Here is a 111,892-nt window from a genome sequence, read left to right on the forward strand (position 1 = left end):
CGACCCTGGCACCTCGAGGGCCTCGCCGTGCGCCCCGAGCACCGGATGAACGCGCACACGGGCTTCCTCATCACGGCGCGCCGCACGGCCCACGGCACGCGTGCGCTGACCCGCGTGACCCGCCCCGCCCCGGGCTCCCGGGACGAGGAGGAGCTGAACCATCCCGACAACGAGGGCTTCGGCGGCGGCACCGGCGAGTGGACCGCGCAGGACGTGGGCGAGCGCGGCGTCGCCCCGCGCAAGATCAAGCGCGCGCTGCGGGACATCCGCCAGGGCCGGGACCGCTGACCCGCCCGCACCCCTCACCCCTCGGAAGGAGCGCCATGAAGACCTACGCGGAGATGAGCTCCGAGCTCGAGCAGCTCGCGGAGCGCAACGACCGGCTCACCGCGGCGCTGCGCGCGGCCCGCGGACAGATCCTCGAGCTCAAGGCGGATCTCGAGCGGATCGGCGACCCGCCGAACTCCTATGCGACCTTCCTGCGCCGCACCGACGGCACCACCGTCGACGTGCTGCACAACGGCCGGCGCCTGCGCGTCGCGACCTCCGCCGAGGTGGACCTCGAGGCGCTGCGCCCCGGCATGGAGCTCCGGCTGAACGAGTCCCTCGCCGCCGTCGAGACGATCACCCCCGGCGACGCCGGGAACGTCGTCGCCGTCGTCGAGCCGCTCGCCGACTCGCGGGTGCTCGTCGCCGTCGCCCCGGACGACACGCGCGTGCTGCGCCGCTCGGGCGAGCTCGAGGACGAGCTGCTGCACCCGGGGGACAGCGTGCTCGTCGACCTCAAGGCGCAGCTCGTGCTCGAGCGCATCGACCGCGCGGAGATCACCGATCTCGTCCTCGAGCAGGTCCCGGATGTCGCCTTCGAGTCGATCGGCGGGCTCTCCGGCCAGATCGAGACGATCCGCGACGCGGTCGAGCTGCCCTTCCTGCAGCAGGACCTGTACCGCACCTACGGCCTGCGACCGCCCAAGGGCGTGCTCCTCTACGGCCCTCCCGGCTGTGGCAAGACGATGATCGCGAAGGCGGTCGCGCACGAGCTCGTGCTCCGCTCCGCGGAGGTGCGCGGCGTGAGCGTCGACGAGGCGCTCGAGAACTCCGCCTTCCTCAACGTCAAGGGACCGGAGCTGCTGAACAAGTACGTGGGGGAGACCGAGCGCTCCATCCGGCTCGTCTTCGAGCGGGCCCGCGAGAAGGCGAGCGCCCACCACCCGGTCGTCATCTTCTTCGACGAGATGGAGGCGCTGTTCCGCACGCGCGGCACGGGGCTGTCGAGCGACGTCGAGACCACGATCGTGCCGCAGCTGCTCGCGGAGATCGACGGTGTCGAGGGCCTGGACAACGTGATCGTCATCGGCGCCTCCAACCGCGAGGACATGATCGACCCGGCGATCCTGCGCCCGGGCCGGCTCGACGTGAAGATCCGCGTGCAGCGACCCGACGCCGCCGCGGGGCGCGAGATCCTGGGCCTCTACCTCGACGAGGACGTCCCGCTGCGCGGTGACCGCGAGGCGCTGCTCGACGCGGCCGTCGCCCGCATCTACGACAACTCCCCGGCCTCCGCCTTCGTGCGGATCGACTACTCCGACGGCGGCGAGGCGGTGCTGCACTTCCGTGACGTGGTCTCCGGGGCGACGCTGCGCAACATCGTGGACCGCGCGAAGAAGAACGCGGTCAAGGACCAGCTCACCACGGGCGTCGCCGGGGTGAGCGAGGAGCACCTGCTGGACGCCGTGGCGGACGAGTTCTCCGAGAACGAGGACATGCCCTCCGCCGCGCACCCCGAGGAGTGGGCGCGGATCTCCGGGCACCGCGGGGCGCGCGTCGAGGCGATCGTGCCGCTCCGGCGCCCCGATGCGGGCGCCGGGCAGGACGAGGCGCAGGAGACCGGGCAGGAGGAGCGGCGATGAGCGGCGGCGGTCTCACCACCGAGCGCCCCATGGGCATCGAGACCGAGTTCGGCGTGCTCCACGTCGACCTCGAGGAGCGCACGCGCGCCGGGGCCGGCAGCGCGATCTTGCTCAGCCACCTCACGGTCGCGGCCTACGCGCTGCTCGCCCCCGCGGAGGGGGAGCGCGGGCGCCGGGTCCGCTGGGACTACGGGGACGAGTCCCCGCTGCGGGACGCGCGCGGCTTCGAGCTGCAGCGTGCCGCGGCGCACCCCACCCAGCTGACCGACGAGGTCAAGGACGCGCACCTGCCGAGCGTCGAGCTCGACGGCCCCGTCCGGGGATCCGACGTCGCCCCGGAGGGGACCGACGACGAGGTGCTCGCCTGGGCGGTGCACCGCTCGATCGGCAACTCCGTGCTGCGCAGCGGCGCCCGCTGGTACGTGGACCATGCCCATCCCGAGTACTCGGCGCCCGAGGTGCTGCGCGCCCGCGAAGCGGTGGTCGCGGACCGCGCCGGCGAGCTCGTCGCCCGCGAGGCGATGGCGATCGTCGAGCGCGCCGAGGGCATCCCCGACGTCGCGCTGTACAAGAACAACACCGACGGCAAGGGCGCCTCCTACGGCACGCACGAGAACTACCTGCTGGACCGCTCGGTGCCCTTCGAGGACGTCGTCGCGGTGCTGCTGCCCTTCCTCACCACGCGGCAGGTCCTCGTGGGCGCCGGTCGGGTGGGCCGCGGGACCCGCGGCTCCGAGCCCGGCTTCCAGATCTCCTCGCGGGCGGACTTCATGGAGGCCGAGGTGGGCCTCGAGACCACCCTGAACCGCCCGATCGTCAACACCCGCGACGAGCCCCACGCCGATGCGAGCCGCTTCCGCCGGCTCCACGTGATCATCGGGGACGCGAACCTCCTCGAGGAGTCCACCTTCCTCAAGCTCGGCACGACCTCCCTCGTGCTCGCGGCGCTCGAGGCGCAGCACCGCACCGGTGCGGCGATCCTGCCGGAGCTGCGCCTCACCGACCCGGTCGCGGCGGTCCGCGCGATCAGCCACGACCCGAGCCTGCGCACCACGGTCGAGCTCGCCGACGGCCGCTCCCTCACCGCCCTGCAGATCCAGCGGGAGATCCTCGACGCGGTCGCCGCCGTCGCCGATCGCACCGACGCGGAGACCGATCAGGTGCTCACGAGCTGGGGCGAGCTGCTCGACCTGCTCGCCGAGGACCCGATGCTCGCCGCGGACCGCGTCGAGTGGGTCGCCAAGCTGCGCCTGCTCGAGCAGTACCGGCGGCGCCACGGGGATCTCGACTGGGCGGACCCCCGCCTGCTCGCGATCGACCTGCAGTTCTCCGACCTCCGCCCCGCGCGCGGGCTGTTCGGGAAGCTCCGGGCCGCCGGGCAGGTGCGCACCCTCGTCACCGAGGAGGAGGTCGCCGAAGCGGTGACCACCCCGCCCGCGAGCACCCGCGCCCACCTGCGCGGGCAGCTCATCACCCATCATCCGGGCGCCGTGCCCTCGGCCGGCTGGGACGTCATCACCCTCGCCGGCGAGGAGGAGGGCCACCGGCTGCGCCTCGCCGATCCGCGGCTGGGATCAGCCGCCTGGTGCGAGGAGCACGGCGTCGACCCCGCCGCGGACCTCGACACGCTGCTCACCGCCCTGCACCGCGCCGTCGGCGACCGCTGACCCCGCCTCCCACCCCACCCATCCCTCCCGACGGAAGAAGGCCACCATGTCCCAGCAGAGCATCAACGCCCCGCGTCCCGGCGACGACGAGGAGAACGCCTCCGACGCCGTGACCGGCGGCCAGACCTTCGCCTCCGCGCAGGGCGCCGACGACCTCCTCGACGAGATCGACGCCGTGCTCGAGGAGAACGCCGAGACGTTCGTGCGCTCCTTCGTCCAGAAGGGCGGCGAGTGAGCCGATGAGGCGCCGCGTGGGAGGGCTGGAGACCGAGTTCGGGCTCGTGTGCGTCCGTGCGGACGGCACGCGCGCCCTCGAGCCGGAGGCCGCCGCCCGGGAGCTGTTCCGACCGGTCGTGGCCCAGGGGCGCTCCTCGAACGTCTTCCTGCGCAACGCCTCCCGGCTGTACCTCGACGTGGGCTCGCACCCCGAGTACGCGACCGCCGAGTGCGACGACTGGTGGGACCTCGTGGCCCAGGACGCCGCGGGGGAGCGGATCCTCGCCGAGCTCGTCGGCTCGGCGAACACGCGCCTGGCCGAGGACGGCCAGGACGCCCGCATCCACCTGCTCAAGAACAACGTCGACTCCCAGGGCAACGCGTTCGGCTCCCACGAGAACTACCTCGTGGACCGCCGCGGGGAGTTCACGCGGCTGCCGCGCTACCTGCTGCCCTTCCTCGTGACCCGCCAGATCGTCACCGGCGCGGGCGGCGTCGTCGTGGACCGGCCGCTCGGGGAGCCCACCGCCCCCGGCACCCCGCGCTTCGTGTTCTCACGCCGCAGCGACCACATGTGGGAGGCGGTCTCCTCGGCGACCACGCGCACCCGCCCGATCATCAACACCCGCGACGAGCCGCACGGCGACCCCACGCGGTTCCGGCGCCTCCACGTGATCGTCGGCGACTCGACGCGCAGCGAGGTCTCCACCCATCTGCGCTTCGCAACCACGGATCTCGTGCTGCGGCTCATCGAGTCCGGGCGCACGCTCCCCGAGCTCGCGCTCGCGGACGACATCGCCGCGATCCGGGTCGTCGCCCGTGACCTCACGGGCGCGGAGCCGCTCGAGCTCGCGGGTGGGGGCACCACGACCGCGCTCGAGGTGCAGCAGCGCTGGCTCGACCTCGCCTCGACCGTCGCGGAGCCCGCCGAGCTGGGGGTGCTCGAGACCTGGCAGCTGGCGCTCGACGCGGTGCGCACGGGGGACCGGTCCTGGGCCGCGCAGCACCTCGACTGGGCCATCAAGGAGCGTCTGGTCTCCCAGGTCGTCGAGAGGCGCGGCGTCGCGCTCGACGACCCGGTGATAGAGCGCCTCGATCTCGGCTACCACGACATCGACCCGAGCGGCTCGGTCTTCGCCTCGCTGCGCCGTCGCGGGCTCGCCCCGGCGGTGCTCGACGAGGAGCGGATCGCCGCGGCGGTCACGACGGCGCCCGCCAGCACGCGCGCCCACCTGCGCGGACAGGTCGTGACGGCCGCGCTCGAGCACGGGGTGGACCATGTCGTGGACTGGACCACGCTGCGGCTGACCCGCTCGGGCTCCGCGCCGGTGCAGATCCTGGACCCGTTCCAGACCCGCAGCGACGAGGTGGACGCGCTCCTGGCGCGGATCCGCGGCGGCGGTGCCCCGACCCCCGGCACCGTCTGAGCCGCATCGGCCGCCGCTTCCCAGCTTGCGCGTGAACCCTCCCGGCGCGCCCCCGTACCCTGGTCCTCGTGTCCCACCCCGGGGCCCACGATCCGAAAGGTCCTCCGTGATCCGTCGCCGCACCCTGCTGTCCACCGCCCTGGCCGCGACGGCCGCCATCGGCCTCGCCGCCTGCTCGAAGGACGACAGCGGCTCGAGCGCCTCCGACGGCGGGTCCGACGGCGGCGGCGCCGCCGCGCTCTCCGGCGTGGACGTGAGCGACGACCTCGGCTCCGAGCCGACGGTCTCCTTCACCGCGCCGCTGAGCATCGATGCCGCGGACGCCCGGGTGATCGCGGCCGGCGACGGCGCGACCCTCGCCGAGGGCGACACCGTGATCATGCGCAGCATGTACGTCGACGCGAGCACGGGGGAGACCCTCCAGTCGTGGTGGCAGGGCGCTCCCGCGGGCGGCCTGCAGGTCACCTCCGACGGCCTCGGGGCGGAGGCCTTCGCCTTCTTCCAGACGGTCACGGTGGGCTCCCGCTTCGCGATGGCCGGCTGGCAGCAGGACAGCAGCGGCAACGCCGTCTCGCTCGTCCAGGTGGGCGACGTGGACCGCGTCGTCTCCCCGCTGCGCGCCGAGGGCGCCGAGCAGAAGCCCTCGGGCTCCTACCCGAAGGTCACGCTCGGCAAGGACGGCGCCCCGGCGATCGACGGTCCCGGCTCGGGCGACGCCCCCGCGAAGACCGTCCGCGAGGTGCTCATCGAGGGCACCGGGGACACCACCCGCAAGGGCGACTACCTGACGATGCACTACACCGGCTGGGCCTGGGAGACGGGCGAGCAGTTCGACTCCTCGTGGGAGCGCGGCGCCCCGTTCAGCTTCGTGCAGGGCCAGGGGCAGGTCATCTCGGGCTGGGACGACAACCTGCTGGACCTCAAGGTCGGCAGCCAGGTCATGCTCGTGATCCCCGGTGACGAGGCCTATCCTGCCGATTCGGGGTCCGAGCTCGCGGGCCAGACCCTCATCTTCGTGGTCGACGTCCTCGACGCCGCCCACACCAACGCCTGACCACCCCCAACATCGGAGGAACGATGAACCGCAGCAAGCCCGAGATCGACGCCCCCGAGGGCCCCGCGCCCACCGAGCTCGTGATCGTCGACGAGACGGTCGGCGACGGCGAGGAGGCCGGCCGCGGCGACGTCGTCGACGTGCACTACGTCGGCGTCTCGCACTCGACCGGTGAGCAGTTCGACGCCTCCTGGGACCGCGGCGAGCCACTGCGCTTCCAGCTCGGCGTGGGCCAGGTCATCACCGGCTGGGACCAGGGCGTGCAGGGCATGAAGGTCGGCGGCCGCCGCCGCCTCGACATCCCCGCGCACCTCGCCTACGGCGACCACGGCGCGCCGCCGGTCATCGCCCCGGGCGAGACCCTCATCTTCGTGTGCGACCTGGTGGCGGTGCACAAGCGCTGAGCCCCTCCGTCCACGCGTCGGGCGGGGAGCAGCAGGGCCTGTTCGAGGCCCCTGCCCCCGCCGCGCCCGCCCCGACCGACCCGGCCCGCGACTCCGCGGGCCGGGTCGGTGGTCTGCGCACCACCGCCGGCTTCGCCCTCGCGCCGGAGCGGCCGGTCGCCTCCGTGCGGCTGATCGGGGTGCTGCCGCACCTGGACCGCCCCTTCGAGTACGCGGTCACCGCCGAGACCTCCGCCGCCGAGGCGGGCATGCGGGTCCGGGTCCGCTTCTCCGGCAAGGACACCGAGGGCATCGTCCTCGAGCGGCGGGACGCGCCGACGACGGACCGCGCGCTCGCCCCGCTCGTCCGTCTCGTCTCCGAGGACGTCGTCGTGCCGCCCGCCCTGATGCGCGTGTGCGAGGACGTCGCCGATCGCTGCGCGGGCACCGTCGGCGACGTGCTCCGGCTCGCGCTGCCGCCGCGCCACGCCCGTGCCGAGAAGCGCGATCGGGAGATGGCGGCCGCGGAGCGGGACGCCGCCGCGGCCCGCGCGTCGGCCGCGGCCGCGGAAGCGGCTGCCTCCGCTGATGCCGACACCGACACCGACACCGACACCGACACCGACACCGACACCGACACCGAGGATGCTCCCGCAGCGGACGCCGCGACGACGCCGCCCCGCCCCGGCGACCGCTACCCGGGGCTCGCGGCGCTCCTGAACCGCGCGGGCGGTGCCGAGGGGCCCGTGCCCCGCGCGAGCCTCACCCTCGACGCGGGCGACCCCTGGACCGCCGTGACCGCCGGAGCCCTCGAGGACCTCGGCCCCGACCGCGGCGCCCTCGTCATCGCCCCGGACCAGCGCGACGTGGCCCGCCTGTCCCGCGTGCTCACGGAGCGCGGCATCGACCACGAGGTCCTCGCCGGCACCGAGGGGCCGGAGAAGCGGTACCGCACCTTCCGGCGGGTGCTGCGCGGCGCGACCCGCGTGGTGCTCGGCAACCGCTCCGCGGCCTTCGCCCCCGTCCGCGATCTCGCCCTCGTGATCTGCTACGACGCCTCCGACGACCTCCTCACCGAGCCGCGCGCCCCCTATCCGCATGTGCGCACGGTGCTGCAGGCGCGTTCTGCCGAGGAGCGCTGCGCGCTGCTCTTCCTCGCCTCGAGCGAGTCCGTGCCGCTGCGCGCCCTCGAGACCGCCGGCTACCTCCGCCGGCTCGAGCCGCTGCCCGCGGCGTTGACGGCCGTGCGGCCCCGGATCACCGCGATGGACCAGTACCTGCGCGACCGCGAGGGCGCCTCCGGCCGCTCCCGGATGCCGCGTGAGGCGCTGCGGGTCATCCGCGAGGGCCTCACCCGGGGGCCCGTGCTCGTGCAGGTGCCGCGTTCGGGCTACGTCCCCGCGATCGCCTGCACCTTCTGCGGCACCCGCTGTCACTGCCCCGAGTGCTCCGCCCCGCTCTCGCTCACGGGCCGCTCCGGCCCGCTGCACTGCCGGGTCTGCGGTCGCCGGGAGGACGGCTACCGCTGCCCCGAATGCCATCGCACCGAGGTGCGGGCGATGGTCGTCGGCTCCACGCGGACCGCGGAGGAGCTCTCCCGCGCCTTCCCGTCCGCACGCCTCCAGGTCGCCGGCGGCGCCCACGGACCGCTCGAGGACGCCGACGTCGACCCCGCCGGGATCGTCGTCGCGACCCCCGGGGCGGAGCCCGCTCCCGAGGGCGGCTTCGCCGCGGGCCTCCTGCTGGACGCCGACGCGATGCTCGCCCGTGCCGCCTACGACGCGGACGTCGAGGCGGTGCGCCGCTGGCGCAACGCGATCGCCCTCGTGCGCACGGCCGAGCAGGGCGGGGAGGTGCTCGTCGTCGGCACCTCGACGCTGCCCGCGATCCGCGACCTCGTCGCCCATCGCTCCTCGGTGTTCCTGGACCGGGTGCTGGCCGACCGCGCCGAGCTGGACCTGCCGCCCGCGAGCCGGCTCGCGGAGATCGTCGGGGACCGGGACGCCTGCCGGCGCTTCCTGGAGAACGTCGAGCTCCCGGACGGCACGGACCGCTTCGGTCCCGTGGACCTCGACGGCCCGGGCCAGGCGGGCACGGCGCGCGCGGTGGTCAGGATCACCCCTTCGCGCTCGCGGGAGCTGACGACCGCGCTGCGCTCGGGCGTCGCGGGCCGCTCCGCCCGCAAGGAGCGAGGCTCGCTGCGGGTGCGGCTCGACCCGCCCGACGTCTTCTGACCCTGCCGTCCCCATAGAATCGAGCCATCATGCGTCTGCTCTTCGCCGGCACCCCCGAGGCCGCCCTCCCGTCCCTGCGCGCCCTGCTCGACTCCGCCCACGAGGTGGTCGGGGTCCTCACGCGCGCCGACGCCCCCCGCGGCCGCGGTCGCCGCCTCCACCCGAGCCCCGTCAAGGAGCTCGCCCTCGAGGCGGGCGTGCCCGTGCTCACGCCGCGCACCCTCCGCGACGCCGAGGTCCAGGAGGAGATCCGCACGCTCGCCCCGGATGCGGCGCCCGTCGTCGCCTACGGCAACCTCGTCCCCGCCGCCGCGCTCTCGATCCCCGCCCACGGCTGGGTCAACCTGCACTTCTCCCTGCTGCCCGCCTGGCGCGGAGCCGCTCCCGCGCAGCGGGCCGTGCTCTCGGGACAGCGGGAGACCGGCATGAGCGTGTTCCGACTCGAGGAGGGCCTGGACACCGGCGACGTCATCGCCTCGGCGCCCACGGCCATCGGCCCGCACGAGACGGCCGGCGAGCTGCTCGAGCGCATGTCCCACGACGGCGCGGGCCTCCTGCTGCAGGCCCTCGACGCGCTCGAGGCCGGCACGGCCTCCTTCACCGTCCAGGACCACGACGCCGCGACCCACGCCGCGAAGCTCACCACCGCGGAGGCCCGCATCGACTGGACGCGCCCCGCCGAGGAGGTCGACGCGCACGTGCGCGGCATGAGCCCGGACCCGGGCGCCTGGACCCTGCTGCGGGGGGAGCGGTTCAAGGCCCTCGGCACCGAGGAGCCCGCACCGGACCCCTCCGTCACCGCCGCTCCCGGGGAGCTCGTCGCGACCCGTCGGCAGCTGCTCGTGGGCACCGGCACCACACCGATCGCCCTGTCGGTCGTCGCCCCCGCCGGGAAGCGGGCCATGCGCGCGGCGGACTGGGCGCGGGGGGCGGGCCTCGAGCCCGGCACCAGCTTCGAGAACGAGGAGGACCGCGCATGAGCCGCGAGGACGGACAGCGCCGCTCCGGCGGCCCGGGCGGGGACCGCCACGGCGGTCAGGGCCACGGGGGTCAGGGCCGCAGCGGGAACGGCCGGGACGGACAGGGCCGTGGCGGCCAGGGCCGCGGCCGGGACCAGCACGGCCACGAGCGCTCCGGCTCCCGGGGCAGCGGCGGCCCGCGCCGCGGGTGGTCGCAGCAGCGGCCCTCCGAGCGCCGTGGTCGCACCACCGGCTCCCGGCTCGTGGCCTTCGAGGGGCTGCGCACGGTGCGCGAGGACGACGCGTACGCGAACCTCGTGCTCCCGCAGCTGCTGCGCCGACACCGCCTCCCCGGCCGGGACGCCGCCTTCACGACCGAGCTGTTCTACGGCTCCCTGCGCGCGCAGGGCCGTCTCGACGCCGTGCTCGCCGCCTGCATCGACCGCGACCTCGAGGACGTCGACCCGGACCTCCTGGACGTCATGCGGCTCGGCGCCTATCAGCTGCTGGACATGGCGGTCGCCCCGCACGCCGCGACCTCGGAGACCGTGGCGCTGGCCCGGCAGGAGGTCGGCGCGGGGGCCGCGAGCTTCGCGAACGCCGTGCTGCGACGGGTGGGGGAACGGACCCTCGAGGAGTGGCTCGAGGAGGTGGCCCCGGACCGTGCGAGCGACGAGACCGGACATCTCGCGGTGCGGCACTCGCATCCCCGCTGGGTGGTCCGTGCGCTCTCCGACGCCCTCGCCGGCCACGGCCGCGACCGGTCCGAGATCGATGCCCTGCTCGCCGCCCAGAACGCCGCCCCCGCCGTCTCCCTCGTCATGCGACCGGGTCTCACCGACCTCGACGAGCTGATCGACGAGGGCGCCTCCCGCGGGCACCTCTCCGTGTTCGGCGCGGCCTGGCCCTCGGGGGACCCGGGCGGGATGGACGTCGTCAAGCAGGGGCGCGCCGCCGTCCAGGACGAGGGCAGCCAGCTCATGGCGCTCGCCCTCGCCCTCGGCGCCGACGACCTCGTCACCGCGGACGACGCCCACTGGCTGGACCTCTGCTCAGGGCCTGGCGGCAAGACCGCGCTGCTGGGCGGCCTCACCGTGGACCACGACGCGGACCTGCTCGCCCTCGAGCTGCAGCCCCACCGCACCGAGCTCGTCGACCGCGCCGTTGCGACGCTCCGCGAGGCGGGGTGCGAGATCGAGACCCGCACCGGCGACGGCACCGCGATCGGCGCCCAGATGCCGGGCCGCTTCTCCCGCGTCCTCGCGGACGTCCCCTGCTCGGGCCTCGGCGCGCTGCGCCGCCGCCCGGAGTCGCGGTGGCGCCGCAGCCCGGGGGACATCGGCCACCTCGGCGCGCTCCAGCGGGAACTGCTGGGCTCCGCCCTCGACGCGACCGCCCCCGGCGGCGTCGTCGCCTACGTGACCTGCTCGCCGCACCTCGCGGAGACCCGGCTCGTCGTGGCGGACGTCCTGCGCCGCCGCGACGACGTCGAGCAGCTCGACGCCCGCCCCGCCGTGCGCGCCGGCATCCTGCCCGAGGAGCAGGAGACCGCCGAGCTCGGCGAGGGACCCTCCGTGCAGCTGTGGCCCCATGTGCACGGGACCGACGCCATGTTCATCGCCCTGCTGCGCAGGACCCCCTCCGAGGAAGGACCGAAGGCCTCATGAACTCCGCCTACGCGACCGACGGCCGCTACATCCACCCCAGCATCCTCAACGCCGACTTCATGAGCATCGGCGCGGAGCTCGACAAGATCTCCACCGCGGACAGCGTCCACGTCGACGTCATGGACAACCACTTCGTCCCGAACCTCACCTTCGGCGCGAGCATGGTCGAGCAGATCGTCGAGCGCAGCCCGATCCCCGTGGACGCCCACCTGATGATCGCCGACGCGGACCGCGAGGCGCCGGTCTACGCCGAGGCGGGGGCGTCCTCGGTCACCTTCCACCTCGAGGCGGCGGCGGCGCCGGTGCGACTGGCCCGTGAGCTGCGTCGCAAGAACGCGGCCGTCGGGGTGGCCCTGCGCCCGGCGACGCCGGTCGAGCCGCTGCTCGACGTCATCGGCGAGTTCGACATGCTGCTGCTCATGACGGTCGAGCCGGGCTTCGGCGGGCAGAGCTTCCTGGAGACCATGCTCCCGAAGATCCGCCGCGCGCGCCGCGCGATCAGCGAGGCGAACCTGCAGGTCTCCATCCAGGTGGACGGCGGCGTCTCGCGCGAGACGATCGAGCGCTGCGCCGAGGCGGGGGCGAACGTCTTCGTCGCCGGCTCCGCGATCTACAAGGCCCGCGACGCCGCGGAGGAGATCGCCGTGCTGCGGGAGCTCGCCGCCGGGCACTGATCCCCACGTGATCCCCCTGAGGAGTGCCTCGTCCGACGCCCGTCCGCCCTCGGCGGACGGGCGTCGTCGTCCCCGTCGGGCTGGTCTAGAGTTCCCCTGTCACGCAACGTGACGTGCTCCGGGGTCGGTGGAAGTCCGAGCCGGCGGTGACAGTCCGCGACCCGCTTCGGCGGTGGAGCCGGTGGAATTCCGGCGCCGACAGTACAGCCTGGAAGAGAGGCGCACGTCCGCACGCGGTCGGGCGCCTCCGCGCATCCGTCCTCCCGTGCCGGCACAGCTTTGTCCCCCGGAGTCACTGCATCCGACGGGAGAAAGGCACCGACATGGATCTTCTGCAGTGGCTCTTCACCGCCCGCCTCGACCTCGGGAACGGACAGTTCCTGCTCTGGCGCGAGGTGCTCGGCAACGTCTTCGGACTCCTCAGCGCCCTCGGCGGCATGCGCCGCAAGGTCTGGGCCTGGCCGATCGGCATCCTCGGCAACCTGCTCCTGCTCACGGTGTTCATGGGCACCCTCTTCGGCGATCCGCAGGCCGTGGATCTGCTGGGCCAGGCGGGTCGCCAGGTCATGTTCATCGTCACGAGCGTCTACGGCTGGGTCCGCTGGAAGCAGGCGAAGGGCTCCGGCGGCACCGCCGTCGAGCCCACCTGGGCCTCCTGGGGCACCCGCGCGCTGCTGCTCGTCGCCCTCGTCGGCGGCACGGCCGCGCTCACCCCGCTGTTCCGCGCGCTCGGCTCCTACGAGCCGGTGTGGGCGGACGCCTGGATCTTCATGGGCTCCCTGCTCGCGACCTTCGGCATGGCCAAGGGCTGGGTCGAGTTCTGGCTGATCTGGGTGGCCGTCGACGTCGTCGGCGTGCCGCTGCTGATCAGCGCGGGCTACTGGGCGAGCGCCCTCATGTACGTCTTCTACGGCGCCTTCACGCTGACCGGGTTCTTCGTGTGGTGGCGCGTGCGACGTCGCCAGGACGCCGAGGGCGGGGGAGTGACGGTCGAGACCGCGCACCTGGACCCCACCGTGGGCCGCGGCGGCCACGGCCGACGCCGCAGCAGCTGACGCTCCCTTCCTCCCGTCCCGGCGCCGCGCCCCGCACCCGCGCCGCCGCCCGGTGGGCGGGCGCGGGCGCGGGCGGGCCCCGGGGATCGGTACCCTGAACCCGTGAAGGATTTCGAGGCGCTGTACGCCGAGCTCATCGAGAAGGCCCGGACCCGACCGGAGGGCTCCGGCACCGTCCGCGAGCTGGACGGCGGCGTCCATCAGATCGGCAAGAAGATCGTGGAGGAGGCGGCGGAGGTCTGGATGGCCTGCGAGCACGAGACCGACGACGACGCCGCCCTGGAGATCAGCCAGCTGCTGTACCACGTCCAGGTCATGATGGTCGCGAAGGGCCTCACCCTCGAGGACGTCTACCGCAAGCTCTGAGCGTTGGGCCCGCAGCTCCTGCGGGCCCCGTCCGAACCGTCCCCCCCTCCGTCCCCCGACCCAGCACGCCGCCGCTCCCGGCGGCGGAGGAGCTTCCATGCTGCGCATCGCCGTGCCCAACAAGGGCGCCCTGTCCGAGCCCGCCGCCGACCTCCTGCAGGAGGCGGGGTACCGCCGTCGCGGCACCGCCAAGGAGCTCGTCGTCGTCGACCACGAGAACGACGTCGAGTTCTTCTACCTGCGCCCCCGCGACATCGCCGTGTACGTGGGCTCGGGGACCGTGGACGTGGGCATCACCGGCCAGGACATGCTCCTGGACTCCCGCACCCCGGCCCGCGAGATCCTCGACCTGGGCTTCGCCCGCTCGACCTTCCGCTTCGCCGCGCCGAGCGGCACCCGCTCGCAGGTCGCCGAGCTCGAGGGCCTGCGGATCGCCACGAGCTACGAGAACCTCGTCGAGGACCACCTCGCCGAGCACGGCGTGCACGCCGAGGTGGTCCACCTCGACGGGGCCGTCGAGTCCTCGATCCGGCTCGGCGTCGCCGACGTGATCGCGGACGTCGTCGAGACCGGCACGACCCTGCGCCAGGCGGGCCTGGAGCCCTTCGGCGACCCGATCATGACGAGCCAGGCGGTGCTCTTCTCCCGCCCGGAGCTCGAGCTCGAGGACGCCGCCGCGCGCTCCCTCGAGGTGCTCGAGCGGCGCATCCGAGGCGTGCTCGTCGCGCACCGCTATGTCATGCTCGACTATGACATCCCCACCGCGCAGCTCGAGCGGGCCGTCGCGGTCTCGCCGGGATTCCAGTCGCCCACGGTCTCCCCGCTGCACGGCGGCGAGTGGTCCGCCGTCCGCGTCATGGTGGACAAGAGCGGTGCCCATCGCATGATGGACGAGCTGTACGACGTCGGCGCGCGGGCGATCCTCGCGACGGCGATCCAGTCCTGCCGCATCTGAGGAGGCCGGGCGGTCACGATGACCGATGAGGAGCTGCCGACGATCGTCCTGCGACCCCGCCTGGTGCGGGTCGCGGGCTACGCGACGGGGCTGCTCACCCTCGCCGGCGTCGTCTTCTGGGCCCTCGTCATCCCCGGCTTCACGCCGGGCGGCCGCGCCGTGCTGATGGGCGCCGGCGTGGTCGCGCTCGCCATCTGCCATCTCGAGGCGCGGGTGCGGCTGATCGCCCGCCCGGACACGCTCGTCGTCGTCAACCACCTGCGCACCCGCACCGTGGACTGGGCGGAGGTGGTGGGCGTGAGCTTCCCGATGGGCGATCCCTGGGCCCACCTCGACCTCGCCGACGGCACCACGCTGGACACCATGGCGCTGCAGCGCGCGGACGGCCGTCGCGCCGTCGCCGCCGCACACCGGCTCGCGGCGCTCGTGCGCGAGCGCGGCGAGGCCCGCCCCGGCACCCTGGGCTGATCCGGCGCGTCACCGCCGGAGACGGTGCGGCGCCGCTCACTGCAGGGCCGCGCTCAGCCGCGGGTGATCCGCTGCGCCGCGGCGCGCCCCGCGAGGGCGCCGAAGAGGAAGGCCGCGGGATCCTCGGCGAGCGAGCGTCCCATCGTCAAGAGCCGCACCGGCATCCGCTCGAGCGCCGCCCGCAGCCCGTCACCGGGCACCTCGACGCTCCGGTGCTCGACCCCGCGCATCCGCGCCCGGTCGATGATCATCGAATCCACCTGTTCCGCGACCGACGCATGGAATGCGCTGTACTCGGGATCCGCGGGGGAGAGCAGCGGCAGCAGCGCGGGGGCGAGGGCCGCGCGGCCGAGGGTCGTCGACGCGTGATGGGACAGCCCGTGGTGGCGCTCGCGAGCGTCCCCCTCGGAGACCCGCAGCGCGGCGACGACCGTGCCGCCCAGCACATGGGCGGCATGCAGGGACTCCACCAGCTGGAGGCCCGAGAACCCCCACGGCGTGCCCGAGCCGAGCGTGCCCGGCCCCTGGACCGCGATCACGACGTCGGCGTCCAGCACGTGCCGCGCGCCCAGCAGCGCCGAGTGGACGGTCACCGCCTCGTGCTCGCCGCCGAAGGCCTGCCCGCAGCTGATGACCCCCTGCACGAGCTCCCGCTCCCGGAGCTCGGCGGCGGTGCGAGAGAACGCCGCGGGCAGGGCCGCGGCATCGGTGTGCACGTGCACGATCCGGGCGTCCGGGTCCGTCTCCCGGATTCCGGCGACCACGGCGGGCAGCGCGGAGTGGAGGTCCGTGACGACCACGGGCATGCCACCGAGGTCCTCGGCGTCCTGGAGCAACGCGTGGTGCGGGCTCGCGGGGTCGTCGATCGCGTCGAGCACCGTCTGCATCGGGGTGTAGCGGGCCTTGACCATGTGCCCGGCGGGGTCCGGCTGCGCGGCGCCGGCCGATGCAGAGGCCGCGTCGACGGCGTCCGGTCGGGCGACGACGAAGGCCTGGCCCCCGGTGCCCAGGCCGCGCCGCAGCGCGTTGGTGTTCAGGAGGACCACCTCGCCGGGGGAGGGGGCGCCCGTGAGCTCCGGGTAGGCGAGCGCCGGCACCCGCTCGCCGCCCTCGAGCTGCACCTCGCAGCGCACGACCCCCGACCAGGCGGGAAGGTTCGTGACGACGGTTCCTCGTTCCCAGCGCAGCATGCGCGCCATCCTACGGAGATCCGCAGGACGGGCCCCGGCCGACTATCCTGGACGGGTGGCTGCACGAGGTGTGGAAAGACTGCTCAACGTCATCATGACGATCGGCTCGCGCCGTCGGATCGACCGCGCGAAGCTGTTCGCCGTCATCCCCGAGTACAAGGAGGCGGTGAGCGACCAGGCGGCGGAGCGCATGTTCGAGCGCGACAAGGCAGCGATCCTCGAGCTCGGGCTCCCGCTCGTCACCGAGTCGGACGTCCTGGACGACAACACCGTCTACTACCGCATCGCCTCGCCGCGCGAGGACGCCGTGCTGGACCTCAGCACCGCGGAGTACACCGTGCTGCTCGCCGCGAGCCGGGCCTGGGACCAGGCCGCCGCCGGCGGCGCCGCCCGGCGGGTGCGGGCGAAGCTCCTGAGCCTCGGCCACGACGCCGATCCAGATCTGCTGCGACGCACGCCCCGCGGCGCCGTCGAGTCCCTCCCCGTGCTGAGCCCGCTGCTCGAGGCCGTCACCGACGGCACCCGCGTGCGCTTCTCCTACCGCGCCGCGACGGGCTCCGTCGCCGAGCGCACCGTCGAGCCCTGGGTGGTGGGCGTGCACGACGGCCACTGGTACGTCTACGGCTGGGACACCGGCCGCGAGGACGTCCGCATGTTCCGCGCGTCCCGCATCGAGTCCTTCCCCCGCGCGGCCGGTGAGGCCGCCCGCCCGCGGCCGGAGCAGGTGGACCTCGAGGAGGTCCTCTCCCGCATGCACACGGGCGACGACCGCGACCGCGCCGTGCTGCGCGCCGAGCCCTTCAAGGCGCTCGCCCTGCGCGATCGCGCGGGCGCGGATCTCGCCGCCCCCGAGCTCACCCTGCCCGAGCTGCCCCGCGCCGCCGCGCGCCGACTGCTGCTGGGCGAGATCCGCTGGACAGAGGTCACCGCGCCGCCGGAGTGGCGCCAGGAGATCCACGAGGTGCTCGCCCAGATCGCCGCCGCGCACGAGGGTCCGGCCGATCTCGCTCCCCTCGAGGCCGCCCCCGAGCGCACGGCCTCCCGGATCCGGGTCTCGAGCTCGAGCAACGACGACGTCTCGCGGCTCATCGCGGTGGCCTCCTACGTCATGCAGCGCGGCGAGGTGGAGCTCGTCGAGCTCGCCGAGGCGCTCGGGGTCACCGAGAAGCAGGTGACCGCCGATCTGCAGGTGCTCTTCCTGTGCGGCGACCTCGGCACGGGCTGGGAGGACCTCATCGAGGCGGAGTGGGAGCACGGGGTGGTGCGTGTGCGCAACGCGGAGCCGCTGCGCCGCGCCCTGCGCCTGAGCGCGGTCGAGGTCACGGCGCTGCTCGCCGGGCTCGCCGCGCTCGCGGCCACGGCGGGGGAGGCGGCCGAGGCGATCGCCTCCGCCCGCGCCACGCTGCTCGCCGCGGCGGGCCTCGACCGTCCCGCCGTCGCGGCGCCCACAGGGTTCGGGGCCCCGCCGGAGGGGGCGGACGCCCCGGGGGCCGGGGGCACGAGCACCGAGCCGCCGTCGCACGACGAGCCCCGTGAGCACCCCGAGGAGCGGACCGCCCATCGCGCCGACGCCGTGCTCGCCGCGGTGCAGTCCGCGCTGCGGGCGGCCGACGACGACCCCGCCTCCCGGCTGATGATCCGCTACTCCGCCTCCGACCGACCCGGGACGAGCGTCCGGCGCATCCGCCCGCTGCGGCTCGAGACGGACGGCGCCCGCTCCTACCTGCTCGCCGAGTGCGAGCTCGCGGGCGCGGAGCGGCGATTCCGCCTGGACAGGATCGTCGAGCTCCCCGCACCGGGGACGGAGCAGCACCCCGCGCTGCCCGGCGAGGACACCGCGGATCTGCAGGGCGTGGTGGGGAGCGACCCCGAGGGCGAGCTCGAGGGGACGTGGCTGCGGCTCGAGCCGCCGGCACGCTGGATCGCGGAGTCCTTCGAGGCCACCGCGCTGCGGGACGGCGAGGGCGCCGTGGTCTATGCCCGGCTCGACGAGCCGCTGCGCGCTCCGCTCGTGGACGCGGTCCTCGAGACCGCGGGTGCGGCGACGGTGCTCTCGCCCCCGTCGCTGAGAGACACGATCGTGACCGTGGCGCGCACCGCCATGGCACACCATTCCTAGGTCCAGGGACTACCCTGGGACCGCCCACCGAGCGGTGGGCGGAGCCCCTCCGGAGCCTCCCGGGCTGCACCCGGTCCGATGTGGGACCATGGCCCGAGCCGTGACGACCACGGCGATGTTGAAAGGTAACCCCCATGAGCTTCTTCAAGAGCCCGGTCGCGATCGTGGTGCTTCTGATCCTGGTCGTCCTGCTCTTCGGCGCCGGCAAGCTGCCGAGCCTCGCGCGCAACGTCGGCAAGTCGATGCGCATCTTCAAGAGCGAGGTCGAGGAGATGCGCGGCGACGACAGGTCCTCCGACGAGGACGACGAGGACGACCGCCCCGTGCGACGCAGCACGGAGCGCACCTCCGAGCGCGGCCGCGAGTACGACCCCCGCGACACCGCCGACGAGACGACCCCCGTCCGCGCCCCGCGCGACGAGGACGACTCGTACCGCCGCGACTGATCACCTCGTCGCCCGACGAGGTCAGGGGTCCGGGCCGGTGACGGCCCGGACCGCGACTGCCGGGAGGAAGCACGTCCGTGGCCAGTGACACCCAGGCCCAGGGGACCCCCAAGAAGGGTCGCCGCCCCAAGGATCCCGAGGGACGCATGTCCCTCGGCGAGCACCTCATCGAGCTGCGCAACCGGCTCGTGATCTCCGCGATCACGATCGTGCTGCTCTCGATCGTGGGATGGCTCGTCTATCCCTGGGTCTTCGACGCGCTCCAGCGTCCCTTCACGCAGGCAGCCGCCCAGGGCATGCAGGCGGACCTCAACTTCCAGGGCGTGGGCACGGGTCTGAACGTGCGGCTCCAGATGTCCGCGTACGTGGGCATCATCCTGTCGAGCCCCATGCTCATGCTGCAGATCTGGCTGTTCGTCATGCCCGGCCTGCACAGGAACGAGCGCAAGTACGCGATCGGCTTCTTCGGCAGCGCGATCCCGCTCTTCTTCCTGGGCTGCGTCGCCGGCTACTGGGCCGTGAACCAGCTGGTCCCCGTGATGCTGAGCTTCACACCCGTCAGCGACACCGTCACCCAGTACATCAAGTACGACGAGTACCTAGCCCTGCTCGTGAAGACCATGCTCGCCTTCGGCATCGCCTTCGTCATGCCGGTCGTGCTCGTGCTGCTGAACTTCCTCGGCGTCCTCCGCGGCAAGACCATGCTGCGCGCCTGGCGCTGGGTGATCTTCGTCTGCTTCGCCTTCACCGCGGTCATGGTGCCCACCCCGGAGCCCATCACCCTCATCGGCATGTCCCTCGCGATCTCCTCGCTCTTCTTCGCCGCCGTCGGCATCGCGCTGCTCCACGACCGTCGACACCCCCGGGTCGAGGACGAGGAGCTGGACGACGAGACCGCGAGCCGCATCGACGGTCCCTCGGGCCTCGACGACGACGGTGAGGGCCGGTGAGCCGTCTCCGGGTCGGCCTGCTCGCCAATCCCGCCGCCGCCTTCGGCGCCTCCCACCGCGTCGGTCGCCAGGTGGGCCAGCTGCTCCGGCTCGCCGGCGTGTCCGTGGTGGACCTCTCCGGCCCCACGATGCACGTCGCCCGGGCCCGCGCGCTCGAGGTGCGCGACTCGCTCACCGCGCTCGTCGTCGTGGGCGGTGACGGCACCGTCGCCCTCGGGGCGGAGATCGTCGCCGGCACCCCCGTGCGCCTCGGGATCGTCCCCGCGGGGAGCGGCAACGACATCGCCCGCGCGCTCGACCTCCCGGTGGACGATCCGGAGGCCTCGACGCGCGCCCTGCTCCATGCTCTCTCGCGCCCCGCGGTGAGCGTCGACGCGCTCGAGGTGGTCTCCGCCGGGGACCAGGTGCCCCATCACCGCTCCATCGCCCTCGGCACGGTGAACATCGGCTTCGACGCCCAGGTGAACGCGCGGGCGAACAGCTACCGCCGGGGCCGCTCGACCCGCTACACCGCGGCCGTCCTGCGCGAGCTGCTCACCCTGCACGACCGCTCCTTCTGGATCGAGGTGGACGGTGGTCCCCGCGAGGAGATCGAGACGTCCCTGCTCTCGATCTGCTCGACCGGCTGGTACGGCGGCGGCATGCACCTCGTGCCGAGCGCCCGGATGGACGACGGCGCGGCGGATCTCGTCACGCTCACCGGCGTCGGCCGGGCGACGCTGCTGCGCTTCTTCCCGCGGGTGTTCCGCGGCACCCACACGGGCGTGCCCGGCTTCGCCGTGCGCCCCGTCCACGAGGTGACCGTCGGGCTGCGCACGGGGGAGGCCCAGCGGGCCTTCGCCGACGGCGAGGCCGCCGCGCAGCTCCCGCTCACGGTCCGCGTGCTGCCCGGCGCCGTCCGACTGCTCGTGGATCCCGACGCCCTGCGCCCCGCCGAGGCCGCCGCACCGGAGGGGCCCGACCGCAAGGAGCTGGCATGACCTCCCCGTCCGAGCAGTACGCGGCCTGGGCCGCGCAGCGACGCCTCGACGCCTCCGAGCTCGGGAGGTTCACCGGCCGCTTCCCCTTCGCGCTGGACCCGTTCCAGCTCGAGGGCTGCCGGGAGCTCGAGTCCGGCCGCTCCGTTCTCGTCGCCGCGCCGACGGGCGCCGGCAAGACGGTCGTGGGGGAGTTCGCCGTGCACCTCGCGCTCGCCCAGGGCCGCAAGGTCTTCTACACGGCACCCATCAAGGCGCTCTCCAACCAGAAGCACGGCGAGCTGGCCGCATGGCTCGGCGCTGAGCGCGTGGGCCTGCTGACGGGGGACACTTCCGTGCGGCCGGACGCCGAGGTGGTCGTCATGACCACCGAGGTGCTGCGCAACATGCTCTACGCGGACTCCCCGCTGCTCGAGGGCCTCGGCTTCGTGGTCATGGACGAGGTGCACTACCTCGCCGACCGCCTCCGCGGACCGGTCTGGGAGGAGGTCATCATCCACCTCGACCGCGCCGTGCAGCTCGTGGCGCTCTCCGCGACGGTCTCCAACGCGGAGGAGTTCGGCGCCTGGCTGCAGGAGGTCCGCGGCGACACCGGGATCGTGGTCTCCGAGACGCGGCCCGTGCCGCTGTGGCAGCACGTCGTCGTCGGCGACGAGCTGTTGGACCTCTTCGTCGACGACGCCGGGGCCCCGGTCGTCTCCCACGGGCCGGGGGCGCGCGGCGACCGGCTCGTGAACCCGCAGATCCAGCAGATCGCCTCCGTCTCCCCCCCGGCCGACGGCGGCGGCCGCGGCTACGCGGGCCGTCGCGGCACGAGCGGTCGCCATCGCCCGCGCGGCAGCGGCCAGCGGCACGGCGGCGGCCGGGGTCGCGGTGCCGGTCGGGGCGGTCACGGCGACCACCGGGGGCGCGACCATCGCGGCGGTGACCACCGTGGCGGGGATCCCCGGGGCGGCGAGCGTCGCGGCGGTGATCGCGACAGGGACAGCAGGGACGGCAGGGACCATCGCGGTGGGCTCCCGCGTCCCGCGCGCCGCACCGAGGTCATCTCCATGCTCGACGACGCCGCCCTGCTCCCCGCGATCGTCTTCATCTTCTCCCGCGCCGGCTGCGAGGCCGCCGTGCGGCAGTGCGCCCAGGGGCGGCTTCGCCTGACGAGCGAGGACGAGCGGCTGCGGATCCGCCGCGTGCTCGACGAGCGGCTCTCCACGATCGGCATCGAGGACGAGGAGGTGCTGGGCATCCATGCCTTCCGCCGTGCCGCCCTCGACGGCTACGCCGCCCACCACGCCGGGATCCTGCCGCTCCTGAAGACCGTCGTCGAGGAGCTCTTCGCCGCCGGTCTGGTGAAGGTCGTCTTCGCGACGGAGACCCTCGCGCTGGGCATCAACATGCCCGCCCGCTCCGTGGTGCTCGAGAAGCTCGTGAAGTTCAACGGCGTCGAGCACGCCGATCTCACCCCGGGGGAGTACACCCAGCTGACAGGGCGCGCGGGCCGCCGCGGCATCGACACCGAGGGCCACGCGGTCGTTCTCGCTGGGCCCCACTTCGACGCCGCCGGGGTCGCCGCCCTCGCCTCCCGGCGCACCTACCCGCTGCGCTCGGCCTTCCGGCCCACCGCGAACATGGCCGTGAACCTGCTCGAGCGCTTCGACCTCTCCCGCGCCCGGGAGACCCTCGAGACGAGCTTCGCGCAGTTCCAGGCGGACCGCTCCGTCGTGGGTCTCGCACGGCGCGCCCGCGAGCTCGAGGACACCGCCGCCTCCTACCGCGAGGCGCTCGACTGCGACCGCGGGGACCTGCTGGGCTATGCCGCCCTGCGCGACCGCATCGCGGACCGCGAGAAGGTGCTCTCCCGCCACCGCGCCGAGCGGGACCGCGACCGGACCGCGGGCATCCTGAAGGGCCTGCGCCGCGGCGAGATCCTCGCGCTGCCCGGCGGGAAGCGGCGCGGCTACGCGGTGGTGCTCGAGGTCGACACCGCGGTGCTCGGCGGGCCCCAGGTGCAGCTGCTCGACACCGAGGGCCGTCGCCGCACGATCCGCCCGTCGGACCTCCCCTCCTCCCCGGCCGTCATCGACGCGATGAAGCTGCCCCGGGCGGAGACCCTCTCCGCGGCGAAGGTGCGGCGGGACACCGCCGCCGCGCTGCGCCAGCACCTCTCCGGCCACGACGACGCCCGCGCCGATGTGCGCCGGAGGGCCGGCCGCGTGCCTTCGACCGCGGCGACGGACGAGACGCTGATCGCGCTGAAGGCGGAGCTCGCCGAGCACCCGTGCGCGCAGTGCCCGGATCTCGAGGCGCACCTGCGCTGGGTGCACCGCTACGAGAGCACCCGCAAGGAGCTCGCCTCCGTGCACCGTCGCATCGAGGGCCGCACGAGCTCCCTCGCCCGCGAGCTCGACCGCCTCACGGCGCTGCTCGAGGAGCTCGGCTACCTCGAAGGCACGGACGGGCAGCTCGTCCCCACGGAGCGCGGGCTGCGCCTGCGCCGGATCTTCTCCGACCGCGACCTCATGATCGCCGAGTGCATCGAGCACGGGGCCTGGACCGGGCTGGACGCCGCCGGTCTCGCGGCCGTGGTCTCCGCGGCGGTGCACGAGTCACGGCGGGACGACGGCGGCGCCCCGGAGATCATCGTCGACGCCGCCGTGGACGCTGCCCTCGAGGCCACGGCGCGGACGGCACAGCAGCTGCAGGCCGCGCAGACCCGCCACGGCATCGACGCGACGCCGCCGCCGGATCCGGCCGTCGCCGCGACCGTGCACCGCTGGGCGCGCGGCGTGCACCTCGCCGGTGCGCTCGAAGGCACCGGCATGCCGGCGGGCGACTTCGTGCGGCACTGCCGCCAGGTGATCGACCTGCTCGACCAGCTCACCGTCGACGAGCAGCTCGGCGCCGTGGCGCGCTCCGCGATCCTCGCCGTGCGCCGGGGACTCGTCGCCCAGGAGATCGATCGATGAGCGTTCTCCCAGGCGGGCAGGAGAGCCTACAGCCCATGCCGACCGCACCCTCAGCGCCCTCCTCGAGCACCGACGCTCCCGCGCCCCACGACGACCGCCTCCCCACCCTGTACACGGGCATGGTCCTGTACAGCACGGACGAGCCCGAGGCGACCGCGATGCTCGTCGCGGACGGCCTCATCGCCTGGGTCGGCACGGAGGACTCCGCGGCCGTCCTGCACCCGGACGCCCGGCGCGTGGACGTCACCGGATGCCTGATCACCCCCGGCTTCGTCGACGCCGCCGCGACCGCCGACGGCTCCGCGCCGGATCCTGCCGGCGACGCCGCGGCGGCCGCCGCCGGCATCGTGCTGCGGCTCCCCGGACCGACGGGCACGCGCGAGGGGGTCCGCGTCGTCGCGCCGGTCACCGAGAGCGCCCCGTACCTCGACCTCGTCGCCGACGGCACACCGCTCGCCCTCGCCTCCGCGGGGGAGGAGGGCGCCGCGGACCCGTGGAGCTGGGTCCGGGCCGCCGCCCAGCAGGGCGAGCCCTCCCAGCGCATCAGTGACCGCGCCGCCTTCCTCGCCGCGAGCCGGGGCGGGCAGCGGGTCGCGGGGCGGCGCCATCCCGGCTCCCTGCGCACCGGCATCGAGGCCACCTTCGTGGTCTGGGAGCCGTGGGACCTCACCGTGCGGGGCCACGGGGACCTCATCGAGACCTGGTCCACGGACCCCCGCTCGCGGACCCCGCTGCTGCCCGACCTCGAGCAGGGCGCACCGCGGGCGCTGCGCACCGTGATCGACGGTGCGATCGTCCACGACGCCCTGCCGCAGAGCGGCGCATGACGGCCACCCGGAGCGGCGCGCGGTCCCCGGCGCGCCGGCGCGACGCCGAGCATGCCGCCGAGCTCGTCCCGACCCCGTGGCCGATCGCGCTGCTGTGCGGCGTCGCGGGCGGCGTCGCCTGCCTCGTCGCCTTCCCGCCGTACGGCCTCTGGCCGCTGCTGCCCGTCTCCGTCGCCCTGCTCGTCGCCGGCGTGATGGTGCGCTCGGCGGTGCTGGCTGTGCTCGTGTCCCTGCTCTGGGGACTCGCCTTCTTCGTCCCGCTGACCGTCTGGGCGAACACCTATGCGGGGGCGATGCCGTGGATCGCGCTCGGGATCTTCGAGTCGCTCTCCGCGGTGCTCTTCGGGCTCCTCGCCCGCACGGTCATCGTGCGCCGGGGGCTGCGGGCCTCGAGCTGCCTCGTCGTCGCCGCGCTGTGGACGGGCGTCGAGCTGCTGCGCAGCCACGCCCCGTGGGGCGGCCTGCCGTGGGGGACGAGCGCCTACGCCCTCTCCGAGTCGCCCCTGCTGAACCTCGGCCCCTGGATCGGGACCGCCGGCCTCGCCCTCGTCGTCGGGATCCTGGGGATGCTCCTCCTGCACGGCGTGCTCGCCCTCACGGGACGCACGCGGCGCGGGCTCCGCGGTGTCGCCGGGGTGTGGCCGCTGTCGCTGGCCGTCGGCCTCGTCCTCGTCACCGTCGTGGTGCCGCTGCCGCAGAACCGCGCGCCGGAGGGCCGCTCGAGCATGACGATCGCCGGGATCCAGGGGAACATGGACCCGATCGACCCCGCGACGCTCACCATGCCCGACGGCGTCTACGAGAACCACCTCCAGGTCACGCGGGACACGATCACCACGACCGAGGAGAAGGGCGGGCAGCTCGAGCTCGTGGTCTGGCCCGAGGACTCCACCGAGTACGACCCCCGGCAGGACCCGGTGCGCTCCGCGCAGCTCGCCCAGGCCTCCGCGGACGCCGGCGCCCCGATCCTCGTGGGCACCCAGACCCTCGTCGGCGACCACGAGCGTCTGAACCACTCCCTGCTGTACACGGCGGACTCCGCGGACGGCGACGTGCCGTACACCTACGCCAAGCGCCATCCCGTGCCCTTCGGCGAGTACATCCCCGCACGGTCCTTCTTCCGCGTCCTCACCGACAAGGTGGACCTGGTCGGCTACGACATGCTGCCCGGCCAGGAGGTCGGCGTCATGGACCTCGCGAGCATCACCGGTGACGAGGACTCCGCGAAGGTCGGCGTGCTCATCTGCTTCGAGATCGCCTACGACAACCTCGTCCAGGACACGGTGCGGGACGGCGCCGAGGTGATCGTCGTGCAGTCCAACACCGCGCTCTTCGGTGACTCCGACGAGTCGATCCAGCAGCTCGCCCAGGCGAAGGTGATGGCCGTCGTCTCGGGCCGCAGCGTGGTCCACGTGGCCACGGTGGGGGAGTCGGCGATCTTCAGCCCCGAGGGCCGCCGGCTCTCCTCCGTGGGCCATTGGGAGCAGGGCGCGCTGCTCGCCGAGGTGCCCCTGCGCACCGGCATCACGCCCGCCGTCGCCGCCGGTCCCTGGATCGGCATCGGCATCTCCGCGATCGGGCTGATCGGACTGCTCGGTGCGCTCGGCACGCGCCGCCGCGCCCTGCCCACCCCCCGCCGCCGCGACCGCGACCGACCCCGCACCAGGAGCTGACGTGACCGCCTCGAACGCCCCGGCCCCGCCGACCCTCGTCGTCGTCCCCACCTACGACGAGCGGGCGGCGCTCCCGGGGACCCTCGCCCGCCTGCGGGCAGCGGTGCCCGCCGCGCACGTCCTCGTGGTCGACGACAACTCGCCCGACGGCACCGGCGCCTGGGCGGAGGAGCGGGCCGCACAGGACCCGCACGTGCACGTGCTGCACCGCGCCGGAAAGGAGGGCCTCGGCCCGGCCTATCTCGCGGGCTTCGCCTGGGGCCTCGGGGAGGGCTACGAGGTGCTCTGCGAGATGGACGCCGACGCCTCCCACCGCCCGGAGCAGCTGCCGGGGCTGCTCGAGGCCGTGCGCCGCGGGGCGGACCTCGCGATCGGCTCCCGCTGGGTGCCCGGCGGGCGCGTCCACGACTGGCCGCTGCGACGGCTGCTGCTCTCCCGCGGCGCGAACCTGTACGTGCGCGCCGTGCTGGGCCTGGGCGTCGCCGACGCGACCGCGGGGTTCCGGGCCTACCGCGCGGAGCTCCTGACGACGCTCGTCCGGGGGGACGTCGCCTCCCAGGGCTACTGCTTCCAGGTGGACATGACGCGCCGGGCCCGGGCGGCCGGCGCCGCGATCGCCGAGGTGCCCATCGACTTCGACGAGCGCGCCGAGGGCGTGAGCAAGATGAGCTCCGGCATCGTCCGCGAGGCGCTCGTCAAGGTGACGCTCTGGGGACTCTCGCACCGCACCCAGCAGCTCCTCGGGCTGCTCCGCTAGGCTGGCGCGGGTCACGAGGACTCCCGGGAAGGACCCGCCATGAGCTCCACCCCCCATCCGACCCCGCGCTCCGGCGCCGCTCCGCGAGCCGGAGGTCAGGGCGCCCCGGGCGAGCGCAGGGGACGCCTCGCCTCGCTGATCCCCGTGGGCATCGTCGTGCTCGGCGTGCTGGAGATCGCGATCCTCGTCCTCATCGGTGTGCAGACGAGCCTGTGGTGGTCCGTGCTGATCGTCGTGATCGGCTGGGTCGTGGGCGTCGCCCTGCTCGTCGCCGCCGGCCAGCAGTCCTTCGTGCGCCTCCGCTCGCTCGTGCGGGCGCTGCGGGGGAGCGGGGACGTGAAGGACCATCTCTCGCGGCCCGCGTTCACCGTCATCGCGGCGCTGCTCTTCTTCTTCCCGGGACTCATCACCGACGTGATCGGGCTCGTGCTCCTGGTGACGCCGGTGCAGAAGCGCACCGTGCGGGCGATGGGGCTCTCCGGCGGGTCGCCCTCCGCGCGCCGCGTGCTCTACCGGCGCAGCGGCGGCGGGGTCGTGGACGGCGAGATCGTCATCGACGCCCGCACACCCCCGCAGGGCGAGGAGCGCACCCCGCCCACGATCCAGCAGTGACCCCCTGATCCCTTCCCGCGCCCGGTGACCGGCGCGGCAGGACGGACCCCGTACGCGAGGAGGCCCCCGCACCGTTCCCGGTGCGGGGGCCTCGTGCTGATCCGGTCGGGATCAGAGGTTGCGGCGCTGGTGCAGCTTGCCGGCGCGGAGCAGCGCGAGCCGCTGGTCCAGCAGGACCTGCAGCTCCTCCTCGCTGCGGCGCTCCAGCAGCATGTCCCAGTGGGTGCGCTGGGGCTTGCCCGGCTTCTCGTCGGGCTTCTCGTGGTCACGGCGCACGGCGGTCGCGCCGCAGCGGCACTCCCACACGGCCGGGACGTCGGCCTCGACGGAGAAGGGCAGCACGATCGTGTGCCCGTTCGGGCAGTCGTAGACGGTCTCCTGGCGCGGGGCGGCGAGCACGCCCTCGTCGGTCTCCATGGAGAGGGATCCGAGGCGGGTGCCTCGCAGGCTTCGGCTGCTCATGCGGTTCTCGCTTCCTGCCGGTGTTTCGGTGCGGGCGGCGGCACGCCCGGAGTTCTGCCCCGGGATCAACGCCCCGGAGGGCGAGGTCATTCCCGGTCACGGACGATCGGGAGGCGCGTGGCGCGCCGGGGACGCCGAGGGGAGGGATCCTCGAACGGATGAGACGGATGGGACGGATGGAGCGGGATCGCCGCCGGACACCTCAGAGGTGCCGGGGCCCCGACGGGAAAGGCCTCGGTCAGTGACGACCGCGGCCGGTCTCGAGCAGTGCTGACAGCAGATCGACGCGATTGGTGATGATACCATCCACGCCCTTCGAGAGAAGATCCGCCATGGTCACAGGGTCGTCGATCGTCCACACGTGCACCTCGCACCCCGCGCGGTGGGCGGCCGCCACGTTCGCCGCGGTGACGACCGGGATCCCGTCGACGCGCTCGGGAACCTGGAGCGCGCCGTAGGGCCGCAGGATCCGTCGGATCACGGCGTCCGGCGCCTCGACGGCCCGCGCCGCGAGGAAGGCGGCGATCACCCCGCGGGACGGGCTGCGCTTCGGGAGCCGGTTGGTCGCCCGGCGCACGCCGTTGGCCGCGCTGCGGGCGACGAGGCCGTCGAACCCGGCGATGCACACACGGTCCGCGCTGCGGGTGCGCGCGATCGCGGTGACGGCGGGGAGGACGGCGTCCGCACTCTTGACGTCGATGTTCACGGGCACGTCCCGGAAGGTGTCGAGCACGTCCTCGAGCAGGGCGAGCCGCTCTCCGCCCGCGAGGCGCACGGCACCGGCCGCGGCGGCGTCGATCGCGTCGATCCGGCGGGGGTCTTCCGCGATCCGCGAGAGGTCCTCGTCGTGGACGGCGAGGGCGAGCCCGTCCCGCGTCGCGCGGGTGTCCGTCTCGAGCATCGTCGCGCCGGCGGCGAGGGCATCGGCGAAGGCCCGCATCGTGTTCTCGGCGCCGTCCGTGGCCAGACCACGGTGCGCGATGCGCCGCGGCCGGGGTCCGGGCAGGAAGCGTGCGCGGTCAGCGCTGCTGGTCGATGAGGGCATCCTCTTCCTCCTCGTCGTGGCTGCGCCGGCGTGCCCGCCGGCGGCGGTCGTGCTCCGCGGTGACCGGCCGGTGCTCCCGGCGTGAGGACGGGGGAGCAGGGGAGCCGGCCTTCCCGGCGGCCTCCGCGCTCCCGGCGCCGCCGTCGGGCCCGTCCTGCGGTGCGGCGGGCTCGGCACGGTCGCCGCCCTCGCCCTCGTGCGCGCCCCTGCTCCTTGCCGGGGCGGTGTCGGCGGCGACCGCCTGCTCCGACTCCGCGTCCTGGATCAGCTTGCGGGTGCGGTACACGAGCGCGGCCGGGAAGAACAGCGCGAAGATCCACCACTGGAAGGCGTAGGAGAGATGGGGGCCGAGGGAGGTGTCCGGGGACTCGAGCGCCTGGGGCCTCGCCGCCTCCGGATGCTCCGCGGCCAGCTCGCCGTAGGCACCGGTCACGAGCGAGTCCGCGACGCCGGCGGGGAGCTTCGCGGCGATCGCCTCGGGCGTGACGGTCTGCACCTGCCCGGGCGGGTCCTGCCGGTCGACGGTCCCCTCCGCGGGGCGCATGCGGACGGTCACCGTGGTCGTCCCGGTGGGGACGGCGGGCGGGTCCAGGGGCTGGGAGGCGGTCTCCTGCGCGGGCACCCAGCCGCGCACCAAGAGCAGGGTGGTGCCGTCCTCGGCGGTGAAGGGGACGAGCTGCCAGAAGCCGACCTGGCTGTTCAGGGGCCGGTTGCGCACGTACAGCACGCATCCGGGATCGGTGCAGTAGCTGCCGGTCATCTCCACGACGCGCCAGCGCTCGCTCGAGGCGAGCGGCTGGGCGGGATCCGGCAGCGCCTCGGCGAGCGGGACGGGATCGGCCGAGTAGTTCTCCGCGATCACCGCAGCCGCGTCCCGCTTGGTCTCGAAGCGGCCGTACTGCCACAGGCCGAGGCCCACGCAGATCGCCGCGCAGAGGAGCACGATCAGCAGGCCCACCAGGGTGTCGCGGCTGAGGATGATCCGGGAGCGGAGGGACCGGCCGCTCATGCCTCGCCCCCGGGGGAGCTCGCGTCCCCCAGGTTCCCGGAGGAGCTGAGCATGCCGGGCAGGTCCTCCACCGCGAAATCGGTGAGCCGCACGAAGCCGATCGCGACGAGCGCCGCGATCACGAAGCCGAGGGCGGTGACGGTGATGTGCGCGGCGAGCCTGCGCCCGGGCCGGCGCTTCACGGGCGCTGCGGGCGGGAAGCCGTAGTCCTCGTCCTCGAGGTGGTTCTGGGACCACATCCCGGGGTTCAGCACGGAGACCGGGTAGGTCTCCACCCGCGGACGGGGCCGGACCCCGCTCGCGGGGACGTCCTCGGAGCGCTGCAGCGGGGCGTCCTCGGCGGTCGCCTCATCCGTGCCGGCGACCCAGAGACGCCACCCCGACGGGACCGGGCCCCATGCGGGGCCCGGTCGGAAGCCGTCCGGCGGCAGCCACCCGTCCTGGGGCGGCTCCGGCCAGCTCGGCGGAGGGTTGAAGCGGTCGGTCACGCAGGGACGTCCCAGGTGTACTGGTCGGAGAAGGTGTCGTAGACGAGCTTGATGCCCTTGGCCTTCTTCGCGTCGAAGAGCACGCGGATCGTGTACGTCTCGCCCTTCGTGAACTCGTCCGGCGCCTGGTAGTCCAGGCCCGCGTCCTTGAGCTCGTAGGTCGCGGTCGCCGGCGAGATGTCACCGCCGTAGGGGGTGGTGAGGTTGAAGTTGTACGAGGCCAGCATCAGCGTGCCCTCGGTGACCTCGACCTGGGCGGTGACGACGAGGTACTCGTCCCCCTGCTCGCCCGGGGTGACGGTGCCGCCGTAGGTGCTCTCGAGCTTGTCCGGGGCGATCCACTCCTGGGTGACGGTGATCTTGCCGCTGCCGTCGGAGGACACGACGTCCTGGGACTGCGGGTCCGCACCGAGGGTGGGCAGCACGGACGGCGTGATGGTCTCGTCGCCGCCGTCGGAGGCCTCGTCGGTGGTCTCCTCCTCGGTCGGGGTCGCCTCGTCCGTGGTGGCGACCTCGGTGGTGGGGTCACCGCCGGCCTGGTCGTCGCCGTTGTTCGAGGTGATCACGACGACCGCGATGATCGCGGCGATGAGCGCGGCGACGAGGAACAGGGCGATGCAGCCGATCCACCAGAACCGCGCGACGATGCCCTTCTTCGGGGGCTCGCCGGCGCCGGTGGAGGCGGTCCAGGCGGCGCCGTCGGAGGCGGAGGAGGACCCGAAGCCCTGAGCGGGCGAGGACTGCCCGTAGGCGGGGGAGGCCTGACCGTAGCCCTGGCCGTAGCCCTGCCCCTGATCCTGCTGACCGTAGGCCGGGGCCGCCGAGTCCTGGCCGTAGGCGGCGGGGGAGGCCTGGCCGTAGCCCTGGCCCTGATCCTGCTGACCGTAGGCCGGGGCCGCGGAGTCCTGGCCGTAGCCGGCGGGGGACGCCTGGCCGTAGCCCTGCGCCTGATCCTGCTGACCGTAGGCCGGGGCCGCCGAGTCCTGGCCGTAGCCGGCGGGGGACGCCTGGCCGTAGCCCTGGCCCTGATCCTGCTGACCGTACGCCGGAGCGGCCGGAGCCTGATCAGCGGCGGCGCCCTGATCGGCAGCATGCGCACCGGAGGCTCCGGCAGCGGCGCCGGCGGCTCCTGCACCGGCGGCGCCGGCGATCGGAGCGGAGGCGCCGAAGTCCTGATCGGCGGCGGGCTCCGCGGCGGGAGCGGCATCGGCGCCCTCCTCGTACGGAGCACGCTCGGCGAGCCCGGCCTCACGATCGGGCCCGGTGTACTCGGCCGTCTCGGAGCTCGTGTCGGTCGCCTCGGCGCCGTCGAGGGCATCGCGCTCGGTGCTGCCGGCGACGTGGGTCGCGTCGGCGTCGAGATCGGCCGAGCGGTCCTCGCCGAGGGCGGCGCGCTGGTCGCTGCTCGCGACGTGGGTGGCGTCGCTGTCGAGGTGGCTGTGGCCGGTGGCGGGCGCCTCGGAGGGCGCGGCGTCATCGGAGGTCACCGCAGCATCGGAGGATGCGGCATCGTCGGTGGACGCGGCGCCGTCGGCGGGCGCGTTGTCGACGTCGGAGGCGGTGCCGAGCACCGTCGGCTCGTCCGAGGGGACCGGCGCGTCGGCGGGAGCCTGCTGCTCGGCGGGCGCGTCCTGCTGCGCTCCGAGACCGCCCTGCGAGGACGCGGCAGCAGCCTGATCGGACGGCGCGGAGTCGCTGGGGACCGGAGCGGCCGGAGCGGCGTCGCCCTCGACCCAGAAGTTCCAGCCCTCGGGCGCGGGGCCCCACGAGGGATCCGGCTGCCAGCCGGGCGGAGGCGTCCAATCGGCATCCTCGACGGGCCAGTTCGGCGGCGGGTTGAAGCGGTATGCCATGAGGAGGAGCACCTTCCAGAGGTGAGTCGACGTCGAGTTTCCCCCGAGGATCCCGACACTGTTCCGCCACGTATCGTAGTGCACCGCCACACCACGGCGCGGCGTCCGTCACAGCGGGTCGCGCCCCGATCCTCCGAGGAGCACGCATGACCGAGCCCACCACCCCCCGCAGCGTCCTCGTCACGGGCGGCAACCGCGGCATCGGCCGCGCCATCGCCGAGGAGTTCCTGCGGCGCGGCGACGCGGTCGCCGTGACCAGCCGCTCCGGTCAGGGCGGGCCCGAGGGCGCCCTCACCCTCGCCGCGGACGTCACCGACGGCGCCTCGCTCGACGCGGCGATCGCCGCCGCGGAGGAGGCGCACGGCCCGATCGAGGTGCTCGTCGCCAACGCCGGCATCACCGACGACCAGCTCCTGCTGCGCATGAGCGACGACTCCTTCGAGTCCGTGCTCGACACGAACCTCACCGGCTCCTTCCGCACGGTCAAGCGGGTCATCAGGTCGATGATGCGCAAGAAGAAGGGCCGCATCGTCCTGATCTCCTCCGTCGTGGGCCTCTACGGCTCGCCCGGCCAGGTCAACTACGCCGCCTCGAAGTCCGGCCTCATCGGCATCGCCCGCGCGCTCACCCGCGAGCTCGGCTCCCGCGGCATCACCGCGAACGTCGTCGCCCCCGGCTACATCGACACCGAGATGACCGCCGCCCTCCCCGAGGACGTCCAGGCCTCCTACCGAGCGGCGATCCCCGCCGGGCGCTTCGCGGACCCGGTCGAGGTCGCCCGTGTGGTGAGCTTCCTCGCGAGCGACGACGCGGCCTACATCTCCGGTGCCGTGATCCCCGTCGACGGCGGCCTCGGCATGGGACACTGAGGACCGACACCGGGCGATCCCGCCCACCCGCAGCCCTCGACCACGACAAGGTGTGATCGCGCCCCCATGTCAGCTTCCGACCCCGACAGTCGCCTCCTCCTCATCATGCGCCACGGCAAGGCGGAGAGCGGCGGCGGTCAGCCCGATCAGGAGCGCACCCTCGTCGAGAAGGGATGGGCGCAGGCCCGCCTCGTCGGCGAGTACCTCGAGTCCCAGGGCGTGCGGCCCACGCGGGTCCTCGTCTCCGACGCCGAGCGCACCCGGGAGACCTGGGAGGGCGTGCAGGCGTCCATGCCCGGCTTCGACGGCAAGGTCACCTTCCACGAGGAGATCTACTCCGGCGGCACCGGCGAGGTGCTCGAGCTGATCCGCGACGTCAAGGCGAAGCACGCCGTGGTCCTCGTGGTGGGCCACGAGCCGACGATGGCCCACCTGGTCACCGGCCTCGCGGACGACGACTCCGACCCCGCCTCTGCCGCGCAGGCCCGGATCGGCATGCCGACCGGCGGCACCGCCGTCCTCTCCGGTGCGCTGCCCACCTGGGCGGAGCTCGGCGAGGAGAGCCTCACGCTGCACACCATCGTCCGCCCCTGAGCGGGCGGCACCCGAACGGGCCCGGCACCTCGCGCGGCGAGGTCCCGGGCCCGTTCGTCGTCTCGGGGGCAGGCGGCGGAGCGGGTCAGGCGACCGGCGCCCCCTCCAGGTACGGCCAGAGATCCAGCAGCGAGGGCCCGTCGAGGACGACGTCGGCGACCTCCCGCAGGGCGGGCTTCGCACGGAAGGCGACCCCCGTGCCCGCCACACGCACCATGGCGGCGTCGTTCGCGCCGTCGCCCACGGCGACCGTGCGCGCCCGGTCCACGCCGTGGCGCTCCGCGAGGTCCTCGAGGGTCGCCCGCTTGGCCTCGCCGTCGATGATCGGGCCGGAGACCTCGCCGGTCAGCTTGCCGTCCTGCACCGCGAAGCGGTTCGCGACGACGTGGTCGATGCCGACCTCTGCGGCGAGCGGGTCGATGACCTCGTGGAAGCCGCCCGAGACGAGGGCGGTGACCCAGCCCGCGTCATGCGCGCGCCGCATGAGCTCGATCGCGCCGTCGGTCGGGACGAGCACCTCGCGCACCGCGGCGAGCACGGAGGCGTCGAGCCCCGCCAGCAGTGCGACCCGGGCGCGCAGGGAGCCCGCGAAGTCGAGCTCGCCGCGCATGGCGGCGGTGGTGATCTCCTCGACGCGGTCGCGGACCCCGGCGTGCTCCGCGACGAGCTCGATCACCTCCTGCGTGAGGAAGGTCGAGTCGACATCGGAGACGAGCAGGCCACGGGCGGGAGCGTCGACGCTCACGGCTCGATGACCGTGCCCTTGCCGATCACGGTGATGCCGGACTCGGTGACGACCCAGCCGCGGGCGAGGTCCGTCTCCCGGTCCAGGCCGATCTGGGTGCGCGGCGGGACGACGACGTCCTTGTCGATGATCGCGCGGTGGATCTGGCAGTGCCGGCCCACCGTCACGTTGTCCATCAGCACCGAGTCGGAGACGGTGGACCACGAGTTCAGGCGCACCCCGGGGGAGAGGACCGAGTTGGAGACCTGCGCGCCGGAGATGACGACGCCGGGGGAGATGACGGAGTCCACCGCGGTGCCCACGCGGCCGGGGCCGGCGTGCACGAACTTCGCCGGCGCCTCGTTGCGATGGCCGGTGAAGGTGGGCCAGTCGTTGTTGTAGAGGTTGAAGACGGGGTGGACCGCGATGAGGTCCATGTGCGCGTCGTAGAACGCGTCGAGCGTGCCGACGTCGCGCCAGTAGTCGCGGTCGCGGTCCGTGGATCCGGGGACGTCGTTGCGGATGAAGTCGTAGACGGCGGCGTCGCCCTTGTCCACGAACTCCGGGACGATGTTGCCGCCCATGTCGTGCGCGGAGTCGTCGTCCTCGGCGTCGCGGGTGACGGCCTCGACCAGGGCGTCCGCGTCGAAGATGTAGTTGCCCATCGAGGCGAGGATCTGCGTGGGGTCGTCGGCGAGCCCCTCTGTCTGCTTCGGCTTCTCGACGAAGGCCTGGATGGTCGTCGGGTCCGACGGGTCCGTCTCGATCACGCCGAACTGGTCGGAGAGCTCGATCGGCTGCCGGATCGCCGCGACCGTGCAGGACTTCCCGGACGCGATGTGCGCGTCGAGCATCTGGGAGAAGTCCATGCGGTAGATGTTGTCCGCGCCGACGACGAGCACGTGGTCGGGCTTCTCGTCGCGGATGAGGTTGAGGGACTGGGCGATGGCGTCCGCCGAGCCGCGGAACCAGTGCTTGCCCAGGCGCTGCTGCGCCGGGACCGGCGCGACGTAGTTGCCCAGCAGCGAGCTCATCCGCCACGTCTGCGCGATGTGCTTGTCGAGGGAGTGGGACTTGTACTGGGTCAGCACGACCACCCGCAGGTAGCCCGAGTTGACGATGTTCGACAGCGCGAAGTCGATGAGCCGGTAGATCCCGCCGAAGGGGACGGCCGGCTTGGCGCGGTCGAGCGTGAGGGGCATGAGGCGCTTCCCCTCGCCACCGGCGAGGACGATCGCGAGGACCTTCGTGGACATGCTGCGAGGATAATGCAGGAGTGGGCCCGATCACGCCGATCGGTCGTCACCCGGACGAGAATCAGATGCGAAGGAAGCGGAAGAAGGAGGACCCCGTGCGCGTGGATCTGCTGACCAAGGAGTACCCGCCGGAGATCTACGGCGGCGCCGGTGTGCACGTCGCCGAGCTGACCCGGGTGCTCCGGCCCCAGATCGACGTGCAGGTGCGCGCCTTCGGGGAGGACCGGGACGAGCCCGGCACCCACTCCTACCGCGCCCCCGCGGAGCTCGCCCGGGCCAACGCCGCGCTCTCCACGATGGGCACGGACCTGCTGATCGCGCAGGACTGCGAGGGCGCGGACCTCGTGCACTCCCACACCTGGTACGCGAACTTCGCCGGCCACCTCGCGTCGCTGCTGCACGGCATGCCGCACGTGCTCTCCGCCCACTCCCTGGAGCCGCTGCGGCCGTGGAAGGCGGAGCAGCTCGGCGGCGGCTACCGCCTGAGCTCCTTCGCCGAGCGCACCGCCTACGAGGCGGCCGCCGGGATCATCGCGGTCTCCGGCGGGATGCGCGCCGACATCCTGCGGGCCTACCCCTCGGTCGACCCGGCGCGCGTGCACGTCGTGCACAACGGCATCGACATCGACACCTGGTCCCCGAACCCGGAGACCTCGGCGCTCACGTCGCGCGGGATCGACCCGGAGGCGCCGACGATCGTGTTCGTCGGCCGGATCACCCGGCAGAAGGGACTGCCCTACTTCCTGCGGGCCGTGCGCGAGCTGCCCCGCGAGATCCAGCTCGTGCTGTGCGCCGGTGCCCCGGACACCCCCGAGATCGCCGCCGAGGTCTCCGGCCTCGTCGAGGAGCTCGCCGCGGAGCGCGGCAACGTGCACCTCATCAGCGAGATGCTGCCGCGCCACGAGCTCACGCAGATCCTCACGCATGCGACGGCCTTCGTGTGCCCCAGCATCTACGAGCCGCTCGGCATCGTGAACCTCGAGGCGATGGCCTGCGGGATCCCCGTCGTCGCCTCCGCGACCGGCGGCATCCCCGAGGTCGTCGTGGACGGCGAGACCGGCTACCTGGTCCCGCTCGACCAGGCCGAGGACGGCACCGGCACCCCGCTGCGGCCCGAGGAGTTCGTCGCGGACCTCGCCGCCGCCCTCGAGCGCATGGTCTCCGACCCGGAGCGCGCCCGGGCGATGGGGGAGGCCTCCCGGCGCCGCGCCGCGGAGCACTTCGCGTGGACCTCGATCGCGGAGCGCACGCTGGACGTGTACCGGGCGGTCCTCGAGGGCTGAGCGAGCCCGCAGCGACGAACGGCCCCGTGGCCCGGATGACCGGGCTGCGGGGCCGTCGACGTGATCGGGGCTGTCGGGGCTGACAGGGTCGCCTGGTCAGCCCATCTCGGTGTGCACGACCCGCTCGACGGTCTCGACGAGCGCGGCCCGCGCGGTCTCCTGCAGGCGAGCGAGGATCTCGCGCCGCGCGAGGGCGTCGGAGAGCTGATGCGCCCCCGGATCCGGATCGGCCAGCTCACCCTGGGAGAGCAGCAGCGTGCGACCGGCGAGGACGAGCAGGTGCGCCTGCGACCCCTCGAGGTGCCGCGGCAGGCCGGTCGCCGTCCAGCCGGCGGGGATGCGGTCCGGGGGGACGGGCTCGTCCGGCACGATGTCGAGGTCCACGGTGCTGCGGGCCGCCTCCTGCAGGGCGGTGAGCAGCTCCGTGCGTGCGCGGCCCGAGCTCGCCGGCGGTGGGACCTGCGCGCCCAGGGGCGCCGCGAAGCGCTGCCAGGTCACGCGGGGCCCACGCGGTCCCTCGGCGCGGTCCACGTCGATGCTCGGCACGAGCGTGTGGTCGGCGATCCCGGCGGCCGTGACGACGACGGCCTGCTCCGCGGCGAGCGCCGCCGCGATCGCCGGAGGCGGCCCCACGAGCCCGGCGAGGCGACCGGGGACGGGCAGCACGAGCCGCAGCTGCGCGAGCGGGAGCCGGCGCAGCCCGGTGAGCCAGGCGAAGAGGTCCTCGCCGCCGGGGACGGTGGTGCCGCCGGAGGCGCCGTGGGCGAGCTCCGCGGCGTCGTCGGGGCCCACGTCCCCGCGCAGGTAGGCCGCCGCCCAGAGCATGAGCACGGCGCCGCGGGGGAGGGCGAGCAGGTCCCTGCCCGCGAGCGGGGAGTCGGTCATCCCTGCACCGCCTCGAGCACCGCGCCGTCGGCCGCATCCGCGGAGACGATCCGCACGCGCAGGCTGGAGCCGACCTCGGCCTGGGCCGGGACCCAGGCGGTGACAGGCGGGTCGAGGAGCTGGACCTCGACCCGGGCGGGCGTGCCCTCGTTGCCGTCCTTCGCGGGGGAGGCCTCGCGGCTGTCGATCACGGTCGCCTCGAGCTCCTCACCGACCCAGGCGCGCAGGGCGGCGCTCTCGACGAGCGCGATGCCGCGCCGCTCGAGGTCCCCGGCGCGGCCGCCGGCGCTGCGCATCGCCTCGGGGATCTCGCCGAGAGCGGCGAGCAGCTCCGGGGCGGGCGCCTCGCCGCGGGCGTGGGCGTGGCACACGAGCAGCACGAAGCGGTCCACCAGCCGGCGCAGGGGCGCGGTGGTGTGGGCGTAGGGGGCGGCGATCGCGGCCTGCGCCGGGTCCTCGGGGACCTCCGCGGCGCTCGTGAAGGCCGCGTAGGAGGCGCCGCGGAACAGGGCCGTCGCCTGGTTCAGCAGGGCCAGGTGCCGACCCTCCTGCCAGTCCAGCCTGCGCAGGAAGGCCCCGTAGGTCACGCCCTCCTCCCAGGGCACGCCGAGCGCCGCCGCCTGACGCCGGAAGCGCTCCACCGCGGCCGGCTCCGCGGGCGGCATCGTGCGCAGGATCCCGGACCCGCCGCGCAGCATGAGATCGGCGGCGGTCATGCCGGTCATCAGCGAGATCTGGGCGTTGGCATCCTCGATCGGGGCGGGGCGTCGCCACACGAGCCGCACCTGGTCGCCGTCCTCGACGATCTCCTGCTCGGGCACGTTCAGGCTCGCGCCGCCGCGCTCGAGCTCCTGGCGGGCGCGCAGCGCTCCGATCTCCTGGAGCAGCAGCATCTGCGGGTGGCCCGTGCCGGCGTCGAGCTGCTCCTGCACGCCCGCGTAGTCGAGCTTCTCGGTGGAGCGCACGAGCGCCCGCTCGAGGTCGACGCCGGTGACGGCGCCGCTCGCGTCGAGGTCGAGGGTCCACACGAACGCCGGGGTCGTCTGCCCGGGCAGCAGGGACGCCGCCCCCTCGGAGAGCACCTCGGGGTGCAGGGGGATCCGACGGTCCGGGAGGTAGACGGTCGCCCCGCGCCGGCGGGCCTCGTGGTCGATCGGGCCGTCGAGCTCGACGAACCAGGGGACGTCGGCGATCGCGTAGAGCACGCGGAAGCCCTCGCCCTCGCGGCTGAGGTGCATCGCCTGGTCCAGGTCCGTGGAGGACGCGGGGTCGAGCGTCACGAAGGGCACGTCGGTGCGGTCCGTGCGATCGGTGGGGTCGCCGCCGTCGGTCCGGGTCGCGGCGGCCTCCGCGGCGGCGAGGACCTCGGGCGGGAACGCGAGGGGGAGGTCCTCGGCGGCGTCGGCGAGCAGGGCGTCGATGCCCGCGCGGATCTCCTCGGCGGCGACGGAGCCGCGCGGGGCGCGGAGGGTGAGCGGTCGGTGCGGCACGGGGACTCCTCGGGGTCGGTTCCGGGCCGCGCCAGTCTATGGCGGGGCGGGCGGGGAGCAGGGCGAGGCGGGCATGCGGCGCGGGCGGGTCGTGAGCCGACGGCGCACGGCCGGGAGATAGGCTTGCGGCCATGGCTTTCCCCTCCGCTGACACAGCCGACACCGCCACCGCCGCCGCGTTCACGGACGTCGTCGTCCGCCGGGCGGGGCGCAACATCCTCGACGACGTGTCCCTGCAGATCTCCGAGGGGGACCGCTGGGCGGTGCTCGGGCCCAACGGCGCCGGCAAGTCCACGATGATCCGCCTGCTCTCGACGCGACTGCACCCCACCTCCGGCACCGTCGACATCCTCGGCGAGCGCCTGGGCCGGGTCGACGTGTTCGAGCTGCGCACCCTGATCGGCCTCGCCTCGCAGGAGCTCGCGGACACGATCCCCGCCGACGAGACCGCCCTGGACGTCGTCGTCACCGCCGGCTACTCCGTGGTGGGCCGCTGGCGCGAGGAGTACGACGACCTCGACCTCGAGCGGGCCTCGACGCTGCTCGCCGCCTTCGGCGTGGGCCATCTCCAGAAGGCGCACTTCGGCACCCTGTCGACCGGCGAGCGCAAGCGCGTCCTCGCCGCCCGCGCCCTCATGACGGACCCCGAGCTGCTCCTGCTCGACGAGCCCGCCGCGGGCCTGGACCTCGGCGGCCGCGAGGCGCTCGTGCGCACCCTGGGCCGGCTCGCGAAGGACCCCGCGACCCCGGTGACCGTGCTCGTCACCCACCACGTCGAGGAGATCCCGCCGGGCTACACGCACGTGCTGCTGCTGCGCAAGGGCGGCGTCGTCGCCGCCGGGCCCATCGAGCAGACCCTCACCTCCCAGAACCTCACCGCGACCTTCGGCCTGCCGCTCGTCGTGGACCGGGTGGGCGAGCGCTACTTCGCACGCTCCCTGGCCCTGGGCTGAGCGCGTGATGCCCGACGGCGCCGCCGCGCAGCTCGTCACGATCACCGATCTCGAGGACCCCGCCCTCGAGGACTACGTGCGGATGACGGACGTGCGCCTGCGCTCCCGCGTCGAGGTCGAGCGCGGCCTGTTCATGGCCGAGAGCTTCGAGGTCATCTCCCGGGCGCTCGACGCCGGCGCCGTGCCCCGCTCCTTCCTCATGAGCGAGAAATGGATCGAGCGCTTCGCCCCGCTGTACGCGCGCTTCCCCGACGTCCCGGTGTTCGTGGGGGAGGAGCCGCTGATCGAGCAGCTCACCGGCTTCCACCTGCACCGCGGGGCCCTCGCCGCCATGCAGCGGCCCGTGCTGCCCTCCGCGGCGGAGCTGCTGGAGGGCGCGCGCACCGTCGCGGTGCTCGAGGACATCGTGGACCACACGAACGTGGGCGCCATGTTCCGCTCCGCGGCCGCGCTCGGCGTCGACGCCGTCCTCGTGACCCCGCGCTGCGCGGACCCTCTGTACCGCCGCTCGATCCGCGTGTCGATGGGCACCGTCTTCCAGGTCCCGTGGACCCGGCTCGAGGCCTGGCCGCACGCCCCGCACCCGCCGGGCGAGCCCGCCCCCGCGGCCGGCGTGGACCTGCTCCACGAGGCCGGCTTCGACGTGCTCGCCCTCGCGCTGACCGATCAGGCGGTGCCGCTGGACGAGGTGGATCTCGGCCCGGACCGCAAGGTCGCCTTCGTGCTCGGCACCGAGGGGCATGGCCTGCAGCCCTCGACCCTCGCCGCCGTCGACCAGCACGTCATCATCCCGATGGCCGGGGGAGTGGACTCCCTCAACGTCGCCGCGGCGAGCGCCGTGGTGCTCTGGCAGCGCCGGGCGATGCTCGGCGCGGGCTGAGCGCCGGTTCCCCTCGGGCAGGTGCAGCACCTCGGAGCCCCGCTCGAGCTCGACGCGGCGGTCCTGCTCGCGGTGCTCCTCCGCGACGTCACGCCGATGCCGGGCGTTGCTCATCGAGCCGGGGAGTGATCCGACGGCGGCAGCAGGTCGAGCAGCGCGGCGAGGGTCGGCGCCTGACGGGTGGGCGGCGTCGCGTGCGGCCAGGGGCGGCCGCGGCTCACCCATCCGGTGCGCAGCCCCGCCGCGGCGCCCCCGCGGATGTCGGCCTCGGGGTGGTCGCCGATCATCCAGGTGTCGGGGTCCGACGGCGCCGTCGCGAGCGCGGCGGCGAAGATCGCCGGGTCCGGCTTCGACGCGCCGACCTCCTCGGAGATCACGACCGCGTCGAGCAGCGGCGCGAGTCCGGTGCGCTCGAGCTTCGCCCGCTGCTGCCGTCCCGTCCCGTTGGTGAGGACCGTCAGCCGTGCTCCCTGCCCCTGCAGCCGTCGCAGGTGCGCGAGCACCGCGAGGGAGCAGGTCACGTGCTCGACGTGCTCCATCAGGAGGCGCTCCTCGAGATCGTCCGGTGCAACGCGGGGGAGCAGGCGCTCCGCGATCCGCGCGGCGAGCTCACGGCGCGGGGTGAGGCCGTCGGCGTCGGCGCGGAGCAGCCAGGCGAGGTCCGCGGGGCCTCCGCCGGCCTCGATGACCAGCCCCTCCGCCCAGCGGGCGAAGGCCCGCTCGCGGTCCACGAGGGTGTTGTCGAGGTCGAGCAGCAGATGCACGTCAGCGGCGCCGGGCGAGCAGGCTGATCGCATTGGGCAGGCGCCCGTCCCAGGCGGCGGCGGGCTCCTCGTCCTGCGGCGTCCAGAACGGCTCGGGATGCTCGGCGAGATGCAGCAGCTCGAAGCCGGCCCCGGTGATCGTCATGACGAGCTCGGCGAGGGTGCGCTGGTGCTCGGTCGCCCCGAGGGCGGGGAAGCTGTCGTTGACGTGGCTGCGGGCGAAGTAGCCGCGGTCGCGCCGCACGCGGGCTTCGTGGGCGTCCCACTCCCACAGCGGCACCAGCGGGTGCGCCTCGTAGACGAAGAGGTGCCCGCCGGGCCGCAGCACCCGGTGCATCTCCGCCGCCCAGACGGCGAGGTCCTCGATCCAGATGAGCGCGCCCTTGCCGGTGTAGACGAGGTCCTGCGTGCCCTCCGTGAGCCCGGTGGCCGGCAGCTCGACCTCCTCGTAGCGGCAGGGCCGGCCCAGCTCCTCCGCCCGACGGCGCGCCGCGGAGACCGCCGTGGGGCTGTAGTCCAGGCCCAGCACCTCCTGCGCGCCGAGCGCGACGAGGCCGTGGTCGTCGATGCCGTGGCCGCTCTGCGGGTGCAGCACGCGGGCACCGTCCACGAGGGGCGCGAGCAGCCCCTCCTCGAGCGGCAGCAGGCGCGCGGTGCGGGCCTCGTCGAGGAGCTCCTCGTACTCCCGCACGTGCTTCTGCGAGGCCTGCTCCCAGGCGCGGCGGGTGTCCTCGTACGTGCTCATGCCCTGATCCTCGTCCATGCCGCGGGCCGGCGCGAGCGGGTTTCCGCGCCACGGGGTGGGGGCGGGATACGGCCGCCCTCCGCGCGCTCACCGCGAGGGCTGAGACCGCTCGAGGCGAAGGGCCTGTGCGAATTTCTCGGGACATCATGTACATGATGTGCGCCGTTTTCTGAACAGCATCAGTGCCCGGCTGCCCGGCTGCCCGGCTGCCCGGTTGCCCGTCCGTCGGCTCTGCCCACCTGCCCGTGGGCTCCGCACCTCCTCGCTCCGTCCGTCGCACCCTCCTGCGAGGCTTCGCACGGTTGTTCGAAGCATCACCCTGCACACCTTGAGACCCCCACCCGACGCGCGTATCGTTCGAACATCAGTTCGAGTCGCGTCGTGGTCGGCGCCGAGAGGAAGGCAGGAGACGGAGGTGGTCATGTCCCTGGTGGTCCGGCGCTCGGCGTCCGGCACGATGTCCGGATCGGCGTCCGGCACGGAGCGCGCGGCGGAGGCCGAGCGCGATGCCGGCGCCCCGCACGAGGACCGGCTGGCCCGGGCCCGCGCGGCCCTCGGCGCGGCCGAGCGCAGCGCCGCCCGCTGGGGCGGCCGGCTGGACCGCACGGCCCTGCGCAGCATCGGCGGCGACCCCGCCGGCGCCCCGCGCATGCGAGCCGTGCCCGCCGGCCCGGAGCGCACCGCGGATCCGGACCGGACCGCCCCCACCTCCGCCCCCGCCACGGAGCCGGCGCTCGAGCCGCTCGCCGACGGCACCCGCCTCCCGGTCCCGGCCCCGCTCGCGGGCCTGTTCCCCCGCACCGGCCTGCGCGCCGGCAGCGCGGTCGCGGTGGACGGCGCGGCGACGACCTCGCTCCTGCTCTCCCTCGCGGTCGCCGCGGCCGGCCAGGACGCCTGGTGCGCGATCGCCGGCATGCCGGACCTCGGCCTGCGCGCCGCGATCGACGCCGGCCTGGACCCCGCCCGCCTCGCCCTCGCCCCGGCTCCCGGCGAGCAGGCCCCGCAGGTGCTCTCCGCCCTGGCCGACGGGGTCGGGGTGCTCGTGCTGGGCCCCGACCTCGCCCTCGCCCCGGCCCTCTGGCGGAGCCTCCTGGGCCGCGCCCGGGCGGCGGACACGCTCGTGCTCGCGGGCCGCCCGCCGGGCCGCGCCGATCTCGCCCTCACCGCCACGACGCTCGGCTGGCAGGGCCTCGGCGCCGGCACCGGGCGGCTGCGCCGACGGCGCCTCGCGGTGACCTCCGCCGGGCGTGGGCTCGCGGGGGAGCACCGCGCCGAGGTGCTGCTGCCCGAGGTGGGCGGGATGATCGGCGTGGCCCCGCCGGCCCGCCGGGAGCAGACCCTCCGCCGGGAGCAGGGCGTCCTCGGGACGGTCCCCGAGGAGATCGCCGCCACTGCGGCGCCCGCGATGGCAGTGCCCACGACGGCAGCGCCCGCGCCCCGGCCGCTGCACGCCGCGCGGAGGGCCGGCTGATGGGCGCGTCCACCCGCACCGTCGCCGTCCGCGTCCCGCAGTGGCCGCTCATGGCCGCGCTGGACCGCCACCAGCGGCGCGCGGAGGCCGACGCCCGGGGAGAGGAGCCCCCCGCCCCCGTGGACCCGCTGCAGGACCCGGTGCTGCTGCTGGAGAACCACCGCGTCGTCGAGGTCACCGCCGCCGCCCTGCAGGCGGGGGCCCGGCCCGGCCAGACCCGCCGCGCGGCCCGCGCCGCCTGCCCCGAGGCGCTCGTGCTCGAGGCCGACCGCGAGAGCGAGTCCGGCCTGTTCGAGCTCGTCGCCGCCGCCGTGGACACGGTCGCCGCGGGCGTGGACGTGCTGCGCCCGGGCACGCTGCTCATGGCCGCCCGCGGCCCGGCCCGCCACCACGGCGGGGAGGAGCAGCTCGCCGAGAGGATCCTCGACGCCGTCGCGGACCACACCGGCTGGGAGGCCGCCGTGGGCGTGGCCGACGGCCCCTTCGCGGCCCTGCTCGCCGCCGGGGCCGGGCGGATCGTGCGCCCCGGCCGCAGCGCCGACTACCTCGCCCCGCACCCGATCGCCGCGCTCCGCCACGCCCCCGTCGGCCCCGGCTGGGGGCACCGCGGCCAGCCCTCCGCGACCCGCCCGGAGAAGAAGCTCGACCTCGCCGAGACGGTGGACCTGCTCCAGCGCCTGGGCATCGCGACCCTCGGCGACCTCGCCGCGCTGCCCTCCGCCTCCGTGGCGGACAGGTTCGGCCCCGACGTCGCGGAGCTGCACCTGCTGGCCCGCGGCGAGGAGCCCGCGCCCCCGGCGGCGCACCATCCCACCCAGCCGGTGCTCGCCGAGACGGTGCTGGACCCGCCGCTGGTGCGCACCGACCAGGCGGCCTTCGTCGCCCGCCCGCTCGCCGAGCAGCTGCACGAGCAGCTCGTGAGCCGCGGCCTGGTGTGCACGCGGCTGCGGATCGTGGCCCGCACCGAGGGCGGCGAGGAGATGGAGCGCACCTGGCGCCACGACGGCGCGCTCAGCGTCGCGGACGTCGTGGACCGCATCCGCTGGCAGTGCGACGGCTGGATCACCCGGGCCCGCCTGGGCGGTCCCGCGACCGGCGCGATCGTGCGGATCGGCCTGCACCCGGCGCAGCTCGCCCCGGCGGGGGAGAGCGCCCCGGCGCTGTGGGGCGGCGCGGGGGAGTCCGCGCAGCGGGCGGCCCGGGCGCTGGCCCGCGCCCAGGGCCTCGCGGGGGAGGACGCGGTGCTCGTGCCGGCGCTCGTGGGCGGGCGCCTGCTGGCCCGTGAGCTGACCGCGGTGCCGTGGCGCTCCGAGCGGCCCGACCCGCAGCCCGGCCCGTGGCCCGGCGCCCTGCCGCGCCCGGTGCCGGCGACCGTGTTCCGCCACCCGCCGCCCGTGGCGCTGCTGGACGCCGGCGGCACGCCCGTCGTCGTCACCGCGCGCGGGCTGCTCAGCGCCGCCCCCGCGCAGCTGCGGGTGGTCGCGCCCGGCGTGCCCGCCCTGGACCGGATGGGGCTGCGGGCGGGGACGGCGCTCACGGTGCTCGCCCACGGCGCGCCGACGGTGCTCGACGAGCGCTGGTGGGCGGCCGACAGCGACCGCGCCGCGCGCCTGCCGCTCGTGGTGCGCGGCGCACAGGACGAGGAGACGGCCCTGCTCACCCTGTCCCGCACGGGGGAGTGGGGGGTCGAGGGCATCTACGACTAGCAGCAGGACGATCAGGGAGGAGGGCTCCGATGGCGCGATGGTTCCTGGGGCCGCCCGCGTGGAAGGACATCGAGGCGATCCTCTCGGACCGCCCCGCGGCGGTGGTGTCCCCGCCGATCACCGTGGAGCACACGGGCAGGCGCAGCACCCCGCACCGGCCGGCGACGATCGTCCCCTACGCGGAGCTGCACGCCCACTCGCACTTCAGCTTCCTCGACGGCGCCTCCGCCCCGGAGGACATGGCGCGCCACGCCGCGGCGCTCGGCCTCGAGGCGATCGGGCTCGTGGACCACGACGGCCTCTACGGGGTGGTCCGCTTCGCGAAGGCCGCCGCGGAGGAGGGCGTGGCGACCGTGATCGGCGCGGAGCTGACCCTCGGCCTCGAGCCCGGGGCGGAGGTCGCCACGGCCACCCCCGTACGCTCGGCGCCGCGCACCGGGGTGCCGGACCCGGACGGCGAGCACCTGCTCGTGCTCGTGCGGGACGCGGAGGGCTACGCGCAGCTCTCCGCGGCGATCGCCCGCGCCCACCTCGACTCGGGGGAGAAGGGCGTGCCCCGCTACCGCCTCGATGACCTCTCCCGCACCGGTCGGGAGGGGCACTGGCTGATCCTCACCGGCTGCCGCAAGGGCGCCGTGACGCGCGCCGTCGCCCCGCATCTCGCGGCCGGGGACCTCGAGGCGGCCGCGCACGCCGCCGCGGAGGGGATCGGACGGCTCGTGGACCTCTTCGGCGCGGGGAACGTCGCCGTCGAGCTCGTGGCGGGCGGCGGGGGAGAGGCGGACGAGCTGCACGACGCGCTCGCCCAGGGCGCCCGGATGGTCCGCGAGACGCACGGCCTGGACACGGTGAGCCTGCCGCTCGTGGCGACCTCGAACGCGCACTACGCGACCCCGTCGGACAAGCGGCTCGCCGACGCCCACGCCGCCCTCCGCGCCGCGGTGCCGCTGTCCCGCGCGGATCCGCACCTCCCCGGGCACCTGCGCCACCTGCGCAGCGGCGAGGAGATGGCGCAGCTGCTGCCCCGCTACCCGGGCGCGATCGAGGCGGCCGCACGGATCGGCCGGGACCAGGCGCTGGACCTGCGGCTGATCGCCCCCTCGCTGCCGCCGTTCCCGGTGCCCGCGGGGCACGACGAGGCGAGCTGGCTCGTGGAGCTCGTGGAGCAGGAGGGTCGCGAGCGGTACGGGCCGCGCCCCGCGGAGGGCCGCCCCGAGCGGGTGCCCGGCGCGTGGGCGCAGATCGACCACGAGCTGAAGGTCATCACCGACCTCGCCTTCCCCGGCTACTTCCTCATCGTCCACGACCTCGTCGCCTTCTGCCGCCGCGAGGGGATCCTCTGCCAGGGCCGCGGATCCGCCGCGAACAGCGCCGTCTGCTACGCGCTCGGGATCACGGCGGTCGAGCCCGTCGGCCACCACCTGCTGTTCGAGCGCTTCCTCGCGCCCGAGCGGGACGGCCCGCCGGACATCGACATCGACATCGCCTCGGACCGCCGCGAGGAGGTCATCCAGTACGTCTACGGCCGCTACGGCCGGGAGAACGCCGCCCAGGTCGCCAACGTCATCACCTACCGGGCGAAGCTCGCGGTGCGGGACGCGGCGCGGGCGCTGGGCCACGACCCCGGCGCGCAGGACGCCTTCGCGCGCCGCATCGAGCGCTCCTTCTCCTCCCTCGCGGAGGCGGAGATCCCCGAGGACGTCGTCTCCCTCGCCCAGCAGCTGCGGGACGCGCCCCGCCACCTCGGCATCCACTCCGGCGGCATGGTCCTGTGCGACCGGCCGGTGATCGAGGTGTGCCCCGTGCAGTGGGCGGCGATGGCGGACCGCTCGGTGCTGCAGTGGGACAAGGACGACTGCGCCGACGCCGGGCTCGTGAAGTTCGACCTGCTGGGCCTCGGCATGCTGACAGCGATCGACCACGCCCTGCGGATCGTCGCCGAGCACCACGACCAGCACTTCGAGCTGCGCACCCTGCCGCAGGAGGATCCGGCCGTGTACGACATGCTCTGCACGGGGGACAGCGTGGGCGTCTTCCAGGTCGAGTCCCGGGCCCAGATCTCGACCCTGCCGCGGCTGCGGCCGCGCGAGTTCTACGACCTCGTCGTCGAGGTCGCGCTGATCCGGCCCGGGCCCATCCAGGGCGGCAGCGTCCACCCCTACCTGCGCCGCCGCACCGGAGAGGAGGAGGTCACCTTCCTGCACCCGCTGCTGGAGAAGTCGCTCGGGCGCACCCTCGGCATCCCCCTGTTCCAGGAGCAGCTCATGCAGATGGTCGTCGACGTCGCGGACTTCACCCCCGCCCAGGCGGACCAGCTGCGCCGCGCCATGGGCTCCAAGCGCTCCACGCAGAGGATGATGGAGCTCTCCGACGCCCTGTACGCCGGCATGGCCCGCCACGGCATCACGGGCGAGGACGCGGACGCCGTGCAGCGCAAGCTGCTCGCCTTCGCGAACTACGGCTTCCCGGAGTCCCACGCCTACTCCTTCGCGTACCTCGTCTACGCGAGCTGCTACCTCAAGTGCCACTACCCGGCGGCGTTCACGGCGGCGCTGCTGCGCTCCCAGCCGATGGGCTTCTACTCCCCGCAGTCGCTCGTCGCCGACGCCCGCCGCCACGGCGTGCTCACGCTCGGCCCGGACGTGCAGGTCTCCGGCGCCCTCACCGACCTGGAGACCGGGCCCCGCCACCACGGCTACCGCGTGCCCACGGACGAGGAGCTCGCCGCCGGGGCGGCCCGCCCGCAGGTGCAGGGGGAGGCCGCGGCGCAGGGGCCGGCGATCCGCCTGGGCCTGGACCAGGTGCGCACGATCTCCACCACGACGGCCGAGCGGATCGTCGAGGCGCGGGAGCAGGGCGGGCGCTTCACCTCCGTCCCGGACCTCGCCCGGCGGGTGCGGCTCACGGCCCGGCAGCTTGAGGCGCTCGCGACGGCCGGGGCGCTCGACGGCCTCGCCCCGTCCCGCCGGCAGGCGCTGTGGGCCGCGGGCGCCGCCGCGCAGGAGACGCCGGGCACGCTGCCGCACCTCGCGGTGGGCGCGGAGGCGCCGACGCTGCCGGGGATGAGCGACGCGGAGCTCGCCGCGGCGGACGCCTGGGCCACCGGCATCACGCCGGGGGAGCATCCGATGGCGCTCGTGCGCGCGGGCCTCGAGGAGGCGGGGGTGCTCTCGATCCGCGGGACCCGGGACGCGGCCGACGGCAGCCGCATCCGGGTGGGCGGCGTCATCACCCACAAGCAGCGCCCGATGACGGCGAGCGGCGTCACCTTCCTCAGCCTCGAGGACGAGACCGGGATCCTCAACGTCGTCTGCTCGGTGGGGTTCTGGACCCGGCACCGGGCACTGCTGCGCAGCTCCCGCGCGGTCGTGCTGCGGGGGATCGTCGAGAACGCGACGGGCGCCGTCAACCTCGTGGCCGACGACGCCGCGCCGCTCGAGGTCGCCGCGGCGACCCCCTCCCGCGACTTCCGCTGAGCGGATCCGCCGCTCAGGCGGGGAGCGGCTCCGCGCCCACCACCTCGCGCGGGTGGCGGCCGTCGGCCCGGCGCGCGCCGCGGGAGGCGAGCAGGGTCACCACGAGAGACACGGCGGTCACCACGAGGATCAGGCCCAGCGTGCCGCTCGTCGAGACGAGCGACCCGCCGAGCGCCGCGTGCACGAGCCCCTGCGCGACGATCGTCATCGGCATGCCGCCGCTGACGGCCTGCAGCAGCGGGGGAGCGGTCTGCAGCGGCAGGATCCCCACGAGCGCGACGACCTGCAGCACGAGCAGCAGCACCGAGACGATGCGTCCCATGCGGTCCCCGAGCAGCGTCAGCAGCGCCTGGTGCAGGGCGGCGAACATGACCGCCGCGCCGAGCGCCACGAGCCCCACGGCGAGCGGGGAGACCGGGGCGATGCCGATCGCGGTGAGCACCGCGAGCACGGCGACCGCCTGGGCGACGCCGAGGGCGACGGCCGGGGCGAGGGAGCGCAGGGCCACCCGCCACATGGGCATCGCCCGGTCCAGCAGGCGCTTCTGCAGCGCGGGCAGGAGCAGGAAGGTCGCGAAGGCGCCGAGCCACAGCGCGAGCGCCACGACGAAGGGGAAGATCGCGGTCTCCGCGCCGTCCGCCTCGTTCCAGCGGGTCACGTCCGTGGTGACCGGCGCCGAGCCCTGGGCGCTCATCCGGTCCCGCTCCGCCTGGGTGTAGGAGGGCACGTTGTCGGCGCCCTCCTGGAGGCCGTCGGCGAGCTGCGAGGTGCCGTCCGCGAGCTGGGAGGAGCCGTCGGCGAGCTTGTCCGTGCCGTCGGCGAGGTCCCCGGTGCCGTCGGCCAGCTGGGTGGAGCCGTCGGCGAGCTGGTCCGCGCCCGTCCCGAGCTCGGTTGCGCCGTCGGCGAGCTGCGAGGAGCCGTCGGCGAGCTGGGTCGCGCCGTCCGCGCTGGACCGGGTGCCGTCGGCGAGCTCGGTGAGGCCGCCGGAGAGCTGGCCGGCGCCGTCGGCGGACTGCCGGGTGCCGTCGGCCAGCTGCGAGGAGCCGTCGGCGAGCTGGGTCGCGCCGTCCGCGCTCGAGCGGGCGCCGTCGGCGAGCTGCGAGGAGCCGTCGGCGAGCTGGGTCGCGCCGTCCGCGCTCGAGCGGGTGCCGTCGGCGACCTGGGAGGCGCCGTCGGCGAGGTCGGAGGCGCCGTCGGCGGACTGCCGGGTGCCGTCGGCGAGATCGGAGGCGCCGCCGGCGAGCTGGTCCACGCCGTCGGCGTAGTCGTGCAGGCCGGAGGCGAGGGAGGTGACGCCGTCCTCGAGCCGGGTGGCGCCGTCGGCGCTCGCGCGGGCTCCCTCGGCGAGGGAGTCGGCGCCGGCGACGAGGCCCGGGTTCTCCTGCGTCCCGTCACCGTCGAAGGCGGTGGCGAGGCCGTCGGCGTACTGCTGCACGCCCTCGGCGCCCTGCACGAGTCCGGGCTGCTCGTCAGTGCCGGTGAGGCCGTCGGCGAGCTGCTGCGCACCGTCGGCGAGGCCGGTGGTGCCGTCGGAGACGCCGCGGGCGCCCTCGGCGACCTGGGCGGTGCCGTCGACGAGGCCGTCCTCCCCGTCGCCGCCGTTCAGGCCCTGGTCCACGCCCTGCGCATAGGCGAGGTTGCCCTCGGCCTGCGCGCACAGCGTCTGGTCGACCTGATCGCCCTCGCACACCGCGTCGCGGAGCGCCTGGGCGTTCTCGACCATGCCGGGGGTGCCGTCGCCGCCGCCGATCGAGGCGGAGAGCTGCGAGGCGCCGTCGGCGACTTGCTCAGCACCGTCCGCGACCTGGTCGGAGCCGTCGACGAGACCGGGCTCGTCGCCGGAGCCGGTGACGCCGTCGGCGAGGTCCTGGGCGCCCTGGCCGAGCTCCTGGGCGCCGTCGGCGACGCCCTGCGCGGTGGTGGACAGACCCGGGTTCGCGTCGCTGCCGTCGCCCGTGAGGGCGCCCTCGGCCTTCTTCACGCCGTCCGCGTAGTCCTCGAGGCCGGTCGCGAGCTGGTCCGCGCCGGCGGCGAGGCCGGGGTTCTCGGCGGTGCCGTCGCCGGTGACGCCGGCGGCGAGCTGGTCGGCGCCGTCGAGCAGGCCGGGGGTCTCGTCCGTGCCGTGCATACCGGCCTTGAGCGCGGCGGCGCCGTCGGAGAGGTCGCTGCTGCCGGTGGCGAGCTGGTCGAGGCCCGTGGCGAGGTCGGAGGTGCCGTCGGCGACGGAGTCGCTGCCGTCGGCGAGCTGATCCAGCCCGGTCGCGAGGTCCGAGCTGCCGGTCGCGACGCCGTCGCTGCCGTCGGCCAGGCTGCCGAGACCGGTCGCGAGGTCCGAACTGCCGTCGGCGACGCCCGCGCTGCCGGTCGCGAGCTGGTCCAGGCCCACCGCGAGGTCGGAGCCGCCCTGGGCGGCGCCGTCCGCGCCGGTGGCGAGCTGGTCGAGGCCGGTCGCGAGCTGCGCGTTGCCGTCGGCGGCCTGCCGGGCGCCATCGGCGAGGCTCCACACGCCGCCCGCGAACTGCTGGGAGCCGTCCGCCGCCTGCTGCGCGCCGTCGGCGAGCTGGCGGGTGCCGTCGGCGGTCTGCTGCACGCCGTCGTCGAGCTGGGAGGCGCCGTCGGAGAGCTCGGAGGCGCCGTCCGCGGAGTCCTGGAAGCCGCTCTTGAGGTCGCCGAAGCCCACATAGAGGCCGTCGAGGTACTGGCTCGTCATCTCGCCGCCCAGGGAGCTCGCGGCGGCGGAGGAGACGGCGGTCGCGATGAGCGAGTTCAGCGCGGTGTTCGCATCGTTGGTGGTGACCTCGACGATCGCGGGGACCGCGTCGGTGGTGCCGATCGAGGTGAGCTTCTTCGAGAAGTCCTTCGGGAGGGTGATCACGGCCGCGTACTCGCCCGAGCGCAGGCCGGCCTCGGCGTCGTCGGCGTCGGTGAGCTGCCAGTCGAAGCCGGTGGTGCCGAGCCCGGAGGCGGCCGCGTCGTCGTCGGACTCGGCGGTGCCGGGCTGGGTGAGCGCGCCGGCGAGGGAGCGGCCGAGCGGCACGGTCTGGGTCTTCCCGTCGACGGTCATCTCCGCGCCCTCGTCGAGGTTGACGACGGCGGCGGGGACGGTGTCGATGCGGTCCACGCGACCGCTGAGGGCCCACAGGCCCACGCCCGCGACGAGCACGGGCAGCAGCAGGATCACGATGAGGGTGCGGGGGTGGCGCAGCCGGTTCATGCGAGGGCTCCTTCGGCGGCGGGGGCGGAGGCGTCGGGTCGGTGGGTGCCGGGGCCGGTGTCCCGCCCCGGTCCGTCGGGGCGGGGGCGGACGGTGAGCGCGAGCAGTCGTCCGGGGTCGCGGAGCACGTCGTGGAGGTGGTGCTCGATCGGCACCGCGTCCTCGCCCTCGGCGCCCACGAGGATCGTCACGCCTGCGTCGAGCAGCGCGTCGATCCGGGCCGCGACGGCATCGGTGTCGCGGGCGAGGGCCCGTTCGAGGTCGGCCGCGTCCTCGAGCACCACGAGCCGCTGGTCGAGGTGGCGGCCGGAGACCTCGGCGAGGCGTGAGGCGACGTCGGCGCCCGCGGCGAGGTGGTGGATGCGGGACTGGATCGCGCCGAGGTCGTCCGGGGCGAGGCGGTCGTGAACCGCGAGGATGCCCGCGCTCGGCACGGTGCGGCCGGCGGCAAGGGCGAGGAAGGTGTCGCGGGCGGGAGCATCGGCGGAGCGCACCACGAGCAGCCGACCGGGGAGCACGGAGCCGGTGAGCGGGCCCAGCTCGCCGCGCGCACCGATGAGCGGGGTGACGGCGTCCTCGAGACGGAGGGCGGCCTCGCCGTGCTCGGCGGTCCAGCGGCGGTGCTCGAGGACGGCCGCGAGGCCCTCGCCCTCGACGTCGACGGTGGGCAGGATCCGGTCCAGCCAGCGCGGCAGCCACCAGGCGTGGCGGCCCAGCAGCGCGAGCACCGCGGGGACGAGGGTCATGCGCACCACGAAGGCGTCCACGAGCACGCCCACGGCGAGGCCGATCGCGATGGGCTGAAGCATGAACCAGCCGGCGGTCACGAAGCCCGCGAACACGGCCGTCATGATGAGCGCCGCCGCGACGACGACCGGGGCGCTGCCGGTGAAGCCCCGCTCGATCGAGCGGCGCGCGTCGCCGGAGTGCACGAACTCCTCGCGCATCCGGGTCACGAGGAACATCTCGTAGTCCATGGCGAGGCCGAACAGCACGCCCATCACCATGATCGGCATGAAGGCGACGACGGGGCCGTTGACGGAGACGTTCAGCGGCCCGTTGAACCAGCCGTACTCGAAGACCATCGCGGTCACGCCGAAGGCCGCGCCCACGGAGAGCAGGTAGCCCAGCGACGCCTTGATCGGCACCCACACGGAGCGGAACACGAGCGCGAGCAGGATCAGCGAGAAGCCGACGACGAAGATCGCGAAGGGGATCAGCGCCCCGGAGAGCTTCGCGGTGATGTCGATGCCGACGGCCGTCGCGCCGGTGACGATGACGTCGGAGACGCCGAGCTCGTCCTCCCAGCCGGCGGCGTGGTCGCGCAGGTCCGCGACGAGCTCCTTGGTGCTGTCGTCCGTCGGGCCGCCCTCGGGGATGACCGCGACGACGGCGAGGTCGGCGCCGCGGTTGGGGGTCGCGATCTGGATCGACTCGACGTGGGGGAGGGACTCGATGTCCTTCTCGAGGGAGTCGACGGTGGCGAGCGGGTCGGTGGTGTTGATGATGTCGGCGGTGACGAGCAGCGGGCCGTTGTAGCCGGGGCCGAAGGTCTTCGAGACGAGGTCGTAGGTGTCGCGGGCGTCGGTGCCGGGCTGCTCGGTGCCGAGGTCCGGCAGGGCGAGCGCGAGATCCTTCGCGGGGATGGCGAGCGCGCCGATGCCGAGCACGACGACGATGATCGTGAGGGCGGGGACGCGGGTCACCAGGCGCACCCAGGCGAGGCCGATCCCGCGCTTGGGCGCGTCGTGCCGGGCGATCTCCTCCTCGGGCAGCACGCCGCCGTTCTCCGCCATGAGGCGGCGCACGCGGCGGGGCCGCAGCCGCTCGCCGAGGATGCCCATGATCGCGGGCAGCAGCGTCAGGGCCACGACGACGCTCATGGCGACGGTGCCGGCGGCGGCGATGCCCATGACGGTGAGGAAGGGGATCCCGGTGACGAAGAGGCCCACGAGGGCGACGATGACGGTGAGCCCCGCGAAGATGACGGCGCTGCCGGAGGTCGCGATCGCGGCGCCCACGGACTCGCGGACGTCGTCGCCGCGGGAGAGCTGGTCGCGGTGGCGGGAGAGGATGAACAGGGCGTAATCGATGCCGACGGCGAGGCCGAGCATCGCGCCGAGGGAGGTCGTGACCGAGGGGATGTCGATGCCTGCGGCGAGCGCCATGACGGCCATCATCGAGATGCCGACGCCCGTGACGGCGGTGACGATGGGGATGACGGCGGGCACGAGGGAGCGGAACACGACCGCGAGGATGATCAGCGCGATGACCAGCCCGATGATCTCCCCGGCGCCGAAGGGGATCTCCGAGCTCTGGAGGAACTGCCCGCCCACGTGGGCCTCGAGCCCGATCTCGCCGCCGCTCCTGACGATGTCGGTGATCTGCTCGACGGAGGACTCGGGGTACTCGCCCACCTGGCCCTTCATCTGGAACTGGGCCATGAGCGCGGTGTCGTCGTCGTTGCGGGTGCCGGGGGCGTCCTCGTCGAAGGGATCGGAGGAGACCTCGACCCCCTCGACGTCGCCGATCTGCTCCATGACGCGCTGGATGCGGGCCTCGTGGTCGTCGACCGTGGAGCCGTCCTCGGCGACGAAGACCACCTCGCCGGCGGTGCCGCTCATCTCGGGGAACCGGGTGGAGAGCTGGTCGATGCCGCGCTGGGCATCGGTGCCGGGGATCTGGAACTCGGTGGAGAAGGCGCCGCCGAGGCCGACGGCGAGCCCGCCCACGGCGAACAGCAGGACGGCCCAGACGGCGACGACCTTCCAGCGGGCGGCGGCCATGGCACGGCCGAGGCGGTAGAGCGACGAGGACACGGGACCTCCGGGGCAGGGCAGGGCGATGGGCGCGGGCACCTCACGGCTCAGCCGACGGCAACCTCGATGCACGAGTGTACGCACATTCGATACACAAATGTATCGATGGTCTAGACTGCGGGGGAACACGATCCCCGGCCCTCTCGACGTCGAGCGGGCCTGCCCGCGAGGAGCCCCCACCCCCATGACCGACCTCTTCGAGCCGCTGCCACGCTCCGCGGGCACGCGCCGGAAGGAGAACACCCGCCAGCGCCTGGTGCAGGCCTCCCTCGACGTCTTCGTCGACAAGGGCGTGGACGGCGTCACCGTCGACGACATCGTCAAGGCCGCCGGCTTCACCCGCGGGGCGTTCTACTCGAACTTCTCCAACAAGGAGGAGGTCTTCCTCGCCCTGTTCTCCTCGGTCACGGACGAGCTGCTCACGATCCTGCGCACCGAGGTCGAGGGCGCGATCCCCGTGACCGCCCCGGACCCGTGCCTGCGGGAGGACCCCGACGCGGCCGTCCTCGTCGCCGCCTTCGAGGCGCTGCGCCCCTACTCGCGCCAGTGGTACCTCCTCTACACCGACGCGGTGACGCACTCCCTGCGGGAGGCGGAGATGAGGGCGGCCCTGACCTCCGAGCTGGGACGGCTCCGCGACGCCGTGGCCCGCCTGCTCGCGCGCGGCATGGAGCAGAACGGGGAGCGCAGCCGGCTCCCGCTTCCGGACCTCGCCCAGCTCCTCGTCGGGATCTTCCTGGACCTCATGCTGCGGGAGCTGCTGGACGGCCGGGAGGACGTCACCGAGCTCGCCGCGACGACGATCCTCGGCACGCTGCACGCCTTCCTCGAGCCCGCCTGAGGCCCCCGGGCTCGGACGGGCGGCATCGCGGGCGCCGGGCAGGGCCCGCCCGGTTCGCCCCGAACCTCCCGGTGATCGGCGACCGACACGCCGGGACGGGAGCCTGACGCAGGCGGGACGGGGGAGCGGCCCCTAGGGTCGACCCCAGGTGCGACGCATGTCGCATCCGCCCTTCCCCCGCGTCCCCGCTTCCCCAGGAGACACCGATGGCTCCCTACCGCCCCAAGCACCTCACCACCCCCGCGCCGCCTGCCGCCTCCTCCGGCGCCGACGCCGGACGGCGGTCGCTCCTCCGAGGGGGCGTCGTCGGCGCCGCCGCCCTCGGGGTCGGCGCGACCGCCCTCACCGCCCCCGCCGCCCAGGCCGCCGGCATCTACGGACAGGACGTCTCCGGCTGGCAGTCCTCCGTGGACTGGGAGGCGCAGGCCTCCGCCGGCTCCCGCTTCGCCTACGTGAAGGCCTCCGAGGGCGTCACCTACCGCAGCTCGACGTTCAACGAGCAGTACACCGGTGCGGGCCGCGCCGGGCTCGTGCGCGGCGGCTACCACTTCGCCCGGCCGGACCGCAGCGGCCCGGAGAAGCAGGTCGAGAACTTCCTCGGCGCCGGCGGCGGCTGGACCGACGACGGCATCACGCTCCCCGGCATGGTCGACTTCGAGGGCTACGCCGGCCTCCCCTCGGACTACGGGCTCAGCCAGCAGGAGCTGCGCCAGTGGATCATCGGCTTCCTCAGCGCCTACAAGGACGCCGTCGGCCGCCGCCCCGTCATCTACACCAACGCCCACTGGTGGGACGACAACGTGGGCACCTGGACCCCGTCGAACACGCCGCTCTTCCTCGCCGCCTACCAGTCCTCCGAGCCGACGAACCTGCCCGGCAACTGGTGGGCGTGGGAGCTGTGGCAGTACTCCGAGTCCGGCCCCTTCGCGGGCGACTCCGTGAAGTGGCACGGGGGAGAGAGCTCCTTCGAGTCGTTCGTGAGCGACGTCGACTACACGGCGCGCGGCATCTGACGTCGCGGGGGAAGGGGCTGGGTAGCCTTCCCCGGTGACCACGACAGACGCATCCACGACCACTGGACGCCCGGCCGGCGCCGTCTACGCCGACCGGGGGTCCTCCCACTTCGACATCCTCCTCGCCGCCATGGTGGCGGTGGTGATCCTCTCCGGCATCGGCGCCGCCAAGGGGGTCAGCTTCGGCACGGTCCCGGGGACCGGGCTCGAGATCATCACCGACGGCGGGTTCATCCTCTTCCCCCTCGCCTACGTGCTCGGCGACATCGTCACCGAGTTGTACGGCCCCCGCACCGCGCGCCGCGCGATCATCGTCTCCTTCGCCGCGAGCATCCTCGCCTCCCTCAGCTACTGGGCGATCATCGCCCTGCCGCCGTTCCCCGACGACTACGGCCTGGCGAAGCAGGAGGCCCTCGAGCTCGCGCTCGGCCCGGTGTGGATCGTCGTCCTCGCCGGTCTGGCCGGCTTCGCCTGCGGGCAGAGCCTGAACTCCTTCGTGGTGGGTCGCATGAAGCAGCGCCTCGGCGAGCGCGGGCTGATCGGCCGGCTCTTCACCTCCTCCGGGCTCGGCGAGCTCGTGGACACGATCATCTTCTGCACCATCGCCTCCGCGGCGATCGGCATCACGACCATCGAGCAGTGGGCCCAGTACACGGTGCTCGGCTTCCTCTACAAGGTGCTCGTCCAGTACGCGATGATCCCGGTGACCTCCGCGGTGATCCGCTGGCTCAAGCGCACCGACCCCACCTACCAGGCGCGCCTGCGCGAGGCCGCAGCGGCCTGACGCACTCCCGCACGGCGGGGGAGCGGGCCGACGTTCCTCCCGCCCGGCGGCGTCCCGTCCCGACGAAGGTCGGGCGACGGGGTGACCGCCGGGAGGGCGAGGCCCCCCGCGCGGGAGGACGAGGCTGGGGGCCATGAGCTCCTCGTCATCGCTCTCCTCGCCATCGCCCGCGCTCCCGCCCACCGACCCTGCTCACTCCGACCTCCCACCCTCGCGCGCCCCGCGCACGGGGACCCGTCCCGGGCATCCGTTCGGTGCGCACGTGCGCATGCGCTGGTGGGCGCCGCCGATCCTCGTCGTCGCCACGCTCGTCGTCATGGTCGCGCTGCAGCTCGCCCTGGACGTGGTGGCGCAGCTCGTGGAGGTCGACCTCCTGGGCGCGGAGCCGTCGGGATTCTCGCTGAGCCCGCTGCGGCTGCTCGCCGCGAACCTGTCCCTCGCGGCCACCGCCGTGGTCTCCACCGCCCTCATGATGGTGCTCGCCCGGGTTCCCTGGCGTGACGTGCTGAGCCGCGGGCGACCCTTCTCCTGGAGGGCGCTCGGGCGCTGGATGCTCGTCCTCTCCCCGCTGCTGCTCGTCCCCTCCGTCGTCGTGAGCCTCCTGATGCAGGGCATGCTCTCCGCCTTCGCGATCACCACGACGACCGTGGCGCTGATCCTCGTCACCCTGCTCACCACGCCGCTCCAGGCGGCGAGCGAGGAGGTCATCTTCCGCGGGGCGATGATGCCCGCGATCGCCTCCTGGGCGAGGTCCCCGCGCGTAGCCGTCGCGATCGGGCTCATCGGCTCGAGCCTCGCGTTCGGCCTGGTCCACGCCGCGACAGACCCGTGGCTGATCGCGTACTACACGCTGTTCGGGGTCAGCGCCGCGGCGATCACCCTGCTGAGCTCCGGCCTCGAGGCCGCGATCGCCTTCCACGTCGCCAACAACCTCATCAACATGCTGATCGCCGTCCTGTTCGCCGATGGCGGGAACGTCCTCATCGACCGCTCGGCCGGCAGCGGCGGCCCGGCGATGCTCCTCATGATCGCGGCGGACCTCCTGACCGTCCTCCTCGTGTGGCTCCTCGCCCGACTCGGGCGGGCCGTCGTGCACGGGACCGCCTGAGCCGGAACCGGAGGACCGGGACCGAGGACGACGGAGCCCCCGGCCGTGGCCCGGGGGCGCCGTCCCTGCTCGCGGCGGGCGGGAGGTCAGGAGAGCTTCGGCTCGACCTGCTTGGTGTAGATGTCCTGGAGCTTCGTCTGGAGGTCCGTCATGGCCTTCTCGACATCGCCCTCCTCGGTGAGGATCGAGCCCACCGCGGTCGCCATCTCCTGATCCGCACCAGGGAGGAACACGCGGGCGTAGTCCTGGGTGCGGGTGACCTCGAGCTGGTCGATCGCGGTCTGGATCTGCGGGGTCTTCTCGAGCAGGGCGGAGACGTCGGCGCTCTTGCGGATCGGCATGTAGCCGGTCGCGCCGGAGAACGCGACGGTGGACTCCGGGCGGCCCATGAACTCGATGAGCATCGCACCGGCGAGCTGCTGCTCGGGCGTGATCGCGGAGGGGACGCCGAGACCCGCACCGCCCGTCGGGCACACGGGCCCGTCGACCGGGCCGGCGGGGAGGAAGCCGACGCCCACGTCGAAGCTCGCGGCCTCGAGCACGCCCACGAGCGAGCCCGTCGAGGCGATCGTCGTCGAGCAGACGCCCGCGGCGAAGGTGTCCGCCGAGTCGCTCGAGGCGACCTGCGCCCAGCCCGCGGAGTGGACCGTGTCCTGCACCCAGGTCATGGCCTCGATCGTCTTCGGGTCGGAGACCTTCAGGGTCCAGTCGTCGGACCACGCCGTGCCCTGGCCCCAGAGCACGTTCTGGAGGGTCCAGCCGGCGTAGCCCGCGAGGTCGGGGTACATGTAGGCGACGTCGCCCTGGGTGAGCTTCGGGGCCCACTCCTCGAACTCCTGCCAGGTCTTCGGGGCGCGGTCGGGCAGGCCCGCGGCGGCGAAGTGGTCCTTGTTGTAGTAGAAGAGCGGCGTGGAGCGGCCGTAGGGGAGCGCCCACTGCTTGTCCTCGTACTGGTAGTCGGCGACGAGGGAGTCGCGGTAGTCCGCGATGTCGATGCCGAGCTTCTCGATCATCGGGTCCAGGGCGGCGATGTTGCCCTCGAGGAAGTAGCGGAACCACCACACGTCGGAGAGCACGACGACGGCGGGGAGATCGTCCTTGGCGGCCTGGGCCGTCTGGAAGCGCTGCGCGATCTCCTCGTAGTTCGAGCCGGCCGTCACGTGCTTGACGGTGATGCCCGTCTCCTCGGTGAACTTCGTGATGAGCTCGGCCTCGACGTCCTTGGAGCCGCCGGGGTGGCTGGTCCAGAAGGCGATCTCCGTCGCGGGCTCGACGGAGGAGAAATCGGTCTCCTCGGCGGCCGAGCCGCCGTCGCTGCCCCCGGAGCCGCCGCCCACGGAGGGCCCGCCGCAGGCGGCGAGGGCGAGGGCGCCGGCGCCGGCGGCGCCGAGCCCGATCAGGGAGCGCCGGGTCGTGGAGGCGGTGAGGGGGCGGGGGAGTCCGGTCATGGCGGGTGTCCTTTCGGGACGGGAGGTGGTGACCTGCAGGGGTGACGGCGGAGGGAGACGTGCGAGAGGGGGCGTAGCGGCGGTCAGCCGGTGACGCTGCCCTGGGTGAGCCCCGAGACGATGTAGCGCTGGAGCGCGGCGAAGACGAGCAGCACGGGGATGATGACGACGACGGTGCCGGCCATGAGGATCCCCCAGCCGGATCCCGTGTTCCCCTCGGAGTTCTGCAGGGCCGTGAGGCCCACGGGGAGCGTCATCATCGAGGAGTCGGTGGTGATGATCAGCGGCCAGATGTAATCGTTCCACTCGCTGACGACGGTCACGAGGGCGACCGTCGCGATCGAGGGCAGGGAGATCGGCACGACGATCCGCCAGATGCTGCCCCAGTGGCCGGCGCCGTCCAGGCTCGCGGCCTCGAGGATCGAGGGCGGGATCGTGAGGAAGTGCTGGCGCAGCAGGAAGGTGCCGAAGGCGGTGCCGAGGCCCGGGAGGATGATTCCCCAGTAGGTGTTGACGCCGCCCCAGCCGGCGATGAGCACGTAGTTGGGCAGGATCGCGACCTGCGGCGGCACCATGAGCGCCACGAGGATGCCCACGAAGATGATGCGCTTGGCGGGAAAGCGCACGAACACGAGCGCATAGGCGGTCATGATCGCGAGGGTGACCTTGAGGGTCGCGCCGATCACGGTGACGATCACGGAGTTCAGGAAGAACCGCGGGATCGGCACGGAGGTCATCGCGACCCGGTAGTTGTGCAGCGTCGGATCCGAGGGGAGCACCACGAGGTCCGTCGTGAGGATCTCCGACGGCGATTTGAACGAGCTGATCATCATCCACAGCAGCGGCAGCACCACCACGGCGGTCGCGAGGATCAGCGGGACGTAGCCGGTGAGGATCGTCGCGGCGAGGTTCTCGCGGGAGAACGGGCCGCCGCGCCGGCGGATCGGCGGGGGCGGCGTCTCGCCGACGGGCGGGGTCACGGGGCCGGGGGAGGTGGCGGCGGGGGCGCTCATGCGTAGTGCACCTTCTTCTCGACGAACCGGACCTGCACCACCGTGATGACGATGAGCATGAGGAACAGGACCACCGAGATCGCCGCGGAGTACCCGGCGCGCGAGTAGCCGCCGAAGGCCTGCAGGTAGCTCTCGAAGATGAGGGCGTTGGTGCCGCGTCCCGTGGGCGTCATGATCCGGAGGATGTCGAAGGCTTGGAGGCTGCTGAGCATCGTCGTGATGAGCAGGAAGAAGGTCGTGGGGGAGAGCAGCGGGAGGCTGATCGACCAGAACCGTCGCAGGGGGCCGGCGCCGTCGAGCGCGGCGGCCTGGAGGACGTCCTGCGGCAGCGACTGCAGACCGCCGAGGTAGACGATCGCGCAGTAGCCGAGGTTCTTCCAGATGTACACGACCATGACCATGACCAGCGCCATCGTCGGATCGTTCATCCATTCGGGGCTGCTGAGGCCGAGCTGGCGGAGGAACCACGCGAGCACGCCGAAGTCGGGATCGAAGATGAACAGCCACACCAGGCCCACGCCCACCCCGGAGAGCACGTAGGGCGCGAAGGCCGCGGAGCGGGCGATCGAGGTGCCGGGGATCCGCGCGTTCAGCGCGAGGGCCAGCAGCAGGCCGAGCACCATCGACCCGCCCACGGTGACGAGCGTGAAGACCACGGTGATGCGGATGCTCTCGTGGCCCGCCGTCGAGGTGAAGAACTCGACGTAGTTGCCCAGCCCGATGAAGGTCGCGCTCGCCGATCCGAGCGTCCAGTCCAGCATCGAGTAGTACACGTTCGTCAGCAGCGGCCGGTACGTGAACAGCGCGATGAGGACGATGTTGGGCAGGGCGAGGGCGAGGAACCAGATCGCGTCGCGGCGCCCCCTGCCCGAGAGCCGGCGGCGCCGCGGGGGCGCCCCCTGCCCGGTGGTCGTGCTCGACATCCGCTCCTCGTTCCGTCCGGGGCCGCCCGATCGGCGGCCGTGCGCCATCCCAGGGGACGGGCATGTCCGGATCGAGGCTCGCCGCCGTCCGGGAGAGGACCGGGGTGAGAACGTCCGATGAACTGCGCCGTCCATCTGTGAGGAGTCTGACACCATGCCCCGCTTCGAGGGCGGGTGTCTGAGAAATCGCAGGTCACGGACAGGTCACGGCGGACAGGGGGAGAGGCGGGTGGGGATCAGGGGAGGGCGATCAGCGTCTGCACGGGCGCATGGTCGGAGGGGTAGCGGCCGTCGGCGTCCCGCCACACGTTGATCGCCGTGCGCAGGGCGCGCACGCCCTCGCTCGTGCAGATCCAGTCGATGCGGTCGTTGCCCTCGACCGGGTCCTCGTAGCCGGGGAACGTGCCCCAGGCCGGGGTGAGCCGCTTCTCGGCGCTGTCCCAGGTGTCCAGCAGCGGGCCGTCGGTCACGAGGGTCGTGTACGCGCCGGAGTTCGGGGCGGGGGAGTTGAAGTCGCCCGTGAGGATCAGCGGGAGCCCGGCGAGCTCCTCGTCCTCCAGCAGCGCCGCGATCGCCTCGCCGCTGCGGATCCGGGCCTCCTCGGAGCGGTGGTCGAAGTGGGTGTTGACGTGCACGAGCTCGGTGCCGCTGCGCAGATCACGCAGGTGCGCCCAGGTGACGATGCGGGTCACGGTGTTGCCCCAGGTGGCGGAGCCGATGACGTCCGGCGTGTCGGAGAGCCAGAACTGGTCCCAGGCGAGCACCTCGAGACGCGTGGCGTCGTAGAGGATCGCGGAGTACTCGTCGCGGCTGCCGCCCTGGCGGCCGTAGCCGATCATGCGATGCTTCGGCAGCGCCTCCTCGAGGGCGCCGAGCTGGGCGTACTTCGCCTCCTGGACGCCGAGCAGGGTGGGCTGCTCCCGCTCGAGGAGCTCCACGAGCAGCGGCCGGCGCTCGGGCCAGTGGTCGGCGTCGCCCGGCTGGGTGTTCGTGGAGTTGTCCATGCGGATGTTGAAGGTCATCACGTGGAGCTGGTCCTTGCGGGCCTTGCCGATCAGCGCCTTGCCGGAGGCCGACGGCGCGGCCTCGGCGGGGACGGCGACGGCGGCGAGGCCGGCGGCGGTCGCGGTGGTGAGAAGGGTGCGGCGCATGAGGGTGGTCATCCTTCGTCTCCGATGTCGTGAGGTCAGGGGTTCCGTCGGGTCGGGACGGCGAACCCGTCGACCTTGGCGAGCCGGGGTGAACGGGGCGTGCACCGATCATGTCCCACGTGGGACGGCGGGACGGCGGGTTCCTCAGGATCCGGCGTAAGGAGCCGGGGCAACCCGCGCGCCGCCGCAGCCCGCTCGCCCCTTCCCACACCTCCGTACACAACGCCGATAATGTACGTTATGTAAAGTGGAGCGAGAGAGCCCCTCCCCGCGGCTCCCGCGCCCTGCTCGGCGCGGGAGCCCTTGCCCCCGGCGCGGCCCGTGCTCAGACTGGTGCCGATCGATCCCCATCCCTCTCCCGGACGGTGAGCCAGGACGATGACGACCTTCGAGAGCACCGACGAGTTCGAGGACGCGAGCTTCGTCCGCGCCAGCTTCCGCGGCGCCCGGCTGCGCCAGTGCGACATCAGCGTCGTGACGATCCGCGGCGCCGAGCTGAACGGCCTCGACATCGACAGCCACGATCTGGCGTTCGGGACACTGATCGTCAACGGCGTGGACGTCGTGCCCTTCGTCGAGGCCGAGCTCGACCGTCTCTTCCCTGGCCGCGCCCAGTCCCGCTCCCGCACGGCCGACGGGCTGCGCGAGAGCTGGGCCGCCGTGCAGCAGGCCTGGGCGACGACGATCGAGGCGACTCCCCCGGAGCTCATGGCGGCGCACGTGCCCGACGAGTGGTCGCCCGTGCAGACGCTGCGCCACCTCGTGCTCGCGACCGACGCCTGGCTGCACGGCGCGATCCTCCGCGAGGAGCAGCCCTTCCACGAGATCGGCCTGCTCTTCACCGGCGCCGCCGAGTTCGGCGTGGACACGAGCCCCTTCCGCACCGACACCCCGACCCTCGAGGAGGTGCTCGAGGTGCGGGCGGAACGCCACCACTCGGTCACCGCGTACCTCGAGGCGGTCTCCCCCGCGCAGCTCGAGGAGGAGCGCGACGACCCCTGGGGCGACACGAGCTGGCACCCCACCGTGGGCAGCTGCCTGCGCACGATCCTCGAGGAGGAATGGGCGCACCTGCGGTACACGCGGCGTGACCTCGCGCTGCTGGCCTGAGCCCACCCTCAGGCCGGCGCGACCTCCCGCCGCATGACGGTGTTGACCTGCCCCTTGGGCCGCACGAAGGCGAAGCCGGCCCGCTCGTAGACGCTCTGGGTGCCGTTGTAGAGGAACGAGGCGGAGACCTTCTTCTCCCGCGGCACGTGCGGATACCCCTCGACGACGCCGCCGCCGTCCTGCGCGATGAGGTCGAGAGCGCCGTCCAGGGCGCGGGTCACGAGCCCGTGCCGACGGTACCGGCGATCGACGAAGATGCAGGTCACACGATAGTCCGGCTCGCTCTCACCCTCCGCGTCGAGGTCGGCGAGGTACTGCGTGAGGTGGTGGAGGCCGGGCAGCTGCTCCGGCTTCCCGAACTCCGCCCAGGCGACGGCCTCCTCACCGTCCTCGCCGTCGCGGATCACGAGCGCCGCGCGGGCCACGCCCTGCTCGACCAGCTGCCGCTTGTAGACCCGGTTCCCCTTCGCGCCGGGCCCGCGCTCCGCGCAGTCCGGATGGAAGTACGTGCACCAGCAGCCGCCGAAGATGCCGCCGTGCCGGTCCACGAGCGCCTCGAACAGCGGCCAGCTCTCCGGTGTGAGCGGACGGATGGAGGTCGGGCCCGGATCGACGGTCGCCATGGCGCGACGCTACTCCCCCGCCATATGACGCGCCACACACCGAGCATCGGGTCGAGAGCTCCGGTCAGCAGGCGGCGATGACGCCCTCGCCGCCGTCCCAGCTCGCCACGAGGCGCACCGAGCCGTCGAGCCCGCCGACGGTGCGGGCGACGGTGAACGGCTCGCCGTCCTCCATGAGCGCGGCGAGGCTCGGTGCCTCCTCGCCCTCGTCGGTCTCGAGGTGCAGCAGCACGGACTGGGGCCGGCGCTCGACGAGGGTCTCGCCGTCATACACGTCGAGCTCGGCCTGCTCCTGCTCCCCGGCGAGCGCGCGGGCGAAGCAGTCGATCGCGATCTCGTCGCCGAGGCCGTCGTAGACGAACCGCTCCCCCAGCACCGAATGCTGCATGGTGCCCACGAAGGCGTCCTCCCCGTCCTCCAGGGGCGCGGCGCGGTAGGTGAGCGGCAGGTGGAACACGGTGTCCCCGGCCTGCACGAGGTGGCACTCGACGCCCACCTCGCCGGCCGGGTCGTCGAAGCGGTAGGCGCCCAGCACGGTGATCTCGCCGCCGTCGCCCCAGCTGCGGTCGGAGAGGAAGGCGTGCAGGATCTCGGGCTTGGTGGGGCTCAGATCGGCCCGATGGATGATCGCCATGCCCCCCACAGTACGGGGCGCGCGGCGGGTCGTCACCGCAGGCGCACCGTCACGGGGTCGTCGGTGACGGGAGAGTGGCGGACCACCTCGTGCCCCGGGTGGAGCCGGGCGTCGGAGACGTAGAGGGCATGGAGCTCCGCCTCCGCCTGATCGCTCCCGGCGTCGGCGGCGGCGAGCAGCGCGGCGGCACGGTCGAGCAACTCGAGCAGCGTCGGCTCCATCGACTCACCCGGCCCGGGAGCCCCGCCCCAGGAGTCCCACAGCAGCAGCTCGTCCCCGTAGCGGTGGGCGAGCTCCCAGAGGAGCTCCGCGAGCACGAAGCCTTCGCCCGCCAGCTCCGGGATCCCCGGCGCGACCCCGTGGGACGACGGGTCCATGCGGCACTCCCGCACCAGACGGAAGGTCTCCCCCGCCGTCACGAAGCCCGGGCCCCGTGCAGGACGACCTCCGTGTCGAGGTCCAGGGGGTCCGGCAGCAGCCCTGGAGCCGCTCCCCCACCGGCCGCTCCGCGCGCAGCGGCCGGCCGTCGTGGCGGCGCTGGTCGGTGGCGAGCATGTCGGTGACCCAGCGCAGGTCGACGTCGCCGCGGGTCGCGGGTGGCAGGTCGGCCTCCTGGCCCCGGTAGTGGGCGCCGAGGTTCCGCACGACCCGCCCGATCTCGGCGGCTTGCGGCGGTACCGCGTCGAGCAGCGCCGACCAGGGCCCCGGGTCGGAGGTGGGGGTGTGCCGCGCCCAGTCCGCAGGGACGGGAGGATCGCTCAGCGTCATCGCCACGGCGGCAGTATTCGCCCCGCCCCGCGGGCACGACAGAGCCCGGTGGGCGTGGGGTCTGCCCCATCGACCACCGGGCCGGTCGTGCCTGTCGCTCAGGCGTGGTGCTTGAGGCTGCCCCGGAGGTCCGGGACGTCCGCGAGCAGGCGCTTGGTGTACTCCGCCTGCGGCGCGAAGATGACCTCCTCGGTGCTGCCGCGCTCGACGACGACGCCGTGCTCCATCACCGCGACGCGATCGGCGAGGTAGCAGGCCTGGCCGATGTCGTGGGTGATGAACAGGACCGTGAGGCCCAGCTCGTGGCGCAGGTCGTGGAGCACGTTGAGGACGTTCACGCGCAGCGACGCGTCGAGCATGCTCGTCGCCTCGTCCGCGAGGAGGACCGTCGGCCGCATCATGAGCGCGCGGGCGACCATGACGCGCTGCCGCTGCCCGCCGGACATCTGGTGCGGGAACTTGTGCAGCGCCTCCTTGGGCGTGAGGCCCACGTACCCCAGGCACTCCTCGATGAGGTGGTCGCCCTCCTCCTTCTCCACGCCCGCGAGCTTGAGGCTGCGGCGCAGCAGCGAGCCCACGGTGAAGAACTGGTTGAAGGAGGCGAAGGGATCCTGGAACACGGCCTGCACCTCGGACCAGTAGGACCGCAGCTCTTGGCCCTTGATCCTCGTGACGTCCTGGTCGCGGAAGGTGATCGTGCCGGAGGTCGCGGGCATGAGCCGCAGCAGCATCCGCGCGAGGGTCGACTTGCCGGAGCCGGACTCCCCCACAACCGCGAGCACGCTCGAGGCGGGGAAGTCGAGGCTCACGGAGTCCACCGCCGTGATGCTGCCGCCCGCGACGCTGAACGTCTTCGTCAGGTCGCGGCAGGACAGCAGCGGCGTCCCCGCCTCGGAGCGGGTGATCATCCCGCCGGCGTCGTCGCCCGGGGCCGCGGCGTGTCCGGTGGTGCTCTCGGTCATCGTGCCTCCTCCGTGCTCGGTGCCGGGGTGGGCGCCCCGCCCCGGGCGCGGTCGCGGCCGCGCTCCCGGGTCTCCGCGGTCGGGTCCAGCACCGAGGAGAGCAGCTTCTTGGTGTACGGGTGCTGCGGGTCCTCGACGAGCTGGCGCGTGGGTCCCATCTCGACGATGGAGCCGGCGTTCATGATCGCGAGCTTGTCCGAGACCTGCGAGAGGACGGGCAGGTCGTGCGTCACGAAGACGACGCCGGACATGATCCGCTGCTCCACCATCGCCAGCAGCATCTCCACGAGCATGCGCTGGCTGGAGACGTCGAGGGCGGAGGTGGGTTCGTCCGCGATCAGCAGCCGGGGGTCCAGCAGCGTCGAGATCACGGTGATGACGCGCTGCTTCATGCCGCCGGAGAGCTGGTGGGCGTACGAATCGAGCACGCGCACCGGCATCTCGAGCATCTTCAGCCGGTCCCGGGCCCGGTCCAGCGCCTCGTCCTTCGAGACTCCGGTGCGGTGGGCCCTCATGACGTCGTGGACGAGGCTGCGGATCCGCACCGTCGGGCTGATCGCGTTCATCGCGCCCTGCGGCAGCATCGAGACGGTGCTGCCGCGGTAGGGGCGGTGGCGCTTGACGTCCGCCGGGGAGAGCGTCGAGAGGTCGATGACCTCGTCGTCGATCTCGAGCGTGCCGGAGAGCACGTACAGCGGCGGGGTCGCGATCATCGCGAGGGTGTTGCCGAGCGTCGTCTTGCCGCAGCCGGACTCGCCGGCGAGACCCAGGATCTCCCCCTCGCCGAGCTCGAGGGAGACCCCGTCGACGGCGGTGAAGTCCTGCTCGCCGCCGCCGTACACGGAGCGGACGTCGGTGACCCGGGCGAGCAGGCCCGACCGGTCCTTGGTCCCTGCCGATGCGGGGGCGGGCGGGGTGGTGGCGTGGCTCATGCCGCTCCTCCTGCGCTGGTGGGGACGGGCCGGGGATCGGCGCCGGCGGCGGGGGCCTGCTCGCCGGCGGCGAGCGCGGCGGCCTCCTTCGCACGGCGGGCCGCGGCCTGTTTCATCTGCTTCTTCTTGCCGCGCCGCAGGCGGGGGTTGAAGACCTCGTCGAGGCTCGCCTGCAGCAGCAGGAAGCCGAAGGAGACGAGGGTGAGCACGATCGTGGGCGGCAGGAAGGCCCACCATGCGCCCGTGGCGACCGCCTGGAAGGCGAGCGCCCAGTGCAGCTGGGTGCCGAGCGAGTCCGTCCCCGAAGGGCCGAGGCCCAGCATCGACAGCGCCGACTCGGCGAGGATCGCGCCGGAGACCTGCAGCACGAAGGCCATCACCGCGTAGGACAGGATGTAGGGCAGCACGTCCACCAGCAGGATGCTGGGCAGCCGCGCGCCGGAGAGCCGGGCCACGTCGATGTGCTCGCGGGTGGCGACCGAGGAGGCCTGGGCGCGCACGGCGCGTGCCGTCCAGGGCCAGGCGGTGATCCCGATGACGACCGCGAGCGACCAGATGCTGCTCTGCGGCAGCGAGATCGAGATGAGGATCAGCACGATGATCGAGGGGATCGCGAGCACCACGTTGGTGATGCCCATGAGGACCTCCTCGAGCCAGCCGCCGACGAAGCCGGCGACCAGGCCGACGGCGACGCCGATCGCGGTCGCGATGGTCCCGGCGACGAGGCCGATGATCAGCGAGGTGCGGGTGCCCGCCATGAGCACGGCGAGCACGTCGTGCCCGAAGTTGTCCGTGCCGAGCGGGAGCCCGCCGCCGGGGGCGTCGTACAGCGAGCCGACCTTCTCCCCCGACCCCGTGGGGTAGAGGAAGCCGGCCAGGCCGAGCACGACGACGGCGACGACGATCACCAGCGAGACCCAGAACCGGGTGGAGAAGTTGAAGCTGCGGAACGGGTTGCTGCGAGGTGCCGACTTCTCGTCGGTCACCGGTGCGTTCGGAGTCGACATGTCACTTCTCCCCGGACTTGGCCGCGCGGATCCGCGGGTCGACGAAGCCGTAGACGATCTCCACGGCGAAGTTGGCCAGCAGCACCGCCACCGTGATGATCAGCGTGATGGCCTGGATCACCGGGTAGTCGTTCTGCGAGATCGCGTTGAACAGCAGCGTGCCCACCCCGGGGTAGTTGAAGACGAGCTCGGTGATGAGCGCGCCGCCCACGAGGGTGCCGATCGACAGCGCGAGCCCCGTGATCTGCGGGAGCATCGCGTTGCGGAAGATGTACTTCGTGATCGTGTTGTCGAGGATGCCCATGGCCCGGGCGTAGTTCACGTAGTCGCCGCCCAGCTCGTAGATCGCCATGGAGCGCATGCCCACGGCCTGACCGCCGATGAAGACGATCACGAGGGACAGGAACGGCAGCCAGTAGTAGCTCACGGCGTCCCAGAGGAACTCCGCGCTCAGCTCCGGGGTGAGGCCCAGCGAGTACGCCCCGCCCACCGGGAACACCCCGGCGACCACGGCGAGCACGTACAGCAGCAGGATCGAGAGGCAGTAGTACGGCATGGAGGACAGGAACAGCGAGCTGGTGAACACGCTCCGGTCCCAGTTCCCGCCGCGGAACGCCGCGATCGCGCCGACGAGGTTGCCCAGCACCCAGCCGATGAGGATCGCGGGCAGCTGGACCGCGACGGACCAGGGCAGGGCCTGGCCGACGAGGTCGTTGACGGAGGCGGGGTAGTTCGCGAAGGAGGTGCCGAGGTCGCCCGTGAACACCTTCCCGAGGTACGTGAAGAACTGCTCCCAGAGCGGCTTGTCGAGCCCGAACTCCGCCACGTAGGTCTCGTAGATCTGCTGCTGCTGCTCGCCGGTGATGGAGCCGCCGCGGGTCAGGTTCGAGACGATCACGTCCACGGGGTTGCCCGGGACGAGCCGGGGCAGCAGGAAGTTCAGACCCACTGCTGCCACCAGCGCGACCAGGTACCACCCCGTCTTCTGCAGGATGTAACGGCCGAGGTTCACGGGTGCCCTCAGCCGCCGATCTTCTTGAGCTTGAAGATCCAGCCGTTGCCGGCGCCGCGGAACATCGGCGGCGCGTAGTCGTTCTCCTCGGTCGGGAAGTTCGACCAGTTGATGGCGTTGAACTCGAAGAACTCGTCCGGCCGGTACATGAGCGGGAAGGCCGGGACCTCCTTGCGGTACAGGTCGTCGAGCGCGCCGATGGCCTCCTTCTTGGCGGCGTCGTCGGCCGCGGCGGCCGCGGCCTGCAGCAGGTCGTTGACCTCGCCGTTCTCCCAGCGACCGTAGTTGCGGTAGGCGGTCTGGCCGAGCTCGACCATGTCGACGTTGCTCATGACGTCGCTGAAGCGCTGCCACGGCGTGGAGGGGTTCGTGCCGGCCACGTACCAGCAGGCGAGATCGAAGTCGCCGTTCTGGATGGAGGTCGTCACCTGGGCCTGCTGCGGGAAGTTCGTCGCCGCGTCCACACCGATCGCCTGGAGGTTCTTCGCGACGATCTCGAGCGCCGCGTTCCAGTCGGTCCAGCCCTGCGGGGTGATGAGCTTCCAGGGGCCGAGCTTCACGCCGTCCTTGGCGTAGAAGCCGTCGGAGCCCTTCGCGTAGCCGGCGTCCTGGAGCAGCTGCTCGGCCTTCGCCGCGTCGAAGCTCCAGCCGTCCGCCTTCGCCTTCTCGACGTCGAGGAAGGCGTCCTCCGCGCCGCCGGGGATGACGAGCGAGGCCTGGACCTCCGCGGAGTAGCCGGACATGGCGGTCTCGGCGATCGAGCCGTAGTCCACGGCGTGCGCGAGGGCCTTGCGCACGGCGGGGTCGTCGAGCCCGGGCTTGGTGGTGTTGATGAGCAGCATCGGCATCGAGCCGGGCGTGAAGTACGGCTTGTCCTGGAGGTAGGTGCCCACGGGCTTGCCGCCCTCCCACATCTTCCACAGCTGCGGGACGAACTGCTGCATGACGTCGAGCTCGCCGTTCTGGAACTTGAGGTTGCCGTCCTCGTTGGACTTGAAGATCGGGTGGATGATCTTCGTCATCGGCGGGAGGCCGCCGTAGAAGTCCTTGCCCCAGTAGCTGTCGTTGCGGGCGAGGATGATCTGGGTCTGGTCGGCGAGCTCGAGGGTGAAGGGGCCGGTGCCGAGCAGCTCGGTGGTCTCCCAGGTGGCGAGTTTGTTGCCCGTCTCCTCGGCGGCCTTCTCGAAGACGGCCTTGGGGACGATGAACTGCTGGGCGAGCTGGGTGAGGACGCTGCCCACGTTCTTGCGGTCCTTGTTGATCGCGATGTTGATCGTGTTGCCGTCCGCCGTGATCTCGTCCGCCTCGATCCAGAAGGAGGCGATGCCGAGGCTCGGGTCGATCTTGCCGAGCTCGAAGGTGTAGAGGACGTCGTCCGCGGTGAACTCGATGCCGTCGCTCCAGGTGATGCCGTCCTGGAGGGTGAGGGAGACGGAGTCGGTGCCCTCGGCCTTGTACTCCTTGGCGAGGCCCGGGAGCAGCTCGCCGGTGACGATGTCGAAGCGCAGCAGGGTCTCGTAGACGTACTGGGCGACGTTGCCGGAGGCGGGCCAGGCGGGGGCGCCGGCGAAGGTGTTGAAGTTGGTGGGCGGGCTCCACTGGAAGCCGGCGATGTAGAGCTGGTCCGCCGCGTCGCCCTTGCGGCCGCTGCCGGCCTGGCCGTTGTTGCCGACGCCCTGGAGGTCGCCGCCGTCGTCGGAGCCGCCGCCGGCGCCGCCGCCGGTCGCGCCGCCGCAGGCCGCGAGGGCGGCCGCGCCGCCCACGGCGCCGGTGACCGCGAGGAATCCGCGCCGCGTGGAGGGCAGCTGCGGGAGGAGACGGGAAGGAGAAGGGGAACTGCCGAGCGTGCCGCGATGGGTCATGGTGGCCACTGCCTCTCTGGGTGGGCTCCGCCGTTGGAGCCGCGGATCGACCTTGATCCGTTGCAGAGAAAATAGGCCTTGGCGACGAATAAACGCCCGTGACACGGGTCACGAACCGGTCACGATCGCAACCGGTTTCGGTGACCGCTCGGTCACCCGCTCCCCCGCACCACCATCCCACCGGGGCCGATGTCCTCCGTGAGCGTTCCCTCCTCGATGTGGCGCACGAGCAGCCGCGCGAGCAGCCGGCCCGCCTCCCGCGTGTCGCGGTGCAGCGCCGTGATCGCCGGACTCGTCACCGTGCAGAGGATCGAGTCCTCGAGCGCCACGATCGCGAGATCCTCGGGCACCCGCACCCCGTCCTTCCCGAGCTCCACCAGCAGCTGCGCGGCGAGCAGGTCGTTGTCGACCACCACTCCGAGACAACCCGCCTCGCGGTGCAGGGCGAGCACCTCCCGCGTCCACCGGGACACGTCGTGCTGCTGGTAGTCCGAGTGCAGCACCGAGGCGCCCACCCCCGCCGCGCCGCAGCGCTCACGGAACCGTCGCTCCCGCGCCATGACGTGCTGGAACTGGGGCAGACCGCCGAGGTACAGCAGGTGCCGGCCGGCCCCGGCGGGCAGGTCGTCCACCGCCGTCATCAGCCGGTCCAGCACGAGGTCCATCCGCTCGTCCTCGTCCACGGCGAGGCGCGAGATCATCGGCGAGAGCGGGGAGCTCGCCATCGCCGCCGCGGCCAGACCGCTGCGTTCGATCACCGCGGCCCGGGGGTCCTCGGAGCGGGCGTCGAGCAGGACCACCCCGTCCACCCGCCGCTCCGCCGCCCAGCGCGCGAGCAGCTCCGACTCCGCCTCGACATCCGGCACGAGCTGGATCAGCAGGGCGCGGTCCGTGAGCGCGAGCTCCTCCTCGAGCCCCGCGACCATGGCCATGAAGAAGCTCTCCGTGCCCACCGTCTCCGAGCTGCGCGCGAGCGCGAGGCCGAACACCCCGGTCGACGCCCGCGACAGCGCCCGCGCCGCATAGGAGGGCGTCCATCCCAGCGCCGCGGCGGCCGCCGCCACCCGCTCGCGGGTCCCCGCCGAGACCCCGGTGACGCCGTTGAGCGCCTTCGAGGCGGTCCCCTTGGACACGCCGGCCTCGCGGGCGACGTCAGCGAGCGTGGGGCTGGGCACGGTGGCGCTCCTCTCCGAGGTGTGGTGGGTCTCCGTGGCGATGGTGGGCTCACGGTAGGCGACCGGGGCGCTCGGCGCGCGGTGTTCCCCTCCGCGCCCTGCGCCGTGCGCCTCGCGGCACGCCGGATCTGGCGATCATCGCACCAGGTGGGCGCCGGTCCTACCAGGGGACAGCGGTACCTGGATCATGGCCGCTCCCCTGCCGAGGATCCCCTACTGTGCACGGGTGCCCCTCCTCGACCAGCTCGCCGACCTCGGCACCCTGACCCTCGTCCTGCTGATCGCGGCGGCCTTCGTCGCGGGGTGGGTGGACGCGGTCGTGGGCGGAGGCGGCCTCGTCCAGCTGCCGGCGCTGCTGACCGGCCTCCCGGCGGACACCTCGACCGCGACCGTGCTCGGCACGAACAAAGTCGCGAGCGCGGCGGGCACGGCGACATCGACGCTCACCTACGTGCGCCGGGTGACGCCGGTGCTCGCGACCGTGCTGCCGCTGGTGGTGTGCGCGCTCGCCGGGAGCGCCGCGGGCGCCGGTCTCGCCTCGTTCATCCCCCGGGCCTGGATGACGCCGATCGTGCTCGTCGCGATCCTCGCGGTGGGCGCCTACACCCTCCTGCGCCCGACGATGGGGCTCGTGCACCGCCCGCGGCACGAGGGGCGCGGGCACGTGCTGCGCGCCGGGGCGATCGGCGGCGGCGTGGGTCTGTACGACGGGGTGCTGGGACCCGGCACCGGGTCGTTCTTCATCATCGCGATGGTCGCATGGCTCGGCTACGGGTTCCTCGAGGCGAGCGTGCACGCGAAGATCGCGAACCTCACCACGAACATCGGCGCCCTGCTCGTCTTCGGGCTGCAGGGTCAGGTGTGGTGGCTGCTGGGGGCCGTGCTCGCGGTCGCGAACCTCACGGGCGGCTACCTCGGCGCGCGGCTCGCGCTGCGCTTCGGATCGCGCTTCGTGCGGATCGTGTTCCTCGTCGTGACCGGCGCGCTCGCGATCCGGCTCGGAGCGGACACCGTGGCCCTGCTCACCTGAGCACCGAGGGCGTCACAGGGGGAATACGCCGCAGTGAGGGCTCGTTGCAGGAGACGTCTTCACCTGTCCTCGAGGAGGTCATCATGGATGCCACGACCCTGTTCAGCTACGAGAGCCATGTCGACTCCCGGTCCCTGCGCGGGCGCACGCTGCTCGTGACGCTCGGGGCGTTCTCCGACGCCGGCTCCGTGCAGGACCTCGTCGACGACCACCTCCTGAACTCGCTCTCGAGCCGGGTCGTGGGCCGCCTGGACATGGACCAGGTGCACGACTACGCGGGGCGCCGCCCCGAGGTGACCCTCGAGCTCGACCACTTCGCGGACTACGAGCGCCCGGAGATCCTGCTGCACGAGGTCATCGACCCCGATGGCGAGCCCTTCTTCCTGCTCACCGGGCCCGAGCCGTCCTTCCAGTGGGAGCGCGTCGCGAGCGCGCTCCGGATCGTGGTCGATCAGCTCGGCATCGAGCGCACGCTCCTGCTGCAGGGCTTCCCCGCGCCGGTCCCCCACACCCGCGAGCTCCCGGTGACCCGTTTCGCCGGCAAGCCGGACTCGATCTCCGTGCGGCGCACGATGCCGGGCACCTTCCGCCTGCGCGCGCCGTTCACGGCACTGCTGACGCTGCGCCTCGCGGAGTCCGGTCACGACGTGGTGGGCCTCGTCGCGCACGTGCCGCAGTACCTCCACGACGCCACCTACCCCGATGCCGCGATCGCGCTGCTGCGCGCGGTGCGCGAGGAGCAGGGTCCGGAGCTGCCGGTCGGCGCGCTCGAGTCCCAGGCGATCCCCGTTCGCGAGGCGATCGCCTCCCAGGTCGCGGAGCAGGAGCAGCTCCAGGAGATGGTGCACGGCCTCGAGCAGCGCTACGACCGCATGATCACCGCCGGTGTCACCGCGGAGGTCCCCTCGGCGGAGGACATCGCCGCGGAGGTCGAGCAGTACCTCGCGGGGCTCGACGACGGGACCGCGACCGACGGGGCCGCCGATCCGCAGGAGCCCACCGATCCGTCGTCGACCGACGGCTCCGAGGAGCACCCGGCTCCCGAGGACGGCGAGGGGCACTCCCCCGCCTGATCCCGGCGGCGGGCCCCGTCAGCGCAGGACGACCGGCTCGTCCCAGCGCTCGACGGGGAGCTCCGGGTCCACGACCGCGGAGACCTGCATCGCGGTGAGCTGCACGTCCCCGGTGAGCGTCGTCATGAAGGCGGTCTCCGCGGCATCCTGGCCGCTCGCGATCGCCACCATCGAGGCGCGCGGGGCCAGGTGCGTCGCGTCGAGCACGCGCCACGAGTCCTCGACGAGCGCCTCGACCACGAGGTGGAAGTCCATCGGCGAGAGCCCCGGGGCGTAGACGGAGGTGCAGCGCGCCGGGATCCCGCTCGCCCGCAGCAGCGTCGCGGTGAGATGGGCGTAGTCGCGGCACACCCCCTGGCGGGACACGTAGGTGCTGCGCGCGGAGTCGGAGATCGTGCTGGAGCCGGGCACGTAGTCGAGGTGGCCGTGGACCCAGTCCACGACGGCGCGGGCGGCGTCGAGGCCGGTCCGCTCCCCCACCACCTCCGGGGCGATGCGACCGAACTCGTCCACCTCGCAGTAGCGCGACGGCCGCAGGTGCACCACCGCGTCGACGGGCTCGGGCTCCTGCACCGGAGCCGGCTCCACCCCCGTCGCCGTGTAGGTGATCTCGAGCGTCCCCGCGGGCAGCGGGCCCAGCACGTGCAGCCGGTTCCCGGCCGGGTCGCGGCTCTCGACGACGCTCGCCGGCTCGCCGCCCGCGGTCACCGTGAGCTCCTCCTCGGCGATCGGCGCCCGGGAGACGGCGACCAGCAGCGCCACCTCGGTCCCCTCGACGACCTCGGCCCTCATCCATGCCCGCACGTTCCGCTTCACCGTCCCAGTGTGCGGCACGGCCGCCGCGCGGGAGACCGCGCCGGGGTCCGGGCCGTCCTTGGTCCGGAGTGATCCGCGGCATAGTGTGGAGCCTCTGCCGCGATGTCCCGTCGCGCCGCCCCCTCCCACCGTCGCAAGGAGCAGCTCCATGCCCCTCCCCGCCGATCGTCCCCTCGGCGTCGCCCTCGTCGGCTACGCCTTCATGGGCCGAGCCCACTCCCAGGCCTGGCGCACCGTCGGCGCCGCCTTCGACGGCCCGCCCGTGGCGCGCAAGGTCCTCGTGGGGCGGGACGAGGAGGCCGTCGGCGAGGCGGCCGCGCGGCTCGGCTGGGAGGAGCACGCGACGGACTGGCGCGCCGTGCTCGAGCGGGAGGACGTGGACGTCGTCGACATCTGCACCCCCGGCCACCTGCACGCCGAGATCGCGATCGCCGCGCTCGAGGCGGGAAAGCACGTGCTGTGCGAGAAGCCGCTCGCCAACGACACCGCCTCGGCCGAGCGCATGGTCGCCGCCGCGGAGGCCGCCCGGGCCCGCGGCCAGGTCGCGGCACTCGGCCACACCTACCGGCGCGTCCCGGCCCTCGCCCACGCCCGCGATCTCGTGGCGCAGGGGCGCCTCGGCGAGATCCGCCAGGTGCGCGCCTTCTACCTCCAGGACTGGCTCGTCGACGAGCAGGCGCCGATGAGCTGGCGCCTGCGCGCGGAGACCGCGGGCTCGGGCGCCCTGGGCGACATCGGATCCCACGCGATCGACCAGGTCCAGTTCCTCACCGGGCAGCGCGTGAGCGCCGTGCGCGGCCGCCTCGCGACGATGGTCCCCGAGCGGCCCGGCGCGGACGGGCCGGAGCAGGTCACGGTCGACGACGCGGCCTGGGCGACCCTCGAGCTCGACGGCGGGGCGATCGCCTCCGTCGAGGCGAGCCGCATGGCCACGGGCCGCAAGAACGCGCTCACCCTCGAGCTGTACGGGACCCGCGGGGCGCTGCGCTTCGACCTCGAGTCCCTCGACGAGCTGTGGTTCCTGGACACCACGGTGCCCGTGACCGAGCAGGGGTTCTCCCGGATCCTCGTGACCGAGCCCGAGCACCCCTATCTCGAGGGCTGGTGGCCGCAGGGCCACATCCTGGGCTGGGAGAACGCCTTCACGAACCAAGCCCACGACCTGCTCGCCGCGATCGCCGGCGGCGAGGCCTACGCCCCCGACTTCGCCGACGGCCTCGCCCTCCAGCGCGTGCTCGACGCGGTCATCGCCTCCGACGCCGACGGCGGCCGCACCGTCACCCTCTGACCCGGGAGCCCGGCTCCCCCGGGGCGGGCCCCTCGCTCGTCCTCCCCCTGTCCTGCCATCGACCACCCTGCGAAGGAGCACTGCAGCATGGCGCACCCCCACACCCTCTTCACCGGCCAGTGGGCCGATCTCACCCTCGACGAGGTCGCGGAGCTCGCGGCCGGCTGGGGCTACGACGGCCTCGAGATCGCCGTCTCCGGCGAGCACCTGGACGCGAGCCGCTGGGACGACGAGGAGTACGTCGCCGAGCGGCTCGGGATCCTCGAGAAGCACGGGCTGAAGGTCTGGACGATCTCCAACCACCTCAAGGGCCAGGCGATCTGCGACGACCCGATCGACTTCCGCCACGAGGCGATCGTCGGTCCCGCCGTCTGGGGCGACGGCGACCCCGAGGGCGTCCGGCAGCGGGCCGCGGAGGACATGAAGAACACCGCCCGGCTCGCGCAGAAGCTCGGGGTCGACACGGTCGTCGGGTTCACGGGCTCGAGCATCTGGAAGTACGTGGCGATGTTCCCGCCGGTCCCGCAGGACGTCATCGACCAGGGCTACCAGGACTTCGCGGACCGCTGGAACCCGATCCTCGACGTCTTCGAGGAGTGCGGGGTGCGCTTCGCCCACGAGGTCCACCCCTCGGAGATCGCCTACGACTACTGGACCACGCAGCGCACCCTCGAGGCGATCGGGCACCGGGAGTCCTTCGGGCTGAACTGGGATCCCTCGCACTTCCTGTGGCAGGAGATCGACCCGGTCTCCTTCATCACCGACTTCGCGGACCGCATCTACCACGTGGACTGCAAGGACATCCGGGTGCGGATCACGGGGCGGAACACGCGCCTGAGCTCGCACCTGCCCTGGGGAGATCCGCGGCGCGGCTGGGACTTCGTCTCCTTCGGCCGCGGGGACGTGCCGTGGGACGCGGCCTTCCGCGCCCTGCGCTCGATCGGCTACGAGGGGCCGATCTCCATCGAGTGGGAGGACGCGGGCATGGACCGCCTGCACGGCGCCGCAGAGGCCATCGAGGTGCTGCGCCGCTTCGACTACCCGGCCTCGGAGACGTCCTTCGACGCGGCCTTCAGCTCGCCGGCCTGACGGCCCGCCGGGGCGGCCTGCCACGGCCGGCCGCCTCGGCGCCGAGCGCGCCCGCGCACCCTGTGCGCTCCCCGTGACCGTCCCGGCGACCCGCTCCTAGGATGCAGGCATGACGCCCTCCAGCGACCCCCGCCCCGCCGACGGCGCCGCCGGCCCGGATCCCCGGTCCGAGCGCGCCCAGATCGCCGACGCCCTCGCGCAGCTGGGCCCGGCCGCGCCCACGATCCTGCCGGGATGGGGCGCGCGCGATCTGCTCGACCACCTGCTGCTGCGCGAGCGCTTCTGGACGCTGCAGCTCGGCGGCGCGCTCCCGGGCCCCGCAGGGACGGCGCTCACGCAGCGCAAGGAGGCGGCGCTCGGCCTCCCCTGGGAGCAGAAGGTCGCGCTCCTGCGCGAGGGCCCCGGGCGTCTCTCCCCCGCCGGGCGCGCCGATGCGCTCACCGGCGACCTCGAGCTGCTCATCCACCACGAGGACCTGCGCCGCGCGCAGGACGGCTGGCGCCCGCGCCGGATCACCCCGGAGGTCGAGCGTGCGGCCTGGCGCGGCATCGGCGTCTTCGCGCGGCTCTCCCTGCGGGTCGACGCCCGGGTCACGCTGGTCTCGCCGCGCGGCGGGAAGCAGGTGGGGCCGCGCCGTGCGGAGGGCAGCCTGCGCGTGCACGGCGAGGTGCTCGAGCTGCTCCTGTGGGTGACGGGACGCGACGAGGTCGCCCGCGTCCAGATCCAGGGGGACTTGGCCGGGCTCGCGGCGCTCCGCGAGGGTCGCCGCGGCATCTGACCCGCGCGCCCCTCAGCGTGGCGTGAGCAGGAACAGCCGCGGGTGGTGCCCCTTCTGGAAGAAGCGGTGCTCGTCCCGCAGCGCCCAGGCGGTGCCGGGCCGCTCGAGGACGGCGTGCATACGCCGGATCTCGTGGGTGAGCACGCCGAGCCGTGCCCCGGGCGCCGCGAGTGCCGCCGCGCGATCCAGGAGGTCGGCGAGCAGCTGCTCGTTGCTCGCGTGGTCCCCGTGCAGTGTGCCCCACGGCGGGTTGGTGAGGATCCGGGTGAATCCGCCCTCGATCGGGACCTCCCGGACGTCCCCCGTGATCCAGTCGATCCGCCCGCGGCGCCGCGCCGCGCGCTGGTGGGCGGTGGCCGCGGCGATCGCGTCGGGGTCGAGGTCGACGCCCACGGCCCGCGCGGGGGCGGCCACGTGCAGCTGCTCGACGAGGAAGGTGCCGGAGCCGCAGGTCATGTCCAGCAGGGAGTCCTCGGCCTGCACGTCGAGGAGGTCGAGCACGGTCGCCGCGATCGTCGCGTTGACGGCGCCCGGGTAGTTCACGGTGCGCCAGGTGCGCGTCGCGAGCGGCCGCGGGGTGGTGCGCAGGAGCACCTGCCAGCCGGCCTCGCCGCTCGGGGTGCGCCGCACCCGGGCCACGAGGTCGCCGTCCTGGTCGTCGACCGGCAGGCCGGCCGCGTCGGCGAGGGCCTCCGCGAGACGGCGCATGTCCGTCGAGTCCGCGCCGGCGGCCTCGAGCCGGAGCCCGTGGAACACCTGCCGGGGGCGCTGGCGGGCCATGTCCTCGAGGAGGGCCGCGATCCGCTGCTGGAGCGAGGTCTCGAGCAGCTCCCGGGGACGGCGCGCCGCGGCGGTGAGCGTCGTCGAGGCCGCGACCACGCGGCGGAGGGCGCGCACGCCGTCGAGGTCGGCGGTGCGCAGGCTCAGCTCGGTGGGGGTGCGCACCGCCGCCGGGCCCAGCCGCCGCGCCTCGGCGAGGGCGGAGGGCGCGCAGCCCTCGAGCACCTCGAGCACCAGCTCGTGCGTGATCTGCGACATCCTGCTCCGTCCTGCGCGGTCCGACGACCGCCCGGTCTGCGGTCTGTGGTGCGGCCCTCGGGAAGGCTACCGGGCTCCTGCCCCGCGGATCGGTAGACTGCCCGGGTGTTCATCGTGAGTGTGTGTTCGCTGAAGGGCGGCGTCGGCAAGACGTCCGTGACCCTCGGGCTGGCCTCGGCCGCTCTCCACCAGGGGATCAACACCCTGGTGATCGACCTGGACCCGCAGGGCGACTCGACCCTCGGGCTGCTGGGCGAGCCCGCGACGGGTCTCGACATCGCGGAGGTCCTCTCCTCCCCGCGCACGGAGACGGTGGACCGCTCCATCGTGCCGGTGCCGTGGTCGGAGGGCGAGTCCTCCCATCTCGACCTGATCCCGGGCACGGGTCGCTCCGCGCTCCTGGACTCCCCGGCCCCTGCCGCGAAGGACGTGCGCCGGCTGCGGGAGGCGCTGGACAAGCGCACCCACCAGTACGACCTCGTGCTCGTGGACTGCCCGCCGTCGCTCAACGGGCTCACGCAGACGGCCCTCGCCGCCTCGGACCGCGCCCTCGTGGTCTCCGAGCCGGGCTTCTTCGCCGTCACCGCCGCCGATCGCGCGCTCAAGCTCGCCTCGGAGATGCGGGAGGACGGCATCGCACCCCGGCTCATGCCGCTGGGCCTCGCCGTGAACCGCTACCGGCCCCGCTCGGTCGAGCACCAGTACCGTCTCGCGGAGCTGCGCGACCTCTTCGGCGACCTCGTGCTCGAGCCGGTCATCGAGGAGCGCGTGGGCCTGCAGCAGGCGCAGGGCGGTGCCGTGCCGCTGCACCGCTACGAGGGCGCCTCCGGCAAGCGCCTCACCGAGGACTTCGACGCGCTGCTGCGCCGCGTGCTCGACTCCCGACAGCACTCCTGAGCCCGCCGCCCCGCGCCCCTGCGGCGCCGGGCATGCGGCTACCGCGCACGAACGGCGGGCCCCTCCCCCGGGGGCCCGCCGTTCGTGCGCGGTCTGCGGATGCCGGCCGAGGCCGGCGGTGCGCCCGGTCTCAGCCGGCGGCGCGGTTGCGGCGACGGGCGGCGAGCTCGTCGTGCAGGGCCAGCTCGGCATCGTCGGCCGGGTTGACCCCGGGCAGCACCGAGAGCTCGCTCTCGACCTCGCGCCAGACGCGGCCCACGGCGATGCCGAAGACGCCCTGGCCGCCCTGGACGAGGTCGAAGACGTCCTGGGCGGAGGTGCACTCGTAGACGGAGGCGCCGTCGCTCATGAGGGTGATCTCGGCGAGGTCGTCGATCCCGCGCTCGCGCAGGGCGCCGACGGCGACCCGGATCTGCTGCAGGGAGACGCCCGTGTCGAGGAGGCGCTTGACGACCTTCAGCACGAGGATGTCGCGGAAGCCGTAGAGGCGCTGGCTGCCCGAGCCGGACGCGGCGCGCACACCAGGCTCGACGAGGCCCGTGCGGGCCCAGTAGTCCAGCTGGCGGTAGGTGATGCCGGCGGCCTTGCACGCGGCAGGACCGCGGTACCCGAGCTCTCCGGGAGTGTCGACGACCTCGTCGAAGAGCACTCCCTGCTGGGGTTCCGCGGGCACAGTGGACTGCGCCTGTCGATCATCGCCGCGAGTGGCGTTCACAGCTGCCTCCGGGTTCCGGCTCCCGACGGGGAAGATGGGAGCACCGGCTCAGCGTAGCGCGAAGGGGCGGCGCGCCGGAAGCAACGCGCCGCGATCGGGTCACGGACCGGTCACGGTCCCGCCCCGCCGACGCCCCGACGACGGGGCGTCGAACCGAGGATCCGCCGGTCAGCTGCCCCGCAGCCGCGACCGGAGGAGGGAGCTGTGCAGGGTGATCATGGACTCCCCGAGATCCCTCGCGTAGTCCTCCGCCTCGCCGCGGGAGGCGGGATCCGTGGGCCGGGAGCGCGGTGAGGCGATCGAGCGGATCATGTGCGCCTCGCGCTCGGCGGAGGTGCGCAGCATGACGAGGTGCCGGGGGTGCAGACCCTCCGCCGCGAGATCGCGGGCGGCGGTCGTGATCTCGAGCTCCGTCGCGCCGTAGAAGAGCTGACCCTCGGGGAGCATCCCGTACTGCTCGAGCTCGACGAGGAAGGCGTCGTCCACGGCGGCGCGGGAGCAGAGGCCGCTGCGGTCCAGCCGCACGGCGTGCATCGTCGCCGAGGGCCCGGGCCGGGAGGCGATCGAGGTGATCTCCCCCTCGCCCTCGACCCCGTGCTCGAGGAGGTGCTCCTTGATGACCTTGAGCGGCCAGAAGCGGTCCCGCTGCGCCCGCAGCACGAAGCGCAGCCGGTCCACGTCGGAGCGGGAGTACTTGCGGTACCCGGCCGCGGTGCGCTCGGGGGCGATGAGCCCCTCCGCCTCGAGGTAGTGGAGCTTGGAGTGCGCGAGATCGGGGAACTCGTCCCGGAGCAGCTCGAGCACCTGCCCGATGCTCATCCGCGCGGACGGCGAGCTCCCCGGCCTGCGCGATGCGGAGGCCGGCATGCCTCAGTCCGTCCCGACGAAGGGATGGAAGGTGAGGCGGTACTTGCCGATCTGGACGTCCTGCCCGGCCTGGAGGACGGCCTCGTCGACCCGCTCCTTGCCGAGGTAGGTGCCGTTGAGCGACCCGAGGTCACGCACGAGGAAGGAGTCCCCGTCCCGCACGAAGGCGGCGTGGCGGCGGGAGACGGTGACGTCGTCGAGGAAGATCTCGCAGCCGGGGTGGCGACCGGCGACCGTGGTGTCGGCGTCCAGCAGGAAGCGGGCGCCGAGGTTCGGGCCCTTGCGCACGACCAGCAGCGCGCTGCCGCGCGGCAGGTTCTCGATCGCCCGGCGGTCCTGGGCGGTGAGACCGGGCTCGGCCTCCTCGACCGGGTCGCTGGGCGAGATCGCGCTCAGCTTCGACGTGTGATCGAGATTGTCGTCGTTCCACTGGTGGTTCGTCGTGGACACCGTGCACCCCTTCCCGGACCTGCGGCGCGTCCTGTCTTCTGGTCCGACAGGATACGGCGGAGACATCCTCGCACGTCGAGAGCTCTCCGAGAGCCCGCTGGGGACCATCGGCCCCAGGTCCTGTCAGGATTTGACCTTCACTTGACCACCCGCGAGTACTCGGGCTCGCGGACCGTCGCGAGCGCCTCGATCGCGACCTCGTCCTCGGAGGTCACCTCGAGGCTCCCGCCGTCCGCGGCGACGGAGTCGACCGCGCCGCCGGGGATGCTCAGCGCGGGCTCCATCACGGTCGGGTCACCGATCGCGAGGACGTCGAACGGGGCGGGCACGCTCGTCCCGTCCACGAGCAGCGTGCCGTCCTCCGCGGTGGTGAACGACGTCGAGGCGACGACCCGGACGTCGCCCACCTGGATTACCTCGGCGCCGGCGTTGCGCAGCTCCTGCACGACCCCGAGCACGGTGCGGGCGCGGACGGTCCCGGTGCCCTCCGTGACCCGCGCGGAGATGCCGCGGCCGTAGGCGGGCACGGTCCCCGCGACGATCTCGAGGTCGTCGAGCCGCTCCTGCGCGGCGTTCTGCGCGGCGACGTCGTCCTCGTGGCCGGCCTGCAGCGTCGCGAGGGATCCGTCGAGGTCCTCGTTCTCCTGCTCGAGGTCGCTCACGTGGCGGTCGGACTCGTCGAGCAGCCGCACGAGGTCCTCCTGGGTCGCGCCCTGCAGGGCGTCCTCGTCCTGGGCGCGCACCTGCACGACGATCGTGATGCCGAGCAGGAAGCAGAGCACGCCGACGATGACCTGCTGCGCGCTCGCATGGGGGCGCAGCGTCTCGCGCAGGCGCCGCAGCACCTCCCGCTGCTCCTGGCGGGACTCGGGGATCCGGGAGCCGTCGCTCATGAGCGGAAGAGGCGGCGACGGATCGCGGCCGCGTTGGAGAAGATCCGGATGCCCAGCACGACGATCACGGCGGTGGAGAGCTGGGCTCCCACGCCGAGCTGGTCGCCGAGGAACACCAGCAGCGCCGCGATCAGGACGTTGAAGAGGAAGGAGGTGATGAAGACGTGGGCGTTGAAGACGCCGTCGAGGACGGCGCGGAGGCCGCCCGCGAGGGTGTCGAGCGCCGCGACCACGGCGATGGGCAGGTAGGGCTGCAGCACCGCGGGGACGTCCGGCTGGAGGAACAGCCCCACGGCGATGCCGATCAGCAGGCCGAGGATCGCGATCATGGGGTGGTCTCCTTGTCGGTGGCACCGGGGTCGGTGTCGGGGTCGGTGGGCGAGGCGTCGGCGTCGGCCTCCCCCGGCGGCGTCGAGGAGGCCTCGCGGAGGGCGGCGGGAGCGCGGGCCGGGACGGAGAGGTCCTCGGAGGTCTCCCATGACAGGACGATCCCGAACCGGGAGGAGATCTCGGAGAGGTACTCCCCCGTCGCCTCGCCCTGGACGGCCTGCTCGATCGCGGCCCCGTCGCCGAGCGCGACGATGCGGTAGGGCGGCGAGATCGGGCGGAGGTCCACGAGCACGGCCGATCCCGCGGTGCGGATGGCGCTCGAGGCGGAGATCCGCTGCCCGTTGACGGCGATCGCCTCGGCGCCCGCGGCCCAGAGGCCGTTGACGGCGATCTGGAGGTCCTCGTCGGTCGCGCGGTTCACGGTGCCTTCGGCGACACCCGGCGAGGCCGGCAGCGGGGCGGAGTCCTCGACCTGCAGCACGACGCCGGGCCCGCTCAGGGCGGTCGAGGCCGTCGCGGTCTCGTAGGTGGACAGGCGGGCGGCCGCGGCGGAGTCGGAGGACTGCAGCACGTCCTCCTGGAGCGCGCTGATCTCCGACTGGAGCTCCTCCTGGCGCTGCTCGAGGCCGACGGCGTGCTCGCGGGAGTCCCGCACCTCCTGCTCGAGGGCGGCGCGCGGGGAGTCCTCGGAGACCGCGTCCGCGCGGAGGTTCGTCACGGCGACGGCGACGGCGAGCCCCAGGAGGATCGCGATGGCGAGGGTGACGACGCGGCTCGCGGGCGTGTCGGGGTGGGAATCCGCCTCGGAGTCCTCCTCGGTGCCGCGCAGCTCGTCGACGTCGAGCGGGCTCGAGGTCAGGGCGCGCAGCAGCGACATCGGCGAGTACGGGGTCTCGCCGTGGGGTGTCTCGCGGGACGGCTCCGGCATGGTCGCCACGATATCGGGAGGTGAGGGCCGGGCGGACGCGCGACCGCCCGGCGCGCCGGGAGGCGCACCGGGCGGGTGCGGGACGGGGCCCGCCCGTGGCGGGCGGGCGCCGGAGGATCAGCGGGAGCCGACGAGGTTGTTGCCCACGAGGCTGCTCTCGCCGCCGCCGTCGGAGGCGCCGGACGGCGGGGTGCCCCCCTCGGGCGGGGTGCCGCCCATGCCGCCGCCGTCGGACGGACCGCCGCCCGAGGGCGGGGTCCCTCCCATGTCGCCGCCGCTCACGCCCGGCTCGGTGGACGGATCGATCGCGACCGGGAGCGTCACCGTGTAGCCGGAGGTGACGTCGCCGTCGACCGTCGCGAGCTGCAGCTCGCCGCCGTCGTCCCCGAACACGTTGTCCGAGTCCAGCGTGATGTTCGCGAGGTTCTCGGTCGAGCCGTCGTAGCCGTCCTCCGCGTAGACGGTCTCGCAGACGTCCTGCGGGAGGGCGACCTGGGAGGTCGCGAGCAGGTTGTCGGTGCTCGTGATGGAGGCCTCGTCCGGGTACACCTCGAAGTGGATGTGCGGCCAGCGACCCGCGTAGCAGCCCGGCATGATGCTCGTGAAGGTGACCTGACCGTTCTCGTCGGCGACCTGCACGCCGCGCAGGAAGTTCTCGTTCTCGAGCCCCTCGGAGTAGAGGGAGTAGAGGCCGTCGCCCGTGCAGTGCCAGACGTAGACCGCGACCCCGGCGTAGGGGGCGTTGTCCTCCTGCATGTTCGTGATCGTGAGGGTGAGCGTCATCGGGACGCCGGAGACGGCGGTCGTGGAGTCGCCGAAGCTCGCGGTGATGTCGGAGCGGACGATCCCGGACTCGGTGAGGACGTTGACGCCGTTGGTGCCGTCCGCCGGGTAGGGGCCGTTGGTCTCCTCGGGGATCTCCCCGTCGGAGGTGGTCGAGGAGTCGGAGCCGCCGTCCGAGGCGGTCGAGGTGCTCGAGTCCGAGGAGCTCGAGGTGCTGCACGCGGCGAGACCGGCGACAGCTGCGCCCGCGCCCAGGGCGCCGAGGGCCCGGCGGCGGGTGACCATCGTGGCGATGTCGAAGCCGAGGCCCTGGTCCGCGAGCGGCTCGTCCTGGTGGGCGAGGCGTCGGCCCTCGTAGTGGAGGCTGCCGTCGGCGTTGCGCTGGAGGCGGGGGTCTTCGGTGGTCATGCGGTCACATCCTTCGTCTCGGTGATGATGTCAGCGACGCTACGGAGGCCGTTTATGCCGCGGCTTCGGCGTTCCTGTGCCCCTGCTGTGCAGGCTCCGAGGCGAGGGTGCCGCAGGTCACGTGCCCCTCGATTCGCGGGCACGGCCCCGGGCGGGGTATCGTTGCTCTCGGCTCTTCGGGGCTCACCCTCTCGGGCTGTGGCGCAGCTTGGTAGCGCACTTGACTGGGGGTCAAGGGGTCGCAGGTTCAAATCCTGTCAGCCCGACCGAGAAGATTGCAGGAACAGGCAGGTCCGGAAGCCCGGACCTGCCTGTTCTCATTCCGGGGCCGTCCACCACGGGTGCGCACGGCGCCCACCCGCACCTGCTGGACGTCGGCGAGGGCGCAGATGCCGAGCGGGGCCGGCTCGTAGCCGTGGCCGTGGCCGGAGCACGTGATCCCGCAGCAGGGCAGGCGCGGATCCGACGTCACGATCCCGTTCACGGCGACCGTGACCCACGGTCCCCTCCGCCCCGACGGTCATCCCGAGGTTCGCCGGATCCCCCGCGCCCCATCGGCGAACGGAACGTCCGGCAGGCCCCCGCCCGTCGTGAGCTGGACCCCACTCACGACGTCCACCCCGCGGCGTCCGTCCTCGCGAGGCGGCCACCCTTCTAGACTTCCGGACATGAGCAGCCCCACCGCCTCCCCCACCGTCGAGTACGTCCTCACCGTCGTGTGCGAGGACAGGCCCGGCATCGTCCACGCCGTCACCGGTGCGATCGTCGAGGTGGGCGGCAACATCACGGAGAGCCGCCAGTTCGAGAGCGGCGCCACCCAGCGCTTCTACATGCGGCTCCAGCTGGCCACCTCGGCCTCCCCCGAGGAGATCGCCGCGGCGCTCGCACCCGTCGTGGAGCGCTTCGGGATCGAGCACCGGCTCGACGAGGTCGCCCGCCCGGTGCGCACGCTGATCCTCGGCTCCACCGCGAAGCACTGCGTGAACGACCTGCTGTTCCAGATCGACGCGGGCCACCTGCCGATCGAGGTGCCGCTCATCCTCGCCAACCACCCCACGCTCGAGCCGCTCGCGACGTTCTACGGCGTGCCCTTCGAGCACCTGCCCACCAAGGGTGAGGGTGCCAAGGCCGCCTTCGAGGACCGGGTGCGGGAGGCCGTGGTCGAGCACGACGTGGAGCTCGTGGTCCTCGCGCGCTACATGCAGATCCTCTCCCCCGAGCTGTGCGCGGAGCTCGAGGGGCGCTGCATCAACATCCACCACTCGTTCCTGCCGGGGTTCAAGGGCGCGAACCCCTACCGCCAGGCGCACGCCCGCGGGGTCAAGCAGATCGGTGCGACGGCGCACTTCGTCACGAGCGACCTCGACGAGGGCCCGATCATCGAGCAGGACGTCATCCGGGTGGACCACACGCGCTCGCCGCAGGAGCTCATGGCGATCGGTCAGGACGCCGAGGTGCGCACGCTGCGCCAGGCGGTCACCTGGTTCTCGCAGTCGCGCGTCCTCCTCGACGGCACGCGGACGGTCATCTTCCGCTGATCGATATGCCGAGGGCGGCCGAGTGGTCTCAGAACACCGGTCGCCCGCCGGTCACGCCGAGCACGGTGCCGGAGACGTAGCTCGCCTCCGTCGGGCTCGCGAGGAACACGAAGGCCCCCGCGACCTCCGCGGGCTGGCCCGCGCGCCCCAGCGGCGTGTTCCCACCGAAGGCGACGTAGTCCTCGCTCGCCCTCGTGGCGACGTTCAGCGGGGTCCAGATCGGTCCCGGGGCGACCGCGTTCACGCGGATCCCCTGCGGGCCGAGGTCCGCGGCGAGGTTCACCGTGACGTTGTTGATCGCGGCCTTCGTCGCCGCGTAGTCCATGAGCGGCACCGACGGGTCGTAGGACTGGATCGAGGAGCAGTTGATCACCGAGGATCCCGCGCGCAGGTGCGGCGCGGCCTCCTGGGTGATCCAGAACAGCGCCTCGAGGTTCGTGGTCAGCGTCCGGTGCAGGCGCGCGGAGTCGATGCCCGCGAGGCCGCGGGGCTCCGCGCGACCCCACTGGAAGGCCGCGTTGTTCACGAGCACGTCGAGCCCGCCGTGCTCCTGCACCGTGCGTGTCACGAGCGACCGCGCCGTGTCCTCCTCCCGGATGTCGCCGGGCAGCAGGAGCGCGCGGCGACCGGCGTCGCGGATCCAGCGGGCCGTCTCCTCGGCGTCCTCCTGCTCCTCGGGCAGGTAGGAGATCGCGACGTCGGCACCCTCGCGGGCATAGGCGATCGCGACGGCGCGGCCGATCCCCGAGTCGCCGCCGGTGATGAGCGCAGAGAGCCCCTCGAGGCGGCCGTGGCCCACGTAGCTCTGCTCGCCGTGGTCGGGGACCGGGTCCATCGGGGCGGTGAGGCCGGGCGGCTGCTGGTCCTGCGCGGGGAACGACGGCTCGCCGTCGCGGGTGGAGAGCTCCTGCGCGCGCTGGGCGACCTGCGGGTCCAGGGTGCTGTTCTTCTCGGTCATCACGGCTCCTTCGTCGAGGGCGGGTGCATCGAGGGCGTGCGGTACCACGCTATGCCGTGCGCCCCTGCCGCGTCCCGCGCCCCGGACGACCGGTCGGTGGGTCACGCGGGGTCCCGCTCAGACCAGGCCGCGCTCCCAGGCGGTGCGCACGGCGGAGGCGCGGTCGCTCGCGCCGAGCTTCTCGTAGACGTGCAGCAGGTGCGTCTTCACCGTCGCCTCGCCGATCCCCAGCCGCGAGGCGACGGCGCGGTTCGTGCAACCCTCAGCGACGAGACGCAGCACCTCCGTCTCCCGCGGGCTCAGCGCGGTCGACGGCGCCGCGGGGGCGGCGAGCACCGCGAGGGTGCTCGGGGTGAGCACCGCTCCCCCGGCCGCGAGGTCGTGGACGGCGCGCACGAGCTGCTCGCGCGGGGCGTCCTTGAGCAGCAGGCCGTCGGCCCCGGCCTCGAAGGCGGCGCGGATGCCGTGGTCGGTGTCGTAGGTGGTGAGGACGAGCACCCGCGGGCGGGGCCCCTCCTGCTCGGCGATCGCGCGGAGGGTCGCCACCCCGTCCATGACCGGCATCCGCAGATCCAGGAGGAGCACGTCGGGGTGGGTGGCGGCGACGGTCTCGAGGGCCTCGGCGCCGTCGGACCCGGTACCCACCACCTCGATCCCCGGGTCGGCGCCCAGCATGGCGACCAGGCCGTCCCGCACCACGGGATGGTCGTCGGCCACGACGACGCGCACGGCCCCCGTCATCGCGGCACCTCGGCGCAGACGGTGCAGCCCTCCCCCGGCACCGACGTGACCGTCAGGGTGCCGCCGACCTCGCGCAGACGCTCCCGCATGTTCTGCAGGCCGTGGCCGGCGACCGCCGTCGACGGGGAGAAGCCGCGACCGTCGTCCTGCACCCGCAGCAGCTGCCCCCGGGCCGTGGAGCCGAGTGTGACCGCGACCGTCCCGGCACCGGCGTGCCGGGCCACGTTCGCGAGCGCCTCCTGGGCGACACGCAGCAGGACCGGGCCGTGCGCGACCTCGGCGGGAGCGTCGTCCGCGTCGAAGGTGGCGACCACTCGGTGCGTGCGCGCCCAGCGCGCGACGATGCCGCCGAGCGCCTCGCTCGCGCGGGCCCCGTCCAGCTGGTGCGGGGAGAGCGCCTCGACCGCGCGCCGCGCCTCCACGAGGCAGTCGCGGGCCGCCTCCTCCGCCCGGCGCACCCGCTCGCCCTCCGCGACGCCGAGCACGTCCCGCACGGCCTCGAGCTGGCGGATGACGCCCACGAGCCCCTGGGCGACGGTGTCGTGGATCTCCCGGGACAGCCGCTCGCGCTCCGCGGAGACGCCGCGGTCGTGCGCCCGGTCCACGAGCTCCTGCTGCAGCCGGGCGTTGTCCTGCGCGGTCCGGTCCCGCTCGGCGAGGGCCTCCTCGCGCTGAGCGATCGTGCGCTCCCGCTCCCAGGACAGGTAGCTCATCGCCCCGGCGATCAGCAGGTTCACCGCGACCAGACCGGCGTAGATGAGGGGGACGCTCGCGGCGGAGGCCGGCCCGCCGATCTGGCCCAGGGCGGAGAGGAACGCTGTGGCGACGAGGACGGCAGGGACGGCGGCGCCGCTGACGAACCGGGGCCCGTCGAGATAACCGACGAAGGCGTAGACGCTCGCGAGCGGGTTCAGCGCGGTGAGCACCACGAGGAGCAGCAGGTGCAGCACGTAGAGGGCGCCCAGCGCGGGGCTGCCGGGCCCCGTGCGGGCCAGGAGCGCCTCCAGCAGCGCCCGGAGCACGAGCAGCACGCCGGTGGGGACCAGCGCCCAGGTGATCTGCTCCGCGGTGAGCCAGAACCCCACGGTCATCAGACCCAGCAGCCAGGACACCACGAGCAGGAGCGGCGGCAGCCAGACGACGAAGCGGCCGCTCGTGGTGGGTGCCGCGAACAGGCGCGCCGGGCTCGATGCAGGGACGTCGGGGGCGACGGCGCGCGGCGACGGCGGAGCGGACGGGGCGGCCATGGCCGCCAGTCTCCCCGCGGCGACGCCCGGCGCCAGGACCCTGCCCTCCACCGATCGGTGGAGGTCGAGGCTGCCGATCGGTCGAGGCGTCGGCGCGGGGTGCGTCCCTAGGTTGGGGCCATGGCCCGCTCACCTGCCGTAGCCCCCGCCCCCTCTCCCACTCCGACCGCCCGCCTGCACCATCTCGATGCGCTGCGCGGCGGCGCCCTCCTGCTCGGCGTGCTGCTGCACGCCCTCATGCCCTTCGCCCCCGGCGACCTCTGGCTCGTGAGCGACGATATCGACTCGATGCCGGCGATCCTCGTCGTCGCGGTGATCCATCTGTTCCGGATGGCGCTGTTCATGATGCTCGCCGGCTACTTCGGCAGCATGGTGCTGCATCGCCGCGGCGCCGGGGCCTACCTGCGCGACCGGCTCACCCGGATCGGGCTCCCGCTGGTCGCGTTCTGGCCGGGGCTCTTCGCGCTCATGGTCGCCGCCCTCGTGCTGAACGGCGCCGTGCGCGACCTGGGCCCCGTCGCCGCCCCGCAGCCGGCCGCGGGATCGCCCACCGGACTGCTCGCGCTGCCGACGATGCACCTGTGGTTCCTGCTGCTGCTCCTGGAGATCGTGGTCGTCGTCCTCGCGCTGCGCGCCGTCACGATCCGGGTGCTCGGCGCGGAGCGGGCCGGGAACTGGTCCGCGGCGATCTCCTCCGCTCTCGCCTCCCCGTTCGGCGTGCTGCTCGCCGCCGTGCCCTACGCCGCGGGCCTCCTGCTGCAGGGGGACGGGCTCGCCAGCATCACCGAGCCGTACACGCTGGTGCCGGTGCCCGGCGCGAGCGTCGCCTACGCCGGGGCGTTCCTCACCGGCTGGTTCCTACGGGCGCGGCCCGAGGCGCTCCCCCGGCTCGAGGGCCGATGGATCCCCCACCTGATCGCCGCCGCCGTGCTGAGCACGGCCGTGATCCTCGTGCCACCGGGAGCGCCGGCCCTGCTCATCGCCGTGGTCGCGGCGCTCGCCGGGTGGACCTGGGTCTACGGGCTGCTGGGCCTCAGCGCCCGCCTCGTGCGCCGGGAGATCCCGGCCGTCCGCTATCTCGCGGACGCCTCGTACTGGATCTACCTCGTGCACTTCCCGCTGCTGCTGCTCGTGGAGATCCCGCTCGCCGAGCTCCCGCTGCCGCTGCTCGTCAAGCTCCCGGTGGCGCTCGCGGTCGTGCTCGCCGTGTTGCTGCTGAGCTACGACCTGCTGGTGCGCAGCACCTGGGTGGGCGCCTGGCTGAACGGGCACCGTCGGCCGCGGGCGCTCGGGCGTCGGCGCGCGGCCCGGGAGCCGCGCGCCGACGCCGCGCTCACCCCTTGACGCCGCCGGCCGCGGCGAAGCCCTGCCCCAGGTTGCGGCCGAGGAACAGGTACAGCACCACGACGGGCAGCGAGTAGAAGATCGAGAAGGCCGCGAGCTGGCCGTAAGCGACCTGCCCGTACTGCGAGGAGAAGGTGTACAGGGTGACGGCGGCGGGCAGCTTGTCCGGGCTGAGCAGCAGCATGAACGGCACGAAGAAGTTGCCCCACATGGAGACGAAGGTGAAGATCGTCGCGACCGAGAGACCCGAGCGCATGAGCGGCAGAACCACGGACCACAGGGTGCGGTAGACGCCGGCGCCCTCCGTCCAGGCGGACTCCTCGATCTCGAGCGGTACCCCGTCCATGAACCCCTTGGTGAGGAAGATGGCGTAGGGGAGCGAGCTCGCGCCGAGGAACAGGATCGCGCCGCCCATCGAGTCGATGAGGTTGACCTGCACGAACATCGAGTACACCGGGATCATGATCGCCGTGATCGGCAGACCGGTGGAGAAGATGATCGTGAGCAGCAGCGGGCGCTTGGCCCGGAACCGGTAGCGCGAGAGCGGGTAGGCGCACAGCACCGCGGTGACCATCGTGAGGATCGTGGCGCCGCCGCACAGCAGCAGCGAGTTCCCGAGCGGCCGGAAGGTGGTCTCGGCCTTCCAGATCGCGGCGTAGTTGTCCAGGCTCCAGCGGGAGGGCCAGGCGACGGACAGCGAGGCCTCGGTGTCGAAGGAGGCGAGCACCACCCACAGCAGCGGCACCAGGAACACGATCCCGATCACGGCCATGGCCACGTTGCTGGCGAGGGCCGTGCCGGCGGCCCGGCTCCTGCCCTGCCGGCGCGGTGCCGGACGGCGGGAGGAAGTGTCGGCAGGCGAGGGCCGTGCGGCCTCGGTGTTCTCGAGCGTGGTCATCGCTTGTCCTCCTCCGGCAGCAGGCGCAGGTAGGCGACCGAGGCCATCGCCCCGATCAGCAGGAGCAGCAGCGCCACGGCGGTGCCGTAGCCGAGCTGCCCGTACGAGAAGGCCTGCTCGTACATGTACAGCGGCAGGGTCTGGCTCTGCCGGGCGGGGCCGCCGCCGGTCATGATGAAGATCAGGCCGAAGACGGAGAGGGTCTGCAGGGTGGTGAGCATGAGGTTCGTGGCGATCGCGGGCCGCAGCAGCGGGATCGTCACGGACACGAAGCGCCGCACCGGCCCGGCGCCGTCGAGCGCCGCGGACTCGTACACGTCGCCGGGCACCGAGCTCAGCGCCGCGGAGTAGACGAGCATCGAGAAGGCCGCACCGCGCCAGATGTTCGCGAAGGACACCGCGATGATCGGCGCGCTGAACAGGAGGTCCTGGCCGGGCAGACCGACGGAGGTGAGCAGCGTGTTCAGGCTGCCGCCGTCGGCGAAGAAGGTGTAGAGCAGGTAGCCGGCGACGACCTCCGGCAGGATCCACGCCGCGATGACGATCGAGGTGACCGTGAAGGTCATGACCCGGTTCGCGCGCTCCATGAGCAGGGCCAGGAGCATGCCGAGCACGTTCTGGCCGATCACGGCGGAGATCAGCGTGAACACCAGTGTCAGCACGACGGAGTTCCAGAAGTCCGCGTCGGTGAAGGCGTCGGTGAAGTTCGTGAAGCCCACGAAGCTCGTGTCCGAGGCGCCCTCGCCGCGGATCGCGCTGTCGGTGAAGGCGAGGTACAGCGAGTAGAGGATCGGGCCGAGCATGAACACGACCAGGAGGATCCCTGCCGGGAGCATGGGCACGGCGCGGACGGCCGTCAGCCGGTCCCCGAGCCGGGAGCGGCGACGCGGCGTGGGGACCTGCGCGCCCGCAGTGGTGGTGGGTGTCGCGGTGGTCATCCGTTCGCCTCCTGGACGTTCTCGGGACCGACGATGTCCGTCACGGTGGCGTCGTACGCGGCGGCCGCGGAGGCCGGGTCGCTGCCGGTCAGCACCGCCTCCATCGCCTCCTGGATCGCGGAGGACACCTCCGGGTAGGCGGGCAGGGCGGGCCGGTAGTACGCGGTCTCGAGCAGGTTCGTGAAGTACTCGACGGCCGGGGAGTACTCGAGGTACTCCTTCACCTCGGCGACGTCGGAGCGCACGGTGATGTGGTTGTCCGCGATCGCGTACTGCACGAGCGTCTCGGTGGAGACGAGCACCTCGAGGAACGCGAAGGCGGTCTCGCGGTCGGTGACGTGATCCGGGATCGACAGGCCCCAGCCGCCGGCGAGGGTCACCGTGCCGGTGCCGCCGCCGTCCTGGGTGGGCATGTCCGCGAGGCCCACCTCGTCGGGCCACTCGGGCCAGGGGCGACCGGCGGACTCGGTCCAGTTCTGGGAGATCCAGGAGCCGTCCACGAGCATGCCGAGCTTCCCGTCCGGCAGCAGCTGCGTGTAGATCTGCTCGGAGATGTTGGGGTCCAGCAGCTGGCCGAGCGGGAGCGTGAGCTCCTCCTGGACGATCGTCTGCAGGAAGGTCAGCGCGTCCACGAAGCCCGCCGAGCCGAGCACCCACTTCTTGGTCTCGTCGTCGTAGAGGCCGGTGCCGTCCCCGGTGCCGTAGAGCAGCATCTCGAAGCCCTGCATCGAGGCCTTCTCGCCCTGCGGCGTGCCGGCGAAGAGGAAGAACGGGGTCGCCTCGGAGTCGGACTCCTTGATCGCGCGGGCTGCCTCGAGGATGTCCTCCCAGCTGGTGGGCTGCCAGTCCGCGGGGAGCCCTGCTTCCTCGAACACGCCCCGGTGGAACCAGATGGCGCGGGTGTCCGTCGTGATGGGGACGCCGTAGACCTCGCCGTCCTCACCGGTGACGGCGAGCTTGGAGGCGTCGGCGATGTCCTTCCAGTGGTCCCAGCCCTCGACGAGGTCCGTGATCGGCTGCAGGTACCCGGCGCCGACGTCGGACAGGAGGATGAAGGAGTCCTCGTAGACGAGGTCGGGGCTCGTGCGAGGCGAGCTCATGAGCAGCTCGTTCTTCGTGAAGTAGTCGTTCTCCGCGGCCACGATCGGGACGAGGTCCACGACGAGGTCGGGGTTCTGCGCGGAGAATTCCTTCGCGGCCCCCTGGATCCACTTCTCCTTGATCGTGTTCGAGCCGAACTGCTGGTAGGCGATGCGCAGGGTGCTGGGGTCGCGGCTGCTGCCGGAGCAGCCGGCCAGGGCCCCCAGCGGCAGCACCGTGGCCGCGCCCGCGCTCCAGCGCAGGAAGCTGCGCCGCGCGGGGCGGGGGCGGATCGGGGTACCGGCGGGCACGGGTCCTCCTCGTCGACGGTGACGGCGGCCCGGGTCCGGGACCGCCCGTCGACCTTACACAGACCATGGCGCGGATCACACGATCAGGGAGGAGGCGGCGTGGCGGCGCCGCCTGCGGGGAGGCACCGCCGCCACGGACGGCTCAGCGGCGCGCGGCCCGTCCGACGCCCTGGGCCTGCTCGGCGTCCGCGTAGCGCATGCCGGCGGGGACCTGGGCGAGCTCGAACCAGCGCTCGGCGCGCGGGAGCAGCCGCACGTCGTGCCAGGGCACCTCGAAGGAGGGGCTCTGCCAGAGCGTCAGGGCGACCTCCTCCCGGCGGCCGGTCGCGACGAGCAGGAGCCGGCGCAGCCGCGAGTAGGGGTGCGGCGAGGGCCGGGAGGCGGGCGGCACCGCGAGGTGGCCGTCCAGGGCGAGGGGCCAGATCGTCTCGCCCCAGTGCAGCTCCGCGCCGGCGCCCTTGCCGCGGATCACGGCGGGCAGGCGCAGGTCGCTCGCGCGCACGGGCCGCGGGGCGAGCGGGGTCCCCCGCTCGAGCACCTCGGGCTGCACCCAGGCGCCGGGCAGCACGAGGCGGCCCTCGCGGTGGACGTCCACGAGCAGCGCGTCCGCGAAGGGGCCGAGCGGGGCGGAGAGCACACCGTCGCGCGCGAGGTCGCGGCGCGGCGCGGCCAGCACGCGCACCTCGGCCGTGTCCCGCGGGTCCTCGGTCAGGGCGATCGCCACCTGGGTGCCGGGCAGCGGGTCCCTCATCGGCGGAACCTCGCCTCGGGTCGGCCGGCGAGGGCGATGGTCAGCATCTCGGTGAACCTCTCGTTCATCGGGGGCGGGGCGTCGATCGGGAACCACCGGGCCTCGGTGTTCTCGCCGTCCGCGGGATGGGGGTCCCCGTCCTCGTGCTCGCACAGGAAGCACAGGTCGAGGTACTCGGCGACGTCGCCGTTGGGGTAGGTGACGGGGCCGACGGTCCTCACGTCGATCAGGCGCAGTGCCCGGCAGCGCACGCCGGCCTCCTCGAGCACCTCGCGCTCGGCGGCGACAGCCGGCTCCTCCCCCGGGTCGATGATGCCGGTGACGGGGGTCCAGGCGCCGTTGTCGGCGCGGCGCACGGCGAGCATCCGGCGGCGATCCGCGTCGAGCACGATCGCGGTGACACCGCTCATCCACAGCGGGGCGTGGCCGATCCGCTCGCGCAGGGCGAGCACGAACTCGGGCGTGGCCATGGTGCTCCTCGGGACGTGCCGGGGGTGGTCAGTCGGTCAGCGGGCGGCCCTGCGCATCGCGGGTGAAGGGCTCCGCCTTGGCGAGGATCATGATGCCCTCGATGAGGCCCCACAGGTGGCCGGCGCCGCAGGTGAGGATCGTGACGATGATCTGGACGACGCCGATCGCGGTGTACCCCAGCAGGAAGCGGTGCACGCCGAAGCCGCCGAGGAAGATCCCCATCAGCCCCGCGAGCAGCCTGCTCGTGCCGATCTGGCCGGGTGCGCCGTCGAGGGGCGCGGGCACGGCCCCTCCCTGCGGTGCGGCGCCGTCGGGCGGTCCGCCGCTCGGGGCTCCTGCCGAGGGGACACCACCGCCGTAGGGATCCGCCGGGGCCGGGTGCCAGGAGGGCTCCGCGGGCGGTGCCGCCCACGGGTCCTGGTCGGCCGGTGCGGCCGAGCCGCCGGACTGCGGGGGCGCGGCCCACGGGTCCTGGGGTCCTCCGGAGGGCAGGTCACCCGACCCCGCGCCGTACGGGTCCCGGCCCCCGGGCTGGGGCGCTCCGTAGGGGTCGACGGGGTGGTCACCGGGTCGCTGCGGGTCCGTGGAGCTCATGGGCACCACAGTACCGGCGACCCGGCGCCGCTCAGCGCTTGCGCTTCTCGCGGATCCGGACGCCGATCACGACGGGCGAGCCGGTGAACTCGAAGTCCTCGCGGAGGCGGCGCTCGATGAAGCGGCGGTAGCCGTGCTCGAGGAAGCCGGTCGCGAAGATGACGAAGCGCGGCGGTCGCGTCCGGGCCTGGGTCGCGAAGAGGATCCGCGACTGCTTGCCGCCGCGCAGCGGGTGCGGGTGCGCCGCGACGAGCGTGCCGAGGAAGGCGTTGAGGCGCCCGGTCGGGATGCGCTGGTCCCAGGACTCGAGGGCCTGCTCGAGCGCCGGCACGAGCTTCTCCGCGTGACGTCCCGTCTTGGCGGAGAGGTTCACGCGCGGCGCCCAGGAGACGTGGCCGAGGTCCTTCTCGATCTCGAACTCGAGCTGGTGGCGGCGCTCCTCGTCCAGCAGGTCCCACTTGTTGAAGGCGAGCACGAGCGCGCGCCCGGACTCCAGGACCATGTCGATGATCTTGAGGTCCTGGGTGGAGATCGGCTCGTTCGCCTCGATGAGGACGACGGCGACCTCGGCCCGGTCCAGGGCGGAGCGGGTGCGCAGCGAGGCGTAGTAGTCCGCACCGGAGGACTGGAGCACGCGGCGGCGGATGCCGGCGGTGTCCACGAAGGTCCACTCCTTGCCGCCGAGGGTGATCTTCTCGTCGACCGGGTCGCGCGTGGTGCCCGCGAGGTCGTCGACGACGACGCGCCGCTCCCCTGCGAGCCGGTTCAGCAGGGAGGACTTGCCGACGTTCGGACGGCCCACGAGGGCGATGCGCCGCGGTCCGTGGTCCACGGCGTCGCCGCGGCCCTCCTCGGGGAGCACGGCGAGCACGGCGTCGAGCAGGTCGCCGGAGCCGCGACCATGGAGGGCGGAGACGGGGAACGGCTCCCCCAGCCCCAGGTTCCAGAGGGCGGCGGCCTCGAGCTCGCCGCGCTGGTCGTCGACCTTGTTGGCGACGAGCACGATCGGGCGCTGCGAGCGGCGCAGCACCTTCAGCAGCTGCTCGTCGGTGGTCGTGATGCCGACGTTCGCGTCGACCACGAACATGACGACGTCCGCGAGCTCGACAGCGATCTCCGCCTGCTCGGCGACGCGGTAGGCGATGCCGTCGACCTTCTCCTCCCAGCCGCCGGTGTCGACGAGCCAGAAGTCCTTCCCGGCCCACTCGGCCTCGTAGAACACGCGGTCGCGGGTCACGCCGGGGACGTCCTCGACGACGGCCTCGCGGCGGCCGAGGATGCGGTTGACCAGGGTCGACTTGCCGACGTTGGGACGGCCGACGACGGCGACGACCGGCAGGTTCGGCGCCGGGTCCCCGTACCCGAGGTCCTCGAGGTCGTCCGCGTCCAGGAGAGCGAGGTCGTCGGCGTCGAGGTCGAAGTCCTCGAGACCGGCGCGCAGGGCGGCCTCGACCGCGTCGTCGTCGCTCGTGTCGAGTCCCGCGGCGCCGGCGGCAGGGGCAGTGCCGCCGGCGGCGGAGGCGGTGCGGGCCTGCTCGACGAGCTCGAGCACGGCGGCGACGACCTCGGTCACGCCGCGGCCCGTCGTGTCGACCTCGTGGACGCCTTCGGCCGCGGTCGCGAACTCGGAGACGGTCGCGTCGTCGCGGTCGCGGCGCAGCACCTGGTCCTCCATGCGCTCGCGGGACTCCTCCGAGTCGGGGAGCCCCAGCTCCTGCGCGCGGCGGCGCATGCGCTCCTCGGGGCTCGCGGTGAGCAGCACCCGCACGGCGGCGTCGGGGGCGACGACGGTCGTGATGTCACGGCCCTCGGCGACGCAGCTGCCGCGCTCGGCGGCGGTCGCGAACAGCAGCTCCCGCTGCCGGCGCTGGAGCACGGGCCGCACCAGGGTGTTGGTGGCGACGGCGCTGACCTGCTGGGAGATCCGCTCGCTGCGGATCTCCCCGGTCACGTCCTCGCCGTCGACGACGACGCTCGCCCCGGCCGGGTCGGTCCCCAGCTCGAGGTCGAGGGCCTCGGCGACGCGCGCCACGGTCTGCTGGTCGGTGAGGGCCACGTCGTTCTCGAGGCACCACCAGGTCACCGCCCGGTACATGGCGCCGGTGTCGAGCATGCCGCCGTCCAGCGCCTCCGCGACGAGGCGGGAGACGGTGGACTTGCCGGAGCCGGCGGGGCCGTCGATCGCGATGGTCACGCCGCCGGGGGCGGTCGAGGGAGCGCTGGTGTGCATCCGTCAAGGATACGGGGCGCTCAGGCGTCGGCCACCGTCCAGCCGCGCTCGGTGAGTGATCTCGTGAGCAGGTTCTCGGCGCGGACGTCCACGGCGATGTGCGCGAGGCCCACCGGCTGCCCGAGCGTGTGCTCGAGACGGAGGTCCTCGAGGTTCACGCCGATCTCGCCCATCTCGGTCAACAGGCGGCCCAGCTCGCCGGGGCTGTCCGGGACGAGCACGACGACCGTCGCGAAGGAGTCGGTGGCCCCGCCGTGCTTGCCGGGGATGCGCCGCACCCCGCGGTTGCCGTCGGCGACGAGGTCCGCGATCGCGCGCCGGGAGCCGAGCTCCGGGCGCGGATCGCCCTCGAGGGTGCCGAGCGCCGCGATGACGTCGTCGAGCCGCTCGCGCAGCCCCTGCAGCACACCGCCCACGGCGGCCGCGTTCGCGCCGAGGATCTCGACCCAGAGCCGGGCGTCGGAGTCCGCGATGCGGGTCGTGTCCCGCAGTCCCTGGCCGGCGAGGCCGAGGGCCTGCTCCGTCGGCTCGAGCAGGCTCGTCGCGAGCAGGCTCGAGAGCACCTGCGGTACGTGGGACACATGGGCGACCGCGTCGTCGTGCGCCGCGGCGTCCATGACCACCGGCACGGCGCCGATCTCCGTCGCCAGGCCCCGGAGCACGCTCACGGCGCCCTCGCGGGTCGCGGGGTGCGGGACCACGACGAAGGGCCGGCCCTGGAAGAGGTCGCTGCGCGAGGAGATGACGCCGGAGACCTCGCGGCCCGCCATCGGGTGGGCGCCGATGTAGCGCGGGAGGTCGGCGGGGGCGGCGAGGGCGCGCACGCCCTCGAGCACGGTGCCCTTGACGCTCGCGACGTCGGTCACGAGCGCCTCGGGGAAGCGGGCGAGGGCGTCGGCGACGAGCGTCGCGGCGACGTCGGGCGGCGCGGCGACGACGACGAGCCGCGGTTCGGGACCGCCCTCGACGGGCCGCTCCCCCACGCCGAGCTCGACGGCCAGGGCCGTGGTCCCCGGGGAGACGTCCTCGACCTGGACCCGGGCGCCCGCGCGGCCCAGCGCGAGGCCCAGGGAGCCGCCGATCAGCCCGGTCCCGATGATCCGCACCGGGGAGGGCACGAGCGCGTCGGCGCTCACAGCCCCAGCTCCGCCATGAGCGTGCCGAGCTCGCGGCCCGTCAGCTCGCGGGTCGCGCCGGGGGCGAGGTCGCCCAGCAGGACCGGCCCGATCCGCGTGCGCATGAGGCCGGTCAGCTCGAAGCCCTGGGAGGCGAACATGCGGCGGACGATCCGGTTGCGGCCCTCGTGCAGGCTCACCTCGACGACGGCCTCGCGGCCGTCCTGGGCGAGCACCCGGGCGCGGTCGGCGCGCGCAGGGCCGTCCTCGAGCTCGACGCCGTCGCGCAGGGCCTTGACGAGACCGCGGGGCGGGCCGCCGGGCGCGTCGAAGCGGCACACGTACGTCTTCTCCACAGCGAAGGAGGGATGGGTCAGGCGGTGCGCGAGCTCACCGTCGTTCGTGAGCAGCAGCAGGCCCTCGGTCTCGTAGTCGAGGCGACCCACGTGGTAGAGCCGCTGGTCGTAGCGCTCGGTGAACTCCGTGAGATCGCGGCGACCCTCGGGGTCGTGCATCGCGGAGACCACGTGCCGCGGCTTGTTGAGGACCACGGTGAGCTTCTTCTCGTCCAGCTGCAGCCGGCGCCCGTCCACGTGCACCGCCTGCGTAGCGGCGTCGATCCGCAGGCCCTGCTCGGTGACGATCTCGCCGTCCACGCTCACGCGCCCCTGGGCGATGAGCGCCTCGCAGGCGCGGCGCGAGCCGAAGCCGGCGCGGGCGAGCACCTTCTGGAGGCGCTCGCCGCCCTCCTGGTGATGGTCTCCCGGCTCGGATCCCGCGGCGGCGGGCGTCGTCCCCTTCCGGCCCTCGTCGTCACGCAGCGTGACCGTGCGCGGCGGGGTGAACGCGCTGCGTCGGCGCTGCCGCGACGTCCCGGTGCGCGCCCCGCGGTGACCGCCCCGGCGTCCCCGTCCCTCGCCGGAGGCGTCCTTCCGGCCGTCGCCGCCGGCGCCCTGGCCCCGCGGGCCGGCCATCAGGCCGCGCCGCCGCGCGAGATCAGCTCGCGGGCCAGCTGGCGGTAGGCGTCCGCGCCCTTGTTCGACGAGGCGAAGGAGATGATCGGCTCCGCCGCGACGGAGGCGTCGGGGAACTTCACCGTGCGGTTGATCGTCGTGTGGAAGACCTTGTCCGGGAAGGCCTGCACGACGCGCTGGCACACCTCGCGGGCGTGCAGCGTGCGCGGGTCGAACATCGTGATGAGGATCCCGTCGATCTCGAGGCGCGGGTTGATGCGGTCCTGCACCTTCTCGATCGTCTCGACGAGCAGGGCCACGCCGCGCAGGGCGAAGTACTCCGCCTCGAGCGGGATCACCACGCCGTGGCTCGCCGCGAGGGCGTTGACGGTGAGCAGGCCCAGCGACGGCTGGCAGTCGATGATGATGACGTCGTACTCGTCCGCGACGGGCCGCAGCACGCGGGCGAGCGCCATCTCACGGGCGACCTCGTTGACGAGCTGGACCTCCGCCGCGGAGAGGTCGATGTTCGCGGGCAGCACGTCGAGGTTCTCGGTGCCGGTCTCCTGGATCACGTCGCGCACGTCGTGCTTGCGGTCCATGAGCAGGTTGTAGACCGTGACGTCGAGCTCGTAGGGGTTCACCCCGGTGCCGGCGCTCAGCGCGCCCTGCGGGTCGAGGTCCACGAGCAGCACCTTGCGGCCGATCTCCGCGAGCGCCGCACCGAGGTTGATGACGGAGGTCGTCTTCCCGACCCCGCCCTTCTGGTTGACCATCGAGATGATCCGCGCCGGTCCGTGCCCGTCGAGGGGCGCGGGCTCCGGCAGCTCGGGCATCGGCCGTCCCGTGGGGCCGAGGTCGATGTCCAGCTGCTGGTTCGCGTTCACGGAGGAGTCCTGTCGTCGGCGTCGTGGTCGTGCGGGGCGCGCCGCCGTGGCGGAGGCGCCGAGGGGGCCGACGAGCGGCCCCAGCCCCGGGAGGGACGGCTGAGGACAGCCGCCCGGCAGTGGTGTGCCCTCGCTCCCCTGCCCGGGGGCGATCCGGCCGCCCAAGTCTAAGCCCCCGCTCCGGACCGCGGATGGGCGCTCGCGTGGATCTCGCGCAGCGAGTCCACGGTCACCTGCGTGTAGAGCTGGGTCGTGGTGACCGAGGCGTGCCCGAGGAGCTCCTGCACGCTGCGGACGTCCGCCCCGCCCTGGAGCAGGTGCGTCGCGTACGAATGACGCAGCGTGTGCGGGCTCACCGCCTCGGCGAGACCGGCGTCCTCCGCGGCGCGCCGCACCACCTGCCAGGCGGCCTGCCGCGTGAGCCGCGTCCCCCGCGAGCCCAGGAAGATCGCCGGGGTGCCGGGGCCGCGAGCGGCGAGGGCGGGCCGGGCACGGGTCAGGTAGGCGTCGAGGGCGTCGAGGGCGAAGGAGCCGACGGGCACCGTGCGCTGCTTGTCGCCCTTGCCGTGCAGCAGCGCCGCCCGCTGCTCCCGGTCCACGTCGTCCACGTCCAGCCCGATCGCCTCGGAGATCCGGGCGCCGAGGCCGTAGAGCACCTCGAGCAGGGCCCGGTCGCGCAGCGCGCGCTCGGCGGGGAGCGCACCGGTGCCGGGCCGGCCGGCGGCCTCGATGAGCTCGAGCACCTGGTCCACGGGCAGCGGGTGCGGCAGCCGCGAGGGCAGCGCAGGGCCGGGCACGAGCCGGGTCGGGTCCCCGGTCTCCGATGCGCGCTCGGCGTCGAGGAAGGCGTGGAGACCGCGGACGGCGGCGAGGGCGCGGGCGGCGGAGGCGGCGGCGAGCGGTGCGCCGCCGTCCTCCCCGGTGCGCAGCGCGCGCACCCAGGCGGCGGCGTCCTCCGTGCTGACCGCGGCGGCCTCGGTGCCGGTGCGGTCCAGGTGGCCGAGGTAGCGCAGCAGGTCCCGCCGGTAGGCGGCGAGGGTGTTCTCGGAGAGTCCGCGCTCGATGCGCAGGTGGCTCAGGTACTGCTCGAGCAGGCGGCGGTGGGCCGGGCGCAGGTCGTCCGCGCCCGGGATCACCGCCGGCCCGCTCACAGGTGCACGAAGGGATCGACCGCGAGGGCCACGAAGAGCACGGTGAGGTACGTGATCGAGCCGTGGAAGACGACCATCGGGTCGAGCTTCTTCCCGGTGAGGCCCTTCCGGGTACGCAGCGCGTAGCGGCCCACGAGGAAGCCGAACCAGGCGCCGGAGCCGAGGGCGGCGACGGTGTAGACGATCCCGGTGTGGCCCAGCGGGATGATCGCGAGGCTCGAGGCGATCATGAGCGTGGTGTGCAGGATCATCTGCCGCGCCACGGAGGAGCGGGAGGCGACGACGGGCAGCATCGGCACGCCCGCGGTCTCGTAGTCGCGGGAGAACTTCTCGGCGAGCGGCCAGTAGTGCGGCGGCGTCCAGAAGAAGATGACGAGGAAGAGCAGCACCGCGGTCCAGGACACGGTGCCGGTCACGGCCGACCATCCGATGAGCACGGGCATGCAGCCGGCGACGCCGCCCCAGACGATGTTCTGGCTCGTGCGTCGCTTGAGGATCATCGTGTAGAAGACGACGTACAGCAGGATCGCGGCGACCGCGAGCACGGCGGACATCACGTTGACCAGGGCCCCGAGCCACAGCGCGGAGACCACGGAGAGCGCGATGCCGAAGACCAGCGCGGCCCGCGGGGAGACCTCGCCGGTGACGATCGGACGGTTCTTCGTCCGCTTCATCTTCGCGTCGATGTCGCGGTCGAGGTACATGTTCAGCGTGTTCGCGCCGCCCGCGGCGAGGTAGCCGCCGATGAGCGTCCAGGCGATCAGCCACGGGTTCGGGAAGCCGCCCGCGGCGAGGAACATGGTGGGGATCGTCGTGATGAGCAGGAGCTCGATGATCCGCGGCTTCGTCAGCGCCACGTAGGGCTTGAGCACGGCGAGCACACGGCGCCAGGGGCTCGGCGCAAGGGCCGGCGTCGACGCGGGATCCGACGGCACGGCCGCGGAGCTCTCCGCCCCCGCACCCTCATGATCCTGCCGCTGGGCGTGCTGCTCGTGCTGGTCGGTGCCCTGCGAGGGCACTCCCGGGGTGGCGGTCACCGCCCACCGTCCTTCCTGAGGTCGCGACGGTCCCGCCGCATGCAGACGGGTCCCAGTGTAGGTGCCGACGAGGCCCAGGTGGGCGGTGCACGAGGGGTGAGTCGGGTGAGTCCGGGCACGGACGGCGCGCCGACATCCAGGTGTCTGTCAGCTCACTCCCGGGCCCCGGCGGAGCCGCTCCGCACGCCCGCAGACGCTCCGCCCTCGGCGAACCCGGGGCCCGTGGGGCAGGACGGCTCGCCTCACCACGCCTCGTGCGCACTAAGGTGGACCCCGTCGCTCCGCGTCCCGCACCGAGCGCCGACGTCGCTTCCTGCGGGACGCAGAGCCTGTGATCCCGACGGCACAGGCCGTCACCCGGCGAAAGGAAGCACTCCCCGTGACCGACACCTTCAAGGCCCCCGAGGGCTGGACCGAGCTCGACAAGCGCGCCGTGGACACCGTGCGCGTGCTCGCCGCGGACGCCGTGCAGAAGGTGGGCAACGGCCACCCCGGCACCGCCGTGAGCCTCGCCCCCGCCGCGTACCTGCTCTACCAGGACGTCATGCGTCACGACCCGAAGGACCCGTCGTGGCTGGGCCGCGACCGCTTCGTCCTCTCCGCGGGCCACTCGAGCCTGACCCAGTACATCCAGCTGTACCTCGGCGGCTTCGGCCTCGAGCTCGAGGACATCGAGGCGCTGCGCACCTGGGGCTCCAAGACCCCGGGCCACCCCGAGAACTTCCACACCCAGGGCGTGGAGATCACCACCGGCCCCCTCGGCCAGGGCATCTCCTCCGCCGTGGGCATGGCGATGGCGCAGCGCCGCGAGCGCGGCCTGCTCGATCCCGAGGCCGCCGCGGGCGAGAGCCCCTTCGACCACTTCACCTACGTCATCGCCTCCGACGGCGACCTCGAGGAGGGCGTCTCGAGCGAGGCCAGCTCCCTCGCGGGCACCCAGAAGCTCGGCAACCTCATCGTCCTGTGGGACGACAACGAGATCTCCATCGAGGGCGACACCTCGATCGCGTTCACCGAGGACACCGCCGCGCGCTACGAGGCCTACGGCTGGGACGTGCGCACCGTCGACTGGACCCACGGCGGCACCGAGTACGTCGAGGACGTCGCGGCGCTCAAGCAGGCCATCGTCGAGGCGCAGGGCGTCACCGACAAGCCGACCTTCATCCGCCTGCGCACCGTCATCGGCTGGCCCACCCCGGGCAAGGCCGGCAGCCACTCCGTCCACGGCTCCGCCCTGGGCGACGAGGCCGTCGCCGGCCTCAAGAAGGAGCTCGGCTTCGACCCCGAGAAGAGCTTCGAGGTGTCCGACGAGGTCATCGCCCACACCCGCTCGCTCGCGGACCGCGCGGCCGAGCAGAAGGCCGAGTGGGACAAGGGCTACCAGGCGTGGCGCTCCGCGAACGCGGAGAAGGCGGCCCTCCTGGACCGCCTCCAGGCGCGCGAGCTCCCCGAGGGCTTCGCCGAGGCGTTCCCGACCTTCGAGGCCGACGCCAAGGGCGTCGCGACCCGCGCCGCCTCCGGCACGGTCCTCGAGAAGCTCGCCCCGGTGCTCCCCGAGCTGTGGGGCGGCTCCGCCGACCTCGCCGGTTCGAACAACACCACGATGAAGGGCGAGCCGTCCTTCATCCCCGCGGAGTACTCCTCCTCCGAGTTCGCCGGTGACGAGTACGGCCGCACGCTGCACTTCGGCATCCGCGAGCACGCGATGGGCGCGATCCTCTCCGGCATCTCGCTGCACGGCCTGACGCGTCCCTACGGCGGCACGTTCTTCCAGTTCGCGGACTACATGCGCGGCGCCGTGCGCCTCGCGTCCCTCATGAAGGTCCCCGCGACCTACGTGTGGACCCACGACTCGATCGGCCTCGGCGAGGACGGCCCGACCCACCAGCCGGTCGAGCACCTGGCCGCCTACCGCGCGATCCCGAACCTCTCGATCGTGCGCCCGGCGGACGCCAACGAGACCGCCCAGGCCTGGAAGGCCCTGCTCGAGCGCGACAACGGCCCCGTCGGCCTGATCCTCTCCCGCCAGGCGCTGCCCACGCTGGACCGCAGCGAGTACGCGGGCGCCGAGGGCCTCGCCCAGGGCGGCTACGTCCTCAAGGACGCCTCGAACGGCGCCCCCGAGGTCATCCTCATCGCCACCGGCTCCGAGGTGCAGTACGCCGTCGAGGCGCAGAAGCAGCTCGAGGCGGAGGGCACGCCCACCCGCCTGGTCTCCATGCCGTCCGTCGAGTGGTTCGACGAGCAGTCCGACGAGTACAAGGAGTCCGTGCTCCCCTCCTCGGTCACCGCCCGCGTGACCGTCGAGGCCGGCATCGCGATGCCGTGGTACCGCTTCCTGGGCACCGCCGGCCGCGCGGTCTCCCTCGAGCACTACGGCGCCTCGGCCGACGCCAAGACGCTGTTCACGGAGTTCGGCTTCACGGCGGAGGCCGTCGTCGCCGCCGCCAAGGAGTCCCTGGCCGCCGCCGGCGCCTGATCCGCACGAGGGGGGGGACCCATGGGGTCCCGCCCCTCACCCCGCCATCCCCATCGTTCGCACGGGGCGCCACGAGCGCCCGGAAGGACATCGCCACCCATGGCACAGAACCCCCAGACCCAGGCCCTCAGCGACGCCGGCGTCTCCATCTGGCTCGACGACCTCTCCCGCGGCCGCCTCAGCTCCGGCAACCTGCAGGAGCTCGTCGACACGAAGAACATCGTCGGCGTGACCACCAACCCCTCGATCTTCCAGGCCGCCATCTCCGGCGCCGAGGACTACGACGCGGACATCGCCGCCCTCGCGAAGGACGGCAAGGACGTCGAGGCCGTCATCGAGAAGCTCACGACGGACGACGTCCGCTCCGCGGCGGACCTCTTCTCCGGCGTCTACGCCTCGAGCAAGGGCTTCGACGGCCGCGTCTCCATCGAGGTGGACCCCCGCCTCGCCCACGAGACCGAGAAGACCATCGAGCAGGCCAAGCGCCTCTTCGAGATCGTCGGCCGCGAGAACGTCATGATCAAGATCCCCGCGACCCTCGAGGGCCTCCCGGCGATCACCGCGGTCATCGCCGAGGGCATCAGCGTCAACGTGACCCTGATCTTCTCGGGCGACCGCTACCAGCAGGTCATCGACGCCTACCTCGCGGGCCTCGAGAAGGCCGCGGAGGCCGGCAAGGACCTCTCCACCATCCACTCGGTGGCGTCCTTCTTCGTCTCCCGCGTCGACACCGAGATCGACGCCCGCCTCGAGAAGATCGGCGGCGACGCGGCGGCCCTCAAGGGCAAGGCCGGCGTCGCCAACGCGCAGGCCGCCTTCGGCATCTACCTCGCCGCCTTCGGCTCCGAGCGCTTCGCCGCGCTCGAGGCCAAGGGCGCCAACGTGCAGCGCGCGCTGTGGGCGTCCACCGGTGTGAAGAACCCCGAGTACTCCGACACCATGTACGTCGACCAGCTCGTGGCCTCCCCCGTCGTGAACACCATGCCGGAGAAGACCCTCGACGCCGCGGCCGACCACTCCGCGCCGGCCCCCGCGCTCGACGCGGCCGCCGCGCAGGCCGGCCAGGCCGTCCTCGACCAGGTCGCCGCCGCCGGCGTCGACCTCGCCGACGTCTTCGCCGTCCTCGAGTCCGAGGGCGTCGAGAAGTTCGAGCAGGCCTGGGGCCAGCTGCTCGAGACCGTCTCCGCCTCGATCGACGCCGCCCGCGCCTGATCCCGCCCGTGCGCACGGCCCCTCCCCCGACCCCCGCCCGGGGAGGGGCCGTCCGCACGCTTCCGTGTCCAGTGTCCAGAAAGGGACCACAGTGACCGACTCCAGTGCGCCCACGTCAGGGCGCGACGCGCAGGACGCCATCAACCCCCTGCGCGATACGCGTGACCGGCGGCTCCCGCTCATCGCCGGGCCCAGCTCGATGGTGATGTTCGGCGTCACCGGCGACCTCGCCCGCAAGAAGCTGCTGCCCGCCATCTACGACCTCACCCACCGCGGCCTGCTGCCCCCGAGCTTCGGGCTCGTCGGCTACGGCCGCCGCGACTGGTCCGACGACGACTTCGCCGAGTACGTGAAGAAGTCCGTCTCCGAGCACTCCCGCACGGGCTTCTCGGAGAGCGTCTTCGAGCAGCTCCGCGGCGGTCTGCGCTTCGTGACCGGCACCTTCGACGACCCGGCCGCCTTCGAGCGCCTCACCGAGGTCGTCGGCGAGCTGGACCGCACCCGCGGCACCGGCGGCAACCACGCCTTCTACCTCTCGATCCCGCCGGACGCCTTCCCGCAGGTGTGCGAGCAGCTCGCGAACTCCGGGCTGAACACGCCGCGCGACGGCTCCTGGCGACGCGTCGTCATCGAGAAGCCCTTCGGGCACGATCTCGAGTCCGCCCGCGAGCTCAACGCCGTGGTCGAGAAGGTCTTCCGTCCCGAGGACGTCTTCCGCATCGACCACTACCTCGGCAAGGAGACGGTGCAGAACATCCTCGCGCTGCGCTTCGCCAACCAGCTCTTCGAGCCGGTCTGGAACGCCAGCTACGTGGACCACGTGCAGATCACGATGGCCGAGGACATCGGCATCGGCTCGCGCGCGGGCTACTACGACGGCATCGGCACCGCCCGCGACGTCATCCAGAACCACCTGCTCCAGCTGCTCGCCCTCACCGCGATGGAGGAGCCCGTCTCCTTCCGCGCCGAGGACCTCCGCGCGGAGAAGGAGAAGGTGCTCGCGGCCATCGAACTGCCCGAGGACCTCGCTGCGCACACCGCCCGCGGCCAGTACGTGAGCGGCTGGCAGGGCGGCGAGGAGGTCAAGGCGTACCTCGAGGAGGACGGCATCCCCGCCGACTCCGCGACCGAGACCTTCGCCGCCATGCGCCTGGACATCGCGACCCGCCGCTGGGCGGGCGTGCCGTTCTACCTGCGCGCCGGCAAGCGCCTGGGCCGCCGCGTCACCGAGATCGCCGTCGTCTTCAAGCGCGCGCCGTTCCTGCCCTTCCGCTCCACGGACACCGCGGACCTCGGCCAGAACGCGATCGTCATCCGCGTCCAGCCGGACGAGGGCGTGACCCTGCGCTTCGGCTCCAAGGTCCCCGGCACCCAGATGGAGGTGCGGGACGTCTCGATGGACTTCGCCTACGGCATGAACTTCACCGAGGAGTCCCCCGAGGCCTACGAGCGGCTCATCCTCGACGCGCTGCTCGGCGATCCGCCGCTGTTCCCGCGCCAGAAGGAGGTCGAGCTGTCCTGGAAGGTCCTCGACCCCATCACCGCGTACTGGGCCGAGCACCTGAGGCCCGCTCCCTACCGCCCCGGCTCCTGGGGACCGGACACCGCGCACGAGATGCTCGCCCGTGACGGACGTACCTGGAGGCGACCGTGATCACCACCCTGCAAGACACCACCGCCTCGGCCGTCGCGAAGACGATGACCGAGATGCGCGAGACCTTCGGCGCGAACACCATCGGCCGGGTCCTCACGCTGATCATCGTCGCGACCGGTGAGACGATCGACGAGCCCCTCGAGGCCGCCGTCCACGCCTCGCACGAGCACCCCGCGCGGGTCATCGTGGTCGACGTGGACCAGAAGGCGGAGACCTCCGGCCTCGACGCGGAGATCCGCGTGGGCCGCGACGCCGGCGCCGGCGAGATCATCATCCTGCGGGCCCGCGGGAACACGATGATCGCCCCGGACACGCTCGTCATGCCGCTGCTGCTGCCGGACGCCCCGATCGTCACCTGGTGGCCGGAGGCGGCTCCGTCCGCCCCGGTGAACGACGTCCTCGGCTCCATGTCGCAGCGTCGCATCACCGACGCGGCCGCCTGCTCGAACCCGGTGGGCACGCTCAAGCGGCTCCGCCGCGGCTACACGAGCGGCGACTCCGACCTCGCCTGGTCGCGACTGACCACCTGGCGCGGTCTCGTGGCGAGCCTGTACGAGATCACGCCCGTCGCCGTCCCCTCGGCCGTCGAGGTCACGGGCCAGGAGGACGATCCCTCGGTCGTCCTCATGAAGGCATGGCTCGAGAACGCGCTCGGCGTGGAGGTCACCCTCCGCGCCCCGGAGCAGGACGCCGCGGGCCAGGGCGTGCAGGGGCTCAGCCTCGAGCGTCCCGACGGCACGATCGCCCTGCGTCGCACCGGCGAGGACACCGTGGTGCTGTCGCTCCCGGGCGACGACTCCGACCAGCACGTGACGATGCCGCAGCGCTCGCTGTACGAGCTGCTCGCGGAGGAGCTGCGGCGTCTGGATCCCGACGAGGTCTACGGCGAGGTCCTCGCCCACGCCTTCACGGGCGTCGACGACGCGGCGACCTTCGCCTCCGGCAAGCCCGCGCCCACGGACGTCGTCTCGGCGGACGCCGCGGGTGTCGCGACCGAGGCGGCCACCGCCGCCGCGGCG

At 73.5% G+C, this 111,892-nt stretch carries 100 protein-coding genes, 1 tRNA gene and 1 riboswitch (2 of these 102 only partly in view); of the genes, 50 read left to right on the top strand and 51 right to left on the bottom strand.

The genetic code is table 11. From position 1 onward, the window contains the following. From ACYVAP_RS08070 to ACYVAP_RS08140, 15 genes are all read left to right on the top strand, one after another. On the top strand, positions 1-288 hold the final stretch of the coding sequence (locus tag ACYVAP_RS08070; RefSeq protein WP_498860263.1) for a tRNA (adenine-N1)-methyltransferase. 798 nt of this gene lie to the left of the window's left edge; 288 of the gene's 1,086 nt are visible here — the last part of the coding sequence; its start codon lies off the left edge, out of view; the stop codon is at positions 286-288. 35 nt (positions 289-323) lie between these two features. After that, positions 324-1,910 (top strand): proteasome ATPase, encoded by a 1,587-nt coding sequence (arc, locus tag ACYVAP_RS08075; protein WP_498860264.1) that lies wholly within the window; start codon positions 324-326, stop codon positions 1,908-1,910. Next, a complete protein-coding gene (gene dop / locus ACYVAP_RS08080) occupies positions 1,907-3,577 on the top strand; it encodes a proteasome accessory factor PafA2 family protein (RefSeq protein WP_498860265.1) in 1,671 nt (556 codons plus the stop codon). The genes arc and dop overlap by 4 nt, the downstream gene beginning before the upstream one ends. 46 nt (positions 3,578-3,623) lie before the next feature. Further along, positions 3,624-3,812 (top strand): ubiquitin-like protein Pup, encoded by a 189-nt coding sequence (locus ACYVAP_RS08085; RefSeq protein WP_137770771.1) that lies wholly within the window; start codon positions 3,624-3,626, stop codon positions 3,810-3,812. Between the two features lie 4 nt (positions 3,813-3,816). Continuing rightward, the gene (gene pafA / locus ACYVAP_RS08090) at positions 3,817-5,220 is read left to right on the top strand and encodes a Pup--protein ligase (RefSeq protein WP_498860266.1); all 1,404 of its coding nucleotides are present in this window, start codon (positions 3,817-3,819) and stop codon (positions 5,218-5,220) included. 106 nt (positions 5,221-5,326) lie between these two features. Next, positions 5,327-6,274 carry an FKBP-type peptidyl-prolyl cis-trans isomerase gene (locus ACYVAP_RS08095; RefSeq protein WP_498860267.1) on the top strand — a complete coding sequence of 316 codons (948 nt, stop codon included), beginning with the start codon at positions 5,327-5,329 and terminating at the stop codon, positions 6,272-6,274. Positions 6,275-6,297: 23 nt separating this feature from the next. Next, entirely contained in the window at positions 6,298-6,678 is a 381-nt protein-coding gene (locus ACYVAP_RS08100; RefSeq protein ID WP_137770774.1) for an FKBP-type peptidyl-prolyl cis-trans isomerase, read from the top strand. Beyond that, entirely contained in the window at positions 6,648-8,891 is a 2,244-nt protein-coding gene (locus ACYVAP_RS08105) for a primosomal protein N' family DNA-binding protein (RefSeq protein ID WP_498860268.1), read from the top strand. The genes ACYVAP_RS08100 and ACYVAP_RS08105 overlap by 31 nt, the downstream gene beginning before the upstream one ends. 29 nt (positions 8,892-8,920) lie before the next feature. After that, positions 8,921-9,871 (top strand): methionyl-tRNA formyltransferase, encoded by a 951-nt coding sequence (gene fmt / locus ACYVAP_RS08110; RefSeq protein ID WP_498860269.1) that lies wholly within the window; start codon positions 8,921-8,923, stop codon positions 9,869-9,871. Beyond that, positions 9,868-11,517 carry an RsmB/NOP family class I SAM-dependent RNA methyltransferase gene (locus tag ACYVAP_RS08115; protein ID WP_498860270.1) on the top strand — a complete coding sequence of 550 codons (1,650 nt, stop codon included), beginning with the start codon at positions 9,868-9,870 and terminating at the stop codon, positions 11,515-11,517. The genes fmt and ACYVAP_RS08115 overlap by 4 nt, the downstream gene beginning before the upstream one ends. Beyond that, positions 11,514-12,191, top strand: a complete 678-nt coding sequence (rpe, locus tag ACYVAP_RS08120; RefSeq protein WP_259359883.1) for a ribulose-phosphate 3-epimerase — start codon at positions 11,514-11,516, stop codon at positions 12,189-12,191. The genes ACYVAP_RS08115 and rpe overlap by 4 nt, the downstream gene beginning before the upstream one ends. Before the next feature lie 110 nt (positions 12,192-12,301). After that, a riboswitch (FMN riboswitch) is annotated at positions 12,302-12,419 on the top strand. Positions 12,420-12,514: 95 nt separating this feature from the next. Further along, complete coding sequence (pnuC, locus tag ACYVAP_RS08125; RefSeq protein WP_264451665.1) at positions 12,515-13,246, top strand: nicotinamide riboside transporter PnuC; 732 nt, start codon at positions 12,515-12,517, stop codon at positions 13,244-13,246. 102 nt (positions 13,247-13,348) lie between these two features. After that, positions 13,349-13,612: a phosphoribosyl-ATP diphosphatase gene (locus tag ACYVAP_RS08130; RefSeq protein WP_137770779.1), complete on the top strand. Its 264-nt coding sequence runs from the start codon at positions 13,349-13,351 to the stop codon at positions 13,610-13,612. A 97-nt stretch (positions 13,613-13,709) separates the two neighbouring features. Then, entirely contained in the window at positions 13,710-14,567 is an 858-nt protein-coding gene (gene hisG, locus ACYVAP_RS08135; protein WP_137770780.1) for an ATP phosphoribosyltransferase, read from the top strand. A gap of 18 nt (positions 14,568-14,585) precedes the next feature. After that, positions 14,586-15,035, top strand: coding sequence for a PH domain-containing protein (locus ACYVAP_RS08140; RefSeq protein ID WP_168198088.1), 450 nt, complete (start codon positions 14,586-14,588; stop codon positions 15,033-15,035). Between the two features lie 53 nt (positions 15,036-15,088). On the opposite strand, the gene ACYVAP_RS08145 is transcribed toward ACYVAP_RS08140, so the two are convergent. Then, positions 15,089-16,225 (bottom strand): DUF3866 family protein, encoded by a 1,137-nt coding sequence (locus ACYVAP_RS08145; protein WP_498860271.1) that lies wholly within the window; start codon positions 16,223-16,225, stop codon positions 15,089-15,091. Positions 16,226-16,280: 55 nt separating this feature from the next. Here ACYVAP_RS08145 and ACYVAP_RS08150 point away from each other — a divergent pair, with 55 nt between their 5' ends. The 9 genes from ACYVAP_RS08150 (at position 16,281) to ACYVAP_RS08190 (ending at position 27,549) form a co-directional block, all read left to right on the top strand. After that, a complete protein-coding gene (locus tag ACYVAP_RS08150) occupies positions 16,281-18,344 on the top strand; it encodes a WYL domain-containing transcriptional regulator (protein ID WP_498860272.1) in 2,064 nt (687 codons plus the stop codon). Between the two features lie 134 nt (positions 18,345-18,478). Then, the gene (gene tatA / locus ACYVAP_RS08155) at positions 18,479-18,790 is read left to right on the top strand and encodes a Sec-independent protein translocase subunit TatA (RefSeq protein WP_137770783.1); all 312 of its coding nucleotides are present in this window, start codon (positions 18,479-18,481) and stop codon (positions 18,788-18,790) included. Positions 18,791-18,867: 77 nt separating this feature from the next. Then, positions 18,868-19,740 (top strand): twin-arginine translocase subunit TatC, encoded by an 873-nt coding sequence (gene tatC, locus ACYVAP_RS08160; protein ID WP_264450901.1) that lies wholly within the window; start codon positions 18,868-18,870, stop codon positions 19,738-19,740. Continuing rightward, complete coding sequence (locus tag ACYVAP_RS08165; RefSeq protein ID WP_498860273.1) at positions 19,737-20,720, top strand: diacylglycerol/lipid kinase family protein; 984 nt, start codon at positions 19,737-19,739, stop codon at positions 20,718-20,720. The genes tatC and ACYVAP_RS08165 overlap by 4 nt, the downstream gene beginning before the upstream one ends. Continuing rightward, complete coding sequence (locus ACYVAP_RS08170; protein ID WP_498860274.1) at positions 20,717-23,680, top strand: DEAD/DEAH box helicase; 2,964 nt, start codon at positions 20,717-20,719, stop codon at positions 23,678-23,680. The genes ACYVAP_RS08165 and ACYVAP_RS08170 overlap by 4 nt, the downstream gene beginning before the upstream one ends. A gap of 35 nt (positions 23,681-23,715) precedes the next feature. Continuing rightward, positions 23,716-24,507, top strand: coding sequence for a hypothetical protein (locus ACYVAP_RS08175; protein WP_498860275.1), 792 nt, complete (start codon positions 23,716-23,718; stop codon positions 24,505-24,507). Further along, positions 24,504-26,180, top strand: a complete 1,677-nt coding sequence (gene lnt / locus ACYVAP_RS08180) for an apolipoprotein N-acyltransferase (protein WP_498860276.1) — start codon at positions 24,504-24,506, stop codon at positions 26,178-26,180. The genes ACYVAP_RS08175 and lnt overlap by 4 nt, the downstream gene beginning before the upstream one ends. Before the next feature lies 1 nt (position 26,181). After that, on the top strand, positions 26,182-26,937 hold the full coding sequence (locus tag ACYVAP_RS08185; protein ID WP_498860277.1) for a polyprenol monophosphomannose synthase: 756 nt from the start codon (positions 26,182-26,184) through the stop codon (positions 26,935-26,937). 39 nt (positions 26,938-26,976) lie between these two features. Then, positions 26,977-27,549 (top strand): FxsA family protein, encoded by a 573-nt coding sequence (locus ACYVAP_RS08190; RefSeq protein ID WP_137770788.1) that lies wholly within the window; start codon positions 26,977-26,979, stop codon positions 27,547-27,549. A gap of 111 nt (positions 27,550-27,660) precedes the next feature. Here the strand turns inward: ACYVAP_RS08190 and ACYVAP_RS08195 are convergent, their stop codons facing one another. The 5 genes from ACYVAP_RS08195 to ACYVAP_RS08215 form a co-directional block, all read right to left on the bottom strand. Next, a complete protein-coding gene (locus tag ACYVAP_RS08195; RefSeq protein ID WP_137770789.1) occupies positions 27,661-28,011 on the bottom strand; it encodes an RNA polymerase-binding protein RbpA in 351 nt (116 codons plus the stop codon). 238 nt (positions 28,012-28,249) lie between these two features. Then, complete coding sequence (locus tag ACYVAP_RS08200; RefSeq protein ID WP_498860278.1) at positions 28,250-29,056, bottom strand: PI-PLC domain-containing protein; 807 nt, start codon at positions 29,054-29,056, stop codon at positions 28,250-28,252. Continuing rightward, positions 29,031-30,065 (bottom strand): SURF1 family protein, encoded by a 1,035-nt coding sequence (locus tag ACYVAP_RS08205; RefSeq protein ID WP_498860279.1) that lies wholly within the window; start codon positions 30,063-30,065, stop codon positions 29,031-29,033. The genes ACYVAP_RS08200 and ACYVAP_RS08205 overlap by 26 nt, the downstream gene beginning before the upstream one ends. Further along, positions 30,062-30,553: a hypothetical protein gene (locus tag ACYVAP_RS08210; RefSeq protein WP_498860280.1), complete on the bottom strand. Its 492-nt coding sequence runs from the start codon at positions 30,551-30,553 to the stop codon at positions 30,062-30,064. The genes ACYVAP_RS08205 and ACYVAP_RS08210 overlap by 4 nt, the downstream gene beginning before the upstream one ends. Then, a complete protein-coding gene (locus ACYVAP_RS08215; protein WP_498860281.1) occupies positions 30,550-32,406 on the bottom strand; it encodes a hypothetical protein in 1,857 nt (618 codons plus the stop codon). The genes ACYVAP_RS08210 and ACYVAP_RS08215 overlap by 4 nt, the downstream gene beginning before the upstream one ends. 146 nt (positions 32,407-32,552) lie before the next feature. On the opposite strand from ACYVAP_RS08215, the gene fabG reads away from it, so the two are divergent. Both fabG and ACYVAP_RS08225 read left to right on the top strand, forming a co-directional pair. Beyond that, a complete protein-coding gene (gene fabG, locus ACYVAP_RS08220) occupies positions 32,553-33,275 on the top strand; it encodes a 3-oxoacyl-ACP reductase FabG (RefSeq protein ID WP_264450911.1) in 723 nt (240 codons plus the stop codon). Between the two features lie 66 nt (positions 33,276-33,341). Continuing rightward, entirely contained in the window at positions 33,342-33,869 is a 528-nt protein-coding gene (locus tag ACYVAP_RS08225; protein WP_259359900.1) for a SixA phosphatase family protein, read from the top strand. An 85-nt stretch (positions 33,870-33,954) separates the two neighbouring features. On the opposite strand, the gene serB is transcribed toward ACYVAP_RS08225, so the two are convergent. Both serB and glgC read right to left on the bottom strand, forming a co-directional pair. Continuing rightward, the gene (gene serB, locus ACYVAP_RS08230) at positions 33,955-34,614 is read right to left on the bottom strand and encodes an HAD family hydrolase (RefSeq protein WP_498860282.1); all 660 of its coding nucleotides are present in this window, start codon (positions 34,612-34,614) and stop codon (positions 33,955-33,957) included. Then, positions 34,611-35,849: a glucose-1-phosphate adenylyltransferase gene (gene glgC, locus ACYVAP_RS08235; RefSeq protein ID WP_137770796.1), complete on the bottom strand. Its 1,239-nt coding sequence runs from the start codon at positions 35,847-35,849 to the stop codon at positions 34,611-34,613. Before glgC ends, serB begins: the two co-directional genes overlap by 4 nt. 95 nt (positions 35,850-35,944) lie before the next feature. Between glgC and glgA the strand changes: the two genes are divergently transcribed. Further along, positions 35,945-37,132, top strand: a complete 1,188-nt coding sequence (gene glgA / locus ACYVAP_RS08240) for a glycogen synthase (RefSeq protein WP_264450925.1) — start codon at positions 35,945-35,947, stop codon at positions 37,130-37,132. A 96-nt stretch (positions 37,133-37,228) separates the two neighbouring features. Here the strand turns inward: glgA and ACYVAP_RS08245 are convergent, their stop codons facing one another. Together ACYVAP_RS08245 and ACYVAP_RS08250 are read right to left on the bottom strand one after the other, a co-directional pair. Beyond that, the gene (locus tag ACYVAP_RS08245; protein ID WP_498860283.1) at positions 37,229-38,017 is read right to left on the bottom strand and encodes an Rv1486c family protein; all 789 of its coding nucleotides are present in this window, start codon (positions 38,015-38,017) and stop codon (positions 37,229-37,231) included. Next, the gene (locus ACYVAP_RS08250) at positions 38,014-39,507 is read right to left on the bottom strand and encodes an RNB domain-containing ribonuclease (RefSeq protein ID WP_498860284.1); all 1,494 of its coding nucleotides are present in this window, start codon (positions 39,505-39,507) and stop codon (positions 38,014-38,016) included. The genes ACYVAP_RS08245 and ACYVAP_RS08250 overlap by 4 nt, the downstream gene beginning before the upstream one ends. Before the next feature lie 131 nt (positions 39,508-39,638). Here ACYVAP_RS08250 and ACYVAP_RS08255 point away from each other — a divergent pair, with 131 nt between their 5' ends. Together ACYVAP_RS08255 and ACYVAP_RS08260 are read left to right on the top strand one after the other, a co-directional pair. Next, positions 39,639-40,460: an ABC transporter ATP-binding protein gene (locus ACYVAP_RS08255; RefSeq protein WP_137770800.1), complete on the top strand. Its 822-nt coding sequence runs from the start codon at positions 39,639-39,641 to the stop codon at positions 40,458-40,460. Between the two features lie 7 nt (positions 40,461-40,467). After that, complete coding sequence (locus ACYVAP_RS08260; RefSeq protein WP_498860285.1) at positions 40,468-41,340, top strand: TrmH family RNA methyltransferase; 873 nt, start codon at positions 40,468-40,470, stop codon at positions 41,338-41,340. A gap of 110 nt (positions 41,341-41,450) precedes the next feature. Here ACYVAP_RS08260 and ACYVAP_RS08265 read toward each other — a convergent pair whose 3' ends face one another. Continuing rightward, positions 41,451-42,104, bottom strand: a complete 654-nt coding sequence (locus ACYVAP_RS08265; RefSeq protein ID WP_498860286.1) for an HAD family hydrolase — start codon at positions 42,102-42,104, stop codon at positions 41,451-41,453. A gap of 1 nt (position 42,105) precedes the next feature. After that, positions 42,106-42,849: a methyltransferase domain-containing protein gene (locus ACYVAP_RS08270; protein ID WP_498860287.1), complete on the bottom strand. Its 744-nt coding sequence runs from the start codon at positions 42,847-42,849 to the stop codon at positions 42,106-42,108. 421 nt (positions 42,850-43,270) lie between these two features. On the opposite strand from ACYVAP_RS08270, the gene imuA' reads away from it, so the two are divergent. Genes imuA' through ACYVAP_RS08285 form a run of 3 tightly spaced genes read left to right on the top strand, consistent with a single transcriptional unit; the run spans position 43,271 to position 49,502 of the window. After that, the gene (gene imuA', locus ACYVAP_RS08275; RefSeq protein ID WP_498860288.1) at positions 43,271-44,320 is read left to right on the top strand and encodes a DnaE2-dependent mutagenesis accessory factor ImuA'; all 1,050 of its coding nucleotides are present in this window, start codon (positions 43,271-43,273) and stop codon (positions 44,318-44,320) included. Then, entirely contained in the window at positions 44,320-46,026 is a 1,707-nt protein-coding gene (locus tag ACYVAP_RS08280) for a DNA polymerase Y family protein (RefSeq protein WP_498860289.1), read from the top strand. The genes imuA' and ACYVAP_RS08280 overlap by 1 nt, the downstream gene beginning before the upstream one ends. A gap of 29 nt (positions 46,027-46,055) precedes the next feature. After that, on the top strand, positions 46,056-49,502 hold the full coding sequence (locus ACYVAP_RS08285) for an error-prone DNA polymerase family protein (protein ID WP_498860290.1): 3,447 nt from the start codon (positions 46,056-46,058) through the stop codon (positions 49,500-49,502). Positions 49,503-49,515: 13 nt separating this feature from the next. On the opposite strand, the gene ACYVAP_RS08290 is transcribed toward ACYVAP_RS08285, so the two are convergent. Next, a complete protein-coding gene (locus ACYVAP_RS08290) occupies positions 49,516-52,716 on the bottom strand; it encodes a YhgE/Pip domain-containing protein (RefSeq protein WP_498860291.1) in 3,201 nt (1,066 codons plus the stop codon). Then, positions 52,713-55,535 carry an MMPL family transporter gene (locus ACYVAP_RS08295; protein ID WP_498860292.1) on the bottom strand — a complete coding sequence of 941 codons (2,823 nt, stop codon included), beginning with the start codon at positions 55,533-55,535 and terminating at the stop codon, positions 52,713-52,715. The genes ACYVAP_RS08290 and ACYVAP_RS08295 overlap by 4 nt, the downstream gene beginning before the upstream one ends. 184 nt (positions 55,536-55,719) lie before the next feature. Between ACYVAP_RS08295 and ACYVAP_RS08300 the strand changes: the two genes are divergently transcribed. The 4 genes from ACYVAP_RS08300 to ACYVAP_RS08315 all read left to right on the top strand — a co-directional run bounded on the left by ACYVAP_RS08300 (position 55,720) and on the right by ACYVAP_RS08315 (position 59,281). After that, positions 55,720-56,376: a TetR/AcrR family transcriptional regulator gene (locus tag ACYVAP_RS08300; RefSeq protein ID WP_498860293.1), complete on the top strand. Its 657-nt coding sequence runs from the start codon at positions 55,720-55,722 to the stop codon at positions 56,374-56,376. Between the two features lie 206 nt (positions 56,377-56,582). Then, positions 56,583-57,389: a glycoside hydrolase family 25 domain-containing protein gene (locus ACYVAP_RS08305; RefSeq protein ID WP_498860294.1), complete on the top strand. Its 807-nt coding sequence runs from the start codon at positions 56,583-56,585 to the stop codon at positions 57,387-57,389. 34 nt (positions 57,390-57,423) lie between these two features. Then, positions 57,424-58,173 (top strand): queuosine precursor transporter, encoded by a 750-nt coding sequence (locus ACYVAP_RS08310; protein WP_137770809.1) that lies wholly within the window; start codon positions 57,424-57,426, stop codon positions 58,171-58,173. A gap of 133 nt (positions 58,174-58,306) precedes the next feature. Continuing rightward, complete coding sequence (locus tag ACYVAP_RS08315; RefSeq protein WP_498860295.1) at positions 58,307-59,281, top strand: CPBP family intramembrane glutamic endopeptidase; 975 nt, start codon at positions 58,307-58,309, stop codon at positions 59,279-59,281. An 86-nt stretch (positions 59,282-59,367) separates the two neighbouring features. On the opposite strand, the gene ACYVAP_RS08320 is transcribed toward ACYVAP_RS08315, so the two are convergent. The 4 genes from ACYVAP_RS08320 to ACYVAP_RS08335 form a co-directional block, all read right to left on the bottom strand. Continuing rightward, on the bottom strand, positions 59,368-60,729 hold the full coding sequence (locus ACYVAP_RS08320; protein ID WP_264451613.1) for an ABC transporter substrate-binding protein: 1,362 nt from the start codon (positions 60,727-60,729) through the stop codon (positions 59,368-59,370). An 83-nt stretch (positions 60,730-60,812) separates the two neighbouring features. Continuing rightward, a complete protein-coding gene (locus tag ACYVAP_RS08325) occupies positions 60,813-61,742 on the bottom strand; it encodes a carbohydrate ABC transporter permease (protein ID WP_498860296.1) in 930 nt (309 codons plus the stop codon). Beyond that, positions 61,739-62,665 carry a carbohydrate ABC transporter permease gene (locus ACYVAP_RS08330; protein WP_498860297.1) on the bottom strand — a complete coding sequence of 309 codons (927 nt, stop codon included), beginning with the start codon at positions 62,663-62,665 and terminating at the stop codon, positions 61,739-61,741. The genes ACYVAP_RS08325 and ACYVAP_RS08330 overlap by 4 nt, the downstream gene beginning before the upstream one ends. A 236-nt stretch (positions 62,666-62,901) precedes the next feature. After that, on the bottom strand, positions 62,902-63,828 hold the full coding sequence (locus tag ACYVAP_RS08335; protein ID WP_498860298.1) for an endonuclease/exonuclease/phosphatase family protein: 927 nt from the start codon (positions 63,826-63,828) through the stop codon (positions 62,902-62,904). Positions 63,829-64,194: 366 nt separating this feature from the next. Here ACYVAP_RS08335 and ACYVAP_RS08340 point away from each other — a divergent pair, with 366 nt between their 5' ends. Beyond that, entirely contained in the window at positions 64,195-64,926 is a 732-nt protein-coding gene (locus tag ACYVAP_RS08340) for a DinB family protein (protein ID WP_498860299.1), read from the top strand. A gap of 8 nt (positions 64,927-64,934) precedes the next feature. On the opposite strand, the gene ACYVAP_RS08345 is transcribed toward ACYVAP_RS08340, so the two are convergent. The 9 genes from ACYVAP_RS08345 to ACYVAP_RS08385 all read right to left on the bottom strand — a co-directional run bounded on the left by ACYVAP_RS08345 (position 64,935) and on the right by ACYVAP_RS08385 (position 73,901). Next, the gene (locus tag ACYVAP_RS08345) at positions 64,935-65,549 is read right to left on the bottom strand and encodes a GNAT family N-acetyltransferase (protein ID WP_498860300.1); all 615 of its coding nucleotides are present in this window, start codon (positions 65,547-65,549) and stop codon (positions 64,935-64,937) included. Positions 65,550-65,613: 64 nt separating this feature from the next. Continuing rightward, positions 65,614-66,183, bottom strand: a complete 570-nt coding sequence (locus tag ACYVAP_RS08350; protein ID WP_498860301.1) for a maltokinase N-terminal cap-like domain-containing protein — start codon at positions 66,181-66,183, stop codon at positions 65,614-65,616. 32 nt (positions 66,184-66,215) lie between these two features. Next, positions 66,216-66,560, bottom strand: a complete 345-nt coding sequence (locus tag ACYVAP_RS08355) for a hypothetical protein (protein ID WP_498860302.1) — start codon at positions 66,558-66,560, stop codon at positions 66,216-66,218. A 489-nt stretch (positions 66,561-67,049) separates the two neighbouring features. Further along, positions 67,050-67,913 (bottom strand): ABC transporter ATP-binding protein, encoded by an 864-nt coding sequence (locus ACYVAP_RS08360; RefSeq protein WP_498860303.1) that lies wholly within the window; start codon positions 67,911-67,913, stop codon positions 67,050-67,052. After that, on the bottom strand, positions 67,910-68,845 hold the full coding sequence (locus tag ACYVAP_RS08365) for an ABC transporter ATP-binding protein (RefSeq protein ID WP_498860304.1): 936 nt from the start codon (positions 68,843-68,845) through the stop codon (positions 67,910-67,912). Before ACYVAP_RS08365 ends, ACYVAP_RS08360 begins: the two co-directional genes overlap by 4 nt. After that, positions 68,842-69,852 carry an ABC transporter permease gene (locus tag ACYVAP_RS08370; RefSeq protein WP_462590843.1) on the bottom strand — a complete coding sequence of 337 codons (1,011 nt, stop codon included), beginning with the start codon at positions 69,850-69,852 and terminating at the stop codon, positions 68,842-68,844. The genes ACYVAP_RS08365 and ACYVAP_RS08370 overlap by 4 nt, the downstream gene beginning before the upstream one ends. A gap of 1 nt (position 69,853) precedes the next feature. Next, on the bottom strand, positions 69,854-70,864 hold the full coding sequence (locus tag ACYVAP_RS08375) for an ABC transporter permease (protein WP_498860305.1): 1,011 nt from the start codon (positions 70,862-70,864) through the stop codon (positions 69,854-69,856). Positions 70,865-70,872: 8 nt separating this feature from the next. Next, positions 70,873-72,726, bottom strand: coding sequence for an ABC transporter substrate-binding protein (locus tag ACYVAP_RS08380; protein WP_498860306.1), 1,854 nt, complete (start codon positions 72,724-72,726; stop codon positions 70,873-70,875). Between the two features lie 152 nt (positions 72,727-72,878). After that, positions 72,879-73,901: a LacI family DNA-binding transcriptional regulator gene (locus ACYVAP_RS08385; protein WP_498860307.1), complete on the bottom strand. Its 1,023-nt coding sequence runs from the start codon at positions 73,899-73,901 to the stop codon at positions 72,879-72,881. A 226-nt stretch (positions 73,902-74,127) separates the two neighbouring features. Between ACYVAP_RS08385 and ACYVAP_RS08390 the strand changes: the two genes are divergently transcribed. Both ACYVAP_RS08390 and ACYVAP_RS08395 read left to right on the top strand, forming a co-directional pair. Continuing rightward, on the top strand, positions 74,128-74,931 hold the full coding sequence (locus ACYVAP_RS08390; protein WP_498860308.1) for a TSUP family transporter: 804 nt from the start codon (positions 74,128-74,130) through the stop codon (positions 74,929-74,931). Between the two features lie 83 nt (positions 74,932-75,014). After that, positions 75,015-76,004 (top strand): PAC2 family protein, encoded by a 990-nt coding sequence (locus tag ACYVAP_RS08395; RefSeq protein WP_498860309.1) that lies wholly within the window; start codon positions 75,015-75,017, stop codon positions 76,002-76,004. A gap of 18 nt (positions 76,005-76,022) precedes the next feature. Here the strand turns inward: ACYVAP_RS08395 and ACYVAP_RS08400 are convergent, their stop codons facing one another. Then, positions 76,023-76,820: a transglutaminase-like domain-containing protein gene (locus tag ACYVAP_RS08400; protein ID WP_498860310.1), complete on the bottom strand. Its 798-nt coding sequence runs from the start codon at positions 76,818-76,820 to the stop codon at positions 76,023-76,025. A gap of 148 nt (positions 76,821-76,968) precedes the next feature. Between ACYVAP_RS08400 and ACYVAP_RS08405 the strand changes: the two genes are divergently transcribed. The 3 genes from ACYVAP_RS08405 to ACYVAP_RS08415 all read left to right on the top strand — a co-directional run bounded on the left by ACYVAP_RS08405 (position 76,969) and on the right by ACYVAP_RS08415 (position 79,975). Beyond that, positions 76,969-78,108, top strand: coding sequence for a Gfo/Idh/MocA family protein (locus ACYVAP_RS08405; RefSeq protein WP_498860311.1), 1,140 nt, complete (start codon positions 76,969-76,971; stop codon positions 78,106-78,108). Between the two features lie 87 nt (positions 78,109-78,195). Further along, positions 78,196-79,197: a sugar phosphate isomerase/epimerase family protein gene (locus ACYVAP_RS08410; RefSeq protein WP_462590835.1), complete on the top strand. Its 1,002-nt coding sequence runs from the start codon at positions 78,196-78,198 to the stop codon at positions 79,195-79,197. Positions 79,198-79,306: 109 nt separating this feature from the next. Continuing rightward, the gene (locus tag ACYVAP_RS08415; protein ID WP_498860312.1) at positions 79,307-79,975 is read left to right on the top strand and encodes a TIGR03085 family metal-binding protein; all 669 of its coding nucleotides are present in this window, start codon (positions 79,307-79,309) and stop codon (positions 79,973-79,975) included. Positions 79,976-79,987: 12 nt separating this feature from the next. Here the strand turns inward: ACYVAP_RS08415 and ACYVAP_RS08420 are convergent, their stop codons facing one another. After that, the gene (locus ACYVAP_RS08420) at positions 79,988-81,013 is read right to left on the bottom strand and encodes a class I SAM-dependent methyltransferase (protein WP_498860313.1); all 1,026 of its coding nucleotides are present in this window, start codon (positions 81,011-81,013) and stop codon (positions 79,988-79,990) included. 105 nt (positions 81,014-81,118) lie between these two features. Between ACYVAP_RS08420 and ACYVAP_RS08425 the strand changes: the two genes are divergently transcribed. Beyond that, on the top strand, positions 81,119-81,910 hold the full coding sequence (locus ACYVAP_RS08425) for a ParA family protein (RefSeq protein ID WP_137770826.1): 792 nt from the start codon (positions 81,119-81,121) through the stop codon (positions 81,908-81,910). A gap of 130 nt (positions 81,911-82,040) precedes the next feature. Here the strand turns inward: ACYVAP_RS08425 and ACYVAP_RS08430 are convergent, their stop codons facing one another. The 7 genes from ACYVAP_RS08430 to ACYVAP_RS08460 all read right to left on the bottom strand — a co-directional run bounded on the left by ACYVAP_RS08430 (position 82,041) and on the right by ACYVAP_RS08460 (position 87,284). Then, entirely contained in the window at positions 82,041-82,625 is a 585-nt protein-coding gene (locus ACYVAP_RS08430) for a MerR family transcriptional regulator (protein WP_319641461.1), read from the bottom strand. A 168-nt stretch (positions 82,626-82,793) separates the two neighbouring features. Then, on the bottom strand, positions 82,794-83,492 hold the full coding sequence (gene ftsR / locus ACYVAP_RS08435) for a transcriptional regulator FtsR (RefSeq protein ID WP_498860314.1): 699 nt from the start codon (positions 83,490-83,492) through the stop codon (positions 82,794-82,796). Positions 83,493-83,495: 3 nt separating this feature from the next. Further along, on the bottom strand, positions 83,496-83,942 hold the full coding sequence (locus tag ACYVAP_RS08440; protein WP_205750644.1) for an FHA domain-containing protein: 447 nt from the start codon (positions 83,940-83,942) through the stop codon (positions 83,496-83,498). 137 nt (positions 83,943-84,079) lie between these two features. Beyond that, on the bottom strand, positions 84,080-84,835 hold the full coding sequence (locus ACYVAP_RS08445; protein WP_498860315.1) for a DUF881 domain-containing protein: 756 nt from the start codon (positions 84,833-84,835) through the stop codon (positions 84,080-84,082). Beyond that, entirely contained in the window at positions 84,832-85,164 is a 333-nt protein-coding gene (locus ACYVAP_RS08450; RefSeq protein ID WP_137770831.1) for a small basic family protein, read from the bottom strand. Before ACYVAP_RS08450 ends, ACYVAP_RS08445 begins: the two co-directional genes overlap by 4 nt. Continuing rightward, positions 85,161-86,093, bottom strand: a complete 933-nt coding sequence (locus tag ACYVAP_RS08455; RefSeq protein ID WP_498860316.1) for a DUF881 domain-containing protein — start codon at positions 86,091-86,093, stop codon at positions 85,161-85,163. Before ACYVAP_RS08455 ends, ACYVAP_RS08450 begins: the two co-directional genes overlap by 4 nt. A 117-nt stretch (positions 86,094-86,210) precedes the next feature. Further along, positions 86,211-87,284 (bottom strand): intradiol ring-cleavage dioxygenase, encoded by a 1,074-nt coding sequence (locus tag ACYVAP_RS08460; protein WP_498860317.1) that lies wholly within the window; start codon positions 87,282-87,284, stop codon positions 86,211-86,213. A gap of 192 nt (positions 87,285-87,476) precedes the next feature. Here ACYVAP_RS08460 and ACYVAP_RS08465 point away from each other — a divergent pair. Further along, positions 87,477-87,550: transfer RNA gene (locus tag ACYVAP_RS08465), tRNA-Pro, on the top strand. Positions 87,551-87,952: 402 nt separating this feature from the next. Further along, positions 87,953-88,822, top strand: a complete 870-nt coding sequence (locus tag ACYVAP_RS08470; protein WP_498860318.1) for a formyltetrahydrofolate deformylase — start codon at positions 87,953-87,955, stop codon at positions 88,820-88,822. A gap of 28 nt (positions 88,823-88,850) precedes the next feature. On the opposite strand, the gene ACYVAP_RS08475 is transcribed toward ACYVAP_RS08470, so the two are convergent. From ACYVAP_RS08475 to ACYVAP_RS08485, 3 genes are all read right to left on the bottom strand, one after another. After that, positions 88,851-89,780, bottom strand: a complete 930-nt coding sequence (locus tag ACYVAP_RS08475; RefSeq protein WP_498860319.1) for a Rossmann-fold NAD(P)-binding domain-containing protein — start codon at positions 89,778-89,780, stop codon at positions 88,851-88,853. 117 nt (positions 89,781-89,897) lie between these two features. After that, the gene (locus tag ACYVAP_RS08480; protein ID WP_498860320.1) at positions 89,898-90,521 is read right to left on the bottom strand and encodes a transcriptional regulator; all 624 of its coding nucleotides are present in this window, start codon (positions 90,519-90,521) and stop codon (positions 89,898-89,900) included. Then, the gene (locus ACYVAP_RS08485) at positions 90,518-91,768 is read right to left on the bottom strand and encodes a sensor histidine kinase (RefSeq protein ID WP_498860321.1); all 1,251 of its coding nucleotides are present in this window, start codon (positions 91,766-91,768) and stop codon (positions 90,518-90,520) included. Before ACYVAP_RS08485 ends, ACYVAP_RS08480 begins: the two co-directional genes overlap by 4 nt. 120 nt (positions 91,769-91,888) lie before the next feature. On the opposite strand from ACYVAP_RS08485, the gene ACYVAP_RS08490 reads away from it, so the two are divergent. After that, positions 91,889-93,112 carry an acyltransferase family protein gene (locus tag ACYVAP_RS08490; protein ID WP_498860322.1) on the top strand — a complete coding sequence of 408 codons (1,224 nt, stop codon included), beginning with the start codon at positions 91,889-91,891 and terminating at the stop codon, positions 93,110-93,112. Here ACYVAP_RS08490 and ACYVAP_RS08495 read toward each other — a convergent pair. The 12 genes from ACYVAP_RS08495 to ACYVAP_RS08550 all read right to left on the bottom strand — a co-directional run bounded on the left by ACYVAP_RS08495 (position 93,102) and on the right by ACYVAP_RS08550 (position 105,372). Further along, positions 93,102-94,010 carry a carbohydrate ABC transporter permease gene (locus tag ACYVAP_RS08495; RefSeq protein ID WP_498860323.1) on the bottom strand — a complete coding sequence of 303 codons (909 nt, stop codon included), beginning with the start codon at positions 94,008-94,010 and terminating at the stop codon, positions 93,102-93,104. The genes ACYVAP_RS08490 and ACYVAP_RS08495 overlap by 11 nt on opposite strands. After that, entirely contained in the window at positions 94,007-94,948 is a 942-nt protein-coding gene (locus ACYVAP_RS08500) for a carbohydrate ABC transporter permease (protein WP_498860324.1), read from the bottom strand. The genes ACYVAP_RS08495 and ACYVAP_RS08500 overlap by 4 nt, the downstream gene beginning before the upstream one ends. After that, a complete protein-coding gene (locus ACYVAP_RS08505) occupies positions 94,945-96,339 on the bottom strand; it encodes an extracellular solute-binding protein (RefSeq protein WP_264450252.1) in 1,395 nt (464 codons plus the stop codon). Before ACYVAP_RS08505 ends, ACYVAP_RS08500 begins: the two co-directional genes overlap by 4 nt. A gap of 142 nt (positions 96,340-96,481) precedes the next feature. Further along, entirely contained in the window at positions 96,482-97,090 is a 609-nt protein-coding gene (locus ACYVAP_RS08510) for a hypothetical protein (protein WP_137770839.1), read from the bottom strand. Beyond that, the gene (locus ACYVAP_RS08515; RefSeq protein WP_137770840.1) at positions 97,087-97,560 is read right to left on the bottom strand and encodes an NUDIX hydrolase; all 474 of its coding nucleotides are present in this window, start codon (positions 97,558-97,560) and stop codon (positions 97,087-97,089) included. Before ACYVAP_RS08515 ends, ACYVAP_RS08510 begins: the two co-directional genes overlap by 4 nt. Before the next feature lie 28 nt (positions 97,561-97,588). Then, positions 97,589-98,155: a TM2 domain-containing protein gene (locus ACYVAP_RS08520; protein ID WP_498860325.1), complete on the bottom strand. Its 567-nt coding sequence runs from the start codon at positions 98,153-98,155 to the stop codon at positions 97,589-97,591. Positions 98,156-98,186: 31 nt separating this feature from the next. After that, the gene (gene der, locus ACYVAP_RS08525) at positions 98,187-100,385 is read right to left on the bottom strand and encodes a bifunctional cytidylate kinase/GTPase Der (protein ID WP_498860326.1); all 2,199 of its coding nucleotides are present in this window, start codon (positions 100,383-100,385) and stop codon (positions 98,187-98,189) included. Positions 100,386-100,405: 20 nt separating this feature from the next. Continuing rightward, a complete protein-coding gene (locus ACYVAP_RS08530) occupies positions 100,406-101,521 on the bottom strand; it encodes a prephenate dehydrogenase (protein WP_498860327.1) in 1,116 nt (371 codons plus the stop codon). Next, positions 101,518-102,474 carry a pseudouridine synthase gene (locus ACYVAP_RS08535; protein ID WP_137770844.1) on the bottom strand — a complete coding sequence of 319 codons (957 nt, stop codon included), beginning with the start codon at positions 102,472-102,474 and terminating at the stop codon, positions 101,518-101,520. Before ACYVAP_RS08535 ends, ACYVAP_RS08530 begins: the two co-directional genes overlap by 4 nt. Then, on the bottom strand, positions 102,474-103,289 hold the full coding sequence (locus ACYVAP_RS08540) for a ParA family protein (protein ID WP_498860440.1): 816 nt from the start codon (positions 103,287-103,289) through the stop codon (positions 102,474-102,476). The genes ACYVAP_RS08535 and ACYVAP_RS08540 overlap by 1 nt, the downstream gene beginning before the upstream one ends. Positions 103,290-103,507: 218 nt before the next feature. Next, positions 103,508-104,491, bottom strand: coding sequence for a site-specific tyrosine recombinase XerD (locus ACYVAP_RS08545; RefSeq protein WP_498860328.1), 984 nt, complete (start codon positions 104,489-104,491; stop codon positions 103,508-103,510). Next, a complete protein-coding gene (locus ACYVAP_RS08550) occupies positions 104,488-105,372 on the bottom strand; it encodes a heme o synthase (protein WP_137771740.1) in 885 nt (294 codons plus the stop codon). Before ACYVAP_RS08550 ends, ACYVAP_RS08545 begins: the two co-directional genes overlap by 4 nt. 535 nt (positions 105,373-105,907) lie before the next feature. Between ACYVAP_RS08550 and tkt the strand changes: the two genes are divergently transcribed. The 4 genes from tkt to pgl all read left to right on the top strand — a co-directional run. Continuing rightward, positions 105,908-108,007, top strand: coding sequence for a transketolase family protein (tkt, locus tag ACYVAP_RS08555; RefSeq protein WP_498860329.1), 2,100 nt, complete (start codon positions 105,908-105,910; stop codon positions 108,005-108,007). Positions 108,008-108,106: 99 nt separating this feature from the next. Next, a complete protein-coding gene (gene tal, locus ACYVAP_RS08560; protein WP_137770846.1) occupies positions 108,107-109,219 on the top strand; it encodes a transaldolase in 1,113 nt (370 codons plus the stop codon). Between the two features lie 91 nt (positions 109,220-109,310). Then, positions 109,311-110,873: a glucose-6-phosphate dehydrogenase gene (zwf, locus tag ACYVAP_RS08565; protein WP_264450270.1), complete on the top strand. Its 1,563-nt coding sequence runs from the start codon at positions 109,311-109,313 to the stop codon at positions 110,871-110,873. Beyond that, positions 110,870-111,892: the 5' portion of a 6-phosphogluconolactonase gene (gene pgl, locus ACYVAP_RS08570; protein ID WP_498860330.1), read on the top strand. The gene runs 687 nt beyond the window's last position; 1,023 of the gene's 1,710 nt are visible here — the first part of the coding sequence; its start codon is at positions 110,870-110,872; its stop codon lies beyond the right edge, outside the window. The genes zwf and pgl overlap by 4 nt, the downstream gene beginning before the upstream one ends.

The organism is Brachybacterium horti (assembly GCF_054777615.1).

Excerpts from the sequence above, each read along its gene's own strand:
- ACYVAP_RS08115 (WP_498860270.1), top strand. The coding sequence starts at position 9,868 with ATGAGCCGCGAGGACGGACAGCGCCGCTCCGGCGGCCCGGGCGGGGAC.
- imuA' (WP_498860288.1), top strand. The coding sequence starts at position 43,271 with ATGTCCCTGGTGGTCCGGCGCTCGGCGTCCGGCACGATGTCCGGATCG.
- rpe (WP_259359883.1), top strand. The coding sequence starts at position 11,514 with ATGAACTCCGCCTACGCGACCGACGGCCGCTACATCCACCCCAGCATC.
- ACYVAP_RS08280 (WP_498860289.1), top strand. The coding sequence starts at position 44,320 with ATGGGCGCGTCCACCCGCACCGTCGCCGTCCGCGTCCCGCAGTGGCCG.
- ACYVAP_RS08245 (WP_498860283.1), bottom strand. The coding sequence starts at position 38,017 with ATGACCGACTCCCCGCTCGCGGGCAGGGACCTGCTCGCCCTCCCCCGC.
- ACYVAP_RS08460 (WP_498860317.1), bottom strand. The coding sequence starts at position 87,284 with ATGACCACCGAAGACCCCCGCCTCCAGCGCAACGCCGACGGCAGCCTC.
- ACYVAP_RS08495 (WP_498860323.1), bottom strand. The coding sequence starts at position 94,010 with ATGACCACGCTCGAGAACACCGAGGCCGCACGGCCCTCGCCTGCCGAC.
- der (WP_498860326.1), bottom strand. The coding sequence starts at position 100,385 with ATGCACACCAGCGCTCCCTCGACCGCCCCCGGCGGCGTGACCATCGCG.
- ACYVAP_RS08540 (WP_498860440.1), bottom strand. The coding sequence starts at position 103,289 with ATGCCCGAGCTGCCGGAGCCCGCGCCCCTCGACGGGCACGGACCGGCG.
- ACYVAP_RS08085 (WP_137770771.1), top strand. The coding sequence starts at position 3,624 with ATGTCCCAGCAGAGCATCAACGCCCCGCGTCCCGGCGACGACGAGGAG.
- ACYVAP_RS08205 (WP_498860279.1), bottom strand. The coding sequence starts at position 30,065 with ATGAGCGGCCGGTCCCTCCGCTCCCGGATCATCCTCAGCCGCGACACC.
- ACYVAP_RS08305 (WP_498860294.1), top strand. The coding sequence starts at position 56,583 with ATGGCTCCCTACCGCCCCAAGCACCTCACCACCCCCGCGCCGCCTGCC.
- ACYVAP_RS08450 (WP_137770831.1), bottom strand. The coding sequence starts at position 85,164 with ATGATCGCGATCCTCGGCCTGCTGATCGGCATCGCCGTGGGGCTGTTC.
- glgC (WP_137770796.1), bottom strand. The coding sequence starts at position 35,849 with ATGTCCACGAAGGTCCTCGCGATCGTCCTCGCCGGTGGCGAGGGGAAG.
- ACYVAP_RS08470 (WP_498860318.1), top strand. The coding sequence starts at position 87,953 with ATGAGCAGCCCCACCGCCTCCCCCACCGTCGAGTACGTCCTCACCGTC.
- ACYVAP_RS08175 (WP_498860275.1), top strand. The coding sequence starts at position 23,716 with ATGCCGACCGCACCCTCAGCGCCCTCCTCGAGCACCGACGCTCCCGCG.
- ACYVAP_RS08395 (WP_498860309.1), top strand. The coding sequence starts at position 75,015 with ATGGATGCCACGACCCTGTTCAGCTACGAGAGCCATGTCGACTCCCGG.
- ACYVAP_RS08355 (WP_498860302.1), bottom strand. The coding sequence starts at position 66,560 with ATGGACCCGTCGTCCCACGGGGTCGCGCCGGGGATCCCGGAGCTGGCG.
- ACYVAP_RS08330 (WP_498860297.1), bottom strand. The coding sequence starts at position 62,665 with ATGTCGAGCACGACCACCGGGCAGGGGGCGCCCCCGCGGCGCCGCCGG.
- ACYVAP_RS08415 (WP_498860312.1), top strand. The coding sequence starts at position 79,307 with ATGACGCCCTCCAGCGACCCCCGCCCCGCCGACGGCGCCGCCGGCCCG.
- pafA (WP_498860266.1), top strand. The coding sequence starts at position 3,817 with ATGAGGCGCCGCGTGGGAGGGCTGGAGACCGAGTTCGGGCTCGTGTGC.
- ACYVAP_RS08140 (WP_168198088.1), top strand. The coding sequence starts at position 14,586 with ATGACCGATGAGGAGCTGCCGACGATCGTCCTGCGACCCCGCCTGGTG.
- pnuC (WP_264451665.1), top strand. The coding sequence starts at position 12,515 with ATGGATCTTCTGCAGTGGCTCTTCACCGCCCGCCTCGACCTCGGGAAC.
- ACYVAP_RS08100 (WP_137770774.1), top strand. The coding sequence starts at position 6,298 with ATGAACCGCAGCAAGCCCGAGATCGACGCCCCCGAGGGCCCCGCGCCC.
- ACYVAP_RS08380 (WP_498860306.1), bottom strand. The coding sequence starts at position 72,726 with ATGACCCATCGCGGCACGCTCGGCAGTTCCCCTTCTCCTTCCCGTCTC.
- ACYVAP_RS08195 (WP_137770789.1), bottom strand. The coding sequence starts at position 28,011 with ATGAGCAGCCGAAGCCTGCGAGGCACCCGCCTCGGATCCCTCTCCATG.
- hisG (WP_137770780.1), top strand. The coding sequence starts at position 13,710 with ATGCTGCGCATCGCCGTGCCCAACAAGGGCGCCCTGTCCGAGCCCGCC.
- ACYVAP_RS08320 (WP_264451613.1), bottom strand. The coding sequence starts at position 60,729 with ATGACCGGACTCCCCCGCCCCCTCACCGCCTCCACGACCCGGCGCTCC.
- ACYVAP_RS08480 (WP_498860320.1), bottom strand. The coding sequence starts at position 90,521 with ATGACGGGGGCCGTGCGCGTCGTCGTGGCCGACGACCATCCCGTGGTG.
- ACYVAP_RS08345 (WP_498860300.1), bottom strand. The coding sequence starts at position 65,549 with ATGGCGACCGTCGATCCGGGCCCGACCTCCATCCGTCCGCTCACACCG.
- ACYVAP_RS08200 (WP_498860278.1), bottom strand. The coding sequence starts at position 29,056 with ATGCCCTCATCGACCAGCAGCGCTGACCGCGCACGCTTCCTGCCCGGA.
- ACYVAP_RS08335 (WP_498860298.1), bottom strand. The coding sequence starts at position 63,828 with ATGACCACCCTCATGCGCCGCACCCTTCTCACCACCGCGACCGCCGCC.
- ACYVAP_RS08145 (WP_498860271.1), bottom strand. The coding sequence starts at position 16,225 with ATGCTGCGCTGGGAACGAGGAACCGTCGTCACGAACCTTCCCGCCTGG.
- ACYVAP_RS08515 (WP_137770840.1), bottom strand. The coding sequence starts at position 97,560 with ATGGCCACGCCCGAGTTCGTGCTCGCCCTGCGCGAGCGGATCGGCCAC.
- ACYVAP_RS08300 (WP_498860293.1), top strand. The coding sequence starts at position 55,720 with ATGACCGACCTCTTCGAGCCGCTGCCACGCTCCGCGGGCACGCGCCGG.
- ACYVAP_RS08350 (WP_498860301.1), bottom strand. The coding sequence starts at position 66,183 with ATGGCGATCATCCATCGGGCCGATCTGAGCCCCACCAAGCCCGAGATC.
- ACYVAP_RS08490 (WP_498860322.1), top strand. The coding sequence starts at position 91,889 with ATGGCCCGCTCACCTGCCGTAGCCCCCGCCCCCTCTCCCACTCCGACC.
- ACYVAP_RS08270 (WP_498860287.1), bottom strand. The coding sequence starts at position 42,849 with ATGAGCACGTACGAGGACACCCGCCGCGCCTGGGAGCAGGCCTCGCAG.
- ACYVAP_RS08455 (WP_498860316.1), bottom strand. The coding sequence starts at position 86,093 with ATGCCGGAGCCGTCCCGCGAGACACCCCACGGCGAGACCCCGTACTCG.
- arc (WP_498860264.1), top strand. The coding sequence starts at position 324 with ATGAAGACCTACGCGGAGATGAGCTCCGAGCTCGAGCAGCTCGCGGAG.
- ACYVAP_RS08315 (WP_498860295.1), top strand. The coding sequence starts at position 58,307 with ATGAGCTCCTCGTCATCGCTCTCCTCGCCATCGCCCGCGCTCCCGCCC.
- ACYVAP_RS08475 (WP_498860319.1), bottom strand. The coding sequence starts at position 89,780 with ATGACCGAGAAGAACAGCACCCTGGACCCGCAGGTCGCCCAGCGCGCG.
- ACYVAP_RS08225 (WP_259359900.1), top strand. The coding sequence starts at position 33,342 with ATGTCAGCTTCCGACCCCGACAGTCGCCTCCTCCTCATCATGCGCCAC.
- ACYVAP_RS08325 (WP_498860296.1), bottom strand. The coding sequence starts at position 61,742 with ATGAGCGCCCCCGCCGCCACCTCCCCCGGCCCCGTGACCCCGCCCGTC.
- ACYVAP_RS08170 (WP_498860274.1), top strand. The coding sequence starts at position 20,717 with ATGACCTCCCCGTCCGAGCAGTACGCGGCCTGGGCCGCGCAGCGACGC.
- ACYVAP_RS08445 (WP_498860315.1), bottom strand. The coding sequence starts at position 84,835 with ATGAGCGACGGCTCCCGGATCCCCGAGTCCCGCCAGGAGCAGCGGGAG.
- ACYVAP_RS08285 (WP_498860290.1), top strand. The coding sequence starts at position 46,056 with ATGGCGCGATGGTTCCTGGGGCCGCCCGCGTGGAAGGACATCGAGGCG.
- ACYVAP_RS08190 (WP_137770788.1), top strand. The coding sequence starts at position 26,977 with ATGAGCTCCACCCCCCATCCGACCCCGCGCTCCGGCGCCGCTCCGCGA.
- ACYVAP_RS08260 (WP_498860285.1), top strand. The coding sequence starts at position 40,468 with ATGCCCGACGGCGCCGCCGCGCAGCTCGTCACGATCACCGATCTCGAG.
- ACYVAP_RS08510 (WP_137770839.1), bottom strand. The coding sequence starts at position 97,090 with ATGAGGGACCCGCTGCCCGGCACCCAGGTGGCGATCGCCCTGACCGAG.
- ACYVAP_RS08215 (WP_498860281.1), bottom strand. The coding sequence starts at position 32,406 with ATGGCATACCGCTTCAACCCGCCGCCGAACTGGCCCGTCGAGGATGCC.
- ACYVAP_RS08520 (WP_498860325.1), bottom strand. The coding sequence starts at position 98,155 with ATGAGCTCCACGGACCCGCAGCGACCCGGTGACCACCCCGTCGACCCC.
- ACYVAP_RS08500 (WP_498860324.1), bottom strand. The coding sequence starts at position 94,948 with ATGACCACCGCGACACCCACCACCACTGCGGGCGCGCAGGTCCCCACG.
- ACYVAP_RS08255 (WP_137770800.1), top strand. The coding sequence starts at position 39,639 with ATGGCTTTCCCCTCCGCTGACACAGCCGACACCGCCACCGCCGCCGCG.
- ACYVAP_RS08290 (WP_498860291.1), bottom strand. The coding sequence starts at position 52,716 with ATGAACCGGCTGCGCCACCCCCGCACCCTCATCGTGATCCTGCTGCTG.
- fabG (WP_264450911.1), top strand. The coding sequence starts at position 32,553 with ATGACCGAGCCCACCACCCCCCGCAGCGTCCTCGTCACGGGCGGCAAC.
- dop (WP_498860265.1), top strand. The coding sequence starts at position 1,907 with ATGAGCGGCGGCGGTCTCACCACCGAGCGCCCCATGGGCATCGAGACC.
- tatA (WP_137770783.1), top strand. The coding sequence starts at position 18,479 with ATGAGCTTCTTCAAGAGCCCGGTCGCGATCGTGGTGCTTCTGATCCTG.
- tal (WP_137770846.1), top strand. The coding sequence starts at position 108,107 with ATGGCACAGAACCCCCAGACCCAGGCCCTCAGCGACGCCGGCGTCTCC.
- ACYVAP_RS08405 (WP_498860311.1), top strand. The coding sequence starts at position 76,969 with ATGCCCCTCCCCGCCGATCGTCCCCTCGGCGTCGCCCTCGTCGGCTAC.
- ACYVAP_RS08370 (WP_462590843.1), bottom strand. The coding sequence starts at position 69,852 with ATGTCGACTCCGAACGCACCGGTGACCGACGAGAAGTCGGCACCTCGC.
- ftsR (WP_498860314.1), bottom strand. The coding sequence starts at position 83,492 with ATGCCGGCCTCCGCATCGCGCAGGCCGGGGAGCTCGCCGTCCGCGCGG.
- ACYVAP_RS08340 (WP_498860299.1), top strand. The coding sequence starts at position 64,195 with ATGACGACCTTCGAGAGCACCGACGAGTTCGAGGACGCGAGCTTCGTC.
- ACYVAP_RS08365 (WP_498860304.1), bottom strand. The coding sequence starts at position 68,845 with ATGAGCCACGCCACCACCCCGCCCGCCCCCGCATCGGCAGGGACCAAG.
- ACYVAP_RS08535 (WP_137770844.1), bottom strand. The coding sequence starts at position 102,474 with ATGGCCGGCCCGCGGGGCCAGGGCGCCGGCGGCGACGGCCGGAAGGAC.
- ACYVAP_RS08485 (WP_498860321.1), bottom strand. The coding sequence starts at position 91,768 with ATGGCCGCCCCGTCCGCTCCGCCGTCGCCGCGCGCCGTCGCCCCCGAC.
- lnt (WP_498860276.1), top strand. The coding sequence starts at position 24,504 with ATGACGGCCACCCGGAGCGGCGCGCGGTCCCCGGCGCGCCGGCGCGAC.
- fmt (WP_498860269.1), top strand. The coding sequence starts at position 8,921 with ATGCGTCTGCTCTTCGCCGGCACCCCCGAGGCCGCCCTCCCGTCCCTG.
- ACYVAP_RS08360 (WP_498860303.1), bottom strand. The coding sequence starts at position 67,913 with ATGACCGAGAGCACCACCGGACACGCCGCGGCCCCGGGCGACGACGCC.
- ACYVAP_RS08420 (WP_498860313.1), bottom strand. The coding sequence starts at position 81,013 with ATGTCGCAGATCACGCACGAGCTGGTGCTCGAGGTGCTCGAGGGCTGC.
- ACYVAP_RS08410 (WP_462590835.1), top strand. The coding sequence starts at position 78,196 with ATGGCGCACCCCCACACCCTCTTCACCGGCCAGTGGGCCGATCTCACC.